Source organism: Streptomyces sp. NPDC001787, from assembly GCF_040297465.1.
Taxonomy (GTDB): Bacteria; Actinomycetota; Actinomycetes; order Streptomycetales; family Streptomycetaceae; genus Streptomyces.
In genome coordinates this window covers 1-85,076 of sequence record NZ_JBEOZE010000038.1, presented here as the reverse complement: position 1 = coordinate 85,076, position 85,076 = coordinate 1, and the positions used below count along the sequence as shown (strand labels likewise).

General features: G+C 71.2%; 72 protein-coding genes and 1 pseudogene. 48 read left to right on the top strand and 25 right to left on the bottom strand.

Annotated features, from left to right (window positions below):
- Together ABT170_RS35140 and ABT170_RS35135 are read right to left on the bottom strand one after the other, a co-directional pair.
- Nucleotides 1–512: pseudogene (locus ABT170_RS35140) on the bottom strand (DNA primase); the annotation flags it as partial.
- Nucleotides 513–1,120: 608 nt separating this feature from the next.
- Nucleotides 1,121–2,038 carry a ScbA/BarX family gamma-butyrolactone biosynthesis protein gene (locus ABT170_RS35135; RefSeq protein WP_351874319.1) on the bottom strand — a complete coding sequence of 306 codons (918 nt, stop codon included), beginning with the start codon at nt 2,036–2,038 and terminating at the stop codon, nt 1,121–1,123.
- A 162-nt stretch (nt 2,039–2,200) separates the two neighbouring features.
- Here ABT170_RS35135 and ABT170_RS35130 point away from each other — a divergent pair, with 162 nt between their 5' ends.
- Nucleotides 2,201–2,848 (top strand): ScbR family autoregulator-binding transcription factor, encoded by a 648-nt coding sequence (locus ABT170_RS35130; RefSeq protein ID WP_329941232.1) that lies wholly within the window; start codon nt 2,201–2,203, stop codon nt 2,846–2,848.
- A 170-nt stretch (nt 2,849–3,018) separates the two neighbouring features.
- Nucleotides 3,019–3,741, top strand: a complete 723-nt coding sequence (locus tag ABT170_RS35125; RefSeq protein WP_329941294.1) for an SDR family NAD(P)-dependent oxidoreductase — start codon at nt 3,019–3,021, stop codon at nt 3,739–3,741.
- A 79-nt stretch (nt 3,742–3,820) separates the two neighbouring features.
- Here ABT170_RS35125 and ABT170_RS35120 read toward each other — a convergent pair whose 3' ends face one another.
- A complete protein-coding gene (locus ABT170_RS35120; RefSeq protein ID WP_329941233.1) occupies nt 3,821–4,426 on the bottom strand; it encodes a TetR family transcriptional regulator in 606 nt (201 codons plus the stop codon).
- A 320-nt stretch (nt 4,427–4,746) separates the two neighbouring features.
- Here ABT170_RS35120 and ABT170_RS35115 point away from each other — a divergent pair, with 320 nt between their 5' ends.
- Entirely contained in the window at nt 4,747–5,976 is a 1,230-nt protein-coding gene (locus ABT170_RS35115; protein WP_329941234.1) for an IS701 family transposase, read from the top strand.
- Between the two features lie 67 nt (nt 5,977–6,043).
- Here ABT170_RS35115 and ABT170_RS35110 read toward each other — a convergent pair whose 3' ends face one another.
- Nucleotides 6,044–6,490: a hypothetical protein gene (locus tag ABT170_RS35110; RefSeq protein ID WP_329941235.1), complete on the bottom strand. Its 447-nt coding sequence runs from the start codon at nt 6,488–6,490 to the stop codon at nt 6,044–6,046.
- Nucleotides 6,491–6,539: 49 nt separating this feature from the next.
- The gene (locus tag ABT170_RS35105) at nt 6,540–7,103 is read right to left on the bottom strand and encodes a hypothetical protein (protein WP_329941236.1); all 564 of its coding nucleotides are present in this window, start codon (nt 7,101–7,103) and stop codon (nt 6,540–6,542) included.
- Nucleotides 7,104–7,246: 143 nt separating this feature from the next.
- Here ABT170_RS35105 and ABT170_RS35100 point away from each other — a divergent pair, with 143 nt between their 5' ends.
- The 9 genes from ABT170_RS35100 to ABT170_RS35060 all read left to right on the top strand — a co-directional run bounded on the left by ABT170_RS35100 (nt 7,247) and on the right by ABT170_RS35060 (nt 21,122).
- Nucleotides 7,247–7,690 carry a winged helix-turn-helix transcriptional regulator gene (locus tag ABT170_RS35100; RefSeq protein WP_351874313.1) on the top strand — a complete coding sequence of 148 codons (444 nt, stop codon included), beginning with the start codon at nt 7,247–7,249 and terminating at the stop codon, nt 7,688–7,690.
- Nucleotides 7,691–7,829: 139 nt separating this feature from the next.
- Entirely contained in the window at nt 7,830–8,813 is a 984-nt protein-coding gene (locus ABT170_RS35095) for a DUF1702 family protein (protein WP_351874310.1), read from the top strand.
- Nucleotides 8,814–8,909: 96 nt separating this feature from the next.
- Entirely contained in the window at nt 8,910–9,896 is a 987-nt protein-coding gene (locus ABT170_RS35090; RefSeq protein WP_329941239.1) for a DUF1702 family protein, read from the top strand.
- The gene (locus tag ABT170_RS35085) at nt 9,893–11,821 is read left to right on the top strand and encodes a CRTAC1 family protein (protein ID WP_329941240.1); all 1,929 of its coding nucleotides are present in this window, start codon (nt 9,893–9,895) and stop codon (nt 11,819–11,821) included. The genes ABT170_RS35090 and ABT170_RS35085 overlap by 4 nt, the downstream gene beginning before the upstream one ends.
- Complete coding sequence (locus ABT170_RS35080) at nt 11,818–12,942, top strand: enediyne biosynthesis protein (protein ID WP_502970614.1); 1,125 nt, start codon at nt 11,818–11,820, stop codon at nt 12,940–12,942. Before ABT170_RS35085 ends, ABT170_RS35080 begins: the two co-directional genes overlap by 4 nt.
- Nucleotides 12,939–18,755, top strand: coding sequence for a type I polyketide synthase (locus ABT170_RS35075; protein ID WP_351874303.1), 5,817 nt, complete (start codon nt 12,939–12,941; stop codon nt 18,753–18,755). Before ABT170_RS35080 ends, ABT170_RS35075 begins: the two co-directional genes overlap by 4 nt.
- 5 nt (nt 18,756–18,760) lie before the next feature.
- Complete coding sequence (locus ABT170_RS35070; protein WP_266932812.1) at nt 18,761–19,231, top strand: acyl-CoA thioesterase; 471 nt, start codon at nt 18,761–18,763, stop codon at nt 19,229–19,231.
- Complete coding sequence (locus tag ABT170_RS35065; protein WP_329941243.1) at nt 19,228–19,776, top strand: flavin reductase family protein; 549 nt, start codon at nt 19,228–19,230, stop codon at nt 19,774–19,776. The genes ABT170_RS35070 and ABT170_RS35065 overlap by 4 nt, the downstream gene beginning before the upstream one ends.
- A complete protein-coding gene (locus ABT170_RS35060) occupies nt 19,773–21,122 on the top strand; it encodes a cytochrome P450 (RefSeq protein WP_351874298.1) in 1,350 nt (449 codons plus the stop codon). Before ABT170_RS35065 ends, ABT170_RS35060 begins: the two co-directional genes overlap by 4 nt.
- An 82-nt stretch (nt 21,123–21,204) precedes the next feature.
- On the opposite strand, the gene ABT170_RS35055 is transcribed toward ABT170_RS35060, so the two are convergent.
- Both ABT170_RS35055 and ABT170_RS35050 read right to left on the bottom strand, forming a co-directional pair.
- Nucleotides 21,205–21,981: a helix-turn-helix domain-containing protein gene (locus ABT170_RS35055; protein WP_329941245.1), complete on the bottom strand. Its 777-nt coding sequence runs from the start codon at nt 21,979–21,981 to the stop codon at nt 21,205–21,207.
- 25 nt (nt 21,982–22,006) lie between these two features.
- Entirely contained in the window at nt 22,007–23,086 is a 1,080-nt protein-coding gene (locus ABT170_RS35050) for a transcriptional regulator (protein WP_329941246.1), read from the bottom strand.
- Nucleotides 23,087–23,355: 269 nt separating this feature from the next.
- On the opposite strand from ABT170_RS35050, the gene ABT170_RS35045 reads away from it, so the two are divergent.
- The 5 genes from ABT170_RS35045 (at nt 23,356) to ABT170_RS35025 (ending at nt 28,459) form a co-directional block, all read left to right on the top strand.
- On the top strand, nt 23,356–23,934 hold the full coding sequence (locus ABT170_RS35045; protein ID WP_351874294.1) for a DUF5987 family protein: 579 nt from the start codon (nt 23,356–23,358) through the stop codon (nt 23,932–23,934).
- Nucleotides 23,931–25,589 carry an FAD-dependent oxidoreductase gene (locus ABT170_RS35040; protein ID WP_351874291.1) on the top strand — a complete coding sequence of 553 codons (1,659 nt, stop codon included), beginning with the start codon at nt 23,931–23,933 and terminating at the stop codon, nt 25,587–25,589. The genes ABT170_RS35045 and ABT170_RS35040 overlap by 4 nt, the downstream gene beginning before the upstream one ends.
- Before the next feature lie 207 nt (nt 25,590–25,796).
- Nucleotides 25,797–26,270: an acyl-CoA thioesterase gene (locus ABT170_RS35035; RefSeq protein WP_329941249.1), complete on the top strand. Its 474-nt coding sequence runs from the start codon at nt 25,797–25,799 to the stop codon at nt 26,268–26,270.
- A 272-nt stretch (nt 26,271–26,542) separates the two neighbouring features.
- The gene (locus tag ABT170_RS35030) at nt 26,543–27,346 is read left to right on the top strand and encodes a TIGR03084 family metal-binding protein (RefSeq protein ID WP_329941250.1); all 804 of its coding nucleotides are present in this window, start codon (nt 26,543–26,545) and stop codon (nt 27,344–27,346) included.
- A gap of 69 nt (nt 27,347–27,415) precedes the next feature.
- The gene (locus ABT170_RS35025) at nt 27,416–28,459 is read left to right on the top strand and encodes a prephenate dehydrogenase (protein WP_351874286.1); all 1,044 of its coding nucleotides are present in this window, start codon (nt 27,416–27,418) and stop codon (nt 28,457–28,459) included.
- An 8-nt stretch (nt 28,460–28,467) separates the two neighbouring features.
- Here ABT170_RS35025 and ABT170_RS35020 read toward each other — a convergent pair whose 3' ends face one another.
- Both ABT170_RS35020 and ABT170_RS35015 read right to left on the bottom strand, forming a co-directional pair.
- Nucleotides 28,468–29,502, bottom strand: a complete 1,035-nt coding sequence (locus ABT170_RS35020) for a carboxymuconolactone decarboxylase family protein (protein WP_329941252.1) — start codon at nt 29,500–29,502, stop codon at nt 28,468–28,470.
- A 127-nt stretch (nt 29,503–29,629) separates the two neighbouring features.
- Complete coding sequence (locus ABT170_RS35015; RefSeq protein ID WP_329941253.1) at nt 29,630–30,085, bottom strand: hypothetical protein; 456 nt, start codon at nt 30,083–30,085, stop codon at nt 29,630–29,632.
- Between the two features lie 568 nt (nt 30,086–30,653).
- Between ABT170_RS35015 and ABT170_RS35010 the strand changes: the two genes are divergently transcribed.
- Nucleotides 30,654–31,121, top strand: a complete 468-nt coding sequence (locus tag ABT170_RS35010) for a hypothetical protein (protein WP_351874283.1) — start codon at nt 30,654–30,656, stop codon at nt 31,119–31,121.
- A gap of 166 nt (nt 31,122–31,287) precedes the next feature.
- On the top strand, nt 31,288–31,956 hold the full coding sequence (locus ABT170_RS35005; RefSeq protein ID WP_351874280.1) for a 4'-phosphopantetheinyl transferase family protein: 669 nt from the start codon (nt 31,288–31,290) through the stop codon (nt 31,954–31,956).
- 67 nt (nt 31,957–32,023) lie between these two features.
- On the opposite strand, the gene ABT170_RS35000 is transcribed toward ABT170_RS35005, so the two are convergent.
- The 3 genes from ABT170_RS35000 to ABT170_RS34990 form a co-directional block, all read right to left on the bottom strand.
- Nucleotides 32,024–32,998: a proline dehydrogenase family protein gene (locus tag ABT170_RS35000; protein WP_266932834.1), complete on the bottom strand. Its 975-nt coding sequence runs from the start codon at nt 32,996–32,998 to the stop codon at nt 32,024–32,026.
- 74 nt (nt 32,999–33,072) lie between these two features.
- On the bottom strand, nt 33,073–33,948 hold the full coding sequence (locus tag ABT170_RS34995) for a hypothetical protein (protein ID WP_329941256.1): 876 nt from the start codon (nt 33,946–33,948) through the stop codon (nt 33,073–33,075).
- Between the two features lie 398 nt (nt 33,949–34,346).
- A complete protein-coding gene (locus tag ABT170_RS34990; RefSeq protein ID WP_329941257.1) occupies nt 34,347–35,582 on the bottom strand; it encodes a helix-turn-helix domain-containing protein in 1,236 nt (411 codons plus the stop codon).
- A 307-nt stretch (nt 35,583–35,889) separates the two neighbouring features.
- Between ABT170_RS34990 and ABT170_RS34985 the strand changes: the two genes are divergently transcribed.
- The 5 genes from ABT170_RS34985 to ABT170_RS34965 all read left to right on the top strand — a co-directional run bounded on the left by ABT170_RS34985 (nt 35,890) and on the right by ABT170_RS34965 (nt 41,141).
- A complete protein-coding gene (locus ABT170_RS34985; protein ID WP_351874275.1) occupies nt 35,890–36,522 on the top strand; it encodes an acyl carrier protein in 633 nt (210 codons plus the stop codon).
- Nucleotides 36,523–37,010: 488 nt separating this feature from the next.
- Nucleotides 37,011–37,544: a carboxymuconolactone decarboxylase family protein gene (locus tag ABT170_RS34980; protein WP_329941259.1), complete on the top strand. Its 534-nt coding sequence runs from the start codon at nt 37,011–37,013 to the stop codon at nt 37,542–37,544.
- A 241-nt stretch (nt 37,545–37,785) separates the two neighbouring features.
- Complete coding sequence (locus ABT170_RS34975; RefSeq protein ID WP_329941260.1) at nt 37,786–38,784, top strand: class I SAM-dependent methyltransferase; 999 nt, start codon at nt 37,786–37,788, stop codon at nt 38,782–38,784.
- A gap of 95 nt (nt 38,785–38,879) precedes the next feature.
- Complete coding sequence (locus ABT170_RS34970; RefSeq protein WP_351874270.1) at nt 38,880–40,568, top strand: thiamine pyrophosphate-binding protein; 1,689 nt, start codon at nt 38,880–38,882, stop codon at nt 40,566–40,568.
- A gap of 114 nt (nt 40,569–40,682) precedes the next feature.
- Nucleotides 40,683–41,141 (top strand): hypothetical protein, encoded by a 459-nt coding sequence (locus tag ABT170_RS34965; RefSeq protein ID WP_351874267.1) that lies wholly within the window; start codon nt 40,683–40,685, stop codon nt 41,139–41,141.
- A gap of 86 nt (nt 41,142–41,227) precedes the next feature.
- Here ABT170_RS34965 and ABT170_RS34960 read toward each other — a convergent pair whose 3' ends face one another.
- The gene (locus tag ABT170_RS34960) at nt 41,228–42,811 is read right to left on the bottom strand and encodes a 4-hydroxyphenylacetate 3-hydroxylase N-terminal domain-containing protein (protein ID WP_351874263.1); all 1,584 of its coding nucleotides are present in this window, start codon (nt 42,809–42,811) and stop codon (nt 41,228–41,230) included.
- Nucleotides 42,812–43,068: 257 nt separating this feature from the next.
- Between ABT170_RS34960 and ABT170_RS34955 the strand changes: the two genes are divergently transcribed.
- The 3 genes from ABT170_RS34955 (at nt 43,069) to ABT170_RS34945 (ending at nt 46,200) form a co-directional block, all read left to right on the top strand.
- Nucleotides 43,069–44,250 carry an acyl-CoA dehydrogenase family protein gene (locus tag ABT170_RS34955; protein WP_329941295.1) on the top strand — a complete coding sequence of 394 codons (1,182 nt, stop codon included), beginning with the start codon at nt 43,069–43,071 and terminating at the stop codon, nt 44,248–44,250.
- Between the two features lie 127 nt (nt 44,251–44,377).
- A complete protein-coding gene (locus ABT170_RS34950; protein ID WP_329941264.1) occupies nt 44,378–44,809 on the top strand; it encodes an SgcJ/EcaC family oxidoreductase in 432 nt (143 codons plus the stop codon).
- Between the two features lie 41 nt (nt 44,810–44,850).
- Nucleotides 44,851–46,200 (top strand): FAD-dependent oxidoreductase, encoded by a 1,350-nt coding sequence (locus ABT170_RS34945; RefSeq protein ID WP_329941265.1) that lies wholly within the window; start codon nt 44,851–44,853, stop codon nt 46,198–46,200.
- Between the two features lie 234 nt (nt 46,201–46,434).
- On the opposite strand, the gene ABT170_RS34940 is transcribed toward ABT170_RS34945, so the two are convergent.
- From ABT170_RS34940 to ABT170_RS34925, 4 genes are all read right to left on the bottom strand, one after another.
- The gene (locus ABT170_RS34940) at nt 46,435–47,679 is read right to left on the bottom strand and encodes a cytochrome P450 family protein (protein ID WP_329941266.1); all 1,245 of its coding nucleotides are present in this window, start codon (nt 47,677–47,679) and stop codon (nt 46,435–46,437) included.
- Nucleotides 47,680–47,822: 143 nt separating this feature from the next.
- The gene (locus ABT170_RS34935; protein WP_329941267.1) at nt 47,823–49,064 is read right to left on the bottom strand and encodes an acyl-CoA dehydrogenase family protein; all 1,242 of its coding nucleotides are present in this window, start codon (nt 49,062–49,064) and stop codon (nt 47,823–47,825) included.
- Between the two features lie 44 nt (nt 49,065–49,108).
- Nucleotides 49,109–50,485 (bottom strand): condensation domain-containing protein, encoded by a 1,377-nt coding sequence (locus ABT170_RS34930; RefSeq protein WP_351874256.1) that lies wholly within the window; start codon nt 50,483–50,485, stop codon nt 49,109–49,111.
- A 116-nt stretch (nt 50,486–50,601) separates the two neighbouring features.
- Nucleotides 50,602–52,371 carry a non-ribosomal peptide synthetase gene (locus ABT170_RS34925; protein ID WP_351874253.1) on the bottom strand — a complete coding sequence of 590 codons (1,770 nt, stop codon included), beginning with the start codon at nt 52,369–52,371 and terminating at the stop codon, nt 50,602–50,604.
- A 636-nt stretch (nt 52,372–53,007) separates the two neighbouring features.
- Here ABT170_RS34925 and ABT170_RS34920 point away from each other — a divergent pair.
- From ABT170_RS34920 to ABT170_RS34890, 7 genes are all read left to right on the top strand, one after another.
- The gene (locus ABT170_RS34920) at nt 53,008–55,113 is read left to right on the top strand and encodes an MMPL family transporter (protein ID WP_329941270.1); all 2,106 of its coding nucleotides are present in this window, start codon (nt 53,008–53,010) and stop codon (nt 55,111–55,113) included.
- Nucleotides 55,114–55,374: 261 nt separating this feature from the next.
- Entirely contained in the window at nt 55,375–56,121 is a 747-nt protein-coding gene (locus tag ABT170_RS34915; protein ID WP_351874250.1) for a flavodoxin family protein, read from the top strand.
- An 11-nt stretch (nt 56,122–56,132) separates the two neighbouring features.
- On the top strand, nt 56,133–57,542 hold the full coding sequence (locus tag ABT170_RS34910; protein WP_351874247.1) for a phenylacetate--CoA ligase family protein: 1,410 nt from the start codon (nt 56,133–56,135) through the stop codon (nt 57,540–57,542).
- Nucleotides 57,543–57,558: 16 nt separating this feature from the next.
- Entirely contained in the window at nt 57,559–59,043 is a 1,485-nt protein-coding gene (locus ABT170_RS34905) for an anthranilate synthase component I family protein (protein ID WP_329941273.1), read from the top strand.
- Nucleotides 59,040–59,696, top strand: coding sequence for an anthranilate synthase component II (locus tag ABT170_RS34900; RefSeq protein WP_329941274.1), 657 nt, complete (start codon nt 59,040–59,042; stop codon nt 59,694–59,696). Before ABT170_RS34905 ends, ABT170_RS34900 begins: the two co-directional genes overlap by 4 nt.
- A gap of 169 nt (nt 59,697–59,865) precedes the next feature.
- Nucleotides 59,866–61,176 carry a phenylacetate--CoA ligase family protein gene (locus ABT170_RS34895; protein ID WP_329941275.1) on the top strand — a complete coding sequence of 437 codons (1,311 nt, stop codon included), beginning with the start codon at nt 59,866–59,868 and terminating at the stop codon, nt 61,174–61,176.
- Entirely contained in the window at nt 61,145–61,420 is a 276-nt protein-coding gene (locus ABT170_RS34890) for a DUF6052 family protein (RefSeq protein ID WP_351874242.1), read from the top strand. The genes ABT170_RS34895 and ABT170_RS34890 overlap by 32 nt, the downstream gene beginning before the upstream one ends.
- A gap of 69 nt (nt 61,421–61,489) precedes the next feature.
- On the opposite strand, the gene ABT170_RS34885 is transcribed toward ABT170_RS34890, so the two are convergent.
- Together ABT170_RS34885 and ABT170_RS34880 are read right to left on the bottom strand one after the other, a co-directional pair.
- Nucleotides 61,490–62,899, bottom strand: coding sequence for an extracellular solute-binding protein (locus ABT170_RS34885; protein WP_329941277.1), 1,410 nt, complete (start codon nt 62,897–62,899; stop codon nt 61,490–61,492).
- A gap of 35 nt (nt 62,900–62,934) precedes the next feature.
- Entirely contained in the window at nt 62,935–64,113 is a 1,179-nt protein-coding gene (locus tag ABT170_RS34880) for an epoxide hydrolase family protein (protein ID WP_329941278.1), read from the bottom strand.
- A gap of 292 nt (nt 64,114–64,405) precedes the next feature.
- On the opposite strand from ABT170_RS34880, the gene ABT170_RS34875 reads away from it, so the two are divergent.
- A complete protein-coding gene (locus tag ABT170_RS34875; protein WP_329941279.1) occupies nt 64,406–65,953 on the top strand; it encodes a methyltransferase domain-containing protein in 1,548 nt (515 codons plus the stop codon).
- On the top strand, nt 65,950–67,332 hold the full coding sequence (locus ABT170_RS34870; RefSeq protein WP_351874237.1) for an FAD-binding protein: 1,383 nt from the start codon (nt 65,950–65,952) through the stop codon (nt 67,330–67,332). The genes ABT170_RS34875 and ABT170_RS34870 overlap by 4 nt, the downstream gene beginning before the upstream one ends.
- A gap of 140 nt (nt 67,333–67,472) precedes the next feature.
- Here ABT170_RS34870 and ABT170_RS34865 read toward each other — a convergent pair whose 3' ends face one another.
- The gene (locus ABT170_RS34865) at nt 67,473–69,125 is read right to left on the bottom strand and encodes an MFS transporter (RefSeq protein WP_351874234.1); all 1,653 of its coding nucleotides are present in this window, start codon (nt 69,123–69,125) and stop codon (nt 67,473–67,475) included.
- Nucleotides 69,126–69,464: 339 nt separating this feature from the next.
- Between ABT170_RS34865 and ABT170_RS34860 the strand changes: the two genes are divergently transcribed.
- The gene (locus ABT170_RS34860; RefSeq protein WP_266932882.1) at nt 69,465–70,472 is read left to right on the top strand and encodes a zinc-dependent alcohol dehydrogenase family protein; all 1,008 of its coding nucleotides are present in this window, start codon (nt 69,465–69,467) and stop codon (nt 70,470–70,472) included.
- 111 nt (nt 70,473–70,583) lie between these two features.
- On the opposite strand, the gene ABT170_RS34855 is transcribed toward ABT170_RS34860, so the two are convergent.
- Together ABT170_RS34855 and ABT170_RS34850 are read right to left on the bottom strand one after the other, a co-directional pair.
- On the bottom strand, nt 70,584–71,036 hold the full coding sequence (locus ABT170_RS34855; protein WP_266932884.1) for an SRPBCC family protein: 453 nt from the start codon (nt 71,034–71,036) through the stop codon (nt 70,584–70,586).
- Nucleotides 71,033–71,377, bottom strand: coding sequence for an ArsR/SmtB family transcription factor (locus ABT170_RS34850; protein WP_266932886.1), 345 nt, complete (start codon nt 71,375–71,377; stop codon nt 71,033–71,035). Before ABT170_RS34850 ends, ABT170_RS34855 begins: the two co-directional genes overlap by 4 nt.
- A gap of 318 nt (nt 71,378–71,695) precedes the next feature.
- Between ABT170_RS34850 and ABT170_RS34845 the strand changes: the two genes are divergently transcribed.
- The 3 genes from ABT170_RS34845 (at nt 71,696) to ABT170_RS34835 (ending at nt 75,182) form a co-directional block, all read left to right on the top strand.
- A complete protein-coding gene (locus ABT170_RS34845) occupies nt 71,696–72,565 on the top strand; it encodes an alpha/beta fold hydrolase (protein WP_329941282.1) in 870 nt (289 codons plus the stop codon).
- A gap of 215 nt (nt 72,566–72,780) precedes the next feature.
- Nucleotides 72,781–73,848 carry a methyltransferase gene (locus tag ABT170_RS34840; protein ID WP_443034234.1) on the top strand — a complete coding sequence of 356 codons (1,068 nt, stop codon included), beginning with the start codon at nt 72,781–72,783 and terminating at the stop codon, nt 73,846–73,848.
- Between the two features lie 98 nt (nt 73,849–73,946).
- Nucleotides 73,947–75,182: a cytochrome P450 gene (locus ABT170_RS34835; RefSeq protein WP_329941283.1), complete on the top strand. Its 1,236-nt coding sequence runs from the start codon at nt 73,947–73,949 to the stop codon at nt 75,180–75,182.
- Nucleotides 75,183–75,308: 126 nt separating this feature from the next.
- Here the strand turns inward: ABT170_RS34835 and ABT170_RS34830 are convergent, their stop codons facing one another.
- The 3 genes from ABT170_RS34830 to ABT170_RS34820 form a co-directional block, all read right to left on the bottom strand.
- On the bottom strand, nt 75,309–76,628 hold the full coding sequence (locus ABT170_RS34830) for an acyltransferase family protein (protein ID WP_351874228.1): 1,320 nt from the start codon (nt 76,626–76,628) through the stop codon (nt 75,309–75,311).
- A gap of 347 nt (nt 76,629–76,975) precedes the next feature.
- On the bottom strand, nt 76,976–77,482 hold the full coding sequence (locus ABT170_RS34825; RefSeq protein ID WP_351874322.1) for an SRPBCC family protein: 507 nt from the start codon (nt 77,480–77,482) through the stop codon (nt 76,976–76,978).
- A gap of 94 nt (nt 77,483–77,576) precedes the next feature.
- Complete coding sequence (locus ABT170_RS34820) at nt 77,577–78,017, bottom strand: enediyne antibiotic chromoprotein (protein WP_266932892.1); 441 nt, start codon at nt 78,015–78,017, stop codon at nt 77,577–77,579.
- Nucleotides 78,018–78,435: 418 nt separating this feature from the next.
- On the opposite strand from ABT170_RS34820, the gene ABT170_RS34815 reads away from it, so the two are divergent.
- From ABT170_RS34815 to ABT170_RS34780, 8 genes are all read left to right on the top strand, one after another.
- Complete coding sequence (locus ABT170_RS34815) at nt 78,436–78,975, top strand: carboxymuconolactone decarboxylase family protein (protein ID WP_329941286.1); 540 nt, start codon at nt 78,436–78,438, stop codon at nt 78,973–78,975.
- A gap of 13 nt (nt 78,976–78,988) precedes the next feature.
- Nucleotides 78,989–80,293 (top strand): MFS transporter, encoded by a 1,305-nt coding sequence (locus ABT170_RS34810; protein WP_329941287.1) that lies wholly within the window; start codon nt 78,989–78,991, stop codon nt 80,291–80,293.
- A 134-nt stretch (nt 80,294–80,427) separates the two neighbouring features.
- Nucleotides 80,428–80,715, top strand: coding sequence for a DUF4287 domain-containing protein (locus ABT170_RS34805; RefSeq protein ID WP_351874223.1), 288 nt, complete (start codon nt 80,428–80,430; stop codon nt 80,713–80,715).
- A 175-nt stretch (nt 80,716–80,890) separates the two neighbouring features.
- Nucleotides 80,891–81,727: an alpha/beta fold hydrolase gene (locus ABT170_RS34800; RefSeq protein WP_351874220.1), complete on the top strand. Its 837-nt coding sequence runs from the start codon at nt 80,891–80,893 to the stop codon at nt 81,725–81,727.
- A 123-nt stretch (nt 81,728–81,850) separates the two neighbouring features.
- The gene (locus tag ABT170_RS34795) at nt 81,851–82,780 is read left to right on the top strand and encodes an LLM class F420-dependent oxidoreductase (protein ID WP_351874217.1); all 930 of its coding nucleotides are present in this window, start codon (nt 81,851–81,853) and stop codon (nt 82,778–82,780) included.
- A 129-nt stretch (nt 82,781–82,909) separates the two neighbouring features.
- Entirely contained in the window at nt 82,910–83,437 is a 528-nt protein-coding gene (locus tag ABT170_RS34790; RefSeq protein WP_351874214.1) for a hypothetical protein, read from the top strand.
- A gap of 355 nt (nt 83,438–83,792) precedes the next feature.
- A complete protein-coding gene (locus ABT170_RS34785; RefSeq protein WP_329941292.1) occupies nt 83,793–84,683 on the top strand; it encodes a DUF4097 family beta strand repeat-containing protein in 891 nt (296 codons plus the stop codon).
- A gap of 41 nt (nt 84,684–84,724) precedes the next feature.
- The coding region (locus tag ABT170_RS34780; RefSeq protein ID WP_351874210.1) for an ATP-binding cassette domain-containing protein at nt 84,725–85,076 on the top strand (352 nt) is incomplete at its 3' end.

Sequence of the window (85,076 nt, the reverse complement as noted above, 5' to 3'; positions counted from 1 at the left end):
CGCCGCGGCCCGATCGATGTCGAGCGTGAGTGGAAGTCCCGGTCCGGGTCCGGGACCCGCAGCACCCCCGACCGCAGATCCACGATCCCCGCCGGAGTACACAGCACATACGGATCCGCGTCCAGCACCCCCGCACTCAACACCATCCCCGGCGCCGACCTCGCCTGCACCAGAAGGGCCCTGATTCCACAGGTCGACAGAGCCCTCCGGCGGTGGCGGCGCAGGGCCGCGCCGGTGTGGTCCCCGGCCGGGTCGGTCACCGCCAGGGCTTCGGCCATCTCCCCGGCCGCCCAGAGCACCTGCTCGTTCTCGTCGAGTTCCCAGCGGCTGCCCGTCCACGCGTACCAGCCCAGCCCCGGTACATGGCGGAACCGACTGCTGTGCAGGGAGGCGAAGAGTTTGGCGTTGCCCCGGTCCGTCAGGGTGTCGGGCAACAGCCCCGCCGGGGCGTCCGGTCCGGGGACGGTGGAGTACGGGTGCCCCGCGGACTGGTTGAACAGACCTGAGTACACGGCAGGGGGGAGACCGACGACACGCTGTCCGGGCTGCGGGGGAGCGGGGGGCCGGTTCCCGGCCGGCTGAGGCCGGGTGGCCGGGGTGGCCGGGACGCTGTGCACGATCTGGAGAAGCCTGTTCTCCCGTCCGGGCTCTTTGGTCGCGTTCTGTCTCTGCCGGTCGGGGGCCGTTGACGCTTCGGGTCTGACCCCCTCAGCCACGGCCTCTCCCTGCTGCCGGCCGGACAGCTCTCCGTCGTAAGGGTGTCTGGCGTAAGGGTGTCTTCCGTGGGCTCCGCGCCTTTGCGGCGGGCCCACGGATCGCGGCGGTTGTCGAGCGATGGAGGTAACGGGTGCGCAGCCCCGAGCCACTTCCGTGAAATCCCAGATGAAGGGGCAATGCGCTTCCTCTCAGCGACCGAAGCGACTCAGGGGCCAAACCATGTGCCGAGCAAGGCGCGAGTACCACGGTGACCGTTCCCACCGCGTGATAGCTGTGGAACGGAGATAACATAATCCGTACTCGTTTTGCTTGTCGACGCCTGTCCACAGGTGCGTGTCAGAAATGGTTCGGCCGGAGTGCGACGGCGGGCCGGAAACGGCCGGTGCGGGTGCCGTGGGCGTCTCTACGCGGGTGCGGTGGTGACCATCGCCGACGCGGTCACCGTGTCCCCCTGTGTGGCGACCAGCTTGACGCTGGAACGGGTGAGCGCTTCCGCCTCGATCAGGCAGGGCTGGTCGAGTTCCACGTACCGCTTGAAGACCGCGTCGAAGGACAGGGGCCGGACGGCTTGCGGAGCGCAGACCATTCCGGCGGCCTGGCTGAACGCTTCCAGGAGCACCATGCCCGGGATGTGGTCGTGCGGGTGGTCGAACAGCACGGAATGCGTGAGGTCGGCCCGCAGGAACCAGAGGTTGTCGTGGGTCGTCGGACTGAGGACCACATCGCTGTCGGACTTCCGGCCCACCAGGGCGGGGTTCACCGGACGGCCGGGCGGCAGTGCCCTGGCGCAGGATTCGGCCGCACTGGCGTAGCGCCCGCGCAGCCGGCGGTAGACGTTCTCCGGGTAGGCGGTGTATCTGATCTGGGCGCTGCCCATCCGTACGCCGTCACGGGTGGCCTCGATCTCCGCGGTCAGACGGGCGCAGCCCAGGCGCCGTCTGTTCACCGAAGTGTGGGTGATGTGGAGTTTTACCTCCGCCGGGGACCCTGTGGTGCGCAGTCCTTCGGGGGTGGTGGAGCAGCTGATGTACTCCCAGCCCAGCCGGTGGTCCAGGGGGATTCCGAACTCGGTGTGGGACAGCAGGGCCAGGGCCTGCCGTGTGCTCTCCGTGAAGAGCAGAGGGCTGTGGATCTCCTGCTCCGGGGTGTAGAACGGGTGTGAGCAGGGCCATTCGGTGGTGACGACGTGCTGGGTGTCCGAGATTTCGTACCACTCAGTGACGAGCACTTCCGTGGGGTCCGTCTTGCGGACGAGGAGATTGGCTACGGTGGACCGCTGCGGGTGAAGGGTGGTCGAGCCGTGGCCGCTGAATGAAGTCATCACGTGCACTCCCCATGGATCATCGAAGCTGACCGTGCTTGGGTGCCTGGATGTGCAGATGCTCGAAGCCGACGTCGGGCACCTGTGCTGTAAAATAAGGATTATTCTTTTTTTTGTCTACGAGGGAGAGGCGTGGTGTCCGAATTGCCTGACAAACGTCCAGTGAAGCAGGAGCGTGCACTTCGGACACGAGCGAGCCTCATCAGAGCTGCCGCAGAGGTCTTCGCCGAGAGTGGTTTTGCTGGAGCAAGCGTCTCGCGGATTGCGGACCGGGCCGGCGTGACGCTGGGGGCGATGTACTTCCACTTCAAGAACAAAGAGGCGCTGGCGCGTGAGATCGTCCGCAGCCAGCCCGATATCGTCTCGCCGCCGATCCCCTCGGACGGCCTCCAGAAGCTGATCGACATCACGCTGACCTGGTCCTATCAGATGCTTGACGAGCCGCTCCTGCTGGCCGGTGCCCGGCTGGTGACGGACCAGGAGCTCTTTATCTCCACCGAGGAGAACTCGCATCAGCAGTGGACCGAGGTCGCCATGTCGGCGTTCACTGAAGCGAACGAGATGGGGCAGCTCCGGGAGGGCGTCAACATCCCGGCTCTCGCCCGGATGCTGGTGAGTGCCTGTACCGGGGCGCAGATGCACGCGCAGATGGAATCCGGTCGCCGGGACCTGCCCGACCGGGTCGAGGAGATCTGGCACTGCATGCTTCCGGCGATCGCGGTGCCGGGCGTCGCCGAGCATCTGGTGTTCGGTGAGGCGCGGGGCCGGTCGGCCGCCCGCCGCAGGAAGAGCGCGTCCGTGGCCGGGTGAACCGGGCGCCACAAAAATTCTGCTGTCAGGTCTCGGGGGTTCATCGACTGCCCGCTATGGTCATCCCCCGGGAATGCGGTGACCGCTATCACACTCGGCCGTCGGCGGAGTGTGCGGGGGAGGGGTCGATGCACGAGATGTCGAACGGATTGCTGCACGGCAAGAGAGTCATGATCACGGGCGCGTCCAGTGGGATCGGGGCCGCAGCGGCCCGGCTCTTCGCCGCCGAAGGGGCGTCGGTCGTCCTGATGGCCCGACGTCAGAAACCCCTGTGCGACCTGGTCGACGAGATCCGCGCCGCGGGCGGCCGTGCCGTCGCGGTCACCGGCGATGTCACCTGCCCCGGGGACGTCGAGCGGGTGATCTCGGTGGCGGTGGAGCGCTTCGGAGGGCTGGACGCGGCGTTCAACAACGCGGGCTGGGGGGCCAGGGGCACCGATCTGCACGAGACCGAGGACTCCGCGTACGACCAGATCATGGACGTCAACGTACGGGGGGTGTGGAACTGTCTGCGCCGTCAGATCCCGCTCATGCTGGACCAGTCGACGGGCGGCACGATCGTGAACACCTCCAGCACCGCGGGGCTCTTCGCCACCGGGGCGCTGGCTCCCTATGTGGCCGCCAAGCACGCCGTGCTCGGGCTGACGAAGGCCGCGGCGGCCGAGTACGGCGCCAGGGGGATCCGGGTCAACGCCCTGGTGGTGGGCAGCACCTTCACCGAACTGACGGAGGCGAGCATCGGATCGGGGCGGCCCGTGGCCGCACGCGCCATCCAGCGCAGGCTGGCCGATCCGTCCGAAGTCGCCCAGGCCGCCGCCTGGTTGTGCAGTGACCGATCGTCCTTCGTCACCGGTGGCGCCGTTCCGGTGGACGGCGGGTGCAGCGCGGTCTGACCCGCCGGGGGCTCCGCGGCATGCTCCGGAAACCGGGCCCGTATCGGGCCGGGGCCGGTCTCCGGCAGGACCGACCGCCTCAGAGGCGCGCCGCCTCCGAGGCCGAGACCCCCGTCAGGACGAGCTGCCAGATACGGGCCAGCAGGTCAGCGGCGCTCTCGGGCGCCGGGGCCCCGGCGGAGCGGTGGCGGCGGAGCACGATCTCGGCCCCGGCCACCAGATGCACGACCAGGGTCGCCATGGCCTTGGGGTGCGCGGAGGCGCGCAGGTCGCCGCTGTCGTAGGCGCGCCGCAGCAGTTCATCGGCTGTGGGGAGCCAGATCTCCGTCCAGTGGGCGGTGGCCGCACGCTCCCGCTCAAGCCGCAGCAGGGCGCGCACGGTGTCCTCCCGCTCGATGAGCCGGGCGAGTTCCAGGGTCAGGTCGGCCAGCTGTTCCAAGGGGGCGGTGGGGGAGTCCGACATCCGCCGCAGGGTACGGGTGACCTCGTCCCGGCCCGCCTTCTCGACGGCCTCGGCGAGTCCCGCCTTGTTCGGGAAGTGGAAGGTCACCGCACCCAGGGAGATGCCGGCCGCCCGACTGATCTTGGACAGTGAGGCCCCCGCGTAGCCCTCGCGGTCGAACTGTGCCGCCGCCGCCCTCACCAGGGTCTCGCGGGTCCTCGCGGCCCTCTCCTGTTTCACCATGGTGTCCCCGAAAGCACCGGCGGGTGCGGCGCTCCTGGCGCGGCACCCGGCAGCCGATGCGGTGTTCCGGTGTTCCTTTCCGCCGGACGACATGAACCGGCCCAGCGTGGGCGGACCGGTCGCGCGAGGGCAACGCGGAGTTGCCGAAGTGGGAAAAACCCTTGGTCAGAGTCGTGATCGGCGTTCTGGTACCCGGCCGGTGGCCGCATCGTTTCTCCTTCCGCCGAGGAGGAGTGCCGTTCCTCCGTTGGAAAAAAAGATAACGTTCGCTATTCTATAGTGGTAGTCGATCGGATGACCGAAGCCGGAGGGAACCAGTCATGGCGGCACAGGACTTGGACCGCGCGCACCTGCCGGTCTCCGCGTTCACCGAACAGATCTTTGGGCACCTGCCGAGGGCCGACCAGCGCGGCTGGGCCCAGGCGTATCTGACGGGCCTGCTCACCACCGAGGGGAAGAAATCGGTCCGGCGGATCGCCGCCGCGGTCTCCGGCTCGCCGACCGCCTCGCAGTCCATGCACCAGTTCGTCAACGCCAGCCCCTGGGAGTGGGACCCGGCGCGGGCCGAGCTGATGCGGTGGGTCGAACAGCGGCTGACCCCGCGCGCCTGGACCCTCGACGTGGCGGTCCTGCGCAAGCGGGGCGACCACTCCTGCGGGGTGCACCGCCGCTTCGTCCCGGCCACCGGACGCTCGGTCAACTGCCAGCTCGGAATAGGCGCGTTCCTGACCACCGAGAAGGAAGCCGTACCGGTCCACTGGGGCCTGCTGCTGCCCGGCCCCTGGGTCAACGACGAGCAGCGCCGCTCCCGCGCCCGCATCCCCGACGAGGCCGGTCACCGCACCATTGAGCAGCACGCGCTGGACCTGGTCGACGCGCTGAGCGACAGCACCCACCTCAGCGCCCCGCCGGTCGTGGCCGACCTCAGCTACTACACCGGTGTGACCTCGCTCGTGCGCGGGCTCAGCGCCCGGGGCCGCGACTTCGTCATCAGCCTGCCCGCCCGGACCCCGGTGGTCCCCGCCGGCCGGTCACTGGCCCCGCAGGCGTACGCCTCCGAGCTGCCCGCGGCCGTCGAGGCGCAGCGTCTGTTCGAGCTCAAGCACAGTGGCCATCTCCGGCTCGACACCCACGACGGCCTCGGCGGCCGGGCGGACCGCACCTCGGTGATGACCGCCCTGGTGCGCCTGCCCGAGGTGCGGCTCGCCCGCCACGCACCGCACCACACCTACCGGCTCTTCGCCGTCCGCCCGTTCGCGGGACGCCGCTCCCACCGGATGTGGCTGACCAACATGGTCCACCGGCGCACCGACGAACTGGCCGCGCTGACCCGGCTCCAGCGCCGGGCGGGCACCACGGTGCAGGGACTTGAGGACGACTTCGGCCTGCTCGACTTCGAGGGGCGCTCCTACCCGGGCTGGCACCACCACATGACGCTGGTGTCCGCGGCCGGTGCCTACAGCCGGCTCGAACTGAACGCCACACTTCCCGCGATGCCGCCGATGCCCGTGATGCCGGCGGTGCCCGCCCTGACGGCCGTACCCGTCTGATGCCGTATCCGTTCGGTGCGAACGGCAGCGGGTGCGCCCGGCCTCTTCGCCGGGCACACCCGCTGTTTCACGCTCCGGTGGCCCGCGCGGGCACCGGCAGGGACGGCGGCCGGGGCAGCGACGGCGGCATCAGATGCCGCGCGGCCACGACCGCGAGCAGTACATACCCGGCCATCAGCAGCAGTGCCGTGAAGATCCACTCATGGGAACCGGCCGGGTCGTAGACCCGCCCCGCGTTGCCCACGTCCACGGCCGCCGCCTTCTGGCCGGCCTCGAACGTGTCCCGGCCGCTGCCGTACAGCTTGACGCCCCGCAGCTCCACCGTGCCGTCGGTGGAGCGGAACGTTCCCGACCACTCGCAGGTCTCGTGCCCGGGATGACTCACACAGCTGAGACGGCCCGCGGTGAACGTGCCCCGTGGCCCGTCGGCGGTCGCCGCCCTGGCGGCGTTGCCCAGATTCGGCAGCGCCACGTACAGCAGCAGAACTCCCGTCAGCAGAAGCAGCAGGGACACGAACCCCGAGGGTTTTCTCTTCCTCCCGCCCGTGCTCATGGCCGCCGCGTCAGTCCTTGGGGGCGCAGGCGCAGCGTGCGTCGGCGTTGTCGGACCGGCCCGCACGGGTGTGGTAGTACATCGCCACCACCATCGGGATGGTGACCAGTGTGTTGTAGAAGAGGTGCAGTTCCACGCGCGGCGCGATGAGCTGGATGATGCTCGTGGGGACGGCCTTGCCCATCAGGTAGGAGCCGGCGAGGACCTGGACCAGGAGCAGCAGGTGCTCGAAGTGGTGCCACACCTGGATGCCGAACGACACCTTCCACCAGGTGCCCGAGCGGCCGGTGAACCCCGGGCGCAGCAGGAAGAGGCCGACCATCATGATCAGGGCGTAGCCGTAGTGCATCCACTCCGAGGTGACGAGCCACGGGAAGGGCACACCGAGGACGCCGCGCGCCTCCGGTATCGGCCAGCCCATGACGTAGATCTGGACCGCCTGGACGAGGTGCTCCGCCCAGTGTGCGACGACGATGAACATGAAGATACGCAGGCCGAGTTGATGGTGCCTGCTGTTGAGGGAGTCGAGCCCGCCCCGTAGCGGATGCGGCGGCGCTTCGGTGCTGGTTGCCATGAGTGAACCTCCATGATCCGGGACCGGTGGCTCATCACAGCACAGCAGTCACGCCGGTGTACGGGCTTCTTCCTGCTTGCCGAATTCGTCTTCACGGGCACCCGTCCGGGTCCTTTCACGCAACTCAGGGCTACGGTCGAAGGATGCTGCCAAGAACATATGAAGGACAGGACTGCTCGCTGGCCCGTGCCCTCGAAGTGATCGGGGAGCGCTGGACCCTGCTGATCGTCCGGTCGGCTCTTCTGGAGGTCAAACGGTTCGACGGCTTCCTCGGACAGCTCCCGATCGCCCGCAACGTACTGACCAACCGGCTGGCCCGCCTCGTCGACCTCGGCATCATGGAGCGGGTCCCGTACCAGGACAAGCCGGTGCGTCACGAGTATCCGCTCACCCCCATGGGCCGGGACCTGACCGTGGCCGTGATCGCCCTCATGCAGTGGGGCGACCGGAACCTCCCCACCGAGCTCGGACCGCCGCGGCGCGCCGAGCACATCGGCTGCGACGGCGATGTGCGGGTCCGGATGGGGTGCGTCTCGTGCGGCCGTGACATCCACGACGAAGAGGTCGTGGTGCGCCGCACGCGCTGAGTTGACGGGCCCCTTCCGGGGGCCTCAAACCCCTTTCAGCGCACGGGTGTTGCGCATTTGCGAAGATGCCCTGATCTTTGCCGCCAGCCGACCATGAGGCCGTTCGCCACCGTCCGGTGGCCGGTCGAGGAGGCGTCAGGTGGCAACGGCAATGGGCTCTGTGCGCAGACTGATGATGGCTCCGTCCCTGCGTGACGTGAGTTTCGCCGGACGTGGCTTCCCGGTGGTCGAGACCACCGCCACCAGGCAGCTGGAGGCCATACCGCAGACGGTGGTCACCGGTTTCGAGTGGGGCATCGAGTCGAGGGACCTGTGGGAGACCGAGCGTCGGCTGTCCCTCGTCGACCTCGAACTCCAGGGCTTCGCGTACGAGGGCGCGACCATGGCCTCGGTCATCCGGGACTCGATGCCCGGCCGCGGCGGACGCACCGCGGAACTGCTCCAGGGAGCCGGACGGCGGCACATCTTCCTCAACTACATCGGCATCGGATTTGCGATGGCCAAGCTTCCGAGGCCGCTGTGGAAGAAGGTCATGCCCGATGATCTCGACGGCGAGGAGTTCTACCCGCCGATGACCTGGCTCGCCGTCGACGGCTACGGATTCGACCGTGCCTACTTCGACCCCGCCCGCTGGGTCGACGGCCAGCGCCTGGACACCCCGTACGCCTGGGACGGGCGCCCGGACTACTTCCAGCGGGCGGTGGACCAGGGCATCGGGCGAGCCCTGTGGTTCATCCACGGCGCGCACGTCGAGCACGTCTGCGCCGCCGTGCGCAGGTTCGCCTCCGAACGGCAGCCGGATCTGTGGGCCGGCGTCGGACTCGCCGCCACCTTCGCGGGCTGCTCCACGGCCGACGAACTGGCCGTGCTGCGCACCGAGGCCGGTGAGCTGCGCGGCCATGTGGCGCAGGGCTCCGTCTTCGCGGCGAAGGCCCGCCACTTCTCCGCCACCATCCCCGAGCACACCCGGACCGCGCTGCACGCGCTGGCCGGGATCACCGTCGAGGCGGCTGCCGCGCTCGCGGACGGCGCCGCGCCCGCGCCGAGCGCCGCCGGTGAGGTCCCCACGTACGAACTCTGGCGCCGCGCGGTACGTGAACAACTGCTCGTGAATGCCCTTTGAGCATTTCTGGAGTAGACGGTCGGATACCCCGACTCAATATGTTCGATTTAACGAACGGGAAATTCAGGTAAAAGGAATCGAGGGGCGGTCTTTTAGGTGTCCATCTTGCGTGCGCTGAGGCGCCGAGTCCTCACACCCAATGTCCGGGAAACGCAGCTGGAAACACGCGGATTCCACGTCAAGAACGCGGAGGCCAAACAGCAGCTGGAAACCGTCGGGGCGAGCTTCCTCCAGGGATACGCCTACGCGGTCGAGGCGCGTTCCGCGGGCCAGGCCATCGAATGGCTGGAGACCGTTCCCCGGGCCTTCCGCGGGTTCGCCTACGAGGGTGCCGGCATGGGTGCCGTCATGCTCGACTCGCTGACGGGCAGTGACAAACGGCTGACCGGAATCCTGGAGGGCGAGGGACGGCACCACAACTACATGATCTACGTCGGCATCGGCTGGGCGATGGCCAGACTGCCCAAGTTCCTGTGGCCCGACGTGGACCGGACCGATCCGGTGCTGCGCTGGCTGATCCTGGACGGATACGGCTTCCACCAGGCGTACTTCAAGACCGACGCCTACGTCCGCGAGCCCGGCCGTGTCCATCCCTTCAGCTGGAAGGGAGGCCCGGACGCCTACAGCGCCCGGGTCATCGACCAGGGCATCGGCCGCGCCCTGTGGTTCGTCGGCGGCACCGACCCCGATGTCGTCGCCGACCTCATCGGTGCCTACCCCGCCCACCGCCACGGCGACATGTACGCCGGTGCCGGGCTCGCCTGCACCTACGCGGGCAGCGCCGACGAGGGCGAGCTGCGGCGCTTCGCCGAGCACGCGGGCGTGCACCTGCCGAACCTGGCACAGGGCTCCGCGTTCGCCTGCGAGGCCCGCGAGCGGGCCGGCACCACCATCGCCCATACGCATGTGGCGGCCCGGGTCCTGCTGGGCGGCCGGACCCCCGAGGAGGCCGCGCGGGTGTGCACCGACTCGGCGCCCGCGGGCTGCGACGGCGGCGAGATCCCGGCATTCGAGCTCTGGCGGCAGCACATCGCCGCAGCGATCACTTCCGTCCCGCACGCGCAGAAAGGCGCCGTCGCATGACACATCCAATTTCCTGGCTGCGGAAGCAGGCGCCCGGAGTCGTGGCCCTTGCTCTTATGGTCAGTACTTTCTATGCGGTGAAACCGCACGAGTCGAGTGCCGCCGATAAAGCGGAGCTGGCGCAGAGTTTCGCTTTCGAGCCGATGGCGATAGCCATGCCGGGCGGATACAAGCAGCAGACCGTCCGCAAGGTGAACAAGGCCTACAAGCACATCGAGGCATGGATCTCCTCGGTCGGCGCGGGTGTCGCCATGAACGACGTCGACGGCGACGGCCTGCCCAACGACCTCTGCATCACCGACCCGCAGATCGACCAGGCCGTGGTCACCCCCGCGCCGGTGCCCGGCCGGAAGAGCCCGTCGTACGCCCCGTTCGTCCTGGACCCGTCGCCGCTGCCCAAGAGCGACATCATGGCCCCCATCGGCTGTGTCCCCGGTGACTACAACGAGGACGGCGCCATGGACCTCCTCGTCTACTACTGGGGCCGCACCCCGGTCATCTTCCAGGCGAAGAGGGAACCCGGGCACACCACGACGACGATGGACCCGAAGTGCTTCGAGCCGGTCGAGCTGGTGCCCGGCCAGGGCGGCAGCATCTACACCGGGCCGCTGTGGAACTCCAACGCCGCGGCCGTCGCCGACTTCGACGGCGACGGGCACAACGACATCTACATCGGCAACTACTTCCCCGACAGCCCCGTCCTGGACGACACCAAGGACGGCGGTGTGACGATGAACGACTCGCTGTCGCACGCCCAGAACGGCGGCGGCGGCCACTTCTTCCGCTGGACCCCGACCGGCTACGAGCAGGTCAAGAACGTCCTGCCGGACAGCATCGACAAGGGCTGGACGCTCGGCGTCTCCGCCACCGACCTCGACGGCGACCAGCGCCCCGAGATGTATCTCGCCCACGACTTCGGGACCTCGGCGCTGCTCTACAACAGGTCGACGCCCGGGAAGTTCAAGTTCAGCCAGGTCAAGGCCAAGCACACCGCGACCACCCCGAAGTCCAAGGAGATCGGGCGCAGCTCCTTCAAGGGCATGGGCGTCGACTTCGGTGACCTGGACAACGACGGGATGTACGACGCGTTCGTCTCCAACATCACCACCTCCTTCGGTATCCAGGAGTCGAACTTCGCCTTCATCGGCACGGCCAAGGACAAGGCCGACCTGCGGGCCAAGTTCCGCGACGGCGTCGCCCCGTACAAGGACGAGAGCGCCCCGCTCAACCTCGCCTGGTCCGGCTGGGGCTGGGACGTGAAGATGGGCGACTTCGACAACAACGGCATCCAGGAGATCACCCAGGCCGTCGGCTTCGTCAAGGGCAAGCGCAACCGCTGGGCCCAGCTCCAGGAGCTCGCCACCGCCAACGACGGGATCGTCAAGAACCCGTACTTCTGGCCCCACGTGGAAGAGGGCGACGACCTCGCCGGTGACCAGCACATCCGGTTCTACGTCAAGAACAAGGACGGCGACGCCTACAGCGACCTGTCCAAGCAGCTCGGCCTCGCCGTGCCCGTGCCGACCCGAGGCATCGCCACCGGTGACGCCGACGGCGACGGCCGCCTCGACCTGGTCGTGGCCCGGCAGTGGGAGGACCCCGTCTTCTACTGCAACATGAGCCAGGACGCCGGCGGCTTCCTGGGCCTCAACCTCACCGACGAGGCCGGATCGCCCGTCATCGGCGCACAGGCCACCGTGACCCTGTCCGACGGCAGTACCCGCCTGGGCCGTGTCGACGGCGGCAGCGGCCACTCCGGCAAGCGCAGCCAGGATGTGCACATCGGCCTCGGCCAGGACGCCGACGGACCGGTCCAGACCCATCTGACCTGGCGTGACCGCACCGGACAGGTGCGCAACCAGGACCTCCAGTTGAGCCCCGGCTGGCACTCACTCCAGCTCGGCACCGATGCCAAGGAGAAGTGACCGTGCCTGCCGAATTGACCAAAGCTGCCGCTCCACGGCACGACGTGAAAGTCATCACCGCGCTCCGCCGGTTCGCGATCTCGATCTCGATCCTCAACATCGCCGGGTACACCTTCCTCGGCTTCGAACAGCCCTGGCTGTGGCCCTTCATCGCGGTCATCACCGCCTACACGGTGGAGATCGTCCTGGAGGCGATCAGCGCCCGCGGCGAGAAGCGCGCACCGCGCTACGCGGGCGGCGGCTTCAAGGGCATGGTGGAGTTCCTCTTCCCCGCGCACATCACCGGTCTCGCGGTGAACATGCTGACGTACGTCAATGACCGTGTCTGGGTCATGATGTTCGGCGTCATCGTCGCCGTCGGCACCAAATGGGTTCTCCGCGCCCCGCTCAAGGGCCGCATGCGGCACTACATGAACCCGTCGAACTTCGGCATCGCGATCATCCTGCTGCTCTTCCCGTGGGCCAGCATCGCCCCGCCGTACCACTTCACCGAGTATCTGTACGGACCCGCCGACTGGGTCCTCCCGGCGATCATCCTGACCCTGGGCACCATGCTGAACGCGAAGCTGACGGGCCGTATGTGGCTGATCGGCGCCTGGCTGATCGGCTTCGCCCTCCAGGCCATCATCCGCGGCCTCGTCATGGGGACCTCCATCCCCTCGGCGCTCGGCATGATGACCGGGGTGGCCTTCATCCTCTTCACGAACTACATGGTCACCGACCCGGGCACCTCGCCCTCCAAGCGCTCCTCCCAGATCGCCTTCGGCGGCGGCGTCGCCGCGATGTACGGGGTGCTCACCGGGCTCGGCATCGCGTACGGCATCTTCTTCGCCACCGCCCTGGTCTGCCTGATCCGCGGCGGCTACCTGTGGGGCCTGCACTTCATGGCCAAGCAGCGTGCGGCGGAGGCCAAGCAGGCCGAGCAGGCCCAGCAGGCGCAGGCGAAGCCGGCCGAGCAGCTCGTCGCCGTACCCGCCCACGCCCCCGCCCCCGTACCCGCGGCGGCTGCCGTGGTCGTGGCGGTACCCACCGGTGACCCGTGCCAGGACGGCACCTGCTTCCACGGCAAGTGCGCCGGCGCGCGGGCGGAGAACGACAAAAAGGTGGCGATGCCCGTATGAGCAGGATCGCGATAGTCGGGGTGGCGTGCAGCTACCCCGATGCCACCACCCCACGCGAGCTGTGGGAGAACGCGGTCGCCGGCCGGCGGGCCTTCCGCAGGCTGCCCGACGTCCGTATGCGCCTGGACGACTACTACGACCCGGACCCCACGGTCCCGGACAAGTTCTACGCCCGTAACGCCGCGGTCCTGGAGGGCTGGGAGTTCGACCGCATCGCCCACCGCATCGCGGGCAGCACCTACCGCTCCACCGACCTGACGCACTGGCTCGCACTGGACACCGCCACCCGGGCGCTGGCCGACGCGGGCTTCCCGGTCGGGGAGGGGCTGCCCCGCGAGCGCACCGGCGTCGTCGTCGGCAACACCCTCACCGGCGAGTTCTCCCGCGCCAACGTGATGCGGCTGCGCTGGCCGTACGTACGCCGGGTGCTCGCCGACGCCCTCAAGGGGCAGGACTGGGACGACGACCGGCTCGGCGAATTCCTCGAAGGAGTGGAGGACGCCTACAAGAAGCCGTTCCCCGCCATCGACGAGGACACCCTCGCGGGCGGCCTGTCCAACACCATCGCCGGCCGGATCTGCAACCACTTCGACCTGAACGGCGGTGGCTACACCGTCGACGGCGCGTGCTCCTCCTCGCTGCTGTCGGTCACCACCGCGGCCACCTCGCTGCTGGGCGGCGACCTCGATGTCGCCGTCGCCGGCGGCGTCGACCTGTCCATCGACCCCTTCGAGATCATCGGCTTCGCCAAGACCGGCGCGCTCGCCAAGAAGGAGATGCGGCTCTACGACCGCGGCTCCAACGGCTTCTGGCCGGGCGAGGGCTGCGGCATGGTCGTGCTGATGCGCGAGGAGGACGCCCTCGCCGGCGGGCACCGCGTCTACGCCTCCATCGCCGGCTGGGGCATCTCCTCCGACGGGCAGGGCGGCATCACCCGCCCCGAGGTCAGCGGCTATCAGCTCGCCATGGCCCGCGCCTACGAACGGGCCGGATTCGGCATCGACACCGTGCCGCTCTTCGAGGGCCACGGCACCGGCACCGCCGTCGGAGACGCCACCGAGCTCACGGCCATCATGGGCGCCCGCGCCCAGGCCGACCCGAACGCCCCCAGCGCCGTCATCAGCTCCATCAAGGGCATGATCGGCCACACCAAGGCCGCCGCCGGGATCGCCGGACTGATCAAGGCGGCGATGGCCCTGGACGCGGCGATGCTGCCGCCCGCCATCGGCTGTGTGGACCCGCACGAACTGCTCACCGGTGAATCCGCCAACCTGCGGGTGCTGCGCAAGGCCGAGGCCTGGCCGAAGAACGCCCCGCTGCGCGCCGGGATCACCGCCATGGGCTTCGGCGGGATCAACACCCATGTCGTCCTCGACAAACCGGTACCCGCCAAGCGCCCGGCCGTCAGCCGCCGCGCCACCACCCTGGCCAACTCGCTCCAGGACGCCGAACTCCTGCTCCTGGACGGCGAGTCGCCCCAGGCACTCGCCGAACGCCTCACCCGGATCGCCGACTTCGCCGCGCAGGTCTCCTACGCACAGCTCGCCGACCTGGCCGCCACCCTCCAGCGGGAACTGCGCGAACTGCCCTACCGGGCAGCCGTCGTCGTCACCTCGCCCGAGGACGCGGAGCTGCGGCTGCGCCGGCTGGCAGACACCGCCGCCGACGGGGCGACGGGCGACGGCCCGGTCTTCTCCTCCGACGGACGCACCTTCCTCGGCCGGGCCTCCGACAGCGCCCGTATCGGCTTCCTCTTCCCGGGCCAGGGCTCGGGCACCTCGACCGGTGGCGGCGCGCTCGCCCGCCGCTTCACCGAGGCCGCCGAGGTCTACCGGCGGGCCAAGCTGCCCACCACCGGCGACATGGTCGCCACCGACGTGGCCCAGCCGCGCATCGTCACCGGCTCCGCCGCCGGGCTGCGCGTCCTGGACGCGCTCGGCATCGAGGCGGACATCGCCGTCGGCCACAGCCTCGGCGAACTCTCCGCCCTGCACTGGGCGGGCGCCCTGGACTCCGCCACCCTGCTGGAGGCGGCCCGGGTACGCGGAGCGGCCATGGCCGAGCACAGCGCCTCGGGCACCATGGCCTCGCTGGCCACCACCCCCGAGGAGGCCGGGGCGCTCATCGAGGAGCTCCCCGTCGTCATCTCCGGGTACAACAGCCCCCGGCAGACCGTCGTGGCCGGAACCGTCGACGCCATCGCCACCGTCGCGGAGCGGGCCGGGCGGGCCGGTGTCACCTGCACCCGCCTCGCGGTGTCCCACGCCTTCCACTCGCCGCTCGTCGCCCCGGCCGCCGACTCCTTCGGTGACTGGCTCGTCGGAGCGCGCCTGGACGAGGTGGACCGCCGGGTCGTCTCCACCGTCACCGGTGAGGAACTGGACGGCGACACCGACCTCGCCAAGCTGCTGCGGCAGCAGATCACCGAGCCGGTGCTGTTCACCCAGGCGGTACGGTCGGCCGCCGCCGACGTCGACCTGTTCATCGAGGTCGGCCCCGGCCGGGTGCTCGCCGGCATGGCGGCAGCCGCCGCCGACGTACCGGCCGTCGCCCTGAACACCGACGACGAGTCCCTGCGCGGACTGCTCCAGGTCGTCGGCGCCGCCTATGTGCTGGGCGCCCCGCTCATCCACGAGCGGCTCTTCAACGACCGGCTGACCCGGCCGCTGGAGGTCGGCGCGGAGTTCAGCTTCCTGACCAGCCCCTGCGAGCAGGCACCCGATGTCGTCCTGCCGGCCGCCCGCGGCCCGCGTACGGAGGACTCCGGCGACGGCGCCACCGCACAGGCCGGCAGCTCGGCGGGGGAGTCGGCGCTCGACGTGCTGCGCGCCCTGGTCGCCGAGCGGGCCGAGCTGCCGCCCGAGCTCGTCGACGAGAACAGCAGCCTCCTGGACGACCTGCACATGAGCTCGATCACGGTCGGCCAGATCGTCAACCAGGCCGCCGTCCAGCTCGGCCTCACCGCCGCCCACGTACCGACCAACTTCGCCACCGCCACGGTGGCCGAACTGGCCGAGGCGCTCACCACCCTGGCCGAGACCGGCGGCGAGGGAGCGGGCACCGCGTCCGTCGTGGCGGGATCCGCCGCCTGGGCCCGTCCCTTCGCCGTCGACCTCGACGCGATCACTCGGCCCGCCGCCGTACCGGGCGGGGAGAACGGGAAGTGGGAGCTGTTCACCGCCCCGGACCACCCCTTCGCGAAGGACGTGCAACGCGCCCTGGAAGGGGCCGCGGTGGGCTCCGGCGTCCTGGTCTGTCTGCCGCCCGGCTGCTCCCAGGAGCAGATCGCGCACGCGCTGGACGGAGCCAGGGCCGCCCTCGCGGGCGACCGCGAACGCCGCTTCGTCCTGGTGCAGCACGGCCGGGGCGCGGCCGGACTGGCCAAGACCCTGCACCTGGAGGCACCGCACCTGCGGACCACCGTCGTCCACACCCCGGTGACCGACGGCGCCGCGGACCTGGTGGCCGCCGAGGTCGCCGCGACCGGCCGCTTCAGCGAGGTCCACCTCGCCGCCGACGGCAGCCGTCGCGTTCCGGTGCTCCGCGCCCTGCCGGTCCGTGCCGAGCGCACCGACCAGGTGCTGAACTCCTCCGACGTCCTGCTCGTCACCGGCGGCGGCAAGGGCATCACCGCCGAGTGCGCGCTCGCCGTGGCCCGGGAGACCGGAGCCGCGCTGGCCGTCCTCGGCCGGTCCGACCCCGCGCAGGACCAGGACCTCGCCGCGAACCTGCGGCGCATGGCGGACAGCGGGGCGACGGTGCGCTACGCCGCCGCCGATGTCACCGACCCCGTGCGCGTCGCCGCGGCCGTCGCCGAACTCACCGGGGCGCTCGGCCCGGTCACCGCCGTACTGCACGGAGCGGGCCGCAACGAACCCGCCGCCCTCACCGGCCTCGGCATGGACACCGTCCGTGCCACGTTCGCCCCCAAGGTCGACGGGCTGCGCACCGTCCTGGACGCCGTCGGCGAGGAGAACCTGAAGCTCCTCGTCACCTTCGGCAGCATCATCGGCCGGGCCGGACTGCGCGGCGAGGCGCACTACGCCACCGCCAACGAATGGCTGGCCGACCTCACCGAGGAGGTCGCCCGCAACAACCCCGACTGCCGTGCCCTGTGCATGGAGTGGTCCGTATGGTCCGGCATCGGCATGGGCGAGAAGCTCTCCGTCGTCGAGTCCCTGTCCCGCGAGGGCATCGTCCCGGTCTCGCCCGACCAGGGTGTCGAGATCCTGCTGCGGCTGATCTCGGACCCGGACGCGCCCGTGGTGACGGTGATCAGCGGACGTACGGAAGGCATCGAGACCGTACGCCGGGACCTGCCGCCGCTGCCGCTGCTGCGGTTCACCGGCGCCCCGCTCATCCGCTACCACGGGGTCGAGCTGGTCACCGAGGTCGAACTGAACGCGGGTACCGACCTCTACCTCGCCGATCACCTGCTCGACGGCAACCTGTTGCTGCCCGCCGTGCTGGGCATGGAGGCCATGGTCCAGGTCGCTGCCGCGGTCACCGGGCGCACCGACGTACCGGTCATCGAGGGGGCGCGGTTCCTGCGGCCCATCGTGGTGCCGCCCGCCGGGACCACCCGTATCCGCATCGCGGCCACCGTCACCGACACCGACACGGTGGACGTGGCCATCCACGCGGAGGACACCGGCTTCGTCGCCGAGCACTTCCGGGCCAGGCTGGACTACTCCGGTACGGCCATCCCCGACGGGCCCCCGGCCCAGGTGGGCCCGGACGTCCCGGCCGCCCCGCTGGACCCGGCGGCCGACCTGTACGGCGGCGTCCTCTTCCAGGGCGAGCGCTTCCAGCGGCTGCGCCGCTTCCACCGGGCCGCCGCCCGGCACGTCGATGCCGACGTGGCGATCGGCGCGCCGTCCGGCTGGTTCGCCGGCTTCCTGCCGGGCACGCTGCTGCTGGCCGACCCGGGGATGCGGGACGCGCTGATGCACGGCAACCAGGTGTGCGTCCCCGACGCGACCCTGCTGCCGTCCGGCATCGAGCGGCTCTACCCCATGGCCGCCGGCACCGATCTGCCGGAAGAGGTGCGCTACTGCGCCACCGAGCGCTACCGGGACGGCGACACCTATGTGTACGACATCGCGGTGCGCACCCCCGACGGCACCGTCGTCGAGCGGTGGGAGGGGCTCACCCTGAACGCCGTCCGCAAGTCGGACGGCTCCGGACCGTGGGTCGCGCCGCTGCTCGGCTCGTACCTGGAACGGACCCTGGAGGAGGTGCTCGGCACCCATCTCGACGTCGCCGTCGAACCGGACCTGCCCGGCGCCGGAAAGTCCGCCGCCGAGCGCCGCGCGGCCACCGCGCGGGCCGTTCAGCGGGCCCTGGGCGAGAGCGCCGAGGTGCGCTACCGGCCCGACGGCCGCCCCGAACTCGACGACGGGAGCCATCTCTCGGCGGCCCACGGCCTGGGGGTGACCCTCGGGGTCGTCGCCGCGACGACCGTGGCCTGCGACGTCGAGGCGGTCAACATGCGCGGCGCCGCCGAATGGGAGGGACTGCTCGGCGAACACGCCGGGCTGGCCGCCCTGGTGGCCAAGGAGACGGGGGAGACCCCCGACACCGCGGCGACCCGGGTGTGGGGTGCCGTCGAGTGCCTGAAGAAGGCCGGACTGCTCGGCGGGGTGCCCCTGACCCTGGTCCCGCAGACCCGGGACAACTGGGTCGTCCTCACCTCGGGCGGACTGCGCGTCGCCACCTTCGTCACCTCGCTGCGCAACGCCCTGGAACCGGCGGTGTTCGCCTTCCTCACGGACGGCCGGGACGCCGAACGGTCCGAGGGGGCGGAAGGGTGAGCGCCATGACGGCGACGACGGGCACGGACAGCCACTCCGTGTACCGGCACACGGTCGCCTTCGCCGAGACCGATCTCTGTGGCACCGCCGACTATGTGACGTACATGATCTGGCAGGGACGCTGCCGCCGGGAGTTCTTCCGCGAGGCACTCGGCCACGCGGAGGACCGGGCCGACGGTACGAGGCTGTTCACCCTCCAGGCGGACTGCGAACTGCTGGAGGCGGTGCAGGCACGCGACCGGCTGTCCGTCCGTGTACGGGTGGCGGACATCGGCCACACCGAGTTCGGTCTCGTCTTCGAGTACGTCAAGGAGACACCACAGGGTGAGGTGCTGGTGGCCCACGGCCGGCAGCGCGTCGCCGTCATGAGCGGTCCGCCCACCGCCCCCGTTCCCGCAATGATCCCCGACGTGCTGGCGCGAGTGCTGGCACTTTACGCGGCCGGTTCCCGGCCTTCGGCTGGGAGGCAGATATGAGTCTGATGGCTGCTCCGCCCGCGGAGCTCGTCGATGTGCTGGACAGCAAACAACTGAGGACGACCTTCGGGGCGTTCCCCACCGGGGTCACCGTGGTGACCGTCGGCGGGGATGCCCCGCGGGGCATGACGGCCAACTCCTTCGCGTCCGTCTCCCTCGCCCCGCCGCTGGTGCTGTTCTGCGTCAACAAGGACGCGGTGATGCACCACAACCTGGAGCACTCGTCCACCTTCTCCGTGTCGGTGCTGGGCGTCGGCCAGGAGACGGTGGCCCGGCACTTCGCCAACCGGTCGCGCCCCGCCGGAGCGGGCCAGTTCGACACCGTCGGCTGGACGCCCGGACAGGTCTCCGACGCCCCGCTGATCGAGGGGGCGGTGGCCCACCTGGAGTGCGGGAAGTGGCAGATGTACGACGGCGGGGACCACACGATCTTCCTGGGCAAGGTCCTCACGGCCGCGCGCTGGCCCGACCGGGAGTCCCTGCTCTTCTCCGACGGGCGCTTCCGCGGCTTCCTCCCCGAACACCGCGAAGGCAGGGCGGCATGAGCGTCGACCCGCCCGGACCGCCGGTCCGGGCCCTGCCGGGGCTCCTGAGGAAACTCTCCGTGGACCGCCTGGGCATGATGAAGGACGCCGCCGCCCTGGGCGACGCCGTCCGGGTGTCCATGGGACCCAAGAAGCTCTACATCTTCAACCGGCCCGACTACGCCAAACACGTCCTGGCCGACAACAGCGCCAACTACCACAAGGGCATCGGCCTGGTGCAGGCCCGCCGGGTGCTGGGCGACGGGCTGCTGACCAGCGACGGTGAGGTCTGGCGCAACCAGCGCCGGGCGGTGCAGCCCGCGTTCAAACCGGGCCGTATCAACCAGCAGGCCGACGCCGTCGCCGAGGAGGCGGCCAAGCTCGTCGCCCTGCTGCGCACCCACGAGGGCGGCGGACCGGTCGACGTCCTCCAGGAGGTCACCGGACTCACCCTCGGGGTGCTCGGCCGCACCCTGCTGGACTCCGACCTCACGGCGCACGAATCCGTCGCGCACGCCTTCGAGGACGTCCAGGACCAGGCCATGCTGGAGATGGTCAGCCAGGGCATGGTGCCCTGGTGGCTCCCGTTGCCCGCGCAGCGGCGCTTCCGCGTGGCCCGCCGGGAGCTGTACCGGGTCGTCGACCTGCTGGTCGCCGACCGCAGCGCGCGGATGGCCGGCGGTGAGCCGGCCGACGACGCGCTGTCCAGGATCATCGTGGCGGCCCGCAAGCAGCAGCACGACCCCGCCGGGGTCCGCAAACGGCTGCGGGAGGAACTGGTCACGCTGCTGCTCGCTGGGCACGAGACCACGGCCAGCACCCTCGGCTGGACGCTCCACCTGGTGGAGCGTCATCCCGAGGTGCGCGCCGCGGTCCGTGCGGAGGCCCGCGCCGTCCTCGGTGACCGGGTCCCCGACGTGGAGGATCTGCACCGGCTGACGTACACGACCAAGGTGGTGCAGGAGGCGATGCGGCTGTACCCGCCGGTGTGGGTGCTGCCGAGGGTCGCCCAGCGGGCCGACGAGGTGGGCGGCTTCCGGGTCTCCGCCAAGGCTGACGTGCTGATCTGCCCGTACATCATGCACCGCAACCCGAGCCTGTGGGAGGAGCCGGAGCGGTTCGACCCCGAGCGGTTCGACCCGCAGCGGGTCGCCAGCCGGCCCCGGTACGCGTACATCCCGTTCGGCGCCGGGCCCAGGTTCTGCGTGGGCAGCAACCTCGGGATGATGGAGGCGGTGTTCGTCACGGCCCTGGTCACCCGGGACCTGGAACTGCGTACCGTCCCCGGCCACCGGGCGGTGGCCGAGCCCATGCTCTCGCTGCGGATGCGCGGCGGGCTGCCGATGACGGTGCATCCGGTGGGCTGAGGCCCCCGGGCATGACGATGCGGGGCCGGACACAACTCCTGTGTCCGGCCCCGCATCGTCATGCCCGGGGTGCGCCGCGGGGTCAGCGCAGCGCACCGCGGGAGAGGGTGTCGGCCGAGCCGAAGCGGGCCAGCAGCAGCGGGGGGTCCAGCTCGTCCACCGGGCGCAGCAGGATCTCCACCGGCCGCAGGATCTCACCCGGGTGGACGGAGACGGGCCCGTGCTGCCCGACGGACAGCATGTCCGTTTCCCCGGAGCCGAAGGACTGGTGCTCGTGTCCGTGGGGGACGGAGTGGCCCAGGACGTACCAGGTGCCGTTGGGTACGTCCTTGAGCTCGAAGTCCCCCGGACCGTCGAGCATCGTCCAGCGCACCGGCCGGCCCTGACGGACCCGGCTGGGGAAGAGACCGACGAAGACGTCACCGGGCTGCTGGCCGGGGGTGAGGAGCACCCGGCCGCGCAGCGACAGACGGGTGTACGCGAAGGACGAGGCGCGGGTGACGGTCGCCGGGAAGTTCGGCAGCACACCGCCGAAATCGCGGTACGCGCTCGGTGAGAGTCCCACGCAGGCCTTGAAGCGGGAACTGAATGTTCCGACGCTGCTGTACCCGACCTGGCTGCTGATATCGGCGACGCTGAAGTCCGTGTTCACGAGAAGTCTTTTGGCTTCCTGTATCCGCAGCGCGGACAGAAAGCGGCCCGGTGATGTTCCGGTGACGTCACGGAAGATCCGGGTGAAATGGAATTTGCTGAACATGGCCGTACGTGCCATGTCGTCGATCGTGAGGTCCTGCCCGAGGTTGACATGCATGTAACCGATCACCCGGCGGACAGCGTGCTCGATGGTGTTGGTGGTCACCGTATCTCCCTGTCGAGGCATTGCGTCAACGTCGAGTTGGCTGAGTCGTACGGATTTCCGCGATCTGCGTTCCCGGGGCGTGCCGGCGCTTGGCCAGGTCCTCGGCGAAGCGCTGCCAGACCTCGGAGCAGTGGTGGGCCAGATCGGCGACGGCGTCGACGGAGTGGGCGGGTACCGCCTCCGCCCGCTTCCTCCAGGCCTCGTCGACGATGAAGCGGCTGTGCAGCCACCGGACGAACTCGCGGCCGTTGTCGGAGTGGCGCAGGGACGGGTCGTTGGCGAGCTTGCGCAGGGTGTCCAGCGGCGCGCGGGACCGGGGGGAGACCGGGGGCTGGGCGCCGGCGGGAACGGGCCGTACGGGGTCCGGGGCGGTGGCTGCCGGGGCGTCGTCCGGCGCGGCCGCGGGCTCGGTCGCCGGCGCGGCCACGCCGGTGGACTGCCGGCTGCGCGGAACGGGGTTGTCGCCGCGCAGCAGCCGCTTGCGGACGTCGTGGGCGGTGCCGAGCGAGAGCCCGGTGCGTTCGACGACGGTGCGCAGCGGCAGGTCGGGGTTGCTGGCCAGCAGCGAGGCGGCGTGCATCCGTTCGGCGGTGCGGTCCAGGGGGTGGGCGCGGCCGTCGACTCCCGTACGTATGTTCAGGAGCGGAGAACCCGCGGCTGAACAGACGCGGACACCCGCCACGGTCTTGGCGTCCAGCCCCACATGGGCGGCGACGGCGCGGTCGGAGAGGCTCGGGTGGGAGGTCAGGATGCGGGCGGCGGCCGTCTTGCGGTCGGCCACCGACAGGGGCAGGCCGTTGGTGATGTTCGCCGACACGGACTGCAGGAAGATCTGGTCCTCGGCGCCCTCGTAGAAGCGGACCTCCACCGCGTCCAGGCCCTTCAGCTCGGCGGCACCGATGCGGTGCATGCCGTCGACCACACGCATGGTGGGCCGGTGCACCAGCACGGGCGGGAGCGAGGCGTACATCGCGGCGAGCCGGCGTACGTGCGCCTGGTCGATGCCGTTCAGACGAGGTGAGTCGGCCGGGCGGAGTTCATTGATCCGCACGAACTGCGGGGATTTTTGATCCTGTTCACGCTGGTCAGCGTCCGTGCCTTTCACGTTTCCCCCAAGCATGAGACCAGGCCCACTTCTGCGTGCCCGTGTAGGAGCAGAAGGAATGTCACGTGCGGGTGCTGAATACAGCCAGGTATGGAGCCTAATGAGGAGAGTGCAGATCAGGCCTGTTCTCAGGGCGCGAAGAGACAACTCAGGGGAGTCGGGGAATCGCTCACGACGACTTTGGCGAGTTGATTGAACGGCGTGACCGGTTCTAGCTTTCCATCACGCCGCAAGGCGCCCCACTCCGCACGATCCGAAAGGAGACCGAGTTGCGAAGCGAAAATGAGCGAGTGGCGCCGGACGGCGAACTCCGGACCATCACCCTGGAGGCCTATGCCGACACCATCGTTCCCGGACAGAAGCGTCATGACGGCGACCGCGCCATCGCCGGAGTCGCCACCGGCGGCGGCGCGGTCCAGGCCGGAGCACTGGAACTCCTCCAGTGGGACGCCACCGGCATCCACGACGGGCTGGACGACCTGGCCCGCCTGGTCAACGAGCACGCCACCGCCTACGCGGCGGAGCGGAACATCGCCCTCGACCCGTCCGTACCGCCCTTCGTGGCACTGGACTACGACGACCGTGCCGCCCTGATCCTGCTGCTGACGACCCCCGGACACCCGGAGAAGGACTTCTGGGTGATGCTCTCCCTCTTCTGCAACATGGCCTTCGACTCGGCGGCCCATCTGCCCACCGCACAGGCCCTGGCGGACGGCCACCCCGGTCTCGCCGCCATGGGCCTCTCGCACCCCGACGCGGACGGGCTCTGGCGCTTCAAGGACTTCGGCTACGGCCGTGAACTCGCCCGACTCCACCCCGACACCACGCCCTCCGGGAGCCCAGCATGAGCAGCACGGCCGAGCACACGGACGTCCTCGTCATCGGCAGCGGATTCGGCGGCGCCATCGCCGCGTACCACCTGGCCGCCGGCGGGGCCAAGGTCACCGTCCTGGAACGGGGGCCCTGGCTGAAGAGCGCCGACTTCGAGCACGACTACAAGCTCGGCTCCTCCTACACCCGGGCCTTCGACTTCGTGGTCGGCGACGGGATGAGCATCCTGGGCGGCAACTGTGTCGGCGGAGGGAGCGTCGTCTACTTCGCGGCCATGCCCCGGGCCCCGCGCTTCGTCTTCGACCGGCAGGGCTCCATCGGCCGGCGGATGTGGCCGGGCGCGGTCAGCCGGGACACGCTCGACCCCTGGTACGACCGGGTCGAGGAGTCCCTCTCGGTGGCCAAGCAGGACTGGAACGACGTCAGCTACGCCGGCGGCCTGTGGGCCGCGGCCTGCAACCACGCCGGCCGCACCGCCAATCCGCTCGCCGTCGCCATCGACAACACCAAGTGTGTCAACTGCAACTGGATGATGGCCGGGTGCCGGTTCGAGGCCAAGCAGTCGCTGCTGGTCAACTACCTTCCGGCCGCGCTCGCCCACGGGGCGGAGATCCGCCCGCTGCACGAGGTGCAGCACATATCGCGCACCTCGGACGGCGACTACCGGGTCCACTACAACGTGATCCACGACGAGGACTACCGCTTCCAGGCCGGCAGCGGTGTGATCGAGGCGAAGATCGTGGTCATGGCCGCCGGGGCCGGCGCCACTCCGGTCATCCTCCAGCGCAGCGAGGCCCACCTCGGCACGATGCCCAGAGCGGTCGGCCGCTACTTCTCCGGCAACGGCGAGCGGCTCAACACCGCCATCATCGACGAGAAGAGGGCGGCCGAACTCTTCGGTCTGGACCGGGGTGACGGGCTGGCGTACGCGGCCAACCAGATCGGCAAGGGCCCCACCGTCGCCAGCTGGGACAAGCTGGACGGCTCACTGCCCGAGTACTCCCGCTACTCCCTGGAACAGCTCTACTTCCCGCCCGGCCTCGGCACGATCCTGGCCCAGGTCCCCGACGCCGCCGGGCCCACCTGGTTCGGCAGGGAGAAGAAGGAGATCCTGAAGAAGTGGACGTCCTGGCTCACGATCTTCTCGATGATCGAGGACGACAACGAGGGCGTCTTCGGCCCGCCGCCCGCGACCGGTAACGCGCACCGCATCTCCCAGCAGATGCTCGGGCGGGGCAACCTCCGCTACGACCCGACCAAGAACACCCTGGGCGCCTGGGCCGCCTCCGACGCCGAGGTCAAGGAGATCCTGGAGAAGGACGGCCTGGCAAAGGTGATGCCCTGGACCAACGACCTGGTCGGTGCCTACACGGTCCACCCGTTGTCCTCCTGCCGGATGGGCGACGACCCCCTCACCTCGGCCCTCGACGACCGCAACGAGCTGCGTGACCACCCCGGAATCTTCGTCACGGACGGCTCTGCCGTCCCCGGCGCGCTGACCGTCAACCCCGCGATGACCATCGCCGCCCTGGCCGAACGCGCCGTCCCCGGCATCGTGCAGGCCGCCCAGCGCAAGGGAATCTCCGTGACCTACGGTGCCCCGGCCCCCGACGGCTCCCGCAGTGGCCGCAAGAAGGTCCTGCCGCTGCTGCCCACACTCACCCGGACCTGATTCCGCCCCGGGGTGCGCCGGGCCCGCCCGGCGCACCCCGGCGCACCCGCCGCCCCACCCCACCGGCACGCCCCGCGTCCGCACGGCGAGGAATCGCCCCGGGCGGACGCGTCCGGACAGTGGGTTGTTTCAAACAACCGGCGAAGGGCCGGACCCCGACGACCTGACGGCACACGGACCACGGACCACGACGAAGGGCTACGGACGATGACGACCACGACCACCGACTACTTCGAGTACACCCACACCGTCGGCTTCGAGGAGACCAACCTCGTCGGCAACGTGTACTACGTGAACTATCTGCGCTGGCAGGGCCGCTGCCGCGAGCTGTTCCTGAAGCAGAAGGCGCCGGCGGTGCTGGCCGATGTGCAGAACGACCTCAAGCTCTTCACGCTCAAGGTGGACTGCGAGTTCTTCGCCGAGATCACGGCCTTCGACGAGCTGTCGATCCGGATGCGGCTGTCGGAGCTGGGCCAGACCCAGCTGGAGTTCACCTTCGACTACGTCAAGGTGGCCGAGGGGGGCGGCGAGACGCTGGTGGCCCGGGGCAAGCAGCGGATCGCCTGCATGCGGGGACCGAACACCGCGACCGTGCCCTCCGTCATCCCCGAGGCCCTGGCCGAGGCGCTCGCGCCGTACACCGGCCGGCTGCGTCCGCTCGCGGGCCGGGCCGCCGCCTGACCGGCCGCGCCGCCCCGCCCCGCACGGCGGGAGCCCGCGCGCACGGCCCGCCCCGGACGGCCGGTACGACCCGGTGGTCCTGTCCTCCGCACCCGTGTTCCACCGTGCTCCGCACCCGTGTTCCGCCCGTGTGTTCCGTATCCGTGCGTCACCGCTCAGCCGCTCCGTGCGTCACCCCTCGACCGTCCCCCATGGCCGGTGAGTTGCTTCACAGGACCCGATCGGGTCCGCCCCGCAGAGTCCTCGAAGACCGTATGAGAAGGAGACGAGAAATGAACACGCTCAACGACGTTCTCAAGCACCTGGCCGCCGACATCGACGAGATCGCCGGCATCGTGGAGAACCTGGACGACGAGGCATGGCAGACCCCCACCCCCGCCGCGGGCTGGACCGTCGCCGACCAGATCGCCCACCTCACCTTCGTCTTCAACCTGGCCAGGACGGCCGCCGCCGAACCGCAGGCGTTCCAGGCCATCACCGCCGCGGCCGCCGGTAACTTCGACGGAGCGGTCAACGCCGCCCTCGCCCAGTTCAAGGCCTTCCCGCCCCGCGAACTGGTCGCACGCTTCCGGGCCCTGGGCCAGGCGTCCATCGACGCGCTCGCCGCGGTGCCGGCCGGTCAGGTGGTGCCGTGGCTGGTCAACCCGCTGCCGCCGGTCGTCCTGGGCTGCGCCGGAATCATGGAGGTCTTCGCCCACGGCCAGGACATCACCGACGCCCTCGGAGTCCGCAGGGAGCCCACCGATCGGCTGCGCAACATCGCCGACTTCGCCTGGCTGACCCGCGACTTCGGCTACGAGTCGCACGGTCTCACCCCGCCCGCCGAGCCCTTCCGCTTCCTCCTGACGGCCCCCTCCGGCGAGGTGTGGTCGGTCGGTCCCGAGGACGCGGCCGAGACGATCCAGGGCCCCGCGCACGACTTCGCCCTGCTGGTGACCCGCCGCCGGCACCGCGACGACCTCGCCCTGACCGCGACCGGACCGGCAGGTGAGCAGTGGCTGAGCATCGCGCAGGCCTACCGGGGCCCGGCCGGTGAAGGGCGCAAGCCCGGCCAGTTCGCGGACGCCGGACAGTGACCGGCGGCCGGCCACCGCGAACCGCGCGCCCCCGCCACAGCCGTGCCAGAAGCCCACCAGGGAGAAGACATGACGAGCACCAGGCCGGATCGAGTCATCGTGATCGGCTGCGGTCTGATCGGTACGTCCGTCGCGCTGGCCCTCACCCGGGCCGGGGTGCGGGTCGCCCTCGACGACGTGGACACCGCGGCCCTGGACGAGGCCTGCCGGATGGGCGCCGGGACCGCGCTGACCGTGGACACCCCGGTCGCGGACCTCGTGGTGATCGCCACCCCGCCGTCCGCCGTCGTCGACACCCTGTACAGGGCCCAGGCGCGCGGGCTCGGCCGGGCGTACACCGATGTGGCGAGCACCAAGGAACACATCTGGGCGGAGGCGGCGCTGCGCGGCAGCGACCTGCTGGGCTACGTGCCCGGCCATCCGATGGCGGGCCGGGAACTGTCCGGCCCCGGCGCGGCCCTGCCCGACCTCTTCGCCGGACGCCCCTGGATCCTGTGCCCCTATCCGACGGTCGACCCCGAGGCGCTCGCCGCCGTCGACGCGTTGGTGAGGCTGTGCGGGGGCGTCCGCCGGGATCTGACACCCGCCGCCCACGACCGGGCGGCTGCCGCGCTCTCGCACGTGCCGCAGGTCGTCTCCTCCGCACTCGCGGGACAACTCGCCGGGCTCGGCCCCGACATCCTCGCGCTGGCCGGCTCCGGGGTCACGGACACCACCCGGACCGCGGGCAGCGACCCCGGGCTGTGGGCCGACATCCTCGGCCAGAACGCCTCGGTGGTGGCGGAGGCGGTGGAGCGGCTGGCCGGTGAACTCGGCTGTCTGGCACGTGAGTTGAGGGCCGGTGGGCCCGGTCCCTCGGACGGGGTGCGCGAGCTGCTCGACCGCGGCAACGCGGGCCGCGCGGCGCTGCTCGCGGCGGCCGGGACGACCGCCGCGAACACGGCCGGGACCGGCCCCGCGGGCGGTCCCGCCGCACCCGTGCCCGCCGCCGCACGCACCCGTGCGGCGGCGGGCACGAGGACCGGGCCGCCGTATCTGCCCTACCGCTCACTGCTCCTGCGGCCCGGCCGGCCGGCGGGCCCGGTACCGCGCATCCGTCGCTTCGCCCGGTGACCCGCCGCTCAGCGGCCGGGCACCGGCCGGGGGCCGGCCAGCCTTCCGCCCACGCAGAGGGCGGTGGTCAGTGAGGCCCACGACGTGAGTTCGACCAGCTCCCGGTCGGTGGGATGGAACACACGGAACGCGGCCACATCGGCGTCGGTGATCCGGTGGGCGGCGAAGGCGGTCAGCAGCGCCAGCCGGGCCACGGGCACCTGCGGCGCCGTCAGTCCGGCCGAGGCCTCCTGGAGCCAGGCCGTGCTCAGGGCCGCCGGGCCGCCGTCCCATGCGGCCAGCCGGTCGGCCAGCCGCTCGCGGACCGGCTGCGGCACCCAGTCCGCCGCACCGTCCACGGCCGCCACCGCCCGGCCCAGCGCATCGGCCACCACCGGACTTCCACCGGCCCACCCCGGAAGGGACTGCCGGGGTGCGGAGGGCAGCAGGCTCAGCGAGGATCCGGCCGGTACCGGCCCCGGACCGACCGGCCGCATGGAGCGGGCGACCGTACGCATGATGGGACCGCGGAGGAATCCGGGGGCCTGGTCGGGCATCGGGGAGTCGGCCAGGAAGACAGCGGCCATCCGGTTGATGTAGTGGAAGGTGACGGCCACTCCGCAGAGTTCGGCCGCCTCGGCGGCCGAGGCCGCCGGAACGCGCGGGCCGTCGGCGGCGCGCAGGCCCGTGGCGCGGGCCCAGGCCGCGAGCGCGGCTTCGGTCTCGGCCGGTTCCGGCTCCAGCGTCTGAAGAGTGGCCCGGTGCACATCGACGCAGTACGAGCAGGTGTTGGCCTCGGAGACGGCGGTCGCGGTGACCTCCTTGGCGGCCCGGCCGGCCTCCCCCTCGACCAGCAGGGTCTCCCGCAGCATCAACCAGGCCGCGGCGAGTGCGACCGGGGCGGGGGAGTGCAGGGCCAGGGGCGGAGCGAGCACCCCGAAGTCCCTCTCCGCCTGCGTGTACACCGCGGCCACCAGCCCCCGGGCCCGGCCCGGGGGCACCGCCTCCACGTACCGCACCTGCTTCAACGCGCCTCGCAGCACTGTCCTGACAACAGGTCTCACCGCCGCGCACCTCCTCGGCCAGGGCTCCCCTTACGGCTCTCGGCGGCCGTGGGCCAGCGCACCGATACTGGCCGCGCGGTCCGCGCCGGCGCATCCTCAGGACTGCTCGCCCTGCCCGCCCGGAACCTCAGGCGGCCGGGGGCACCGCCCGCAGCCGGGGTGCGCGGGACCCGGCGCGGGCCACCGCCTCCCCCAGCAGCCGCAGGCCCGGGGCGGCCGGCTGACACTCCGGGGCGGGCCGGTTCGCCTCGGCGCGGGCGACAGCGGCGCACATCCGGTCCCAGTCCGTGGGTTCGGCGGCGGCAGTGGCCGCGGCGGCGATCTCGGCGGCGGCCTCGGCATCGGCCCCGGTGGAGGTGGTCCGTAAGGCGTCCGCGTCCCCGGGGCCGTCCTCGTCGGGAACGGCCCCGGCGAAGCCGAACACCCCCTGCTCCATGAACATGCGCACCAGCGCCGTGGCCGCGCCCTTCGCCGCCGCCGAGGTGTACGCGGTGGAGGCGGAGGCCGCCGCCCCGAGCACCTGTGCCGGCGCGGCCGGCGGTTCCTTCTCGGCCCCGTGGGCCGCCGGGCGGATATCGCTCATGCTCTGCCTCCCATGCCGGGTCTGGCACCGGACCGGTGGTGCGGTTCGGCGTGCGCGCGGCGCGGTGCGCGGCGGGGGCTCCGTACCGGGTGGGTCCGTGTCCGGTCCGCCGGGCGGCCCGCCACCCCGTGCCGAGAAGCATCATTCTCGGACCGGTGGCCGGGGGCGGGCGTCTCCTTCCGTGCGCAGAAACGATCGGCTCACGTGCGCAGAACGATCGCTTCACGTGCGCAGAAACGATCGGTGCGACTCCGCGGATCGTCCCCGGACAGCCCTTCGGACCTGCCTGAATGCGGGCCGGCCACGGATTGTGCCGCGACTTGGCCATCTTCGCGTGCCCTTCGGCGGTCGCCGCGCCTTGGATGGGGCGTGACCGCCCGCGCGTGCTCCCGCGTGCCGGACACGGCGGACGGCAGGCAGCCCCCGACCCCCGGAGACCCCTCTCCGGACCCGTCACCGCACCGCTGGACGGACCCGCCGGCCGTGTGCGGTGCCGGAACCGCCGGAGTGCTCCGCCCGCGCCGGGGCCGGTCCGCCTCCGACACCCGTTCCTCCCCGAGGAGTCACCATGCCGAACGCCCCCGTACGGTCCCCGGGCACGCCGCAGCCGTCCGCGGTGTGCCCGTGCGGTTTCCTGCCCGCGGTGTGCCCGTGCGGCTTCCTGGACGCGCTCGTGGCGGACGCGCGCGGCGGCTCCTGGGCCCCCACTCCGCTGGAGCGGCGCATCGCGGGCCTGCTCGCGGCGGCGGCGGCGGGCGACGGCCTGCTCACCGCGGACCGGGTGCGCGCCGCGCTGTGGGAGGGCTCCCTCGCACTCGTCCAGGAGAACGACGGGAGACTGGCCCGCCTCCTGGCCGGCCTGCTGTCCCTGCCGGTGGTGTACGGGGGGTACGGGCCGTACGGGGATGTGCCGTACGGGCAAGCGCCTTACGGGGACGTGCCGGACCGGGACTCCGACGCCGCCCGGCAGAGCCGGCGGACCCTGGACGCCGCGTACGGGTTCGTCGTGGCGACGGCCTCCGGTCATGCGTACTGACCCCAGCGTCCGGAGCACGCGGGGTGCGGCGCCCGTGGTCCAGGTGCTCCGGGCTCCCCGGCCGCTGGTACCTCGGCCGCCGGCTCCCCGGCCGCCGGCTCCCCGGCCGCCGGCTCCCCGGCCGCTGGTACCCCGGCTGTTGGTTCCCGGTGCCGCGCTCGGCCCGGTGCGCCCGCCCGGGGGCGCCTGCCAACTGTGGCTCGCCGACGCGAACGTACGGCCCGGGGCGGTCGACGACCTCGCCCGGCAGGTCCTGGACGATGCGGAACACGACCGTGCGGCCGAGCTGCGCCGCCCCCTGGACCGGCGGTGCTACGTCACCGCCCATGTCGCCCTCCGGGTCCTGCTCGGTGCCCATCTGGGCATCGCGGCGCACCGGGTGCGCTTCCGTCGCGAGCCCTGCCCCTGCTGCGGCGAGCCGCACGGCAGGCCCGCGGCGGAGGACCTCCGGGTGCCGCTGCACTTCTCGCTGTCGCACAGCGGTGATCTGGCGCTCCTCGCCTTCGCCGACGAACCGGTGGGCGTGGACGTGCAGACCACGGGTTCGGTGGAGGCCGCCGACGAGATCAGGGGGGTGCTGCATCCTCGGGAGGAGGCGGAACTGGCGGCCTGTGAGGAGCGTGTGCGCCCGGACGCGTTCGCCCGTGTCTGGGTACGGAAGGAGGCCTACCTCAAGGGTCTCGGTACGGGCCTGGCCCGGAGTCCCTCGCTGGACTATGTGGGCACCGGGCCGACGGCCGCCGCGCCGCCCGGCTGGCGGGTGGAGGATGTCGTGGTGCCCATGGGGTACGCGGCGGCGGCGGCGGTCGCGGCCGGCGGACCGTTGCCCGGATGACCGCGCGGCGGGGGTCGTGGCCGTCCTCTCTCCTCACGGACGCCGGCTGCTCCCGCCTCCCGCCGGGTCAGTAGCTGTTCTCGGCGGGGGCGGCGCCGTCCGTTCCGATGTCGGCCAGTGCCCGCAGCACCATCGGGGGGTGCTCGGCCAGCCGTTGCAGCAGATGCGGCCACCAGCCGGTGCCGTAGGGGGCATGGATGCGGCACACCAGGCCGTCCTGCCGGAAGCGGCGCAGCAGGGCCGGCTGCACACCGTGGAGCATCTCGATCTCGACGGTCCGCCGCAGCAGTCCCCGTTGCCGTGCCGAGGCGAGCAGCGCGGGGTCCTGGGTGGCCAGACTGAGCCGGACCCCGCGCTCCAGGAGCAGTTGGGCGAGATCCAGGTACCGGTCGTCCAGCGCCGGGCCGCGCGGCAGGGCGATATGGCCGGGCTCCGGTGAGGCGCCCTTGACCAGCCGGATCGTGCAGCCGGGCCGGGCCAGTTCCGCCGCGTCGTGCGGGGTGCGGTGCAGATGGGCCTGGAGGGTGATGCCGAGGTTGGTGTGGCTGGCGCGGAGTTCGCGGTAGGCGTCGAGCACGGTATCGACGCCGGGGGCGGGCCCCATGCTCAGGACGACCTCGCTCCCGCGGCTGGCCGCGGCCGTCACGATCCGGCCGGTGTTGCGCGTGGCCAGGCGGGCCGACCGGGCCAGGCCGACCTGGGCCAGGTCGAAGCCGAGCCGTTCGGGCACCGGTTCGTGGGCGAGCAGGGCGAGGTACTCCGCGACGGTCCGCTCGACCTCCGCGGGGTCGTCCGGGTACGGGCGGTCGGTGGTGTACTCGGCGCTCAGCAGATAGCCCTTGGTCCGCAGCCGGTCGGCGCGTTCGAGGAATCCGGCCCGGTCCGGCGCGGGTACGTAGCGCCGCGCGGCGGGGGCCAGGATGTCCTGGAGGACGGAGCCGGGCCCGGTCGGGGCGGTGCGGACGAGGGAGTCGGCGGCGAGCTTGCGCAGCCCCTCGGAAGCGGCCTCCAGCAGGGCCCGCTGGGAGAGTTCGTCGGTCATGGCTGCGCCTCGGTGTCGGTCCTCGGAGCGTGACAGGGCTGCGGTGCGGGCGGCGTCCGGCGCCGGGTCCGCGGTCAGCCGGGGCACGAGGCCTTCTCCTGGGGCCGGGTCAGCCTGCGGATGCGCAGCCGGTCCAGTGCCAGCTGCCGGCGTGACCGGTGCAGGGTGTGGATGACACCGGTGCAGGCCCGGCGTCCGGCGGCCGTGCGGACAGCGGTGCCCGGCCGCGTACCGGGGTCGAAGCAGTAGACGGAGGGCAGCGACTCGATCGCATTGATCACGTCCTGGCCGAGCCGGTCGGCCGTGCCGTGCGGCTCCACCCCGGTGACGAGGACATCGGCCTCGCAGAGGGGGGAGTAGTCCGCTCCGGCCCACCGGTCCAGGAACTCCTCGGGGTGGACATGGGCCAGTGCGGTCAGATCGGCCAGGTTGGTGCCCAGGCACAGGTCGTCGTATCCGGGCAGGACGTCGCCGAGCAGGGGGAGGGCCGATACCGGTTGCGGGCCCCGGGAAGTGAGCACCAGACAGGTGCGGGCCGGGCCGTGGGTGATCCCGAGCGCGTCGAGCGTGTCCCGGGTGCGGGCGATGAGCGCGGACACGGGACCGTGACCGGGTGCTGCCAGCGAGGTGCGGTCGGGCACGGTGAACGGCCCCTGCCGCCGGGTACGGTGCCGTCGGACCGCGACGACGACATGCCGGCCGGCGCACGAGACGGTCTCCACGGTGTACTCGCGCTCGTCGGACCGGTGGGGGGCACGGGGGAAGGCCGGCCGGGGCAGCGGCGGGGGAACCGGGACCCCCGGCAGTCCGAGCCGTCCGGCCAGCGCCGCGGCGAGCGGTACGCCGGAGGCCCGCCCGGCGATGACCCCCAGGGGGTGGTGCCGGGCGATCAGGGCCGCGGTCCGGCAGGGATCGGCACCGGAGTCGCTGCGTACCTGGACGACGCCCACCCCCCATTTGGCAAAGGATTTTGGCAATACATTGCCAAGCGGTTCGGTGTCGACGAGTACCGCCACAGCGGAGAATTCCCTGTTCGATCTCGCGATTTCCACGGTCCGCCACCTCTGGTCGGAAGTGTCACATCCGGGCTCAGTATTCACGTTTCCATGTGTAGGCAAAATGTTGCCACACTGTGGCACGTGTTGGCAACAGTGGGGCCCGGGAGAGCGGGCATGCGACCGCCTCCCCTCTCCCGGCGGCACCGGGGGAGGGGAGGCGGTGGGACAGCCCGAGGGGGAGAGGAGGGAAGGCGGCTCGGCGAGGAAGAGTGAGGGAGAGGAGTGAGGGAGGGGAGCGGGAAGGAAGGCGGAGGGAAGGAAGCGGGCTCGGCCGGCGGGGCCGGCGGTGGTCAGCCCGCTGCGACGCCCTGCTTCTTGCCCCGCGCCTCCATCAGGCACTCCGCGGCCAGCCGCCAGATTTCGGCGGCGAGATCGATGTTGGCGTTCTCCTGTGCCTGCAGGGCCAGTTGTTGCAGGCCGGCCAGGCCCTCGTCCTCCTCGCCGCCGAGAATGCGCAGCTGATTGCCGAGCACTTCCAGGCGTATCCGCGTCTGGTACGGCAGGCGCAGATCGGTCCGGCCGAGCCGGTCCAGCAGGGCACGGGCGTCCGCCGGCCGGCCCTCGTGGAAGGCCAGACGGGCGCGCAGGGCGGTCAGGGACTGCTCCAGTGCGGGCGTACGGGCGAAGGGCAGAGCGGCCTCGGCGGCCTCGATGCAGCGCTGGGCGGCATCGAGGTCGGGCGGGAACTTCTGCAGCTGGAGCTCCGCCATGGCCACCCGCAGCCGCAGCCAGATGGTGAGGTTCTCGCGGCTGTCGAAGCCGTCCAGCGCGCGCTGGAACAGGGACTCGGCCGCGTCGAACTCACCCTCCCGCACCTTCAGGGCGCCCGCCGTCCACAGAGACTCGGCCCACAGGGTGTCGGAACGCCCTTCGACCAGTGCGGTCAGCTCGTCCGCGTGCCTGCGGGCGTCCGGCATCCGTCCGGCCTCCGCCTCCACGGACACCAGGACCAGTAGCGTGGCCGCCACGTCCTGGGTGGAGAGGCTGTTGTCCCGGGCCAGCCGGTACGCCGTCGCCGCGGCGTCGACCGCCGGGGCGATCTCGCCGGAGACGCGCAGACACCTGGCGAACTGTGTCAGGGCGCGCGAGCGCAGCTCGGCCAGGCCGATCTCCTCGCTGAGCACGACGAGCTGGTCGAGGTAGGCGCGCTCGGCTTCCTGGTCGCCGTGGCGTCGCTTCCACTGGCCCAGCAGCCACAGGGCCTGCCAGCGGAGCATCGGCTCCTGGCCGTGCGACGACTCCAGCGCCTCGGCCAGCAGCTCGCTGGTCTCATCGGATTCGAGCGAGGTGGCGAGGGAGAGTATCTGTGCGAGCGAGGTGGCTCTGGACTCCTCGAACTCGGCGGCGCTGATGCCCAGCTGGCCCGCCAGGTGCGCCACGGCGCGTTCGGTGGGCTGGCGTGCGCCCGATTCCAGACGTGAGAGATAACCGGTCGACATACCGTCCCCGGCGACGACGGCCTGCGACAGGCCGCGTTCGGTCCTCAGCTGCCTCAGTCGGCGGCCGAAGGATGGCTGCTCCAGCACGTGCACGCCCCAACGGGTGGATGGATTACGGATGATTCCGGCCCTGGCACATGTTGCCGTAGTCGTGTCACACCGCTCGTTCCAGTTATGCCACAGGATATCCATGAACCATTCCGCTTGGCAAACGTCTGACCTCGGAAGCTCCCGCTGCTGGCGGGATACTTACCACTCTGCCTGGCAAAGGATCTTGCCCAAACTTTGGTAAGTTGTTGTCAAGTCGGTCGGGGCTGCCCTAGGCTGACTTGGCAACACACGGAACGGATCGAGCCGATACGGTGAACCCACCATGTCCACGGGAGTGGCCGAAATGACCAGTGACCGCTTTGCAGTCATCGCCGCCACGGGCGCCCCGGCCGACACCCCGGCAGCCCGGAGCACGGAGGCGGACGAGCCCGTCCGGCCCGGCGATCCGGTGTGCGAGGTCCGGGAGTTCCTCTTCGAGGCGTGGCAGGACCTGCTCGGCTGCGCCAACCTCACCGAGCACTCCGACTTCTTCGCCCGCGGTGGCGACTCGCTCCTGATCACCCGGCTGGCGCGGCGCGTCGGCAAGCGGTTCGGCGTGGTGGTCACGATGCACGACATGTCGCGCCGCAACCTCGGGGACCAGATCGTCCTCGTCCGCACGAGGCTCTCCCGCGGGCCGGCGCACCGGGCCCGGCCCGTCGTGACCACCCGGAGCATCCGTACCTTCGTCGCCCGGCAGTGGGCCGAACTGCTCGGCTGCCGCGTCCCCTTCGACCACTCGGACTTCTTCGCCCTCGGCGGTGACTCGCTGCTCGGCACCCGCCTGGTGCGGCGCCTGGAGAAGGAGTTCGGCGTCGACGTCCCTGTGCGCGACATCCTGGGCGCCACCACGCTGGCGGGCCAGGTGCTGCTGCTCGGGGGGCTGCTCGCCGAGTCCCCCCGCCCCGCCCACACGCCGCGCAGCCGCGCCGCGTAGCCGTCCGCCTCCTCGGCCTCTCCGCCCCTCGCACTCTCGCCCCCTCACGTCCCCCGGCCGGCCCGCGCCGTCCGGGGGGCGTTCGTGTGTCCGGAGCCGGCCCGCCGCCGCGCCACCGGGCGCTTCCGCCCGCGCTCCGGGGCGCTCCACCCCGTACTCCTCGTGCTCCGGGGCGCTCCACTCCCGTACTCCTCGTGCTCCGCCCGTACTCCGCTCATACAGGCAAGTTGCCAAAGTCTGGCAAATCGTTGCCATGGGAGCCCGTCTTCACTAGCTTCCTGTCATCGGCGGATGCCCATCGGCCGATGACCGCATCCGCAGTCCCGTACGAGGAGCAGCCATGAACATCACGCACCCCGCGCCCGGCGTCCGGACCGGCTCCGGCGAGAACGTCGAGTGGCCCTGATCCGCACCCCTCCGGCCGAGCAGCCCTGACCGGCCCCGGCCCCGGCCCGAGCAGCCCCGATCCGCCGTCAGAAGGACATCCCGTGACGCACATAGCGCTCGACAACGATCTGCCCGGCATCAGCGGACTGATGGCGCACCGGCCGGACACCGGCGAACCGCTGGGCAAGCTGGCCGACGCCCTGCTGACCGCGCCGTCCTCGCTGAGCCGGGGCGAGCGCGAGCTGATCGCCGCCTATGTCTCCGAGCTCAACGGCACCGAGTTCTGCTCCGCCTCCCACAGCGCGTTCGCCGCCGCCCAGCTCGACGGCGGCCGGGCCCTGGTCGACGCGGTGCTCACCGACGCCGCCACCGCGCCGGTCGGCCCCAAGCTCCGCGCCCTGCTCCGCGTCGCGGCCGAGGTGCAGGCGGCGGCGCGCCCGGTGTCCGACGAGGCGGTCGCGGCGGCCCGCGCCGAGGGGGCCGACGACACCGACCTCCACGACACCGTTCTGATCGCCGCCGCCTTCTGTATGTTCAACCGCTACGTCGACGGACTGGCCACCGCTCTCCCCACCGACCCCGCCGACTACACGCGGACGGCCGAGCGAATCGTCGCGCGGGGGTACCGGGGCTGAACCCCGCTCCTGACCGGGCCGTCTCCCGCGCACCTCGTCCCACCTCGTCCGCACCCCGGCCCCCGTCCACCCGAACAGACCGCGCCGGACACCACGGCGCGGCTCAAAGAGCTGAGCAACGCCGGAGATGCCCGCCCCGACGGGGCGCTCGGAACATGGACCGCGAATCGCCCACCGGTCCCGCCGGTGGGCCGGGGCGGGGACGACCCGTCGCAGGACCACCGGGATGAGGTGCTCAGCAGTGACCGTTGACATCGCGCCGACCAGCGCGCGCAGCGTTGCCACGATCTACAACTCGGCCGTCGCGGCCTTCGCCATCGCCGCCGCGTGGGAGGTGGGGGCTCTGGAGGAGCTCTACCGCGAACGCACCCTGGACACATCCGAATTCGCGGAGCGCCGCGGCCTCGACGTTCTTTCCACGACCGGTCTCTTCCGGGCCATGGCCTCGGTCGGACTGGTCCACCGCGAGGGCACCGCCGTCATCCCGCTGTCCGGGTTCGACGCGGTGTACCACAACAAGTCCTTCTTCCACTGGCTCGGCCGGGGCAGCGCCGAGCTGTTCCAGCAGATCCCCCGGGTGCTGCGCAACGAACAGCGCACCGGCGCCTACTACCGCAGGGACCCGGCGGCCATCGCGTTCGCCTGCCGCGAGATCGACGACATCACCTACGCCCCGGCCTACTGGGGCGCCATCGAGCGCCTCGACTTCCCCGTCACCCGTGTCGCGGATCTCGGCTGCGGCAGCGGCGGCCGGCTGATGGACCTGCTGCACCGCTTCCCCGGCACCACGGGCATCGGGGTCGACATCGCCGCTCCGTCGCTGGAGGTGGCACGCAAGGAAGCCGCCGACATCGGCCTGTCCGACCGTTCCGAGTTCGTGCGGGGGGACGTGCTCCGGCTGGAACCGCGCCCGGAGTTCGCCGACATCGAGCTGGTCACCTGCTTCATGATGGGCCACGACTTCTGGCCGCGCGAGAACTGCGTGGCCACCCTGCGCCGGCTGCGCGAGGTCTTCCCCGCCGCACGCCGGCTGCTGATCGGCGACGCCACCCGCACGGCGCTGCCGGACACCGAACTGCCGGTCTTCACCCTGGGCTTCGAGCTCGGGCACGATCTGATGGGGACCTTCCTGCCGACCATCGACGACTGGGAGTCGGTGTTCGCCGAAGGCGGCTGGGAGCTCGTGCGCACCAACCGCATCGAGCTGACCGTCGGAGAGGTCATCTTCGAACTGGCCTGATCCGTCCGCTCCCCGATACCTCTCGCCCGGCTGCCGCCGTCATCGCCCCCGGAAGCCGGCACCTCCTGTCGACCCGGGGCGTGTAGGAGACCCCGATGCCCACGCTCGCCGCCGCCGTCGCCCGTACCCTCGCCGTCGCCGTCGCCCGTACCCTCGCCGTCGCCGGCGTCCGCCATGCGTTCGGTCTGGTCGGCGGCGGCAACATCCTCGCCGCCGCGGCCCTGACCGAGGCGGGCGTCCACTACACGGCGGCCCGCCACGAGGGCGGTGCCATGGCGATGGCCGACGCCTACTTCCGGGTGACGGGGGAGGTGGCGGTCTGTACGACGACCCATGGGCCGGGGCTCACCAACGCGGCCACGGCGCTGGCCGAGGCGGCCAAGAACCGTTCCGCCGTCGTCCTGCTGTGCGGTGACGCGCCGACCGGTGGGCCCAGGCCCCACGACATCGACCAGAGCGCGCTGGTCACCTCGCTCGGTGTGCCCGTCGTACGGCTCACCGATCCGGCCACCGCCCTCGCGAGGACCTCCGCCGCGCTGGAACTCGCCCGTACCCGGCAGTGCCCCGTCGTCGTCATGCTGCCCGGTGATCTGCTGGGTGCCGAGGTGTCCCCCCCTTCGGCACCCGGCGCCAACCCGATCGCGGCACCGGCCGCGACGGTCCGGCCCGACGAGCTGGCGGCGGTGCTCGGCGCCCTGGCCCGCTCCCGGCGGCCCCTGGTGCTGGCGGGAGCGGGCGCCTGGCGCTCGGGGGCCGGCAAGGTGCTGCGCGACCTCGGGGACAGGCTCGGCGCGCTGTTCGCCACGACGGTGATGGCCAACGGGCTCTTCGACGAAAGCCCCTGGTCCCTCGGGATCTGCGGTGGGTTCGCCGCCCCGGAGCCCGCCGGGCTGATCTCCCGCGCCGACCTGGTGCTGGCCTTCGGCGCGAGCCTGGACACCTTCACCCTGCACGGCGGACGGCTGCTGGACCCCGACGCCACCGTCGTACGGATCGATCTGGAGCCGGGACCGGGACCGGCCGGGCGCGGGGACCTCTCGGTGACCGGGGACGCCTCGCTCGTCGCCACCCGGCTGCTGGACGCCCTCGGCCCGGCGGTCCCGGCGGACGGTCCCGGCCCCTGGCGGTCGGTGGCCGCCCGCACGGCCGCCGCCCGCCGCTGGGACACGGTGCCCTGCGAGGACGCCTCCGGCGCGGGACGGATCGATCCGCGCACCCTCACACGTCGACTGGCCGGACTGCTGCCCGCCGACCGCACCCTCGTGCTGGACGGCGGCCACTTCATCGCCTGGCCCGCCATGTACTGGCCGGTGCCCGACCCCGCGGCGATGGTCTTCACCGGGGCCGCCTTCCAGAGCATCGGCCTCGGGCTGGCGGGGGCGGTCGGCGCCGCGGTCGGCCGCCCCGACCGGACGACGGTGGCGGCGATCGGCGACGGCGGCGGGCTGATGGGGCTCTCCGAGCTGGAGACCCTGGTGCGCAGCGGGCGGTCCTGCCTGGTCGTTGTGTACGACGACGCGTCGTACGGATTCGAGGACCACATGTACACCCCGCGCGGGGCGGACCCGGCGACGGTGAACTTCGGCGACACCGATTTCGCGGGGACGGCCCGCGCGCTGGGCGCCCGCGCCGTCACCGTACGCGAACCGGCGGATCTGGCCGAGGTGACGGCCTGGCGCGAACGCGGCTGCCCCGGCACCCTGCTGCTGGACTGCAAGATCGTGCATGCGGTGGTGGCACCGTTCCTGGAGGATCTGCTGACCCCGGCGGACCACCGGGGGTGACACGGGCCGCTGCCGGGGTCCGCGAACCGGCGGACTCGGGCAGCGGTACGGGCGCCGGTCCGCGTGCATGCGACGGGGACGCCCGGACAGCGCTTCGTTCGCGGATGGCGTGTGATGCTGCGGCTGGACCTGCATGTGCTGGACGCGCCCGGAGCCGCGCTGCAGATGGCGTCCCGGGCCTGGGACACCGCGGCGGTCCGTGCCTGGGAGGCGGAGATGGCCGGGCAGCGACTGCTCGTCGGCGCGGTGGTCCATCTGCCCTCGTGCGAGGTCGTCGGTGCGACGGTGGCCACGGTGGCCGATGCCGGTGCGCGGGCGGCCGACCAGCACGACACCGCCGTACTGCCCGGACACCGGACCGGCGGGCTGGCCCGCTGGATGAAGGCCCGCCACACACTGCGGCTGCACGAGCTGTTCCCCGAGGCCGGGTCGGTCACGGTCACCGTGAACCGCGAGAACGCGCCGATGCTCGCCGTGAACCGGGCGATCGGCTACCGGCTCGTGCGTGAACGGCTGCTGGTGGAGACCCCCGCGGCCGGTATCCCCACCGGCGGCACCGGACCGAACGGGTGACGGACCGGGACGCCTGGAGAGCCGTCCCGGTCACACCCCCTGCCGCTGCCGGTGGACGCCCGTGCCGCCTCCGTCGGACGCGTGGCTCAGCTGCCGGGCAGATTCCTGCGGATGCTCCTGAGTCCCTCGAACGAGGAGAGGTCGGGCACCGTCCAGCCGTCCAGGTCGTACTCCGACATGCACTGGTCGACCATCGCCTTGTAGTCGTCGATCTGCCCCGAGGCGGTCTGCGCGAACAGCAGCTCGGTGCGGGTGTTCTCGTGGTTGCCGGCGTAGTTGCGCTCGTAGAGCTCGTGGCGTCCGCCGAACTCCGTTCCCACCGCGTCCCACAGCAGTTTCAGCACCTTGACCCGGTCCACCGCCTCGATGCCGTTCGAACCCCGTACGTATTTGTCGAGGTAGGGGCGGATCTCGGGGTTCTTGAAGTCGTCCGCGCTGGAGTTGAGGTAGATCAGGCCGCTCGCGACGTCCTGCTCGATGATCTCCTTGACGCGCGGGTAGCCGATCTGCATGAACCAGCGGTAGGCCATGCCGTACTGCGGGTTGGGCAGTACCGCGCCGTTGTGCCACTTCACCGGGTTGCGCGCCGCCGCGTCCGAGAGGCCCCAGAAGAGGTTGCGCCAGGCCAGGACCTCACCGAGGCGGGTCTGTACCCCCCGGAAGTCCTGGGTGCCGGTGACCTCCAGGGCCTTGGCGAGCGCCCCCGCGATGAACTCCAGCTTGACGGCGAGCCGGGTGCAGCCGTGGAAGGTGAAGCGCTCCATGAAGCCGGACTGCGAGGAGAACGTCTGGATCTTGGCCATGTCCCCGTAGATGAACACGTTCTCCCAGGGGATGAGGACCTTGTCCATCACCAGGATCGTGTCGTTCTCGTCGAGCCGCGAGGACAGCGGGTAGTCGAACGGGGTGCCCATCACGGCCGCGGTGGCGCTGTAGGAGGGGCGGCAGATCAGCTTCACCCCGGGGGCGCCGGTGGGCACCGTGGCCACCAGCGCGAACTCCTTCTTCTTGATGGGCAGTCCGTAGTGCGCGATGAAGTTGTGGTGGGTCAGCGCCGAGCCGGTGGCGACCACCTTCGCACCGCTGACCACGAGCCCCGCGTCGGTCTCCTTCTCCACGTGCACGAAGACGTCGGCCACCTCGTCCGGCGGCAGACTGCGGTCCACCGGCGGATGGACGATCGCGTGGTTCCAGTACAGGACCTTCTCCTGGGCCTCGCGGTACCAGCGCCGTGCGTTGTCGGCGAAGGGCCCGTAGAACTCTGAGTTGGCCCCGAGCGTGCCGAGGAAGGCCGCCTTGTAGTCGGGGCTGCGGCCCATCCAGCCGTAGCTCATCCGGGACCACGCGGCGATGGCCTGCTGGTCGGCGACGAGGTCCTCGGCGCTGTGCGGTGTGGTGTAGAAGCGGTGGGTCAGTCCGCCGCTGCCCGTGTCCGTCCGGGTGGTCAGGACGTCCTGGGTGGCCGGGTCGTGCAGGGCGTCGTAGAGACGTGCCGTCATCCGTACCGGGTTGTGGAACGCCGGGTGGGCGGTGACGTCCTTGACGCGCTCCCCGTACAGGAACACCTGCCGGTCGTCGCGCAGGCTCTCGATGTACTCGTCGCCGGTGAGCGGCCGGCTCACCGAGGACCCGGGACGGCTCTCGGCGCCGGAGCGGTGCTGATCGGTCATGAGCCCTCTTCCCTCGAATCCCCTCACCGCCCGACACCGGGGCGCGGCGGCGGGCGTGCCGGGCTGCCATCGTGACAGCCGGCGGCGGCCGGGGCTTCTCCCTGCGTGCGGGACCACCGCGCGGGGCGGCGCGGTCCTCGTGCGCCGTGCCGCCGGTGCCAGGTGCGCAATCCAAGAGGTGCCTCTTCTCCCCTGCCGGTGTGACGGTCTCTCCAGCACTGCCCCTCTCCACGATCGTCACGTCCAGGAGGAAATCGATGCTGACCGCCGACATCCCCACGCGGGCGCAACTCGTCCAGCGCGCAGTCGAGCTGGCACCGCTTCTGAAGAAGAACGCCGCGCAGGCGGAGCAGGACGGAAGGCTCCAGGACGAGACCGTCGAGGCACTGGCGGACGCCGGACTCTTCCGGCTGCGGGTGCCCAAGCGCTACGGAGGCTACGAGTCCGACACCCGTACGCTGGTCGACGTCGCGGCGGCTCTCGGCCGCGCCGACGGCGCCGCGGCCTGGACCACGGCCGTCACCTGGATTCCGACCTGGATGACGTGCGTGTTCCCCGACAGCGTCCAGGACGAGGTCTTCTCGACCCCGGACGTCCGGATCTGCGGCACCCTCAGCCCGTCCGCGCTGGCCACACCGGCGCCGGGCGGTATCACCGTCAACGGCAAGTGGGGCTTCGTCAGCGGCGCCCGGCACAGCCACTGGCAGGAGATCATCGCCGTCCTGCAGGGTCCCGACGGACCGCCGCAGCCGGTGATGGCCCTGGTGCCGATCGACGACCTGACGATCATCGACGACTGGGACACCTCCGGTCTGCGCGCCACCGGCAGCGTCAGCACCGTCGCCCAGGACCTCTTCGTCCCGCAGGAGCGCGTCCTGCCGCTCGGCGCCATCCTCCAGGGGAGTTACGCCTCCGAGCTGAACGCCGACACGCCCGTCTACCGCGTCCCGCTGCTGCCCGTCGCCTCGGCTTCCTCGGTGGGCACCGCACTGGGACTGGCCCATGCCGCCCGGGACACGTTCTTCGAGCGGCTGCCGGGACGCACCATCACCTACACCTCGTACCAGCAGCAGGCCGAGGCGCCGCTCACCCACTTCCAGGCCGCCGAGGCGACGCTCAAGTCCGACCAGGCCGAGTTCCACGCCCACCGGCTGGCCGCGCTCGTGGACGGCAAGGGCGAGTCCGGCGACACCTGGACGCTGGAGGAGCGTGCCCGCGCCCGCGCCGACCTGGGTGCGGTGTGCCGGCTGGCCAAGGAGGCCGTCGACCTGTTCGCCTCCGCCAGCGGCGGCTCCTCGATCTACCGCGACATCCCCATCCAGCGCGTCGTCCGCGACATCCAGGCGATCAACCTGCACGCCCTGATGAACCCGAACACGAACAACGAGCTCTACGGCCGCATCCTGTGCGGCCAGGAGCCGAACACGCTCTACATCTGACGCCTCACGCACCCGGCGGAGGCAGCCCGCACGGCACCAGTCCAGCCCGCAGCACCGCACCGCACCGGACGAGACCGCACAGCACCGGACGAGACCGCATTCGACACGACCGAGGAGCCCACCGGACATGACTGCTCAGACCACCGACGCGCCCATCATCGAGATCTCCGACGAGGACAAGGCCGCCGTCGCGGCCGTGCCCGGCCGCATCGTCGCCGCCTGGGCCGCGCACGACGCCAAGGCGTTCGCCGATGTCTTCACCCCCGACGGCACGATGATCCTGCCCGGCGTCTTCCAGCAGGGCCAGGAGGCCATCGCCGGCTTCATGGCCGAGGCGTTCACCGGCCCCCTCAAGGGCACCCGGGTCACCGGCACCCCGGTCGACATCCGCTTCGCCGACGCGGAGTCCGGCATCCTCATCACCCGCGGCGGCATCCTCGCCCCGGGGCAGAGCGAGCCGAGCCCCGAGCGTGCCGTCCACGGCTCCTGGGTCGTGGTCAAGCGCGGCGGCGGCTGGCACCTCGCCGCGTACCAGAACACCCCCCTCCACGCCGCCTGACGTCCCGTCCGCTCCGTACTTGCCACAAGGAGGTGACCGCGATGGCCGTAACGAACGCAGGCCGCGCGGTGGTTCTCGGCGGCAGCATGGCCGGCCTGCTGGCCGCCAGGGTGCTCGCCGACACGTACCGCGATGTCGTGGTCGTCGACCGCGACGACATGTCCCCGGGCGCCGAGGCGCGCCGGGGTGTGCCCCAGGGCCGCCATGTCCACGGTCTGCTCGCCCGCGGGCAGCAGATTCTCGACGAGCTGTTCCCCGGTTTCACCGAGGAGGCCGTGGCGGCGGGTATCCCCACGGGTGATCTCGGTGAGCTGCGCTGGTACTTCAACGGCCGCCGGCTCAGCCCCGCCACCACGGGGCTGGTGTGCGTCTCCGCCACCCGTCCGCTGCTGGAGGGCCGGGTGCGGGAGCGGGTCGCGGCGCTGGAGAACGTGACGTTCCTCGACCGGCACGACATCGTCGGCCTCGTCACGGACGGCGCGCACTCCACCGTCACCGGGGTCCGTGTCCAGGGCCAGCGGCCCGGGGACGCGGAGCAGGTCCTCGATGCCGGGCTCGTCGTGGACACCAGCGGCCGGGGCTCGCGCACACCGACGTGGCTGGAGGAGTTCGGGTACGAGCGTCCCGAAGAGGAGCGCATCAAGATCGACCTCAGCTACACCACGCGCCGCTTCCGGCTGCCGGATCTCTCCGTGCTGAACGGCGACCTGTCCATCAACCCCGTGTCCTCGCCCAGCCACCGGCGCGGGGCGTTCCTCTCCCGCATCGAGGACGGGCTCATCACCGTCTCGCTGACCGGTGTGCTGGGCGACAGCGCGCCGGCCGACCTGGAGGGGTTCCTGGCCTGGTCCAAGACCCTTCCGGTCTCCGACATCTACGACGTCCTCCAGGACGCCGAACCCGTCGGGGACGGCGCGACCTTCCGCTATCCGGCGAGCGTGCGCCGCCACTACGAGCGGCTGCGGACCTTCCCCGCCGGGCTGCTGGTGATGGGCGACGCGGCGTGCAGCTTCAACCCGGTCTACGGACAGGGCATGACGGTCGCCGCGATGGAGGCCAAGGTGCTCGCCGGCCACCTGAGCCGCGGTCCCGTGCCGCAGCCCCTGGAGTTCCATCGTGACGTCTCCGGTGTCATCGACGTCCCCTGGGACTTCTCCGCGGGCGGCGATCTCGGTTACCCCGAGGTCGAAGGCGTACGGAACGCCAAGGTGCGTACGGGCGGCGCGTACATGGCGCGGCTCCAGGCGGCGGCGGTCCACGACGGCCGCATCACCGGCACCTTCATGCGGGTGGCGGGCCTCGTCGAATCGCCGCAGGCCCTGATGAGCCCGCGCATGATGTACCGCGTGCTCAAGGGTTCACGGCGCGGCAAGCAGGCCGCGGCGGCCTGACATTCCACCCGCGGCGGCCTGACCGTCCACCCGCGGCACCGGGACCGCACGACGCCCGCCCACGACGCCCGGCCGGATTCCCCGGCCGGGCGTCGTGCTGTCGCGCCGTTCTCGTCCCGTGTGCGGGCGTCGTGCCGCCGTGGGGCGGGCGCGCCGGGGGAACGCCAGAAGGGCTGCCCCGGTCCGGCCGGGGCAGCCCTTCTGGCGTGCGTGCGTGCGGTCGCGGAGGCCGCGTCAGCCGGCGGCGGCCGGGACCGGGGCGGTCAGGCGGACCGGGAGGCTGCGGTGACCGTTCATGATGAACGTCGGCAGCGGCTGGAGTTCACCGGACTCCACGGCCAGCGACAGGTCCGGGAACCGCTCGAACAGCTGGGACAGCCCCGTCGTGGCGACCAGTCGGGCGATTCCGGCCCCCAGGCAGTAGTGCGGGCCCACCCCGAAGGAGAGGTGCGCCTTGTCGGGCCTGGTCAGGTCGAAGGTGCCGGGGTTGTCCGGGTGGAGCTCGGGATCGCGGCCCACGGCGCTGTAGTTGACCAGGATCGGGTCGCCCCGGGGGATGGTGACCCCGTCGAGCTCGATGTCCTCGGCCGCGTAGCGCAGCGGCAGGTGCGCCAGCGGTGACTCGACGCGCAGCGTCTCGTCGATGACGTCGTCCCAGGTGGCCCGGCCGGAGCGGATGAGCTCCAGTTGCGCGGGATCGCTGAGCAGGGCGGTGATGGCGTTGTCGAAGAAGTTGATCGTGGTCTCCGAACCGGCGCCGAGGATGGCGAAGATGGTGTCGGCGAGTTCCTCCTCCGACAGCGCCGTACCGTCCTCGTCCCGCGCGGCGACCAGGTCGCTGGTGATGTCCTCGCCGGGCTCGCGCCGCTTGTCGGCGATCAGGTCGGCCATCGCCCCGCGCCAGCCGGCCAGCACGGCCTGCGCCTGCTCGGGGGTGACCGTCGTGTCGACCATCGCGTCGATGACCTTGGCGGTCTTCGCGCGGGCCTCCTCCTCCATGCCGATCAGGTCGGCGACGAGCCGGGCCGGCAGCGGGTAGGCGAACCGCTCCCGCAGGTCCACCACCTCGTCGGGCCCGGCCGTCTCCAGGGCGTCCAGGAGCTGCTTGGTCAGCTCCTCGACGCGCGGCCGGAAGGCCTCGGTGCGGCGCGGGGTGAACGCCTTGCCGACCAGCTTGCGCAGCCGTACGTGGTTCTTGCCGTAGGAGGTGACCATGTTGTCCATGGCCACCCAGCTGATCAGCTCCCAGTCCGGCGGTATCTCGCCGTTGACGAAGGCCGGCCAGTGGGACCGCGCGCTCTTGGTGACCCGCGGGTCGGTGAGCACCTTCCTGATGACGTCATGGCTGTTGAGCGACCAGGCGACCACTCCGCCGGGCAGTTCCACCTGGGTGGCCGGGCCCTGCTCGCGCAGGGCGGCGGCCTCGCCGTGGATGTCCCGGCCGGTGGTGTCGAGGGCGAACGGGCAGCGTTGCTCCATGGGAGTATCCGGTTTCTCTTCTGGCCTGGGACGGCGGGGCGGGCGGCGGTACGGGCGGTGCGGGAGCAGGCGGCGGTGCGGTGCGGGAGCGGGCGGGGCCGGTCAGCCGCTTCCCGCACCGCACCGGGAGGCGGCGGGCCCGGTCAGCCGCGCGGGCCGAAGTGGGCCTGCGACAGCTCGCGGTTGGCGTGGGTGGCGAGGAAGATGCCGTTGCCGGCGTGGCTGTGCAGCATCGACAGATCGCGCCACACCCGCTCGATCCGCTCGCCGTGCCGGACCGAACTGGACCCGGCCGTGGGGAAGAGCTGGCTCTCCACCGCCCGCCAGCACAGCCGTACGGCCTCGCGGCTGACCGTGGCCAGCCGCAGCTCCTCCTCCCGGGTGAAGGCCGCCGCCTCGCGGTGGCACAGCGCCTGCCACTGACCGACCGCGTGCAGCACGGCCGCTTCGGCGGTCGCGATGAGCCCGGTGGCCTCGCCGTAGCGGAACTGGTAGTCGGGGTCCTCGGTGCGCGGCACGATCGGGAAGAAGGAGGTGGTGCGCTCGCGCATCAGCTCCTCGTACGCGTCCAGGGCGCCCTTGGCCATGCCGACGGCGAGCACGCCGAGTTCGAGCAGCATGAAGCTGAGCGGGCCGCCGCCGTACTCACCGCCGTGCAGGACCCGGCCGGGCAGCTCGTCGGTGACGGGCAGCTGGCTGAGGTGCCCGACGAGGGTGTGGTGGGCCGGGACGCGGGCGTTCTCGACGCGCAGGCTGTGGGAGCCGCTGCCGCGCAGACCCAGCTGGTCGCCCCAGTCGTCGAGCCGTTCGAACTGGTCACGGGTGACGACGAACATCAGCGGCGCGGGCGGCTGCCCCTCCCCCTGCGGAATCAGGGTGTGGCCGATGAAGTGGGTGGCGTACGGCGCGCCCGAGCAGTAGTTCCAGGTGCCGTTCAGCACCCAGCCGCCCTCGCCGTCCGGCTCGGCCGACCCGGTGGGGGCGACGGTCGCCGGGCAGATGAACTCGCCGCCGGCGAACAGCTCGTCCTGCGTCCGCTCGTCGAACACCGCACCCGCCACCAGCGCGTGGGCGGCCCCGAACAGATACATCCAGCCCGTCGAGGGGCAGCCGCGGGCCAGCGCCGTCGCGACCCTGACGAAGGTCTCGGGGCCGAACCCGTAACCCCCGTAGCGCCGGGGTACGAGGATGCGGTAGAAGCCGGCCCGCGAGAAGGCCTCGTGGGTGTCCTCGGCGTAGTGGCCGCGCTCCTCGGTCTCCGCCTGCCGCCCGACGAGCGTCGCGGCCAGGGCCTCGGCGCGGGCGACCAGTTCGTCCGGGGTGAGGCCGGGTTCCGGAGGTGACACGGGGCCGGCCGCGAAGGTGCCGGGCAGAGTCGTCGTCATGGATCTGGTCCCTTTACGTCTCGGTGGGCGCGGGCGGTGCGGGCTCAGCCGGCGTCGACAGCGGTGTCCGGAGCCGTTGCCAGCGTGTGCAGCAGGGCTCGGAAGCGCTCCACGAGCGCCACGGCGGTGGCCTCGTCGAACCGGTTGTTGTCGAACTTGAGGCTGCCGGCCAGATCACCGTCCGGCAGGACGTCCATGGCCCACAGCCCGCCGTCCGGGATGGCGGAGCTGACGTTCTGGGACAGGACCCGGCGGCGGATCTCGGCGAACCGCGGGCCGTCCGTCCCGCCGTTCTCCCCGGCGAACGGGGACTGGAGCACCTCGAAGGCGACGACGGCCAGGAAGCCGTCGGCGAACGGGGCGAGCAGCGAGGGGCTGTCCTGCGCGATGTGGGCGAACGGGATCTCGTGCTGGTACGCCCCCAGGCAGGCGGCGCGCGCCTGCTCCAGCACCGCGCCGAAGGTGGCGGAGCCGGTGGTGTCGATGCGGATGGGTACGAAGTTGAAGAACGGGCCCACCGAGTCCGCGAACCGCTCCTCGTACCGTCCGGAGGAGAAGGTCGGGAAGACGACGTCGGTGGTGCCGGTCAGGCCGCGCAGCAGCAGGCTGTAGGCCGCGGCGAGGACCATGAACGGGGTGCTGCGGGTGGCCTTCGCGTACCCGGTGACGGCCTTGGACAGCTCGGTGTCGAAGACGAAGCGGTGCACACCGTAGGCGGCGGGCACGTCCTCGCGCGGGCGGTCGGTGGTGATGCCGGTGATCTCGGCCCCCGCCAGCCGCTCGCTCCAGTACGCCCGCTCGCGCTCCGTGCGCGGCCCGTCCGCGCTGTCCTGCTGCCACTGGGCGAACTCCTGGTACTGGTGCACCGGTCCGGTCTCCTGCGGGGCCCGGCCCGCGGCCCGGTCCGCGTAGGCGGTGGCCAGGTCGCGCATCAGCAGCTGTACGGACCAGGCGTCGGTGGCGGTGTGGTGGGTGACCAGGACCAGGACCCCGTCGGTGGCGTCGAAGCGGCCGAACTCGGCCCGCAGGTGCGGCAGCACGGAGACGCTGAAGGGAGCGGCGTCCAGCTCGTTGAGGAAGGCCTCGGCGCGCTCGTCGCGCGGGCGGCCGTCGTCCGGCAGGTCCACCACCCGCAGCTCGGCGGGCGTGGCGGGGTGGACGACCTGGTGACTGCCCGACTCGTCGCCGTGGATCGAGGTGCGCAGCACCTCGTGGCGCTCCACGATGTCGTTCAGGGCCCGGCCCAGCACCTCGGTGTCGAGCGTCCCGGTCACCCGCCAGCCGCACACGAGGGTGTGCCGGTGTCCGAACGCGCCATCGGTCTCGCCCTTGTCGAAGCCGCGCAGGAACTCCTGGTTGAACGACAGCGGGATACGGCGGCCGGGCTCGGCGGTCTCCGGGGACACGTCGGTGATGGTCACGTGGACCAGTCCTTTCTCCTGCGATGACCGGTCCGGGATGCCGACCGGGATGGACCGTGCGGTGGTGGGGAGGTGCGAAGGGGCCCGACGGGCGGCGGACGGGCGGGAGCGCCCGGTCACCCCGCGATCGCGGCCGTGGACAGCTCGGTGAGGTGGCTGTCGAGCTCGGCCACCGTGGGGTTGTTGAAGACATCGCCGACCGTCAGCTCGGCGCCGAACTCGGCCTTGATGCGCGCGATCAGCCGCATCGCCTGGAGCGATTGACCGCCCAGGTCGAAGAAGCTGTCGTCGGGGCCGATCTCCGGCACCCCGAGCACCTGGGCGACCAGCGTGCACAGCAGGCGCTGGCGTTCGCCGGACGGGGCGGACGCGGTGGCGGTGGCCGCGGGCGCCGCGGGCTCGGGCAGCGCCGCCCGGTCCAGCTTGCCGTTGGGGGTCAGCGGCAGGGCCGCGAGCTCCGTGAACGTGTCGGGCACCGCGTACTCCGGCAGCAGGCCACCCAGCGCGGTGCGCAGGTCCCCGGGGCCGGTCCCGCGCGGTACGACGTACGCGGCGAGCCGCTTGTCGCCGGGCTGCGGCTCACGGACCACGACCGCCGCGTGCGCCACACCGGGCAGCTGCCCGAGCACATGCTCGACCTCGGCCGGCTCCACCCGGTAGCCACGGATCTTGACCTGGTCACCGGAGCGTCCGGCGAACTCCAGCAGCCCGCCGGCGCCGCGGCGCATCAGGTCGCCGGTGCGGTACATCCGTGCGCCGTCCGGGCCGGTGACGAAGTGTTCGTCGGTCAGGGACGGGCTGTGGAAGTACCCGGCCGCCAGCCGCTCGCCCGCGATGTGCAGTTCGCCGACCTCGCCGTCCGGCACCTCCGCGAGCCGGTCGTCCAGCAGCCGGGCGTCGACGGTGTCCATCGGGCGGCCCACCGGCACGCCCTCGCGGCAGTCGTCCACGGAGGTCATCGCCGCGTGCGCGACGAACGAGGACACCTCCGTGGCGCCGTACATGGCCCGGACGACCAGCCCGGGGCAGGCTTCGAGGACCCGGCGTACCGCCGTCGGCGCGATCACGTCGCCGCCGGTGAGGACCTCGGACAGGGGCGCGAAGCTCTCCGGCGCCTCCTCGGCGAACACCCGGAACAGGCCGGCGGTCAGGTGCACCGCGCCGATCCGCTCGGCCACGAACAGCCGGCGCAGCGTGTCCAGGTTCAGTTCGCCGGTCGGTGCCAGCACCAGTTGGCCGCCGCGCAGCAGGGGCACCCACAGTTCGTAGGTCGACACCCCGAAGGCGTACGGGGCCACGGACAGGATCCGCCGGTGGCCCTCGCCGTCCCAGCAGGAGTCGGCGGCCAGGCCCAGCACCCCGCGGTGCGTCACGGCGACGCCCTTGGGCTCGCCGGTCGATCCGGAGGTGTGGATGACATAGACGACATGGTCGGGGTGCGAGGCGACGCCGGGGTCGTGGTCGGGCATCGTGGCCAGCGCCTCGTCGGCGGCCGGTTCCAGCAGCCGGCCGCCGAGCACACCGGCCCGGCCGCGCATCACGGCGTCGGTCAGGATCAGCGGGCCCCCGGCGCGGTCCACGATCCGCCGCATCAGCTCCACCGGGTGGGCACTGTGCAGGGGGAGGTAGCAGGCGCCCGCCTTGACCACGGCGAGCAGGGAGACGACCAGGTCCGCGGAGCGCTCCATCAGGACCGCGACCGGCTCCTCGGGGCGCACCCCGAGGGCGAGCAGCCGGTGGGCGAGCCGGTTCGCGCGGCGGTCGAGCTCCCGGTAGGTGAGGGACCCGTCCGGTCCGGACAGGGCCACGGCGTCGGGCGTCCGTGCCGCCTGCGCGGCGAAGCGCCGCTGCACCGAGGCGGTGTCCTCGGAATTGCTGAAGGCCATCGTCCGTCCAATCCGCTCAGCCGTATCCGCGTCCGCGGGCGATGTGGCCCGGCACGGCGCGCTCTCGGGTATGGCGGCCACGTTCACAGAACGCGCCGTGGGGCCGCATCTCCTGGATTGCCGTGCATATCTGACGGAACGTCACTCATGCCCGGACCTGCCGGGAACCAGGATCCGGCCACCCGCACGCGGTCCTCGCGCCGCACCCGGTTCCCGCCCGCGATCACGGAGAGCACGCTCGAAGATGCGCACCGGGTCCGTCGCCGGGCAGCCTGATCGCGGCACCTCCGTGTGCACCCGCGTAAGAGCCGCTCATCCAGGAGAACCATGAAGACCGTCCAGCTCGCCGACGGTGACGCCATCGCCCATGTCCACTCCGTGGAGGAAGGGGTGCCGGTCCTGGCCGGCGGACCGTTCGGCGCGTGCGCGGGGCACGGAGCGTACGGATCCGGAGCCCGCCGTGCGCTTCGCCGTCCACGGCCAGGGCAGTCGTGGCGACAGCGCTGACTCCGTGCCGCCGGCCTTCACCGGACCCCACCGCACCCCGGCTCAGCACGGCCGCAGCCCGGACCCGCCCGCTCGAACGGCCTGGGCGCGTCCGGCGCCCAGGACGTCCCCACTGAAAAGGAGTACCCCATGCGAGCTTGGCTCAAGGCAGGCATCGCCGTGCCCGCCGGTCGACGCAGCAAATGGATCGTTCTCGCCGGCTGGCTGATCGCCGTCATGGCGTTCAGCACCCTGGCAGGGAAGGTGGGTGAGGTCCAGGACACGAGCGCGAACGCGTTCCTTCCGCGCGGTGCCGAGTCCACGCAGGTCAACACCGAGCTGGAGAAGTTCCGTACGGACGAGCTCATGGCGGCCGTCGCGGTCTACAGCGGCGACGAGGTCCTGGGCAGTGACGTCCGCGCGGCCGTGGAGGCCGATCGCACCGCGTTCGCGAAGATCGCGGCGAAGGGGCAGCAGATCCCCGAGGCGGTCCCCTCGAAGGACGGCAAGGCCCTGATGGTGGTCGTACCGCTGTCCTCCACGGACCAGGCGGTCATGGCGGACAAGGTCGAGGAGCTGCGTACCGTCGCCGCCGCGCAGGCACCGCCCGGTGTCACGACCGAGGTCGGCGGCATCGCCGCCGTGACGACCGACGCCGTGAAGATCTTCGAGACGCTCGACAGCACGCTGATGGCGGCCACCGCACTGGTCGTCATCATCCTGCTCCTTCTCACCTACCGCAGCCCCTTCCTGTGGCTGTTCCCGATCTTCGCGGTGGGCTTCTCCTCCGTGCTGACCCAGGCGGGGACGTACCTGTTCGCCGAGTACGCGGGTCTTCAGGTCGACCCGCAGAGTTCGGGCGTCCTGATGGTGCTCGTCTTCGCGGTCGGCACCGACTACGCCCTGCTGCTCATCTCCCGCTACCGCGAGGAGCTGTACCGCAACGAGGACCGGCACGCCGCGATGCGGATCGCCCTGAGCCGCTCGGGCCCCACGCTGCTCGCCTCCGCCGCGACCGTCGCGGTCGGCCTGGCCTGCCTGGGGCTGGCCGACATGAACTCCTCGCGCTCCATGGGCCTGGTCGGCATGATCGGCGTCGTTTTCGGCTTCCTGGCGATGGTCACCATCCTGCCCGCCCTCCTCGTCATCGCCGGCCGCTGGCTGTTCTGGCCCCTCATTCCCCGCTACGGCACGACCCCGCGCGCCGCCCGTTCGGTGTGGGATCGCGTCGGCAACGTGGTCGCCGCCCGTCCGCGCCGGTCCTGGCTGCTGTCGCTGGCCGTCACCGGCGTCCTGGCCCTGAGTGCCTTCGGCGTCAACATGGGCCTGGGACAGTCCGAACTGCTCGAAGGCAAGCCTGACTCGGCGGCTGCCCAGGAGACGCTCGCGAAGCACTACCCCTCCGGTGCCGCCGACCCGGCCGTCGTCATCGTGAAGACATCGCAGACCGATGCCGTGACCAAGGCGGTCCAGGGGACCGACGGCGTCGTCGACGTCACCGTCGCGGGCCGCACACCGGACGGCGAACTGACCCAGCTGGCCGTGGTGCTCGAAGGCGCCCCCGCGGGCGAGGCCGCACAGGGAACCGTCGAGAAGCTGCGCGAGCGCACGGACGCGCTGGTCGGCGGCCAGGCGGCGCAGACCCTCGACAAGGTGAACGCCACCGAGCGCGATCTGTGGGTTGTCGTTCCCGCCGTGCTGCTCGTCATCCTGCTGGTGCTGACCCTGCTGCTGCGTTCGCTGGTCGCCCCGCTGGTCCTGCTGGCCACCGTGGTCGCCTCGTACTTCGCCGCCTTCGGATCCGCGAGTCTCCTGTTCGAGCACGTCCTGGACTACCCCGGCATGGACTGGTCGGTCCCCCTGCTGGGCTTCGTCTTCCTGGTGGCGCTCGGCGTCGACTACAACATCTTCCTCATGCACCGTGTGAAGCAGGAGTCGGCGCTGCACGGCCACGCCCAGGGGGTCATCGCGGGCCTGCGCAGCACCGGCGGTGTGATCACCTCGGCGGGACTGGTGCTGGCCGCGACGTTCGCGGTCTTCGCCGTACTGCCGCTCGTGGCCATGGCCCAGATGGGCGTGATCGTCGGTATCGGCGTCCTCATCGACACCTTCCTCGTCCGGACCATCCTGGTTCCCGCGCTCGCGCTCGATCTCGGCGCCCGCCGCTTCTGGTGGCCCGCGAAGCCGGCCGACCGGGAAACCGCCGCCCCCGGCACGTCCCTCGACGGCAAGGAGCCCGAGCTGGAGCGCGTCTGAGCCGGAGCGCGTCCGAGCGACGCCGACGGTCCCACCACTGCTCCGCCCGTGCCGCCGAGGCCCTCCCAGGGAGGATCTCGGCGGCACGGGCGCGTTTGCCCCCGGTGCCCTCGCCCGGAACGGACCACGTCTACCCAGCATTTCAAGAGATGCCTCCTCACACCCGCAGACGCGACGATTTCGCGGAGTCGCCGAAGTGGCAGCGACCCGAAGCACGGCGGACCCGGTGCCCGCAGCCGAATCCAGCGAAGGAGACATCCCGTGACCACACCACTCAAGATCCTCGCGATCAACGGATCGGAACGGGACGGCAACACCAGCGATGTCCTCCGCCATGCCGCGGCGGTCGCCGCGGCGCGGGGGGTCGAGTGGGAGACCATTGACCTGCGCGACATCCGGATGTCGCGCTGCGGACCCTGCGGCGACTGCAACGACCGACCGGTCCCGTGCGCGCTGGAGGACGGGGTGCCCGGGGTGATCAGGAAGATGGTCGCGGCGGACGGCATCGTCTTCGCCGCTCCCGTACACGGCTTCGGGACGGCCAGCCTGATGCAGACCTTCATCGAACGGGCCGGGGTCGGCTATCTGCGGTTCGACCGGCCGCTGAGCAACAAGGTCGCGGGTGTCATCTCCCTCGCCCGCCGCTACAGCGCCGGCGAGGTCTGGGCCCAGCTGACGGTGAACGCGCTGCTCAACCGCATGATCGTGGTCGGCAGCGGGTTCCCCGCCACGGTCCACGCACTCCACCGGGGAGACGCGCTCAAGGACGACGAGGGCCTGACCAACGTCCGGCGCCTGATCGACCGGATGACCGACATGATGGAACTGCTCGACGAGCACCGCAGCCTGACCGGACGTGACAACCTGCTCGCCGCACGCGAGGTCAACGAGCGCATCGGACTCGCCCTGAACGAGACGGGCCCGTCCGCCGCCGGGGAAGCCGCACCGGACGCGGCGGCTCCCGCGGCGGACGAGCAGCCCAGCGACGAACTGTGGGCACGGCTGTGAGCGCGCCGGCCATGCCCTGTGCCCCGGCCGGAGCGGACCTCCAGGACTTCCTCACCGGCTACCGCCGTGTCAGCCGGGCCTTCCACGACCACACGCTGTCGCCGGGGGAACTGGACGACTGGCGCGCCCGGCGGCTGACCTCGGTGCTCCGGCACGTCACCTGCCGCTCCCCCTTCTACCGGCGCCACCTGGCCGGCGTCGACATCGGGGCCGTCACCCTCGCCACCCTGCACACGCTCCCCTTCACCACCAAGGACGACCTGCGCCGCGAGATGTACGACGTGCTCAGCGGCCCCCTCTCCGAGGCGAGCATCTACTACGAGACCAACGGCACCACCGGGGCCGCCACCCCGTGCCCCCGGGGCGCCGTGGACATCGCGACCTCCAACGTCTCCGTCGAGGAGTCCTGGCGCCGCCTGTTCCGTACGCACTTCGGTGACCGCATGCCGGTGGTCGGACTCATGGGGCCCTCGGAGCTGTACGCGTTCGGTGATGTGTTCACCGATGTCGCCGCCTCGATCGGCGCCTGCCACGTCAAGATCTGGCCGGAGTCCCCCCGGGTCGGCTTCCGCAAGGCCCTGCGGCTCATCGAGGAGCTCGGGGTCGAGGTCATCGTCTGCGCCCCCGCCCTGTGCCTCAGCCTGGCCAAGGCGGCCCTGCACTACGGGTACGACCTGGCGGAACTCCCCGTCAAGCTGTTCCTGGTCCTCGGTGAGATCTGCACCCCCGAGTTCGCCGCCAACGTCTCCTCCGTGTGGCCGCACGCCGTCGTCCGCCCCGCCCTGTACGGCTCCCAGGAGGCCCTGTGCATCGCCACCGGTGCCGACAGCGGCGCCCTCCACCTGGCCACCCCCAACTACCTGGCGGAGCTGGTCGATCCCGACACCGGGGCCCCGCGCGGCGAGTACGGCGAGGGCGAACTGGTCCTGACCATGCTCATCGACGGCATCAAGCCGCTGGTCCGCTACCGGACCGGGGACCTCGTCCGGATCTCCCCGGCGCCGCCCGGAGCGGCACTGCCCGGCCCGGTCGTCGAGGTCGTCGGGCGCGCCGCCGACCGCATCCCGCTGGGCGAGGCCCTGCTGCGCCCCGCGGAACTGGAGGCGGCCGTACTGGGCGGCGTACGGGGCTGCCTGGGATACCAGGTCGTCGTCGACGGCGGCCCCGACGGCGACCGGATCACCGTACGGATGGACCTGCTGCCCGGTGCGGCGGACCCGGCGGCCGACATCGCGGCCCGGTTGCGCGAACGCACGGGTGCCCGGGTCGACATCGCCGTCGACGCGGACATGGACCCGGTCACCCACACCGGCTCCTTCGTCAGCTGGAAGGCCGCCCGGGTCCTCGACCACAGGTCGGGCCTCGACCGGGCGGTGCGTGCCGCCCGGAAGGTCGCGCACCGCTACGCGATCACGACATGAACGGGAGGAGCACGCGATGACCCCGCAAGCACCGGCGGTGAGCACCGTCGGCGTGACCACCCGGACGCGCCGCCTGCCTCCTGTCGACCTGCTGAACGCGTACCGCAATCTCTGCGCGCGGTTCGGCCCCGACGAGGCGTACCTCCTCGAATCCGCGGCCGGCCCGCTGCGCGACCGCAAGTACCAGTTCACCGGGTTCGGCGCCCTGCTGTCCCTCTCGGTCACGGGGAGCGCCGTACGGGTCGAGGGCAGGCCCGCGCTGTGCCGGCTGCTGCTGGAGCGGGCCGGGCCGCTGCTCACCGAGGCACCCGGCCAGGGGCTGAGACTGCGTGGCACGGACGATCTGTGGGCGCTGCTGCGCGCCGCCCAGGGCATGTTCGACGCCCGGGGATCGGCGGATCGCTTCCGCTTCGGGTTCCTCGCCTACTTCGGCTACGACACCGCACGCTACGTCGAGGAACTCCCGTACCTCATCGAGCGGAACTCCGCCCTGCCGGACATTCATCTGGTCCTCCACCAGGGCTGTGTCACGACGGACCTCACCGACGGCGGCACCGAGCTGCTCCTGCACGAGTCCGAGCACTGGCCGCCCCTGGACGAGGAGGAGATCGCGGCGCTGCTGGTGCGTGAACCCGACGCCGGTTCCCCGCACTTCGACGACGCGGACCCGCCCCCCGCGACGGTCACCGACGACAGCGACCCCGAGCTGTTCCGGGCCGATGTGGAGCGGTGTCTGGAACACATCGCGGTCGGTGACATCTACCAGGTGCAGATCGGCCACGAGCTGACGATGCGCTCCGAGGCGGCCCCGCTCGACGTCTACCGCAGGCTGCGGCAGCGCAACGCCTCCCCGTACATGTACATGGCGAACGTCGGGGGTCACTGCACCATCGGCGCCAGCCCCGAACTGTTCGTCCGCATCGAGGGCGGCAAGGTCGTGATGCGGCCCATCGCCGGGACCCTGCCGCGCACCGGTACGGACGACGAGGCCGCCGCGCGGACGCTGGCCCGCGACCCCAAGGAGATCGCCGAGCACACCATGCTCGTCGACCTCTGCCGCAACGACATCGGCCGGATCTGCCGGGCCGACACCCTCGATGTGCCCGACCAGCTGATTGTCGAGCGCTACTCGCACGTGCTGCACCTCGTCTCCACCGTCGAGGCGCGGGTCGAGGAGGGCGAGGACAGTTTCGACGCCATCGCCGCTCTCTTCCCCGCGGGAACGATGACGGGCACGCCCAAGATCCGCGCCATGGAGATCATCGAGTCCGTCGAGCGCAGCCGCCGCGGCCTGTACGCGGGCGCGCTCGGCCTGATGGACATCGGCGGCTACACCAACCTGGCCCTGTGCATCCGCACGCTGTTCCACCACGACGGCGCCTATCGCACCCGGGCCTCGGCGGGCATCGTCGCCGACTCCCGCCCGGAGAGCGAATGGCGCGAGACGCTGGCCAAGATGAGCGCCGCCTACTGGGCGGTCACCGGAAAGGAGTTGCTGTGAAACTGCATGTGGCAGACCCCGCCGGTGAGCGGGACACCGGGCGGCCGCGTGTGCTGGTGGTCGACGCGTTCGACAGCTTCGTCGACATCCTGCGGCAGTACCTCATGTCGGCCGGGGCGGTTCCGGTCATGGTCCGCTCAGACAAGCTCCGGCTGGACGAGGTGCCGCTGATGCGCCCGGACGGCATTCTGCTGGGCCCGGGACCGGGGCACCCGGATGTGTCCGGGCACGTCGAGATCGTCCGGGCGTTCGCCGGCCGGCTCCCCCTGTTCGGGGTGTGCCTGGGGCAGCAGGCCATCGCCCGCGCCTACGGTGCGAGCGTGCTGCCGGCCGACCATCTGATGCACGGCAAGACCAGCCGGATCCGGCACGACGGGCGTGGACTCTTCGCCGGGATGCCCGACGGCTTCCTGGCCACGCGCTACCACTCCCTCGTCGTACCCGAGACGACCGTACCGGCCTGCCTGGAGGTGACGGCCCGGTCCGCGGACGACGGGTACGTGATGGGCCTGCGGCACCGGGCCCTGCCGGTCGAGGCGGTCCAGTTCCACCCGGAGAGCTTCCGTACCGAGCACGGCATGCGCATCATCACGAACTTCCTGTCCGGGGTGCGCGCCTTCACGACGGCCCTGCCCGACGCCGAGGCGGCGTGACGCGGAACCCCGAACCACCGAACCACCGAACCCCGAACCACCTGATCACCGAATACACCGAATACACCGAACCACCGGACACCGGACACAAAGTGCGCACATCCAAAGATGCCGGGCCCTCGCCGAGCGAGAAGAGTCAGTGGTGTCGGCACTGTGCAACGGAGGCGTCGTGACGTACTGGAACACTAGGGCGGAGACCATGCCCCGCCCCCAACTTGAGGCATGGCAATGGCGCAGGCTCCGGCAGGCCCTCGACCACGCCAAGCGGAACTCGCCGTTCTGGAACGGACGGATACCCGACGGCATCGATTCCCCGCAGGACTACGCGGCGCGGATGCCCCTGCTGTACAAGAAGGACCTGCTGGCCGCCCAGGCAGCCGCACCTCCGTACGGCACCTGGCCCTCGCTGGACCCCTCGCGCGGAGTGCGCCACCACCAGACCAGCGGCACCAGCGGCAACCCGCCCATCCGCACGTTCGACACCGAGCGCGACCTGGCGTGGTCCGTGGACACCTTCTGCACCGCGCTGCACGCCAACGGGGTGCGCCCGCACCACAAGGGGCTGGTGGCCTTCGGCTACGGCCTCTTCGCCGGGTTCTGGGGCATGCACTACGCGCTGGAGCGCATGGGCTGCACCATCGTCCCGGCCGGCGGCCTCGACTCCAGGACCGTCGTACGGCTGCTGGTCGACTACCGGATCGAAGTGCTCGGACTCACCCCCAGCTACGCGATGCGGCTGATCGAGACCGCCCGCGAGATGGGGGTCGACCTCGCCCGCGACGCGAACGTCCAGGTGATGCTCGCCGGTGCCGAACCGCGTTCCGACTTCACCACCCGGACCATCGAGGAGGCCTTCGGCGCCCGCGTCTTCAACGCGGCCGGTACCACCGAGTTCGGCGGTGTCTTCATGTTCGAGTGCCCGCAGCGGCGCGGCGCCTGCCACATCAACGAGCCCTCCTGCTACGACGAGGTGCTGGACCCCGAGACCCTCCAGCCGGTCGGCTACGGCGAGGAGGGCGTCCGCGTCACCACCGGCCTGGCCCGTGAGAGCATCCAGCTCTTCCGGCACTGGACCGAGGACGTGGTGGTCAAGCGGCCGTACGGCGAGTGCGGCTGTGGAAGGACCTGGGACTTCTACGACGGCGGCATCCTGCGGCGCGTCGACGACATGCGCAAGATCAGGGGCGTCTCCATCACCCCCGTCATGATCGAGGACGTCGTACGCGGCTTCGCCGAGGTCAACGAGTTCCACTCCGCGATCCGCACCGTCCGCGGTCTCGACACCATCCACGTCAAGATCGACGCGGGAGGGCTCGGAGCGGAGGCCGCGCGCCTGCTGTGCGCGCGCATCACCGAGGAGTTCAAGCGCGAGATCGGCATCCGGCCCCAAGTGGAGCTGGCTCCGGCGGGCAGCCTGCCCCGAACGAACTGGAAGGCGGCACGACTTCATGACGAACGAGTCCTCACAGCTCACGGCTGAGCCCCCGGCGGCCGGGATCCTGACGCCCCGGCAGCCCGTGGCCGAGCACGAGTACCTGACCGCGGAGCAGGAGATCCACCTCCTGGAGAGCTACCGCACGCTGGGCTACCTCGCGGAGAACTGCCGGGTCCCGTCCGTGCTCGCCGCCGTACGGGCCTCGCTCGCCGAGCTCCGGATCGCCCTCGACGGGCAGGCCGTGGAATTCGACTACTACCGGAACACCGACCGGGTGCTCAGCGTGTGACCGCCCGGTGATGCCGAAGGGGCGGTACCCCGGCCGGGGTACCGCCCCTTCGGCATCACCTCCCGCGGATCAGCCGGCGCTGCCCCGCACCGCGTTCTCCAGCTGCGCCCCGGTGTAGACCTCCATACCGGTGAAGTACTCCACGCGCAGGCTCTGCGGGCTCCGGACCCCGTTCTCGTCCCGGTCCTGCTCGTAGGTGTCCAGCAGCTGCTGGGCCTCCTCGGTCGCCTGCGCGAAGCGCTCGACCGGGTCCACGCCGTCCAGCAGCACGTCCCCCATCGCCCGCGTCATCACGTCCTGGGCCCCGGCGAAGTCGCCGAACAGCGCGCCGCGGCACGGCGGGACACCCTCGCCCTCGCCCTCCGCGTAGGTGTTGAGCTGCGCGCTCGCCAGACCGTGGAAGGGGTTCTCCTCGAACCAGCCCTCGCTCTCCAGCAGCCGGTAGGAGGAGCGGGTGACCGGCACGAAGCTGCTCGCGACATGACGGTCGGCGGCGTTGCGCGGACTGTTCATGAACTGCATGAACGCCAGCGCGCCGTCCTGTGTCACCTCGTCCAGACCGTTGGCCAGCCACAGCGACGTACCGGCGATGATGTTCCCGCCGTACGGCTGGCCGTCGGGTCCCGGGCAGCGGCCGACCGCCATCTCGAAGCCCGAGTTCTGCGCGGCCTGCGCCATGTAGTTCAGGTCGTTGGAGGACGTGATGCGCAGCGCGACGTCCTGGTCCGCGAAGGCCTTCATATTGCCCTCCCAGTCCGGGATCTTGCCGGTGTAGAGGTAGTGCCCGTCGCTGTGCAGCCGCTGCCACCACTGCACCCAGCCCAGCATCTCCGGCGAGGAGAGGTCCAGCCGGCCGGCCCGGCCGGAGCGGCCGTTGTCGTTGTCGGCCAGCTGCCCGCCCTGGACGGCCAGCGCCTGCTGGAAGAACAGACCGTGGTTCGACCAGGTCACCCCGTGCGACGGCCCGTTCTCCAGGGCGGCCACCGCCTCGCACGCGGTCTCGATCTCCCCCCAGGTCCGCGGCAGCTCGTCCACACCGGCGGCCCGCAGAAGGTCCTTGTTGCCGTAGATCAGCATGGCCGTCACCACGGCCGGCATCGAGGTCAGGTCGCCGTCGACCGAGTAGTACTCCCGCACGGCCGGCAGGATGTCGCCGAGGACGACGGGCTCGCCGAGGATCTCGGTGCGCCCGGCGACGGCCTTCTCGACCGAGGTGAACAGCGGCCTCCCGTCGCGGGTCCGTGAGTCGCGGGCGGCCTGGGTGACGGCGAAGTAGTACTCGGCGACCGCCGGCGGACGGCCCTGCTCGGCCGCCTCCGCTATCTCCTCGGAGAGCGTACGGAAGTCACGCCCCTCAAGGTTGATCCGGTACTCGGGGTGCGCCTTCTCGAACGCGGCGGCCAGCCCGTGCAGCCGGTCCATGTAGCCGGGGAACGTCAGGTCGGCCACCCAGACGTCGATCACGGTTGCGGCGGTCATCAGATACCTCTTTCTGCTCTTCGGTGACGAACGGTTCAGACGGCGGCGACAGCGGCGGCCCGGACCAGGGTCCGGGCGAACGTCCGGATGTCCCCGGCCAGTTCGACGGGCTTCTCCAGCGCCGCGAAGTGACCGCCCTGCTCGAATTCCGTCCAGTGGGTGAGGGTGGGGATGTCACGGTCGGCGAAGCGGCGGATCGGTACGAAGATGTCGTCGGGAAAGACCGCCACTCCCACCGGAACGGTGAGCGGCGGCGGCACGGCCCCGCCCGCCGCCGCGCGTACCGCCTCGGCCCCCTCGTAGTAGTACTGGGCGGACGAACCGGCCGTCGCCGTCAGCCAGTAGACCGACACGATGGTCAGCAGACGGTCGCGGTCGACGGCCTCCTCCGGCAGCCGTTCGGCCCCGGTCCAGTCCAGGAACTTCTCCGCGATCCAGGCCAGCTGGCCCACGGGGGAGTCCGTCAGCGCGTACGCCAGCGTCTGCGGACGGGTCTGCTGGACCTTCATGTAGCCCGACAGCTCGGCGTCGAAGCGGGAGAGCTTGCCCAGCCGGGCCAGGTCCCGCTCGGCCAGGCCCTCGAACTCCGCCGGGTCGCCGGAGGGGAACGTCATCAGCATGTTCACATGCACCCCGAGCACATGCTCGGGATCGGTGCGGCCGAGCTCCAGCGAGATCACCGCCCCCGCGTCACCGCCCTGGGCGATGTAGCGGTCGTACCCGAGCCGGGCCATCAGCTCCGCCCAGGCCCGCGCGATCCGGGCGGTGTCCCAGCCCTTCTCCGGCAGCGGGGTGGAGAACCCGTACCCCGGTATGGACGGGATGACGAGATGGAAGGCGTCCGCCGGGTCACCGCCGTGCGCACGCGGGTCGGACAGCGGGCCGATCACATCCAGGAACTCGACGACGGAACCGGGCCAGCCATGGGTCAGGAGCAGCGGGGTCGCGTCCGGCTCGGGCGAGCGGACATGCAGAAAGTGCACCGGGGCGCCGTCGATCTCCTCGACGAACTGCGGATACCGGTTCAGCTCGGCCTCGGCGGCGCGCCAGTCGAAGGAGGTGCGCCAGTACTCCGCGAGCTCCTTCAGATACTCCAGCGGCACCCCGCGGTCCCAGCCGACGCCGGGCAGCTCGTCCGGCCAGCGGGTGGACCCGAGGCGGGCACGCAGGTCGTCGATCTGGTCCTGCGGGATGTCGATACGGAAGGGACGCATAGAGCACTCCGTGATGTCCGGGCCGGAAGGGTCGTCGAAGGAGGATGGAGGGCTCACTGACAACCGGATCGGACCCGGCTGAACCTGGCGCGCCCGGCTGTATCGTGCGCCGCCGCCGAATCCCCCCGCATCTCGCGAATTGCTCCATGAGCCGTCCGCGTAACCGCAGTTCAGAAGATGCGAGCGGCCTCCGCCGGCTGGCAGCATCACCGTCCGGGTGACCGGCCCGGCGCGCTCGGCCGTGTCCCGCGCGGCGCAGGCCCTGCCGCACCGATCCCGAGAGGACGCGTAGATGAACTTCCCCACCGCTCACGCCGCCGCCGGTCTGGTCGACGCCTTCGCCGACGCGGCCCCGGAGGCCCGCGAGGCAAAGTTCCGCGCTCTGGTGGACGGCCTCTGGCACGAGGGCGGACTCTCGCCCGCCGCGCTCACGGCGGTGCCGTCGCTGGTGGCCGCACTCGAACGGGAGGGCCACGACGGCCGCGGCCATCTGGCGATCCTGCTCGGACTGCTCGCCGAGGCCGAGTACCCGGCGCCAGGCCCGGTCACCGAGGAGGTCCGCACCCACCTCGGCAGCTATCTGGACCTGGTGCGCACGGACGGCATCGGTACGCCGCTCACCCTCGCCCTGCTCTATCTCCTCGCGCACTTCCCGGCCGACCGGGACACGGTCCTCGCCGCCACACTGGACCTCGGCCTGGAGCCCGAGGACCTGTCCCGGCTGGACCGCGCCCTGAGCGAACTGGACCCCGAGCGGCCCGACCTCGGCCGGGTGTGGCCCTCCCCGTCGGCCTGGACCCTCAACGAGGACGAGCGGGCCTTCGACGCGAGCTGGATCAAGGCACTGAGCAGCGAACAGATCCTCGCGGCCTGGGAGAACGACACCCGTACGGTCCTCGGCTGCATCGGCGCCCGCGCCTACTGGGCGGTCCTCAACGGCGACCCGCAGGACGCCCCCGCGGCCACCGTCCCGGACCGGGCCCACGCCAGCGCCCCGGCCGCCGACACCTCCCTCTTCGCGCCGCACACCGCCGCGCTGCGCTGCCCGGACTGCCACGGCACCCTGGAGCCCGGCGAGGACTTCCTGAACTGCACCGGCTGCGCGGCCCGTTACCCCGCCGCGAACGGCATCCTCGACCTGACCGCGCCCGCCGCGGGTGACGGCGCCGTCGACGACTTCCTGGAGAAGCTCTCCCAGGTGCCGAGCATGGGGCTGTTCTACGAGGCGGTGGCCCGGCCCTCCTTCCTGCGGGTCTCCGGATCCAACTGGGGCGGCCAGGTGACACCGGCCGACGAGGACCGCTACATCGCCACACACGTACGGCCGGTCGACGGCCCCGTGGTCGACCTCGCCGCCGGAGCCGGACGCTGGACCGCCGTCGTCGCCGAGACCGTGGGCGCCGCCCGGCTGGTCGCCGTCGACAGCTCGCTGCCCATGCTCAACGTGCTGCGCGGCCGGCTTCCGGACGTCCCCTCGGTCCTGGCCGGAGCCTGCGACCTGCCCTTCGCGGACGCGTCGGTCGGCGCGGTCGTCTGCTGGAACGCCCTCCAGGCCTTCTACCACGAGGCCGAGGCGGCGATCACCGAGGTCGGCCGGATCCTCCGGCCCGGCGGCACCTTCACGGTGCTGACGTTCCGCCGCTCCGAGGACCCGGTCTACCGCTACTTCCAGTCGGCCCACCGCTTCCCCCAGCACGACGGAGGACTCCAGCTGTTCGACCCCGAGGACCTCCGGCGCTGGTTCGCCGCCGCGGGCCTGAGCGTGCGCGAGGAGAGCGGACCGGGCACGTTCGTCTTCCTGACCGCCGTCCGCGACGACCGTACGGAGACCCGTTCATGAGCGCGGCCGAGGTGCGGGACGACGCACTCGCCGAACCCGGCACCCCCCGGTACGAGGAGGCCGCCCGGGTCTTCAACCTGGCCGCCCCCGCCCGCCCGGCCGCGGCCGTCACCGCGTGCGGACCGGCCGAGGTGCGGGCCGCGGTCCTCGCGGCCACCCGCCGGGGGCTGTCCGTCCGGGTGCACACCTCCGGGCACGCCTCCGGGGCCGTACGCCCGGTCGACGGCTCCGCGCTGATCCGCACCGCCCCGTCCGGCAAGGTCGAGATCGACACGGCCCGGCGGACCGCCAGGATTCCGGCGGGCGCGCGCTGGGGCGATGTCGTCGAGGCTGCGGCACCGCACGGGCTCGCGGCGGCACACGGCTCCGCGGCCGACGTCGGCGTGGTCGGCTATCTGCTCGGCGGGGGAGTCAGCTTCTACGGCCGCCGCAGCGGGCTGGCCGCGAACACGGTGCGGGCGGTCGAACTCGTCACCGCCGACGGCGAGAGCGTCCGCGCCGACGCCGCCACCGAACCCGAACTGTTCTGGGCACTGCGCGGAGGCGGCGGCGGCTTCGGTGTCGTCACCGCCGTGGAGGTCTCCCTCTTCCCGGTGGCACAGGTCGTCACCGGCGCGACGTACTGGCCGGCCGCCGACGCCGCACCGCTCCTGGCCGCCTGGCGCGCCTGGACGAAGGACGCGCCGCGCGAGGCGACCACCTCCCTGCGCCTGATGAACCTGCCCCCGGTCCCCGGTGTCCCGCCGCAGCTCGCCGCCGGACCCGTGCTCTGCGTGGACGGGGCCGTCCTCGCCCCGACGGAACAGGACGTCCCGGCGGCCCAGCGGCACGCGGACGAACTCCTCGGCGCACTGCGGGAGATCGCGCCCGCCCTGCTCGACACCTGGGCGCTCACCGGCCCGGCCGGGGTGCTCGACGCGCACATGGATCCGGCCGACCCGGTCCCCTTCATCGGTGACCACCTCCTGCTGCGGGAGTTCGGCGACGAAGGGGCCGAGGCGTTCCTGGGCGCCGTGGGAGCGGGCTCCGGCTCGCCGCTGGCCGTCGCCACGCTCCGGCAGCTCGGCGGCGCCTTCGCCGAGGAGGACCCGGCGGGCGGCGTCCTGAACCACGTGGACGCGGCGTACGCCTACATGGGATCGGGCCCCCCGTTCGGCCCGGTGACCGTGGAGGCCCTGGAGCGGCACTGCGCGACGGTGCGCGCGGCCCTGGCTCCCTGGGACACCGGCCGTACGGTGCCCTCGCTCGTGGAGGGGTTCACCCGGCCGCAGCGCCACCTCACCGATGACCGGGCGGCGGACGTCGCCCGGATCCGCCGCCGGTACGACCCGCGCGGCGTGTTCGCGGACGACGTCTCCGCCGGAGCGGCATCGCTCTGACACCCGCGCGCGTGTGGGCCCCCGGGACAGGTCCGGGGGCCCACACACGCGTGCCCGGGACACCGGCCCCGTGCACGGCCGATGGCCCCCGCCGCGGGACGGGGGCCATCGGCCGATGGTTCAGGGGCGGTACGGGGCCGTCACACCTTCAGCGACGTGTCCGTCGTGCCCGGTGCGTCCGTCGTACCGGCGGGGTCCGCCGGAGCGTCGGCGGACGCCGCGGTCTCCTCCGCGGACTCCTCGGAGGCTTCCGCCCCTTCCGGCGGGCCCTCGGCACCGACCGGCGGCACATCGCGAAGCAGGAGGACGAAGAACACGCCGGCGATCCCGATCAGGATGGCGCTGACCGCGGCGACGGTGTGCAGGCCCCCGGTGAACGCGACCCGGGCGGCGTCCATCAGCATGTTGCCCACCTGCTCGGGCAGGCTGTCCGCGGCGGCGGACGCCCCGGCGACACTGTCCCGGGCGGCCTCCGCGGCACCGGAGGGCACTGCCCCCGGCACGGAGTCGGCGATGTCGGACCGGTAGATGGCCAGGCCCAGGGTGCCCAGGGTCGCCACGCCCAGCGCCGCCCCGAACTCGTTGCTCATCTGGGACAGGGCGCCGGCCGAACCGGCCTTCTCCGGCGGAACGGTCCCGACCACCATGTTGGTCCCCAGCGCCACGATCGGAGCGCCGCAGAAGGAGAACACGGCGAAGCCCACGATCAGAACGGCCGTGCCCGACTCCGGGTTGAGCTGGGAGAAGGTCAGCAGTACGGCGACCACACCGGCGATGCCCGCGCCGATGACGTACGCGGGGCGCACCTTGCGGGCGATGATCGGGCACACCATGAAGGAGACGGTGGCCGCGGCCATGCCGGGCAGCAGCCCGAGACCCGCCTCGAACGGCGACATCCGCTGCGCCGACTGGAAGTACTGGGTCATGAACAGCATGATCGTGCCGCCGATGAGGCTGTAGGCGAGCAGGGCCAGCAGCGCGGCGGTGAAGCGGCCGTGCGCGAACAGGCCCACGTCCAGCAGCGGGCTCGACAGACGGCGCTGGCGCTGCACGAACAGCACACCCAGCACCAGGCCGACGACCAGGACGACGACGGGCAGGGCCTCCCAGCCGTTGCGGGCGAGTTCCTTGATGCCGTAGATGACCGGGATGGTGGCGCCGACGTTCAGCAGGACGCTCGGGAGGTCGATTCCGCCCGCCTCGCCGCTCTTGAACTCCGGCAGGACGCGCGGCCCCACGATCAGCAGCAGGACCATCACCGGCACACCGATGAGGAAGAGGGAACCCCACCAGAAGTACTCCAGCATGACGCCGCCGAGCAGCGGGCCGATGATGGCGCCCAGGGTGAAGCAGCTGGCCCAGAGGCTGATCGCGACCGTCCGCTGCTTGGCGTCCTGGAACATCGTGGTGATGAGGGAGAGGGTGGACGGCGTCAGGCTCGCACCCGCGATGCCGAGCAGGACACGGGCGGCGATCAGCATGCCGGGACTGGTGGCGAACGCGGCGGCCAGCGAGGCCGCGCCGAAGGCCGCGGCGCCGATCAGCAGCAGCTTGCGACGGCCGATGCGGTCACCCAGCGTTCCCATCGTGACGAGGAATCCGGCGACCATGAAGCCGTAGATGTCCATGATCCACAGCTGCTGGGTGGAATCGGCGCCGAGATCCGCGCTCAGATGCGGCAGCGCCAGAAGGAGAACGAACACGTCGAGGGCCACAAGAAGGGTGGGGAGGGCGAGGATACCCAGCCCGATCCACTCCTTCCGCCCTGCCTTGGGAGCACTGCCTGCAGTCATGCCTACTACTTTCCGTCGTCATGAAGGGATGGTGGAAGGAGCCTGGTGCCCCGCTCGGATACGGGCAGGCTTTCGCTGACCGGCACCGTCTGTGTCGTCGGACTTACCCCACAGGGTCCTCCGCGCCGTGACCCGGCGCATCTCACGGCGTGCTGTTCCCGGGCGACTTGACCAAGTCCGCTTGCGGATACCGGAACACGAGGGATGTGATGACTCCCGAAGCCCCCATACGACAGGAGGCAGGGACATGGTGAAACGGCTTTTCACCTCGGAATCCATCACCGAGGGTCACCCCGGCGCCGCCTGTGCCGGGAACCGCACGGCACGGGCGATGACGACGTGAGGTACTACCACCTGACCGGATTCTCGGGCGTGGACGCGTTGCGGCTGGACGAGCGCCGGGTGCCTGTGCCGGGGCCGCGCGAGGTCCTTGTCCGGATGAGGGCCTGGTCGTTGAACCACCGGGACCTCATGATCGCCGATGGCCGGTACGGGCGGGGGATGAAGCCGGACGTGGTGCCGCTCTCCGACGGCGCGGGGGAGGTGGTGGACGCCGGTTCCGAAGTGACGCGCTGGAAGCCCGGGGACCGGGTCACCAGCGTCTTTCTGCCCCGGTGGATCTCCGGCCCGGCCGACGCGGCCAGGACGGCCGGTGCGCTGGGCGGTCCGGTCGACGGCGTGCTCGCCGAGTACGTGGCGTTCGACCAGGACGCGCTGGTCGCCACGCCGTCGCACCTGGAGGACGCCGAGGCGTGCACCCTTCCCTGTGCCGCCGTCACGGCGTGGCACGCCCTGGTGGTGTACGGCGGAATCGTCCCCGGTCAGTCCGTCCTGACCCTGGGCAGCGGCGGAGTCTCCGTCTTCGCGCTGCAGTTCGCCGTGCTGGCCGGTGCCGAGGTGACGGTCACCTCCAGCAGCGACGCCAAACTGGAGCGGCTGCTGGCGATGGGCGCGGTGGCCGGTGTCAACTACTCCCGGACACCGGAGTGGGGCAAGCACATCCAGCGGATGACGAACGGCGGCGTCGACCACGTCGTGGAGGTCGGCGGCCCGGGCACGCTGCCGCAGTCGGTCAGGGCCGTGCGGGCGGGCGGGCGGGTGAGCGTGATCGGTGTACTGAGCCAGGGGCCCGGCATCGATCCCGTACAGCTGCTGCGCAGGGCGGTGACGGTCCAGGGGATGCAGGTGGGGAGCAGAGAGACGTTCGAGGCGATGAACCGTGCGGTCGAGCTGCACCGGATCCGTCCTGTCATCGATCATGCGTTTGCGTTCTCCGATGCCGGGGCGGCCTACCGGCGTCTTGAGTCCGGTGGCCACTTCGGCAAGGTGGTCATCGCGGCCGACTGACGGCCGCGGGCTTTGGCGGCCCGCCGGGAGCCCGACGGGTGACCTCCGGTCGGAGGTCACCCGTCAGGTTCTCCGGGGCGCCGGGCCGGGCGCCGCCCGGTCGGCGGTCCGTCAGGCGGACTGCGCCAGCAGCTCGGTCAGCCGGTCGAAGCTGCTGTTCAGGCCGGCCACGGCCTCCGGGGTGCGGAACTGCGCGGAGACGTTGGTCTGGTGGACGACCAGTTCGGTCCGGCCGTCGACGTCCGAGAAGGTCATGGTCGAGACCAGGCCCGTGGCGTTCACGGTGAAGGCGATCTTCTCCGGCTCGACGACATCGAGGTAGGTGGCGCTCATCGGGTACTCGGTGCCATCGGCGTCGGCCACCATGACCGTCTCGAAGGCGCCGCCCGGACGGGCGTCGATCGTGATCCTGTCCACCGGGAGCGAGGTGCCGACCGGGCTCCAGAAGCGGGACAGCTGCTCGGGCTCGATGAACGCCTTGAAGACCTGCTCCCGGGGCGCGTTGAACACGCGGGTGACGGTGAGTTCTCCGAGGTCTGTGCCGGCCGTGCTCGGAAGTGTCATGTTTCTGTCTCTTTCTGCTTTCGTTGGGTTTCCTGCAGATGCTGGTCGAGGCGGTCGAACCTCGACTGCCAGACCTGTGCCTGGCTCTCGATCCATTCCGCGGCGGCGTCCAGCGGTGCCACCTCAAGTCGGCAGGGCCGCCACTGCGCGTCGCGGCCCCGCGTGATCAGTCCGGCCCGCTCAAGGACCTTGAGATGCTTGGAGACCGCCTGAAGACTGATCGTGAATGGTTCGGCCAGCTCATTGACCGTTGCTTCCCCAGCGGCGAGGCGGACCAGGATCGCCCGGCGGGTCGGATCCGCCAGGGCGGAGAAGGTGTTGCTGAGCTCGTCACCCGTCATCTCATATTCAACCTACCAATTGATCAACCAGATGGTTTATGATGCCTCTCGAGGCGGTGTGCGTCAAGGACGAAAACCTCCGGTGGGACCGGCACATGACCGCCTGTTCCCCTGATGGGGCGGCCGTCCTCCGCGCTCACTCGATCAGCGGAACCGTGCGCGTCGGGGTCACTCATGGCCCCTGACGCCTGATTCCCGCACCGTGAGGGCGCCGGAAGCACCGGTCCCCGTCGGGGATCCCGTAGCAAGACCCTTCAGGACGTTGTGTCCTGGCAGTTCCCGGACAGCCAGGAAAGTCAAAACCGAGAGGACCATGCGATGTCTGCAACCAACGTGGAAAACCTGGAAGTTCCGGGCGCAACACTGCACTACGAGGTCAGTGGGCAGGGCCCCGTTCTCCTCCTCATCTGTGGCGGACCGACCGACGCCGCGATCTACGGAGGACTCGCCGCGGCTCTCGCCGAGAACTACACCGTCGTGCGGTACGACCCGCGGGGAAACTCGCGGAGCAACCTCACCGGCACGCCCACGGACCAGGAGATCGAGGTCTACAGCGACGACGCCCACCGCCTGCTGGCGGCCCTCGGGGACACCCCCGCGTTCGTCGTCGGAAGCAGCGGCGGCGCACTGGTCGGGCTGGACCTCGCCGCCCGCCACCCCGAGCAGGTGCAGACCCTGATCGCGCACGAGCCGCCGGCGATGGAACTGCTCACCGACAGCCAGCGGTGGCGTGACCACTTCCAGGACGTGCACGACACCTACCGCAAGGACGGCGTCGGCCCGGCCATGGGCAAGTTCATCGCCGGTGTGGAGGAGCCCGACGGCCCGCAGGCGGGCGCACCGGCACCCCAGGCGGCCCCCCCGGGCGCGGAGATGGGCCCGCCGGACCCGGAGATGATGGAGATGATGGGGCGGATGGCGGCGAACGCCGAGTTCTTCCTCGGCCACGTCATGGTGCCGTTCAGCCGCTTCGTTCCGGACGCCGACGCGCTGAAGGCCGCGTCGACGAGGGTCGTCCTCGCCGCCGGAGAAGCGAGCAAGGGCACGCCGATCCACCAGGCGGGCGTGATCCTGGCCGACCGTGTCGGATCGGAGATCGTGGACTTCCCCGGCGACCACCAGGGCTTCCTGACGCACAGCCCGCAGTTCGCCGAGCAGGTGCACAAGGTGCTCACCGCGGGTCAGTGATCCCGTTCGGGGCCGTGGTGCCCCCGTCCGGGCCGCGCACCGTACGTCTGCGCGCGGTCCGGACGGGGCGACGTGAGGGGACCTCTTCCGCCGCTGCGGAGGAAGGGCCGCTCCCCGCCGAAGCCGCGGCCCTGTGCGGCGACACGCCCGGCCGGCAGGAGCCATCGCACGCTGGAAGATGCGGCACGGCAGGCCTCGACGCGACGATTCGATCAATGGCTGGCAAACATGATCGAGTCGGTGCGCCGGGGCGCACCGTGGCCGAGGGGGACGTGTTGGCGGGCAAGGACGAGGCGAGCACCAGGCTCTGGGCCATGGCTCACCTGGCGACCCCGATGGCGATACGTGTCGCGGCAACCCTGCGGGTCGCGGACCACATCGCGGAGAGCCCGAGAACGGCGGCGGAACTGGCCGCACTCGCAGGCGCCGACGCCGGCGCACTCGACCGGGTGCTGAGACACCTCGCCACCAGGGGAGTGCTGGACCGCGACCGGTCCGGCCGCTACGCGCTGACCGCTGTCGGCGAACCGCTCCGCTCGGGTCACCCGGCGGGCCTGCACGCCATGCTGGACATCGAAGGGGCGGTCGGCCGCGCCGAACTCTCCTTCGTCCAGCTGCTGCACAGCGTCCGCACCGGAGAGGCCGCCTTCCCCGTACAGTTCGGCCGCTCGTTCTGGCAGGACCTGGCCGAGGACCCCGCGCGCGGCGCGTCCTTCGACGCCCGGATGGGCGCCGACCTGGCCGCGGCCCGCGGTGACGACATCGTCTCCGGCTACGACTGGGGGTCGCTCGGGCGCGTGGTCGACGTCGGCGGCGGCAACGGTTCGCTGCTGATCGCCCTGCTGAACGGACACCGTGCTCTGCACGGCACGGTCCTCGACCTGCCCGACACCGCGGAGGTGGCGCGCGGGGCACTCGCGGCCGCGGGTCTCGCCGACCGCGGTGACGCCGTACCCGGCAGCTTCTTCGACCCACTGCCGCCGGGCGCCGACGGCTACCTCCTCTCATCGGTCATCCACGACTGGGGCGACCGGGAGGCACGGGCGATCCTGCGCCGCTGCGCCGAGGCCGCGGGCGCCGGAGGGAAGGTCTTCATCGTGGAGCGCATCGGCGCCGACGGTGAGTCACCGGGCACCGGAATGGATCTGCGGATGCTCGCCTACTACGGCGGCAGGGAACGCGGGGCCGCCGAACTCACCGCCCTCGCGGCGGACGCCGGGCTCACTCAGCTCGCGGTGCACCCGGCCGGCATTCTGTCGATCATCGAACTGGCCACGCCCTGAGGTAGCGGCGGCACGCACCCCGATGCCGCGCCCGTCGCACGATCCGGGGTGCGGTCTTGGTGTGGGTCGGCCCTCATGTCCACGCTGAGGAGATACCGATGACCGAGTACGTGATGTCCATGCGGCCGCGTGAGGCGCTGGCGGCGCTCGTGAGCCCGGAAGGGCGCCGCGACCCCTATGTCTTCTACGACGCCATCCGGGAACACGGGAACCTGGTGCGGATCAAACCGGGCCTGATGGCCGCCGTCGGGTACGACGAGTGCTCGCGCGCGCTGCGGGAGCCCCGGCTGCTGGTCCAGGACGCCAAGAGCCACGACCTGCTCTATCCCGACTGGCGCTCGCACTCCTCGCTGCGCCGCTTCACCGACTCCGTGCTCTACAGCAACCCGCCGGACCACTCCCGGATGCGACGCGTGATGAGCCGCGCGTTCACCCCGCGGCGGGTGGCCGAGCTCGAACCCGCGATCGTCCGGATGGCCGGCCGGCTGCTGGACCGCATGGCGGACCTCGGATCGGACGGCACACCGGTGGAGTTCATGGCCGAGTTCGCCTACCGGCTCCCGGTCGCGGTGATCGGAGAGATGCTCGGAGTCGCCGACGACGACCGGATCTGGTTCCGCGCCGCGGTGGAGGACGTGACCGTCGCCCTGGAGGGCATCAGCCGGGTCTCCCGGCTCGACGCCGCGAACCGGGCGATGGACGAGCTCGCCTCCTACTTCGCCGAGCTGGTCGACCAGAGGCGCCGCCACCCCGCGGACGACCTGGTCAGTGCCCTGGTCACCTCCGCGGACACCGATGGGGAGCGGTTCAGCCACGACGAGCTCGTCGGCAACCTGGTACTGCTGCTGGCCGCAGGATTCGACACGACCACCCATCTGCTCGGCCAGGGCCTCCAGCTGGCCTTCGAGAACCCGGACCAGGCCGCCGGGCTGCGTACACAGCCCGCTCTCGCCTCCGGATACGTCGAGGAGACGCTGCGGTTCGCGGCCCCGGTGCACGCCACCAGCCGCTTCGCCGAATCGGACATGGACGTGCTGGGCACCTTCGTGCCCGAAGGAACCAAGGTGCTCGTTCTGCTGGCCGCCGGCAACCGGGACCCGCTGCGCTACCCATCGCCGCACCGCTTCGTCCCGGACCGGCCGGACAACCAGCCCCTGAGCTTCGGCGCCGGCGCCCACTTCTGCCTGGGGGCACCGCTCGCCCGGGTGGAGGCGCGGATCGCGCTTCCCATGCTGCTCCGCCGTTTCCCGCGCCTCGCGCCCGCGGGCCCCGCGACGTACCGCGACCGGCTGATCGTCCCGGGCCACGAGCGGCTTCCGGTAGCGGTCGGTTAGAGGCGGTCCCGCGACCTCTGGCGGATCAGCGTGCGGCCCCGGCCCGGTCCGCCGTGTCGTCGTACCTCCGAAGTGCCACCGGACCGGGTGCCTTCCCGCCCGGCACCCAGGTGCCGGGCGGGCGAGTCAGACCGACGCCCGCTTGGGCTCGTTCTCCTCGACCGCGGGCCGGCTCCCACCGGTGTCCGCCGCGCTACGGGTGTCCCTCCGCTTCTTGATGACCCGCTCGCCCCAGTTCAGCAGCGGACGCTCGAAGAAGTAGTAACTCACCGTGGCGATCACGAGCGTGCCCGCCACCACGACGGCCAGCATCTCCCAGAATCCGACCTTCCCGACCAGGAAGGCGGCGGGCACCGGCGGGGCGCCGAAGATGCTCCCGCTCTGGAACCAGAGGTACATCACCACGAAGTGCCAGAGGTAGATGCCGTAGGAGATGCGCCCGAGGAAGCGTGTCGGGCGATTCGTCAGCACCTTGTCCATCAACGGCGAGCTGGCGTCGGGCGCGACCAGCGGGACCATCAGCAGGAAGGCGAACGCCAGGAACGATATGTGCTGGAGCATGGCGAACTGCGGTGTTCCGTAGTCCCAGGTGCCCCATTTGCCCAGAGGGGAGGTGCAGTTGACGAGGTAGGCCGCGAGCGCCCCGACCCAGAACAGGTTCGGCCTCCTGATGGCCAGGCGGTAGAGCGCGGGCATCTCGCCCGGCGACTGCTCCGCCCGGACCGAGAGTATGGCCAGTCCCATGCCTATCCCGAAGAGGCCCAGACGGCTGAACGGCCACCAGTACTCGGGCGGCCAGGGGCCCATGGACTCCATGTGCATGTATCCGGTGAACAGGAACCCGACCACTATCATGACGGCGAGGGGGATCATCATCCGGCGTATCTTCTGCGCCGGGTCGACGACCCGGCCCGCGAGCCAGTGCATCAGCCAGGCGAGCAGGGGCAGCACGAGGTAGAACTGAGCCTCGGTCGGAATGGTCCACGTCGGGTCCATACCCGCGTACCAGACGTAGTCGTAGTCCTGCATCAGCAGGATCGGACGCAGCACGTACCAGATCGAGTTGATGCTCGAGTAGTTGAGGAGCAGCAGACAGACCGCTGTCAGCAGCCAGTAGGCGGGCATGAGCCGCAGCCCGCGGCGGAGGAAGAACTCGCCCAGCACGGGCTTCCGGGCCCCGCCGAGAGTGGCACGGGCGAAAGGCTTGTAGAGCAGCATGCCGGACAGGATGAAGAAGGGCCCCAGACCCACTTCCGCGCCGACCGACAGGATGGACCAGATCCCCTTCTGGGGCGGTCCGGATTCGGAGCCGAGAACCACACCTGTGCTGAATGCGACGTGGGTGATGACCACGACCATCGCACAGAGTCCGCGAACCCCATCGAGGCTTCCGATGCGTTTCTTGTCGTGGGGTCTCACAGTGGACCCGGTCCCGAGTGCCGTCATGGCGGATACCTCCAGTTTCAATGGGCCGCATCAGCTTGCTTTCAAGACATTCGTGGCGCATCTCTTGGGTTGCGGTATTCGACGGAAGCCCTGACTCCGGGAACTTTTCCTGCAGGGTGGCGTCTCTCCGGGCACTTCCGCCGCACGAAGAACACCCGGTACTGGGGGATTACGGAACAGCCCTCGGTACCGCCCGGCCGGCGGTATCGGCGGCGGTATCGGCGGGACGGCACGGAAGACTCGTGAACCCCCGCCGAGGTGTCGGCGGGGGTTCACAACGGGTCCGGCGCGAGGGAACTGAAGGCGCGAGGGGATGAAGGCGCGGGGGAACTGAAGGCGCGAGGGAACTACGGAACCGGGAAGCTAAGGGCGTCGGCCCGGCCCGTGCTGTGGAACACCGAGGTCCGGGTCCGTCCGTCACCGAGGTCGGCGAAGACCAGGCTGGAGACGATGCCCGACATGGAGTCCCGGTAGGAGAGCAGTTCGGGTTCGACCACCGCGAGAAAGACGCATGTCATCGCGTACTCGTCATCGTCCGCGTCCCTGACGGCGGTGCCTTCGAACCGCCCGCCGGCCCACGGCTCGATCGTGATACTGGAGGGTGACACCGTCGTACCTGCCGGGCCCCAAAAATTGACGAACTGTTCCGGCTCGACAAAGGCTCTGAAAACCAGTTCTCGCGGGGCGTTGAAAACTCTTGTGGCAGTGAGCTCACCGAGAGCGGAACCTCGTGGGCTCCTGTCGAGGGCGGCCACGTACTCGTCGGTGGTGGCGGAATTCGCCACGTGATCTCCCTGAATTCTTCTGGGGATGGCTTTCGCGCCCAGTTTTTCAGAGGCCACGGGAGCACGCATCTTCGAGGTTGCGCAGTCGTGGTGGTGCGCATTCCTCGGCCCCGGCACGTCGCGGGGCGACATGCCGGGGCCGTGGAGTGGGAAGCCGCGCGGGTTACAGGAAGTTGATCGGCTGGCTGCCGCCGTCACCCGTGGCGCTGAGTACGACGATCTGGGTCTGGGTGGCCTTGGCGTCCACGGTGCCCCAGACGGTGCCGTCGGAGCCCACGACCGCCTGGAAGGAGGTGTGGACGGTGATCGAGCTGTTGATCTTGCCCTGCGCGTCGGCGGTGACGTTCACCGAAGTGGTCTTGTCGCAGCCGAACTTGCCGGGCTCCACCAACGCGCACTGACCGACCTGGAACTGCGTGTTCGGCGTCAGACCCGTGGCCGCGACCGAGATCTGCTGACCGTCGGACAGGCCCGTCGACTGCGACACCGTGACCGCGGCGGCCGCGGCCATGGCGCCGGGCTGGACGGCGAGTGCCAGTCCGGCGGCGACCGCGGCGGTGGCACCGATGCGAGCGATGAGGCCGAGCTTGTTCTTTGCAGTCATGTTCTCTGACTCCCTGTCGTGTGCGTCGTGTGCGTCGTGTGCGTCGTGTGCGTCGTGTGTGTCGTGTGTGTCGTGTGTAGGGGCGGGCTGGTCCGACCTGTGAATGAATCTAGTAATCATGAAAGGCATCGGCATCTTCCAGGTTGCTTCATGAAACTCAGCAGTTGGCAGGGGTGCTGACGGTCCCGCACGGGAGACGACCGATCCGTGGCGATGACGGTGGCGGTGCCGTTCGCGCCCCCGGAGCCCGTGTCCTGCCCCGCTGCCGGGGCGGGAGGAGACGCCGGCGGGACGCCCCTGGGACCGGTTACCGGGCCACGCCCGGATCTGCGCACGACAGGAGTTGGCCCCCCATCGAGCGGCTGCCGACGATGAACAGATCCATCCGTGAGACAGCCACCAGCAAAGGACACACCCGGTGCCGCACATAGCGATCAGCAATGGCCTTCCCGGCATCAGAGGCCTGATGGCCGAACGCCCCGACACCGCCGCCCCGCTCAACGCGCTCGCCGACGTCCTCCTGCGCGGACCGTCACCGCTGAGCCGCGGGGAACGCGAACTGATCGCCTCGTACGTCTCGGAACTCAACGAGACCCGTTTCTGCGCCGACACGCACGGCGCCGCCGCCGCGGCGCAACTGGCGGGCGGAGCGGACCTGGTCAAGGCGGTCCGGCACCACGTCGGGACCGCACCGCTGTCCCCGCTGCTGCGGGCCTTGCTGCGGATCGCCGCGGAGGTCCAGGACGCGGCCCGGCCCGTCTCGGACCGAGCCGTGGCCGCGGCACGCGCCGAGGGAGCCACGGACGCGCATCTGCACGACACCGTCCTGATCGCCTCGGCGTTCTGCATGTACAACCGCTACGTCAGTGGCCTCGCGACCGAGCTGCCGGGCGAACCCGGTTACTACGAGGAGTCGGGCCGGCGGATCACCGCCCACGGCTACGCCCCCATCATCTGAGAGGCGGGACCACATGCCCGGGCAGCCACGCAAGCCGCTCTCCCCGAAGCGCGCCCATCGCCGAGCGGTCACCGCGACCGTCGTCGGCAACTTCGTCGAATCCTTCGACTGGCTGGGATACGGGCTCTTCGCCCATCTCTTCGCAGCCCGCTTCTTCCCCTCCTCGAACCCTGTCACGTCCCTGATCGGCGCGTTCGCCGTACTCGGCATCGGCGTACTGGTCCGGCCGCTGGGCGGCATCCTGCTGGGCCGCCTCGCCGACCGGCGCGGGCGGCGCCCCGCCCTGATGCTCGCCATCAGCCTGATGACCGCGGGTTCCGTACTGATCGGCATCACCCCCACCTACGACCAGATCGGCCTGCTCGCCCCGCTGGTCCTGATCCTGGCCCGTATCGCCCAGGGCATCTCCTCGGGCGGCGAGTGGCCGGCGGCCGCCGCGTACCTCATGGAGGTGGCGCCCCAGCGCCGTAAGTCCCTCTACGGCAGCCTCTTCTCCCTCACCACCGTCGCGGGCGCGTTCACCGCGTCCCTCCTCGGTGGCGGGTTGACGGCGCTGCTCGGCCCCGATGCCATGGCCTCGTGGGGCTGGCGCGTCCCGTTCCTCGTCGGCGGACTCTTCGGCGCGGTACTGATGATCATGCGTCGCCAACTCGCCGAGACCGAGGTCTTCCGGCGCGAGGCCAGCGAGCGTCCTGCCCGTGGGTCCCTGCGCAAGGTTCTCGTCACCTACCGCCGTCAGGTCCTCAGGTCCGTGCTGTTCATCGCGGGCATGGCCGCGGTGGGCGGCGTATGGACCTCCGTGGTGCCGGCCATGGGGCAGAAGCTGGGTGCCCCGGGACTGATGTTCTGGGTCGTCGTCTGCGCCACGGCGGTCCTCATGGTGGTCAACGTTCCGATCGGCCTGCTCGCCGACAAGGTGGGCCCCCGGCGCTTCCTCCTGGGGGCGAGCGTCGCTTTCGCCGCCGCCGGTTCCTACACCTACCTGACCATCGAGGGCACTTTCACCAGCCTGCTGCTCACCTACCTCAGCGGCACGGTCTACCTGACCTGCGTCACGACGACGCTCCCCGGCATCCTCTCCGAGCTCTACCCCACGGAGAACCGTGCACTGGGGCTGGGCCTGCCCAACGCCGTCACCTCGGCCGTCCTCGGCGGCATCGCACCGGCACTGGCCACCTATCTGGCGGAACGCGATGCGTCGGGCTGGACCATGGCCTGGGTGATGGCCATGGTCCTGCTCGCCTGGCCGGCGGCCTTCATGCGCTCGCCCGCCCCCGCACCCGCCGCCCCGTCTCCCGGATTCAGCCTGGTGGGATGAGACCCTGCCCGCATGAGCGATGAGTTTCCGGCCCGGACGAGGTCTACTCCCCGAACGACTGTCAGGCTCCCCGCGCAGGGGACCAGGACCTGACCACCGGACAAGCAACAGAGCCACGGGCGCGGGAGATAAGAATGTCGTTTCAGGCGTATCTGGACACGATCGAGGACAAGACCGGACTGACTCCGCGAGAGTTCATCGCGCTCGCGCACGAGCGCGGCTACGACGACCCCGCCACCAAGGCCGGAACGATCCTGGAGTGGCTCATGACGGACCACAACCTGGGCCGCGGGCACGGAATGGCGCTGGTGCACGTCTTCAAGAAGGGCGCGACGATCGACGCGAAGCACGTCGGATCGTCCGGCTCGCACCGCGACGAGTCCGACACCCTCTGGCTGGACGGGAAGAGGACCCGCCCCTGATCTCCGGACACCCGGTACATCCGTCACCGACGGCAGGCTGTTCACCCGACCTCGTAGCGGGCGAACGGCCTGCCGTCGGTTCCGGAGCCGCTGGACCGATGAGTTCCCCGGTGAATCGCTGTCACCTCTGGGTCAGGGGTACGACGCCCCTCCCGAGCGAAGCGGAGCACACCGTATGTCAGCAACGCACGAGCAGGTGGCCACCGTGAGGTCGACGGTCGTCTCGCACGACGGCACGACCATCGCGTTCGAGCGGTCGGGCCGTGGGCCTGCCGTGATCCTGGTGTCCTCGGCCCTGGCCGACCGCTCCGACACCAGGAAACTCGCCGGCCTTCTCGCCCCGCACTTCACCGTCGTCAACTACGACCGCCGAGGCCGGGGCGCCAGCAGCGACGGCGCCGACTACGCGGTGCGGCGCGAGATCGACGACATGGCGGCCCTGATCGAGCACCTGGGCGGCTCCGCCTCGGTGTTCGGCAGCTCCTCCGGCGCGGTGCTCGCCCTGCGCGCCGCCGCGGCGGGACTGAACATCGAGCGGCTCGCGCTCTACGAGCCGCCCTTCGCCGTCGTCCCCGGCGACTTCGGACCGCCGGAGGGCTTCGCCCGGCACATCGACGGTCTGCTCGCCGAGGACCGGCGCGGCGAAGCGGTCAAGGCCTTCATGACCAAGGCCCAGGGCATGCCCGGGTTCATGGTCGCGACGATGCGGCTGATGCCCAAAGTGTGGTCGAACCTCACGGCGATGGCCCACACCCTGCCGTACGACATCGCGGTCATGGGCGACACCCAGCAGGGCAGGCCGCTGCGCGCCGAGGAATGGTCGTCCGTGGCCGCGCCGACCCTCGTGATCACCGGCTCCAAGAGCCCCGACGGCTTCCGGAGCGCGGCGCGGGCGATCGTCGAGGTGCTGCCCGACGCCGGTCATCGCACGCTCCAGGGCCTCAGCCACGGAGCGGTGGTCATGGCGCCCGGAAAGCTCGCGCCGGGGCTCGTGGAGTTCCTCCGGGGCTGAGCCCGCCCCGGATCACCGCCTCCGCCGCCGTCACCGCAGCTCCCGGACGCGGTGACGGTCTGGAGCCCGACTCCGGATCGGCATACGGTGGTTGCCCCGCCGCCCGTACGAAGGAGTGCACGCATGCCGGTTTCCCTCGGTCTCGGTCTTCCCCAGATGAAGCGGTACGACCTCGGTCGCGATGTCGCCGACGTGGCACGGGCGGCGGAGGAGACCGGGTACGACAGTCTGTGGGTCTTCGAGCGTGTGCTGTTCCCCGAGAACACGGCCCAGGGCCTGTACGGCGTTCCGGGGATGCCCTGGCCCGATCGGTACCGCGGCATCGCCGACCCGCTGATCACGCTCACCCTGGCCGCCGCCGCCACGGACCGGGCCCTGCTCGGGACCAGCGTCCTGGTCGCCCCGCTGCACATTCCGTTCCAACTGGCCCGCTCGCTGGCCTCCCTCGACGCCGCCAGCGGGGGCCGGGTGGTCGCGGGCTTCGGCACCGGCTGGTCGCTCGACGAATACGCCGCTGCCGCCGTGGCCCCTTTCGAGAAGCGCGGTGCCGTCCTGGACGAACTGCTCGACGTGTGCGCCGCGGTCTGGGGTCCGGACCCGGTCGCGTACGAGGGCGAGCTGACGACCATCACCCCCTCCGAGGTCGGCCCCAAGCCGGTCCGGCCGATCCCGGTGTACCTCGCCGCGGGCGGCCCGCGCGCCATCCGTCGCCTGGTGGAACGGGCGGACGGCTGGATGCCCGTCGCCATGGGCGCCCGGCAACTGGCCGAGCAGTGGCAGCGGATCCAGGACCTCGCCGCCGAACACGGCCGCGACCGCCCCCTCCGGGCACGCGTCCGCGCCAACGTGATCTACAGCGCCAAGCCGGTCGAGGACCGGGACCGCGCGGCCTTCCACGGGAACGTCGCGCAGATCGTGGACGACCTGGCGGTCCACGCGGCCACCGGCGTACCGGAGTTCCTGCTCGACCTCCAGGCCACGGCACGCGACGCCGCCGAGCTGACGGACCTGGCCGCCGAGGTGTACGGGACGGCTCGCGCCGCGGGGATCTGACGTGGCGGAATCCCTCGTCCGGCACTCCAGGATCACCGATGCGAACAACTGAGGACACCGCGCACATGGCTGACCCCGTGAAACGCCCTGCCGGTCACGTTCCGTCGGAGGTCACGGGGGAGGCTCACCATGCCTGACGAGCACGAGAACCCGGCCGAACTCGTACGCGCGCGCTACGCCCTGTACGTGGAGTCGCTCCGGGCCCGGATGCCGCAGGAACAGTTCGCCCTGCTCATGGAGATCGTCCGCCTGTGGGTACGGGGCGGAGGGGGTACCGCGCGGCTGGAGCTGGACGGCCCGGAGCGGGAACTGTTCACCCCGGAGGTCCAGCAGGAATTCCTGAACCTCATGGGTCTGATCGGCGCGATGCAGCCGGGTCACGAGGACCGCGCCGACCATGTCGTCGCCCGGCTCGGCGACGGCGAGCACACCAGGGGCGCCATGTCCCTCGTCCCGCCGGACGTCGCCGCCGACCCGGAGAAGCTGCGCGCCATGAGGGACCGGATAGACGCCGAGCAGGGGCAGCGGACGCGGGACCAGCGGACGGTGGAGGAGATCGCCCGTGCGAGCGGCATGAGCACCTCGGACACGCCGGATCTCTCGGACGCGCCGGATCCCTCGGACACCTCGGGACCCACGCAGGCTGAGGACAGCTGACCGAGGACGGCTGACCGGGCGGTGGCTGGGCCGGGGCGCTAGGCGTCCTCAGCCATGACGCCGATCTCTGCGGACGCTGGTGCCGGACCCCTTTGCCTCAGTGGTGCCACCATGGCGCTGATCGACGCCATCGCATCTCATCTCCCGCCAGGGGTGATCCTGGTGTGCGCATATGCCTGAGCGAAAACCGCAGGTCAAAAGGGTGTGCGCCAAGGCGGCGTCAGCGTGGCTCGCAATGGCGCTATCAATGTGCCATGATGGCGTAATGGGCCTCACGCCCCAGCCGATACCTTCCGGCGCCCGCCCCACCGTCACCGGCGGGACCACCCACACGAGCCAAGAGGACGGAACAGCCATGCCTGCTTTCGAGACCCCGGAACCCCTCACCGCGACCGTCGAGTTGGACTTCGGCACCGCCCGTATCACTGCGGGCAAGCGCACCGACACGGTCGTGGAGGTGCTGCCGAGCAACGGTTCGGACGACGACGACGTACATGCCGTGCGGCAGACCCGGGTGAGCTGCACGGACGGCCGCCTCAGCGTCAGGACACCCAAGAAGCGGTCTCCGTTCGGCAAGGCGGGATCCATCGAGGTGAGCATCGAACTGCCCGCCGGATCCGATCTCCGGGGAAGCACGGGCCTGGGCGGCTTCCACTGCGAGGGCCGCTTCGGGGAGGTCGTGCTCACGTCCTCGCTCGGTGACCTCAAGGTCGACGAGGCGGCCGGTGCCGACCTCAGGACCGACCACGGCGGCATCCGCCTGACCCGCTCGACCGGTGACATCGAGGTCGTCGGCTCGGGCCGCATCGAGCTCGGCAGCGTCGTCGGCGCGGCGACCGTCAAGAACCTCAACGGCGCGACCGAGGTCGGCGAGGTCACCGGTGGTCTGACGGTCGGCGCGGCCAACGGCGACATCTCCATCGGCATCGTGCACGGCAGCGTGGGCGCCACCTGTGCGAACGGCCGGATCGAGGTCGGGCTCGCACACTCCGGAGTCGAAGCGACGTCCTCCAACGGCGGCATTCGCGTCGGTGAGGTCATCCGTGGCCGAGTCGATCTGCGTACCTCCGTCGGCGACCTCGACGTCGGCATCCACGGGGGCACCGCCGCCCGGCTCGACCTGAACCCGAAGTACGGCACCGTACGCAATTCGCTCGACCCCGCCGCCGGCCCCGCGGGCTCCGGCGAGCCGGTCCAGGTCCGTGCCCGGACCACGGTCGGCGACATCATCATCCGCCGCGCCTGACTCCGCCTGCCCCAACTCCCCTTCCTCGAAAGGAAAACGGCATGACTGCCACTCAGGCATCCACTCCGATCGCCGGCACCACCAACGCTCCGGCTCCGGCGATCACGGTCACCGGTCTTCGTAAGTCGTACGGTGACAAGGTTGTGCTGGACGGTGTGGATCTGTGTGTTCCGGCGGGGTCGGTGTTCGCGTTGCTCGGGCCGAACGGTGCGGGGAAGACGACGGTGGTGAGGATCCTGTCGACGCTCATCGCGGCGGACGGTGGTGAGGTGCGGGTGGGTGGTCATGATCCGGTGGCCGAGCCGCAGGCGGTGCGGGCGGCGATCGGGGTCACGGGGCAGTTCTCCGCGGTCGACGGGCTGATCACGGGTGCGGAGAACATGCTTCTCATGG

Coding starts and splice junctions, on each gene's coding strand:
- ABT170_RS34960 (WP_351874263.1), bottom strand. CDS start 42,811: ATGACCGATCAGCACCGCTCCGGCGCCGAGAGCCGTCCCGGGTCCTCG.
- ABT170_RS34910 (WP_351874247.1), top strand. CDS start 56,133: ATGCCCTGTGCCCCGGCCGGAGCGGACCTCCAGGACTTCCTCACCGGC.
- ABT170_RS34925 (WP_351874253.1), bottom strand. CDS start 52,371: ATGGCCTTCAGCAATTCCGAGGACACCGCCTCGGTGCAGCGGCGCTTC.
- ABT170_RS34805 (WP_351874223.1), top strand. CDS start 80,428: ATGTCGTTTCAGGCGTATCTGGACACGATCGAGGACAAGACCGGACTG.
- ABT170_RS34855 (WP_266932884.1), bottom strand. CDS start 71,036: ATGACACTTCCGAGCACGGCCGGCACAGACCTCGGAGAACTCACCGTC.
- ABT170_RS34880 (WP_329941278.1), bottom strand. CDS start 64,113: ATGCGTCCCTTCCGTATCGACATCCCGCAGGACCAGATCGACGACCTG.
- ABT170_RS34945 (WP_329941265.1), top strand. CDS start 44,851: ATGGCCGTAACGAACGCAGGCCGCGCGGTGGTTCTCGGCGGCAGCATG.
- ABT170_RS34830 (WP_351874228.1), bottom strand. CDS start 76,628: ATGACGGCACTCGGGACCGGGTCCACTGTGAGACCCCACGACAAGAAA.
- ABT170_RS34970 (WP_351874270.1), top strand. CDS start 38,880: ATGCCCACGCTCGCCGCCGCCGTCGCCCGTACCCTCGCCGTCGCCGTC.
- ABT170_RS34870 (WP_351874237.1), top strand. CDS start 65,950: ATGAGCGCGGCCGAGGTGCGGGACGACGCACTCGCCGAACCCGGCACC.
- ABT170_RS34800 (WP_351874220.1), top strand. CDS start 80,891: ATGTCAGCAACGCACGAGCAGGTGGCCACCGTGAGGTCGACGGTCGTC.
- ABT170_RS34810 (WP_329941287.1), top strand. CDS start 78,989: ATGCCCGGGCAGCCACGCAAGCCGCTCTCCCCGAAGCGCGCCCATCGC.
- ABT170_RS35075 (WP_351874303.1), top strand. CDS start 12,939: ATGAGCAGGATCGCGATAGTCGGGGTGGCGTGCAGCTACCCCGATGCC.
- ABT170_RS34865 (WP_351874234.1), bottom strand. CDS start 69,125: ATGACTGCAGGCAGTGCTCCCAAGGCAGGGCGGAAGGAGTGGATCGGG.
- ABT170_RS35000 (WP_266932834.1), bottom strand. CDS start 32,998: ATGACCGACGAACTCTCCCAGCGGGCCCTGCTGGAGGCCGCTTCCGAG.
- ABT170_RS34905 (WP_329941273.1), top strand. CDS start 57,559: ATGACCCCGCAAGCACCGGCGGTGAGCACCGTCGGCGTGACCACCCGG.
- ABT170_RS35070 (WP_266932812.1), top strand. CDS start 18,761: ATGACGGCGACGACGGGCACGGACAGCCACTCCGTGTACCGGCACACG.
- ABT170_RS34840 (WP_443034234.1), top strand. CDS start 72,781: ATGGCTGGCAAACATGATCGAGTCGGTGCGCCGGGGCGCACCGTGGCC.
- ABT170_RS35040 (WP_351874291.1), top strand. CDS start 23,931: ATGAGCAGCACGGCCGAGCACACGGACGTCCTCGTCATCGGCAGCGGA.
- ABT170_RS34965 (WP_351874267.1), top strand. CDS start 40,683: ATGCTGCGGCTGGACCTGCATGTGCTGGACGCGCCCGGAGCCGCGCTG.
- ABT170_RS34825 (WP_351874322.1), bottom strand. CDS start 77,482: ATGCGTGCTCCCGTGGCCTCTGAAAAACTGGGCGCGAAAGCCATCCCC.
- ABT170_RS34790 (WP_351874214.1), top strand. CDS start 82,910: ATGCCTGACGAGCACGAGAACCCGGCCGAACTCGTACGCGCGCGCTAC.
- ABT170_RS35125 (WP_329941294.1), top strand. CDS start 3,019: ATGATCACGGGCGCGTCCAGTGGGATCGGGGCCGCAGCGGCCCGGCTC.
- ABT170_RS34835 (WP_329941283.1), top strand. CDS start 73,947: ATGACCGAGTACGTGATGTCCATGCGGCCGCGTGAGGCGCTGGCGGCG.
- ABT170_RS34950 (WP_329941264.1), top strand. CDS start 44,378: ATGACTGCTCAGACCACCGACGCGCCCATCATCGAGATCTCCGACGAG.
- ABT170_RS35030 (WP_329941250.1), top strand. CDS start 26,543: ATGAACACGCTCAACGACGTTCTCAAGCACCTGGCCGCCGACATCGAC.
- ABT170_RS34920 (WP_329941270.1), top strand. CDS start 53,008: ATGCGAGCTTGGCTCAAGGCAGGCATCGCCGTGCCCGCCGGTCGACGC.
- ABT170_RS34845 (WP_329941282.1), top strand. CDS start 71,696: ATGTCTGCAACCAACGTGGAAAACCTGGAAGTTCCGGGCGCAACACTG.
- ABT170_RS35115 (WP_329941234.1), top strand. CDS start 4,747: ATGGCGGCACAGGACTTGGACCGCGCGCACCTGCCGGTCTCCGCGTTC.
- ABT170_RS35105 (WP_329941236.1), bottom strand. CDS start 7,103: ATGGCAACCAGCACCGAAGCGCCGCCGCATCCGCTACGGGGCGGGCTC.
- ABT170_RS35065 (WP_329941243.1), top strand. CDS start 19,228: ATGAGTCTGATGGCTGCTCCGCCCGCGGAGCTCGTCGATGTGCTGGAC.
- ABT170_RS34985 (WP_351874275.1), top strand. CDS start 35,890: ATGACCAGTGACCGCTTTGCAGTCATCGCCGCCACGGGCGCCCCGGCC.
- ABT170_RS34940 (WP_329941266.1), bottom strand. CDS start 47,679: ATGGAGCAACGCTGCCCGTTCGCCCTCGACACCACCGGCCGGGACATC.
- ABT170_RS34935 (WP_329941267.1), bottom strand. CDS start 49,064: ATGACGACGACTCTGCCCGGCACCTTCGCGGCCGGCCCCGTGTCACCT.
- ABT170_RS35025 (WP_351874286.1), top strand. CDS start 27,416: ATGACGAGCACCAGGCCGGATCGAGTCATCGTGATCGGCTGCGGTCTG.
- ABT170_RS34885 (WP_329941277.1), bottom strand. CDS start 62,899: ATGACCGCCGCAACCGTGATCGACGTCTGGGTGGCCGACCTGACGTTC.
- ABT170_RS34850 (WP_266932886.1), bottom strand. CDS start 71,377: ATGACGGGTGACGAGCTCAGCAACACCTTCTCCGCCCTGGCGGATCCG.
- ABT170_RS35100 (WP_351874313.1), top strand. CDS start 7,247: ATGCTGCCAAGAACATATGAAGGACAGGACTGCTCGCTGGCCCGTGCC.
- ABT170_RS34785 (WP_329941292.1), top strand. CDS start 83,793: ATGCCTGCTTTCGAGACCCCGGAACCCCTCACCGCGACCGTCGAGTTG.
- ABT170_RS34820 (WP_266932892.1), bottom strand. CDS start 78,017: ATGACTGCAAAGAACAAGCTCGGCCTCATCGCTCGCATCGGTGCCACC.
- ABT170_RS35120 (WP_329941233.1), bottom strand. CDS start 4,426: ATGGTGAAACAGGAGAGGGCCGCGAGGACCCGCGAGACCCTGGTGAGG.
- ABT170_RS35035 (WP_329941249.1), top strand. CDS start 25,797: ATGACGACCACGACCACCGACTACTTCGAGTACACCCACACCGTCGGC.
- ABT170_RS35060 (WP_351874298.1), top strand. CDS start 19,773: ATGAGCGTCGACCCGCCCGGACCGCCGGTCCGGGCCCTGCCGGGGCTC.
- ABT170_RS34795 (WP_351874217.1), top strand. CDS start 81,851: ATGCCGGTTTCCCTCGGTCTCGGTCTTCCCCAGATGAAGCGGTACGAC.
- ABT170_RS35015 (WP_329941253.1), bottom strand. CDS start 30,085: ATGAGCGATATCCGCCCGGCGGCCCACGGGGCCGAGAAGGAACCGCCG.
- ABT170_RS35085 (WP_329941240.1), top strand. CDS start 9,893: ATGACACATCCAATTTCCTGGCTGCGGAAGCAGGCGCCCGGAGTCGTG.
- ABT170_RS34890 (WP_351874242.1), top strand. CDS start 61,145: ATGACGAACGAGTCCTCACAGCTCACGGCTGAGCCCCCGGCGGCCGGG.
- ABT170_RS34955 (WP_329941295.1), top strand. CDS start 43,069: ATGCTGACCGCCGACATCCCCACGCGGGCGCAACTCGTCCAGCGCGCA.
- ABT170_RS35010 (WP_351874283.1), top strand. CDS start 30,654: ATGCCGAACGCCCCCGTACGGTCCCCGGGCACGCCGCAGCCGTCCGCG.
- ABT170_RS34875 (WP_329941279.1), top strand. CDS start 64,406: ATGAACTTCCCCACCGCTCACGCCGCCGCCGGTCTGGTCGACGCCTTC.
- ABT170_RS35135 (WP_351874319.1), bottom strand. CDS start 2,038: ATGACTTCATTCAGCGGCCACGGCTCGACCACCCTTCACCCGCAGCGG.